At 46.7% G+C, this 115,343-nt stretch carries 91 protein-coding genes, 1 tRNA gene and 1 pseudogene (2 of these 93 cut by a window edge); 56 read left to right on the plus strand and 37 right to left on the minus strand.

Annotation, left to right across the window (positions count from 1 at the left end; translation table 11 throughout):
• Both L3C95_RS27440 and L3C95_RS27445 read left to right on the plus strand, forming a co-directional pair.
• Positions 1 to 1,864 carry the 3' portion of a SusC/RagA family TonB-linked outer membrane protein gene (locus L3C95_RS27440; RefSeq protein ID WP_236392836.1) on the plus strand. It extends 1,352 nt beyond the left edge of the window, so the window shows 1,864 of its 3,216 coding nt (coding positions 1,353–3,216); the start codon falls outside the window, past its left edge; it ends in the stop codon at positions 1,862 to 1,864.
• Positions 1,865 to 1,887: 23 nt separating this feature from the next.
• Positions 1,888 to 3,318: a SusD/RagB family nutrient-binding outer membrane lipoprotein gene (locus L3C95_RS27445; RefSeq protein ID WP_236392838.1), complete on the plus strand. Its 1,431-nt coding sequence runs from the start codon at positions 1,888 to 1,890 to the stop codon at positions 3,316 to 3,318.
• Between the two features lie 234 nt (positions 3,319 to 3,552).
• Here L3C95_RS27445 and L3C95_RS27450 read toward each other — a convergent pair whose 3' ends face one another.
• Both L3C95_RS27450 and L3C95_RS27455 read right to left on the minus strand, forming a co-directional pair.
• Positions 3,553 to 4,338: an SDR family oxidoreductase gene (locus L3C95_RS27450; protein ID WP_236392840.1), complete on the minus strand. Its 786-nt coding sequence runs from the start codon at positions 4,336 to 4,338 to the stop codon at positions 3,553 to 3,555.
• A gap of 79 nt (positions 4,339 to 4,417) precedes the next feature.
• Complete coding sequence (locus tag L3C95_RS27455) at positions 4,418 to 5,542, minus strand: acyltransferase family protein (protein WP_236392843.1); 1,125 nt, start codon at positions 5,540 to 5,542, stop codon at positions 4,418 to 4,420.
• A gap of 132 nt (positions 5,543 to 5,674) precedes the next feature.
• Between L3C95_RS27455 and L3C95_RS27460 the strand changes: the two genes are divergently transcribed.
• The 3 genes from L3C95_RS27460 to L3C95_RS27470 all read left to right on the plus strand — a co-directional run bounded on the left by L3C95_RS27460 (position 5,675) and on the right by L3C95_RS27470 (position 10,072).
• Entirely contained in the window at positions 5,675 to 6,700 is a 1,026-nt protein-coding gene (locus tag L3C95_RS27460; RefSeq protein WP_236392844.1) for a LacI family DNA-binding transcriptional regulator, read from the plus strand.
• Positions 6,701 to 7,759: 1,059 nt separating this feature from the next.
• The gene (gene galK / locus L3C95_RS27465) at positions 7,760 to 8,926 is read left to right on the plus strand and encodes a galactokinase (protein WP_236392846.1); all 1,167 of its coding nucleotides are present in this window, start codon (positions 7,760 to 7,762) and stop codon (positions 8,924 to 8,926) included.
• 78 nt (positions 8,927 to 9,004) lie between these two features.
• Entirely contained in the window at positions 9,005 to 10,072 is a 1,068-nt protein-coding gene (locus L3C95_RS27470) for a UDP-glucose--hexose-1-phosphate uridylyltransferase (protein WP_236392848.1), read from the plus strand.
• A gap of 244 nt (positions 10,073 to 10,316) precedes the next feature.
• On the opposite strand, the gene L3C95_RS27475 is transcribed toward L3C95_RS27470, so the two are convergent.
• Positions 10,317 to 12,365: a TonB-dependent receptor gene (locus L3C95_RS27475; RefSeq protein WP_236392850.1), complete on the minus strand. Its 2,049-nt coding sequence runs from the start codon at positions 12,363 to 12,365 to the stop codon at positions 10,317 to 10,319.
• An 883-nt stretch (positions 12,366 to 13,248) separates the two neighbouring features.
• Between L3C95_RS27475 and L3C95_RS27480 the strand changes: the two genes are divergently transcribed.
• The 14 genes and pseudogenes from L3C95_RS27480 (at position 13,249) to L3C95_RS27545 (ending at position 28,882) form a co-directional block, all read left to right on the plus strand.
• Positions 13,249 to 14,088: an energy transducer TonB gene (locus L3C95_RS27480; protein WP_236392852.1), complete on the plus strand. Its 840-nt coding sequence runs from the start codon at positions 13,249 to 13,251 to the stop codon at positions 14,086 to 14,088.
• A 208-nt stretch (positions 14,089 to 14,296) separates the two neighbouring features.
• Positions 14,297 to 16,876, plus strand: coding sequence for a phosphoenolpyruvate carboxylase (locus L3C95_RS27485; RefSeq protein WP_236392854.1), 2,580 nt, complete (start codon positions 14,297 to 14,299; stop codon positions 16,874 to 16,876).
• 170 nt (positions 16,877 to 17,046) lie between these two features.
• The gene (ureA, locus tag L3C95_RS27490; protein ID WP_089809655.1) at positions 17,047 to 17,349 is read left to right on the plus strand and encodes an urease subunit gamma; all 303 of its coding nucleotides are present in this window, start codon (positions 17,047 to 17,049) and stop codon (positions 17,347 to 17,349) included.
• 37 nt (positions 17,350 to 17,386) lie between these two features.
• Positions 17,387 to 17,683: pseudogene (ureB, locus tag L3C95_RS27495) on the plus strand (urease subunit beta); the annotation flags it as partial.
• 74 nt (positions 17,684 to 17,757) lie between these two features.
• Positions 17,758 to 19,479, plus strand: coding sequence for an urease subunit alpha (ureC, locus tag L3C95_RS27500; protein ID WP_236392881.1), 1,722 nt, complete (start codon positions 17,758 to 17,760; stop codon positions 19,477 to 19,479).
• Between the two features lie 8 nt (positions 19,480 to 19,487).
• A complete protein-coding gene (gene ureE, locus L3C95_RS27505; RefSeq protein WP_236392883.1) occupies positions 19,488 to 19,991 on the plus strand; it encodes an urease accessory protein UreE in 504 nt (167 codons plus the stop codon).
• A 6-nt stretch (positions 19,992 to 19,997) separates the two neighbouring features.
• The gene (locus L3C95_RS27510) at positions 19,998 to 20,684 is read left to right on the plus strand and encodes an urease accessory protein UreF (RefSeq protein ID WP_236392885.1); all 687 of its coding nucleotides are present in this window, start codon (positions 19,998 to 20,000) and stop codon (positions 20,682 to 20,684) included.
• Between the two features lie 52 nt (positions 20,685 to 20,736).
• Complete coding sequence (ureG, locus tag L3C95_RS27515) at positions 20,737 to 21,375, plus strand: urease accessory protein UreG (protein WP_236392887.1); 639 nt, start codon at positions 20,737 to 20,739, stop codon at positions 21,373 to 21,375.
• Entirely contained in the window at positions 21,372 to 22,154 is a 783-nt protein-coding gene (locus L3C95_RS27520; protein ID WP_236392889.1) for an urease accessory protein UreD, read from the plus strand. Before ureG ends, L3C95_RS27520 begins: the two co-directional genes overlap by 4 nt.
• A gap of 12 nt (positions 22,155 to 22,166) precedes the next feature.
• Entirely contained in the window at positions 22,167 to 22,868 is a 702-nt protein-coding gene (locus L3C95_RS27525; protein WP_236392898.1) for a sulfite exporter TauE/SafE family protein, read from the plus strand.
• 178 nt (positions 22,869 to 23,046) lie between these two features.
• A complete protein-coding gene (gene gndA, locus L3C95_RS27530) occupies positions 23,047 to 24,459 on the plus strand; it encodes an NADP-dependent phosphogluconate dehydrogenase (RefSeq protein ID WP_236392909.1) in 1,413 nt (470 codons plus the stop codon).
• A gap of 54 nt (positions 24,460 to 24,513) precedes the next feature.
• Complete coding sequence (gene zwf / locus L3C95_RS27535; protein ID WP_236392911.1) at positions 24,514 to 26,019, plus strand: glucose-6-phosphate dehydrogenase; 1,506 nt, start codon at positions 24,514 to 24,516, stop codon at positions 26,017 to 26,019.
• Between the two features lie 5 nt (positions 26,020 to 26,024).
• A complete protein-coding gene (gene pgl / locus L3C95_RS27540) occupies positions 26,025 to 26,750 on the plus strand; it encodes a 6-phosphogluconolactonase (RefSeq protein WP_236392921.1) in 726 nt (241 codons plus the stop codon).
• 683 nt (positions 26,751 to 27,433) lie between these two features.
• Positions 27,434 to 28,882, plus strand: a complete 1,449-nt coding sequence (locus tag L3C95_RS27545; protein WP_236392931.1) for an alpha-L-fucosidase — start codon at positions 27,434 to 27,436, stop codon at positions 28,880 to 28,882.
• 615 nt (positions 28,883 to 29,497) lie between these two features.
• On the opposite strand, the gene L3C95_RS27550 is transcribed toward L3C95_RS27545, so the two are convergent.
• The 3 genes from L3C95_RS27550 to L3C95_RS27560 all read right to left on the minus strand — a co-directional run bounded on the left by L3C95_RS27550 (position 29,498) and on the right by L3C95_RS27560 (position 34,856).
• Positions 29,498 to 32,320 carry a S8 family peptidase gene (locus tag L3C95_RS27550; protein ID WP_236392933.1) on the minus strand — a complete coding sequence of 941 codons (2,823 nt, stop codon included), beginning with the start codon at positions 32,318 to 32,320 and terminating at the stop codon, positions 29,498 to 29,500.
• 120 nt (positions 32,321 to 32,440) lie between these two features.
• Positions 32,441 to 33,997, minus strand: a complete 1,557-nt coding sequence (locus L3C95_RS27555; protein ID WP_236392935.1) for an FMN-binding glutamate synthase family protein — start codon at positions 33,995 to 33,997, stop codon at positions 32,441 to 32,443.
• A 40-nt stretch (positions 33,998 to 34,037) separates the two neighbouring features.
• Positions 34,038 to 34,856 carry a mechanosensitive ion channel family protein gene (locus L3C95_RS27560; protein WP_236392937.1) on the minus strand — a complete coding sequence of 273 codons (819 nt, stop codon included), beginning with the start codon at positions 34,854 to 34,856 and terminating at the stop codon, positions 34,038 to 34,040.
• A 153-nt stretch (positions 34,857 to 35,009) separates the two neighbouring features.
• Between L3C95_RS27560 and L3C95_RS27565 the strand changes: the two genes are divergently transcribed.
• The 8 genes from L3C95_RS27565 to L3C95_RS27600 all read left to right on the plus strand — a co-directional run bounded on the left by L3C95_RS27565 (position 35,010) and on the right by L3C95_RS27600 (position 49,467).
• Positions 35,010 to 37,607 (plus strand): family 20 glycosylhydrolase, encoded by a 2,598-nt coding sequence (locus L3C95_RS27565; protein ID WP_236392940.1) that lies wholly within the window; start codon positions 35,010 to 35,012, stop codon positions 37,605 to 37,607.
• Positions 37,608 to 37,965: 358 nt separating this feature from the next.
• Positions 37,966 to 40,551, plus strand: coding sequence for a phosphatidylglycerol lysyltransferase domain-containing protein (locus L3C95_RS27570; protein WP_236392946.1), 2,586 nt, complete (start codon positions 37,966 to 37,968; stop codon positions 40,549 to 40,551).
• A gap of 11 nt (positions 40,552 to 40,562) precedes the next feature.
• Complete coding sequence (locus L3C95_RS27575; protein ID WP_236392950.1) at positions 40,563 to 41,264, plus strand: virulence factor; 702 nt, start codon at positions 40,563 to 40,565, stop codon at positions 41,262 to 41,264.
• A gap of 856 nt (positions 41,265 to 42,120) precedes the next feature.
• Positions 42,121 to 42,411, plus strand: a complete 291-nt coding sequence (locus tag L3C95_RS27580; protein ID WP_236392953.1) for a hypothetical protein — start codon at positions 42,121 to 42,123, stop codon at positions 42,409 to 42,411.
• 311 nt (positions 42,412 to 42,722) lie between these two features.
• Positions 42,723 to 43,037: a LytTR family transcriptional regulator DNA-binding domain-containing protein gene (locus tag L3C95_RS27585; RefSeq protein ID WP_236392956.1), complete on the plus strand. Its 315-nt coding sequence runs from the start codon at positions 42,723 to 42,725 to the stop codon at positions 43,035 to 43,037.
• Between the two features lie 884 nt (positions 43,038 to 43,921).
• Positions 43,922 to 44,518 carry a response regulator transcription factor gene (locus L3C95_RS27590; protein WP_236392966.1) on the plus strand — a complete coding sequence of 199 codons (597 nt, stop codon included), beginning with the start codon at positions 43,922 to 43,924 and terminating at the stop codon, positions 44,516 to 44,518.
• 309 nt (positions 44,519 to 44,827) lie between these two features.
• The gene (locus L3C95_RS27595) at positions 44,828 to 47,935 is read left to right on the plus strand and encodes a SusC/RagA family TonB-linked outer membrane protein (RefSeq protein ID WP_236392968.1); all 3,108 of its coding nucleotides are present in this window, start codon (positions 44,828 to 44,830) and stop codon (positions 47,933 to 47,935) included.
• A gap of 11 nt (positions 47,936 to 47,946) precedes the next feature.
• A complete protein-coding gene (locus L3C95_RS27600) occupies positions 47,947 to 49,467 on the plus strand; it encodes a RagB/SusD family nutrient uptake outer membrane protein (protein ID WP_236392970.1) in 1,521 nt (506 codons plus the stop codon).
• Between the two features lie 46 nt (positions 49,468 to 49,513).
• Here L3C95_RS27600 and L3C95_RS27605 read toward each other — a convergent pair whose 3' ends face one another.
• Together L3C95_RS27605 and L3C95_RS27610 are read right to left on the minus strand one after the other, a co-directional pair.
• The gene (locus L3C95_RS27605) at positions 49,514 to 50,173 is read right to left on the minus strand and encodes a siderophore-interacting protein (protein ID WP_236392981.1); all 660 of its coding nucleotides are present in this window, start codon (positions 50,171 to 50,173) and stop codon (positions 49,514 to 49,516) included.
• A gap of 39 nt (positions 50,174 to 50,212) precedes the next feature.
• Entirely contained in the window at positions 50,213 to 51,073 is an 861-nt protein-coding gene (locus tag L3C95_RS27610) for a helix-turn-helix domain-containing protein (protein ID WP_236392999.1), read from the minus strand.
• Positions 51,074 to 51,214: 141 nt separating this feature from the next.
• Here L3C95_RS27610 and L3C95_RS27615 point away from each other — a divergent pair, with 141 nt between their 5' ends.
• On the plus strand, positions 51,215 to 51,451 hold the full coding sequence (locus L3C95_RS27615) for a hypothetical protein (RefSeq protein ID WP_110057389.1): 237 nt from the start codon (positions 51,215 to 51,217) through the stop codon (positions 51,449 to 51,451).
• Position 51,452: 1 nt separating this feature from the next.
• Here L3C95_RS27615 and L3C95_RS27620 read toward each other — a convergent pair whose 3' ends face one another.
• The 8 genes from L3C95_RS27620 to L3C95_RS27655 all read right to left on the minus strand — a co-directional run bounded on the left by L3C95_RS27620 (position 51,453) and on the right by L3C95_RS27655 (position 60,905).
• Complete coding sequence (locus L3C95_RS27620; protein WP_236393001.1) at positions 51,453 to 52,379, minus strand: tetratricopeptide repeat protein; 927 nt, start codon at positions 52,377 to 52,379, stop codon at positions 51,453 to 51,455.
• 308 nt (positions 52,380 to 52,687) lie between these two features.
• Positions 52,688 to 53,164, minus strand: a complete 477-nt coding sequence (locus tag L3C95_RS27625) for a MarR family winged helix-turn-helix transcriptional regulator (protein WP_236393003.1) — start codon at positions 53,162 to 53,164, stop codon at positions 52,688 to 52,690.
• A gap of 119 nt (positions 53,165 to 53,283) precedes the next feature.
• Positions 53,284 to 54,459, minus strand: a complete 1,176-nt coding sequence (gene uxuA, locus L3C95_RS27630; protein ID WP_317207721.1) for a mannonate dehydratase — start codon at positions 54,457 to 54,459, stop codon at positions 53,284 to 53,286.
• Positions 54,460 to 54,669: 210 nt separating this feature from the next.
• A complete protein-coding gene (locus L3C95_RS27635) occupies positions 54,670 to 55,980 on the minus strand; it encodes a glycerate kinase (protein ID WP_236393007.1) in 1,311 nt (436 codons plus the stop codon).
• A gap of 77 nt (positions 55,981 to 56,057) precedes the next feature.
• The gene (locus tag L3C95_RS27640) at positions 56,058 to 58,598 is read right to left on the minus strand and encodes a TonB-dependent receptor (protein WP_236393009.1); all 2,541 of its coding nucleotides are present in this window, start codon (positions 58,596 to 58,598) and stop codon (positions 56,058 to 56,060) included.
• A 24-nt stretch (positions 58,599 to 58,622) separates the two neighbouring features.
• Positions 58,623 to 59,609: a FecR family protein gene (locus tag L3C95_RS27645; RefSeq protein ID WP_236393011.1), complete on the minus strand. Its 987-nt coding sequence runs from the start codon at positions 59,607 to 59,609 to the stop codon at positions 58,623 to 58,625.
• Positions 59,610 to 59,639: 30 nt separating this feature from the next.
• The gene (locus tag L3C95_RS27650; protein WP_236393028.1) at positions 59,640 to 60,215 is read right to left on the minus strand and encodes an RNA polymerase sigma-70 factor; all 576 of its coding nucleotides are present in this window, start codon (positions 60,213 to 60,215) and stop codon (positions 59,640 to 59,642) included.
• Positions 60,216 to 60,476: 261 nt separating this feature from the next.
• Positions 60,477 to 60,905, minus strand: coding sequence for a hypothetical protein (locus L3C95_RS27655; RefSeq protein WP_236393030.1), 429 nt, complete (start codon positions 60,903 to 60,905; stop codon positions 60,477 to 60,479).
• A gap of 196 nt (positions 60,906 to 61,101) precedes the next feature.
• Here L3C95_RS27655 and L3C95_RS27660 point away from each other — a divergent pair, with 196 nt between their 5' ends.
• From L3C95_RS27660 to L3C95_RS27670, 3 genes are all read left to right on the plus strand, one after another.
• Entirely contained in the window at positions 61,102 to 64,119 is a 3,018-nt protein-coding gene (locus L3C95_RS27660; RefSeq protein ID WP_236393032.1) for an amidohydrolase family protein, read from the plus strand.
• A gap of 26 nt (positions 64,120 to 64,145) precedes the next feature.
• Positions 64,146 to 65,441 carry an amidohydrolase family protein gene (locus tag L3C95_RS27665; RefSeq protein ID WP_236393044.1) on the plus strand — a complete coding sequence of 432 codons (1,296 nt, stop codon included), beginning with the start codon at positions 64,146 to 64,148 and terminating at the stop codon, positions 65,439 to 65,441.
• Positions 65,442 to 65,546: 105 nt separating this feature from the next.
• Complete coding sequence (locus tag L3C95_RS27670; protein WP_236393046.1) at positions 65,547 to 66,050, plus strand: pyridoxamine 5'-phosphate oxidase family protein; 504 nt, start codon at positions 65,547 to 65,549, stop codon at positions 66,048 to 66,050.
• 91 nt (positions 66,051 to 66,141) lie between these two features.
• On the opposite strand, the gene tyrS is transcribed toward L3C95_RS27670, so the two are convergent.
• On the minus strand, positions 66,142 to 67,425 hold the full coding sequence (gene tyrS, locus L3C95_RS27675) for a tyrosine--tRNA ligase (RefSeq protein ID WP_236393048.1): 1,284 nt from the start codon (positions 67,423 to 67,425) through the stop codon (positions 66,142 to 66,144).
• 128 nt (positions 67,426 to 67,553) lie between these two features.
• Here tyrS and L3C95_RS27680 point away from each other — a divergent pair, with 128 nt between their 5' ends.
• Positions 67,554 to 68,249: a hypothetical protein gene (locus L3C95_RS27680; RefSeq protein WP_236393057.1), complete on the plus strand. Its 696-nt coding sequence runs from the start codon at positions 67,554 to 67,556 to the stop codon at positions 68,247 to 68,249.
• A 63-nt stretch (positions 68,250 to 68,312) separates the two neighbouring features.
• On the opposite strand, the gene rfbD is transcribed toward L3C95_RS27680, so the two are convergent.
• From rfbD to L3C95_RS27710, 6 genes are all read right to left on the minus strand, one after another.
• On the minus strand, positions 68,313 to 69,176 hold the full coding sequence (gene rfbD, locus L3C95_RS27685) for a dTDP-4-dehydrorhamnose reductase (protein ID WP_236393059.1): 864 nt from the start codon (positions 69,174 to 69,176) through the stop codon (positions 68,313 to 68,315).
• The gene (gene rfbC, locus L3C95_RS27690; protein ID WP_236393061.1) at positions 69,177 to 69,743 is read right to left on the minus strand and encodes a dTDP-4-dehydrorhamnose 3,5-epimerase; all 567 of its coding nucleotides are present in this window, start codon (positions 69,741 to 69,743) and stop codon (positions 69,177 to 69,179) included. It lies immediately after the preceding gene.
• A 2-nt stretch (positions 69,744 to 69,745) separates the two neighbouring features.
• Entirely contained in the window at positions 69,746 to 70,801 is a 1,056-nt protein-coding gene (gene rfbB, locus L3C95_RS27695) for a dTDP-glucose 4,6-dehydratase (protein ID WP_236393064.1), read from the minus strand.
• Positions 70,802 to 70,890: 89 nt separating this feature from the next.
• Positions 70,891 to 71,829 carry a UDP-glucuronic acid decarboxylase family protein gene (locus L3C95_RS27700; protein WP_236393066.1) on the minus strand — a complete coding sequence of 313 codons (939 nt, stop codon included), beginning with the start codon at positions 71,827 to 71,829 and terminating at the stop codon, positions 70,891 to 70,893.
• A gap of 14 nt (positions 71,830 to 71,843) precedes the next feature.
• Positions 71,844 to 73,166, minus strand: a complete 1,323-nt coding sequence (locus tag L3C95_RS27705; RefSeq protein ID WP_236393068.1) for a UDP-glucose dehydrogenase family protein — start codon at positions 73,164 to 73,166, stop codon at positions 71,844 to 71,846.
• Positions 73,163 to 74,302 carry a DegT/DnrJ/EryC1/StrS family aminotransferase gene (locus L3C95_RS27710; protein ID WP_236393071.1) on the minus strand — a complete coding sequence of 380 codons (1,140 nt, stop codon included), beginning with the start codon at positions 74,300 to 74,302 and terminating at the stop codon, positions 73,163 to 73,165. Before L3C95_RS27710 ends, L3C95_RS27705 begins: the two co-directional genes overlap by 4 nt.
• Positions 74,303 to 74,327: 25 nt before the next feature.
• On the opposite strand from L3C95_RS27710, the gene L3C95_RS27715 reads away from it, so the two are divergent.
• Entirely contained in the window at positions 74,328 to 75,680 is a 1,353-nt protein-coding gene (locus L3C95_RS27715) for a 3-deoxy-D-manno-octulosonic acid transferase (RefSeq protein WP_236393072.1), read from the plus strand.
• On the opposite strand, the gene L3C95_RS27720 is transcribed toward L3C95_RS27715, so the two are convergent.
• Positions 75,650 to 76,618: a hypothetical protein gene (locus tag L3C95_RS27720; RefSeq protein ID WP_236393074.1), complete on the minus strand. Its 969-nt coding sequence runs from the start codon at positions 76,616 to 76,618 to the stop codon at positions 75,650 to 75,652. The two genes, L3C95_RS27715 and L3C95_RS27720, sit on opposite strands and share 31 nt — an antisense overlap.
• A gap of 128 nt (positions 76,619 to 76,746) precedes the next feature.
• On the opposite strand from L3C95_RS27720, the gene L3C95_RS27725 reads away from it, so the two are divergent.
• Positions 76,747 to 77,319, plus strand: a complete 573-nt coding sequence (locus L3C95_RS27725; protein WP_236393077.1) for a thymidine kinase — start codon at positions 76,747 to 76,749, stop codon at positions 77,317 to 77,319.
• A 63-nt stretch (positions 77,320 to 77,382) separates the two neighbouring features.
• On the opposite strand, the gene L3C95_RS27730 is transcribed toward L3C95_RS27725, so the two are convergent.
• Both L3C95_RS27730 and accC read right to left on the minus strand, forming a co-directional pair.
• A complete protein-coding gene (locus tag L3C95_RS27730; RefSeq protein WP_236393089.1) occupies positions 77,383 to 77,811 on the minus strand; it encodes a GtrA family protein in 429 nt (142 codons plus the stop codon).
• A gap of 117 nt (positions 77,812 to 77,928) precedes the next feature.
• A complete protein-coding gene (gene accC, locus L3C95_RS27735; protein WP_236393091.1) occupies positions 77,929 to 79,413 on the minus strand; it encodes an acetyl-CoA carboxylase biotin carboxylase subunit in 1,485 nt (494 codons plus the stop codon).
• Between the two features lie 39 nt (positions 79,414 to 79,452).
• Between accC and L3C95_RS27740 the strand changes: the two genes are divergently transcribed.
• The 4 genes from L3C95_RS27740 (at position 79,453) to L3C95_RS27755 (ending at position 82,573) form a co-directional block, all read left to right on the plus strand.
• Positions 79,453 to 80,118, plus strand: a complete 666-nt coding sequence (locus L3C95_RS27740) for a heme exporter protein CcmB (protein ID WP_236393103.1) — start codon at positions 79,453 to 79,455, stop codon at positions 80,116 to 80,118.
• Positions 80,119 to 80,207: 89 nt separating this feature from the next.
• Positions 80,208 to 80,870: a cytochrome c biogenesis protein CcsA gene (gene ccsA / locus L3C95_RS27745; protein WP_262915977.1), complete on the plus strand. Its 663-nt coding sequence runs from the start codon at positions 80,208 to 80,210 to the stop codon at positions 80,868 to 80,870.
• Entirely contained in the window at positions 80,867 to 81,118 is a 252-nt protein-coding gene (locus L3C95_RS27750; RefSeq protein ID WP_236393117.1) for a CcmD family protein, read from the plus strand. The genes ccsA and L3C95_RS27750 overlap by 4 nt, the downstream gene beginning before the upstream one ends.
• A 36-nt stretch (positions 81,119 to 81,154) precedes the next feature.
• On the plus strand, positions 81,155 to 82,573 hold the full coding sequence (locus tag L3C95_RS27755; protein ID WP_236393126.1) for a Glu/Leu/Phe/Val family dehydrogenase: 1,419 nt from the start codon (positions 81,155 to 81,157) through the stop codon (positions 82,571 to 82,573).
• 215 nt (positions 82,574 to 82,788) lie between these two features.
• Here the strand turns inward: L3C95_RS27755 and L3C95_RS27760 are convergent, their stop codons facing one another.
• Positions 82,789 to 83,232 (minus strand): type I restriction enzyme HsdR N-terminal domain-containing protein, encoded by a 444-nt coding sequence (locus L3C95_RS27760; protein WP_236393128.1) that lies wholly within the window; start codon positions 83,230 to 83,232, stop codon positions 82,789 to 82,791.
• Between the two features lie 244 nt (positions 83,233 to 83,476).
• On the opposite strand from L3C95_RS27760, the gene L3C95_RS27765 reads away from it, so the two are divergent.
• The 4 genes from L3C95_RS27765 (at position 83,477) to L3C95_RS27780 (ending at position 87,910) form a co-directional block, all read left to right on the plus strand.
• Complete coding sequence (locus L3C95_RS27765; RefSeq protein ID WP_236393138.1) at positions 83,477 to 84,247, plus strand: AMP nucleosidase; 771 nt, start codon at positions 83,477 to 83,479, stop codon at positions 84,245 to 84,247.
• A 15-nt stretch (positions 84,248 to 84,262) separates the two neighbouring features.
• Positions 84,263 to 86,014, plus strand: coding sequence for an ABC transporter ATP-binding protein (locus L3C95_RS27770; protein WP_236393149.1), 1,752 nt, complete (start codon positions 84,263 to 84,265; stop codon positions 86,012 to 86,014).
• Between the two features lie 91 nt (positions 86,015 to 86,105).
• Entirely contained in the window at positions 86,106 to 87,155 is a 1,050-nt protein-coding gene (queA, locus tag L3C95_RS27775; protein ID WP_089835339.1) for a tRNA preQ1(34) S-adenosylmethionine ribosyltransferase-isomerase QueA, read from the plus strand.
• Between the two features lie 71 nt (positions 87,156 to 87,226).
• Entirely contained in the window at positions 87,227 to 87,910 is a 684-nt protein-coding gene (locus L3C95_RS27780) for a 2-C-methyl-D-erythritol 4-phosphate cytidylyltransferase (RefSeq protein ID WP_236393150.1), read from the plus strand.
• A gap of 6 nt (positions 87,911 to 87,916) precedes the next feature.
• On the opposite strand, the gene L3C95_RS27785 is transcribed toward L3C95_RS27780, so the two are convergent.
• Both L3C95_RS27785 and radC read right to left on the minus strand, forming a co-directional pair.
• Positions 87,917 to 88,900: a Gfo/Idh/MocA family protein gene (locus L3C95_RS27785; RefSeq protein WP_236393153.1), complete on the minus strand. Its 984-nt coding sequence runs from the start codon at positions 88,898 to 88,900 to the stop codon at positions 87,917 to 87,919.
• A gap of 62 nt (positions 88,901 to 88,962) precedes the next feature.
• The gene (gene radC / locus L3C95_RS27790) at positions 88,963 to 89,673 is read right to left on the minus strand and encodes a RadC family protein (protein WP_236393163.1); all 711 of its coding nucleotides are present in this window, start codon (positions 89,671 to 89,673) and stop codon (positions 88,963 to 88,965) included.
• Positions 89,674 to 89,913: 240 nt separating this feature from the next.
• Here radC and L3C95_RS27795 point away from each other — a divergent pair, with 240 nt between their 5' ends.
• The 4 genes from L3C95_RS27795 (at position 89,914) to L3C95_RS27810 (ending at position 92,877) form a co-directional block, all read left to right on the plus strand.
• A complete protein-coding gene (locus tag L3C95_RS27795) occupies positions 89,914 to 90,861 on the plus strand; it encodes a ribose-phosphate pyrophosphokinase (RefSeq protein WP_236393165.1) in 948 nt (315 codons plus the stop codon).
• A 39-nt stretch (positions 90,862 to 90,900) separates the two neighbouring features.
• Complete coding sequence (locus L3C95_RS27800; protein WP_236393181.1) at positions 90,901 to 91,482, plus strand: 50S ribosomal protein L25; 582 nt, start codon at positions 90,901 to 90,903, stop codon at positions 91,480 to 91,482.
• A gap of 144 nt (positions 91,483 to 91,626) precedes the next feature.
• Positions 91,627 to 92,202: an aminoacyl-tRNA hydrolase gene (pth, locus tag L3C95_RS27805; RefSeq protein ID WP_236393191.1), complete on the plus strand. Its 576-nt coding sequence runs from the start codon at positions 91,627 to 91,629 to the stop codon at positions 92,200 to 92,202.
• A 63-nt stretch (positions 92,203 to 92,265) separates the two neighbouring features.
• Entirely contained in the window at positions 92,266 to 92,877 is a 612-nt protein-coding gene (locus tag L3C95_RS27810; RefSeq protein WP_149695208.1) for a fumarylacetoacetate hydrolase family protein, read from the plus strand.
• Positions 92,878 to 93,176: 299 nt separating this feature from the next.
• Here the strand turns inward: L3C95_RS27810 and L3C95_RS27815 are convergent, their stop codons facing one another.
• Complete coding sequence (locus L3C95_RS27815; protein ID WP_236393193.1) at positions 93,177 to 93,611, minus strand: MarR family winged helix-turn-helix transcriptional regulator; 435 nt, start codon at positions 93,609 to 93,611, stop codon at positions 93,177 to 93,179.
• 71 nt (positions 93,612 to 93,682) lie between these two features.
• On the opposite strand from L3C95_RS27815, the gene L3C95_RS27820 reads away from it, so the two are divergent.
• The 4 genes from L3C95_RS27820 (at position 93,683) to L3C95_RS27835 (ending at position 97,500) form a co-directional block, all read left to right on the plus strand.
• A complete protein-coding gene (locus L3C95_RS27820) occupies positions 93,683 to 95,812 on the plus strand; it encodes a thiamine pyrophosphate-dependent enzyme (protein ID WP_236393203.1) in 2,130 nt (709 codons plus the stop codon).
• A gap of 94 nt (positions 95,813 to 95,906) precedes the next feature.
• A tRNA-Met gene (locus L3C95_RS27825) sits at positions 95,907 to 95,980 on the plus strand.
• Between the two features lie 96 nt (positions 95,981 to 96,076).
• A complete protein-coding gene (locus tag L3C95_RS27830; protein WP_236393205.1) occupies positions 96,077 to 96,550 on the plus strand; it encodes a hypothetical protein in 474 nt (157 codons plus the stop codon).
• 440 nt (positions 96,551 to 96,990) lie between these two features.
• On the plus strand, positions 96,991 to 97,500 hold the full coding sequence (locus tag L3C95_RS27835) for a GNAT family N-acetyltransferase (RefSeq protein WP_236393207.1): 510 nt from the start codon (positions 96,991 to 96,993) through the stop codon (positions 97,498 to 97,500).
• Between the two features lie 570 nt (positions 97,501 to 98,070).
• On the opposite strand, the gene L3C95_RS27840 is transcribed toward L3C95_RS27835, so the two are convergent.
• Complete coding sequence (locus L3C95_RS27840) at positions 98,071 to 99,369, minus strand: NlpC/P60 family protein (protein ID WP_236393209.1); 1,299 nt, start codon at positions 99,367 to 99,369, stop codon at positions 98,071 to 98,073.
• Positions 99,370 to 100,193: 824 nt separating this feature from the next.
• Here L3C95_RS27840 and L3C95_RS27845 point away from each other — a divergent pair.
• From L3C95_RS27845 to map, 3 genes are all read left to right on the plus strand, one after another.
• Complete coding sequence (locus tag L3C95_RS27845) at positions 100,194 to 100,556, plus strand: hypothetical protein (protein WP_236393211.1); 363 nt, start codon at positions 100,194 to 100,196, stop codon at positions 100,554 to 100,556.
• A gap of 219 nt (positions 100,557 to 100,775) precedes the next feature.
• Positions 100,776 to 101,657 carry a DUF6929 family protein gene (locus L3C95_RS27850; protein ID WP_236393213.1) on the plus strand — a complete coding sequence of 294 codons (882 nt, stop codon included), beginning with the start codon at positions 100,776 to 100,778 and terminating at the stop codon, positions 101,655 to 101,657.
• Between the two features lie 292 nt (positions 101,658 to 101,949).
• A complete protein-coding gene (gene map / locus L3C95_RS27855) occupies positions 101,950 to 102,714 on the plus strand; it encodes a type I methionyl aminopeptidase (protein WP_236393215.1) in 765 nt (254 codons plus the stop codon).
• Positions 102,715 to 103,262: 548 nt separating this feature from the next.
• Here map and L3C95_RS27860 read toward each other — a convergent pair.
• Positions 103,263 to 104,678 (minus strand): aldehyde dehydrogenase family protein, encoded by a 1,416-nt coding sequence (locus tag L3C95_RS27860; protein WP_236393217.1) that lies wholly within the window; start codon positions 104,676 to 104,678, stop codon positions 103,263 to 103,265.
• 140 nt (positions 104,679 to 104,818) lie between these two features.
• Positions 104,819 to 105,520 carry a class I SAM-dependent methyltransferase gene (locus L3C95_RS27865; RefSeq protein WP_236393219.1) on the minus strand — a complete coding sequence of 234 codons (702 nt, stop codon included), beginning with the start codon at positions 105,518 to 105,520 and terminating at the stop codon, positions 104,819 to 104,821.
• A 467-nt stretch (positions 105,521 to 105,987) separates the two neighbouring features.
• Here L3C95_RS27865 and L3C95_RS27870 point away from each other — a divergent pair, with 467 nt between their 5' ends.
• From L3C95_RS27870 to L3C95_RS27880, 3 genes are all read left to right on the plus strand, one after another.
• Positions 105,988 to 108,504, plus strand: a complete 2,517-nt coding sequence (locus L3C95_RS27870; RefSeq protein ID WP_236393221.1) for a glycoside hydrolase family 2 protein — start codon at positions 105,988 to 105,990, stop codon at positions 108,502 to 108,504.
• A gap of 131 nt (positions 108,505 to 108,635) precedes the next feature.
• Entirely contained in the window at positions 108,636 to 110,522 is a 1,887-nt protein-coding gene (locus L3C95_RS27875; protein WP_236393251.1) for an alpha-L-fucosidase, read from the plus strand.
• 15 nt (positions 110,523 to 110,537) lie between these two features.
• Entirely contained in the window at positions 110,538 to 112,343 is a 1,806-nt protein-coding gene (locus L3C95_RS27880; RefSeq protein WP_236393267.1) for a glycoside hydrolase family 36 protein, read from the plus strand.
• 88 nt (positions 112,344 to 112,431) lie between these two features.
• On the opposite strand, the gene L3C95_RS27885 is transcribed toward L3C95_RS27880, so the two are convergent.
• From L3C95_RS27885 to L3C95_RS27900, 4 genes are all read right to left on the minus strand, one after another.
• Positions 112,432 to 113,220 (minus strand): hypothetical protein, encoded by a 789-nt coding sequence (locus L3C95_RS27885; protein ID WP_236393269.1) that lies wholly within the window; start codon positions 113,218 to 113,220, stop codon positions 112,432 to 112,434.
• Positions 113,221 to 113,266: 46 nt separating this feature from the next.
• Positions 113,267 to 114,418: a T9SS type A sorting domain-containing protein gene (locus tag L3C95_RS27890; protein ID WP_236393271.1), complete on the minus strand. Its 1,152-nt coding sequence runs from the start codon at positions 114,416 to 114,418 to the stop codon at positions 113,267 to 113,269.
• A gap of 228 nt (positions 114,419 to 114,646) precedes the next feature.
• Positions 114,647 to 115,315, minus strand: coding sequence for a response regulator transcription factor (locus L3C95_RS27895; RefSeq protein WP_236393273.1), 669 nt, complete (start codon positions 115,313 to 115,315; stop codon positions 114,647 to 114,649).
• Positions 115,312 to 115,343: the 3' portion of a sensor histidine kinase gene (locus L3C95_RS27900; protein ID WP_236393275.1), read on the minus strand. The gene runs 817 nt beyond the window's last position; only the last 32 of its 849 coding nucleotides appear in the window; its start codon lies beyond the right edge, outside the window; its stop codon occupies positions 115,312 to 115,314. Before L3C95_RS27900 ends, L3C95_RS27895 begins: the two co-directional genes overlap by 4 nt.

Below are 115,343 nucleotides of genomic sequence, written 5' to 3' on the forward strand. Positions count from 1 at the left end.
CAATCCATACTGGATCCAGCATGAAAATACTGTAGGGCAGGCACGTAACCGTTTCTTCGGAAATGCCCGTATCTCTTATGAGATCACCAACTGGCTCTCGGCTAACCTGCGTGTGGGTACAGATACTTATAATGACAAGCGTAAGTATAAAATAGCTTTCTATACAAATGGTACGCCTTTCGGTTCTTATACTGAAGACAACTATGTGGTATCAGAAACGAATATTGAGTTTACGCTGAATGCAAAGAAAAAACTGAACAGCGATTTCTCTATTGATGGATTGATCGGCGCTAATGAGCGTACTAACCAGTTCGAACAGAACTATCAGCAGGCGCCAAGGCTTGCGGTGAAAGATGTATACACGCTGAACAACTCAAGAGATCCCCTGGTTTCTACCAGCTATTTCACCAGGCTGAGGGTTTACAGTGCGTTCGCGTCAGCACAACTGAGCTTCCGCGATTGGGCATTCGTCAACGTCACTGCGCGTAACGACCGCTCGTCTACCTTGCCTGCCGAGAACAACTCTTACTTCTATCCTTCAGTGAATGCGAGCGTTGTGTTGAGTGATGCATTGGATATCAAGAGCCCTGTATTGTCCCTGCTGAAGATCAGAGGTGGATGGGCACAGGTGGGTAAAGATGCGGATCCTTATCAATTGGTTAATACTTATCCTTTCAGCCAGCCATTCAACGGCAATCCTTTGCTGACTGTGAATGATAAATTCCTGAAGAAAGATCTGAAACCGGAGATCACCCGGGCAACGGAAGTGGGTGTGGAAGCAAGTTTCCTCAATGACCGTATCCGTACAGACATTACCTATTATACTTCCAGCAGTTATAACCAGATATTGCTGGCTGACGTAAGTGCTACTACCGGTTATCTGAAAAAACTGCTGAATGCAGGTAAGATCAACAACAAAGGTGTAGAAGTAACACTGGGCGCTACGCCGGTATCAACCAAATCAGGTTTCCGCTGGGACGTGAACTTCAACTATGCAAAGAATGTGAGCAAGGTGATAGAGCTGGATAAGGAAGGTTTGTTGAATGACTATATACTGGGTAGTTCCGGCAACATGCAGGTATTGGCCAGCAAAGGCAAACGTTATGGTGCATTATATGGTACAGCGTACAGACGTGATGCACAAGGTCAGATCATCGTTGGTCAGGATGCGACCGGCAAGTCGACTGGTCTGCCACAGGTAGACGCTAACAAAAAAGTACTGGGTTACTATACACCAAAATGGACAGGTAGTGTGAATAACAACTTCTCCTTTAAGGGCATTACACTGGGCTTCCTGATCGATACAAGACAGGGCGGTCAGATCTGGTCAGGTACTAACGCTACCGGTATTTCCACCGGTGTGCTGGAATCAACATTGCCGGGTCGTAATGAACAATTAGGTGGTTTGCCATATTACTACGCGGATAATATTACCAAAAACGGTGCAACCAGGTTGGCGAGCCACGATGCAACAGCGCCAAAAGGAGAGACGGTGTATCATGATGGTATGATCTTCAATGGTGTAACAGCGGATGGTAAGAAAAATGAACAGATAGTATCTGCACAGCAATATTATAAATCTGCTTATGGTAGCACTATTAATGAAAGCAGTGTATTTGATGCATCTTTCATTAAGCTGCGCGAAGTAAGATTAGGATATACACTGCCACAGGAGCTGACCCACAAATGGGGAATGCAGGCGGTAAGCCTGACGGTTACGGCGAGAAACCTCTGGTACATCGACAAGAAGGCGCCTAACATTGATCCGGAAACAGCGTTCAACACCGGCAACGGCCAGGGACTTGAAACCTTACAGATCCCGACAGTACGCAGCATGGGTGTCAATCTGCGCGTATCCTTTTAATGAACACAGTAAAAGCAGTAATCATGAAATTAGCTAAATATATATTAGGTCTTGGCGTTGTAGCGGCTTTGCTGAGCAGTTGCACAAAACAGCTGGAAGACATCAATAAGAACCCGAATGAATCGGAGACGGTGGAGCCAGACTACCTGTTGAGTAATGGCATCAAAGCGAATGCAGATACTTATTGGGGAACTGATGCCACCATGGAAACCAGTCTGCTCTATGTACAATACTGGGCGAAGATCCAATACCCTGATCCGGACAGGTACATTCCTGCTTCCACCAATATCCAGACAGTATGGAACAACTTTTATGCGCAGGGCATAGCAGATTTTACAAAGCTGGTACAGCTGGGCGATACGCTGCATAACCCAAATTATAAAGCAGTAGGTCTTATCATGCGTTCCTGGATCTTCCAGGTGCTGACGGACCTGTATGGCGACGTGCCTTACAAACAAGCCGCGCAGATAGAGCAATACCTTACACCTGAATATGATGCACAACGTGATGTTTATTTAGGTCTGCTGGCTGAACTGAAGACAGCAGTGGAATTGATCAACACAACGGGTAATCCGATAGCAGGTGATCTTATATACAGCGGAAGTATGGCAAAGTGGAAGAAGTTCGCCAATTCCCTGCGTCTGCGTATCGCATTGCGTATTTCAGACCAGGAGTTCGATGCAGCGAAAGCTGTGTTTGACGAAATCGGCGCTGACGATAATAATCTGATCATTGACAACAGTGATAATGCGAAGCTGACCTATCAGCCATCTCCTTATCAGAATCCGGTGGCGAGGAACAGGGAAACCCGTAACGACTACAGGATCAGTAAGAGTATGGTAGACAAGCTGAATGAGCTCAATGATCCCCGTCTGACTATTTACGCAGCACCAGCAAGAGATACCAATAAGATCATTGGTGTGACCAACGGTTTGACCGCCGATTCAGCTTCACGTCTTGGTTTTAACAAGACTTCTGATGTAGGCGCGGTATTCACCGCTACATTGGCGCCAGCAGTATTTTTCAATGCAGCAGAGTTGTGGTTCATCAAAGCAGAAGCTGCACAGCGGGGTTTACTGTCCGGCAATGCCGCCACCCTGTATGCACAGGCTGTGACCACTGCCATGAAGCAATATAATGTGAGTGATGTTAGTATCGCAGCCTATCTGGCACAGCCTTCTGTGATCTATGATCAGGCTAATTTCAAAAAATCTATCGGTGAGCAGAAGTGGCTGGCCCTCTTCAGCGAAGGACTGGAAGGTTTTGCGGAATGGCGCAGACTGGATTATCCGAAGTTACCACCGGCTTATACCGGGGTATTGGGTGGTAAGATACCTTTGAGATTAACGTATCCATCTTCCGAGCAGGCATTGAACGGAGTTAACTATAAGGCGGCAGTAGCCAACCAGGGTGCTGACCAGCTGACTACCCGTTTATGGTTTGACAAGGAATAACATATAGGCGGGGACAGTTTTCCCGCTTGCGTAAATGAATTTCCGTTTTTGCTTTACAGATTGATGCGGGATTGTGCAGTTTTGTAATATCAGATACACACTTGTTCAATTTGTAATAGTAAAAAGTGATGAATTAGGCCCCGGTTTTTGCCGGGGCCTTTACTTTATAAGCTCTTGTTTGTTCTGTTCTAAGGTGGATATCTCACATCGGATGCAGTGAGATTAGTCCGAAGTTTACAACACAGGTGTTTTTCCTCCATCTACGCAGAGGTTAGTACCGGTAATATACCCAGCTGCCGGCGTGGCCAGGAAAGCTGCAGCGGCGGCAATCTCTTTTGGGTCAGCAAAGCGTTTCATTGGTATCTCATTCAGCAGTTCCTCTTCGATGGTAGCTACGACGGTATTGCGTTTGGCGGCGTTCTGCTCCAGGATGGCCTGCAGGCGGGCGGTATTGGTCGTGCCAGGCAGGACATTGTTCACCGTAATGCCATAAGGCGCCAGTTCGCTCGCCATAGTTTTGGCCCAGTTGGCCACAGCTGCACGGATGGTATTGGAGACGCCCAGGTTCCTGAGCGGTGCTTTTACAGATGTTGAAATAATATTAATAATGCGGCCATAGCCGGCGGCGGTCATGCCGGCTATGACTGCTTGTACAAGTATGTGATTGATGACCAGGTGTTGCTGGAAGGCATCTGTGAATTCGTGAATGTCAGCCTCCATTACAGGGCCTGTTTTAGGACCGCTGGTATTGTTCACCAGGATATGCACAGTTTTTTGTTCTGTAATATGCTGGATGGTTTGTTCTACCTGCTGCGTATCCCTGAAGTCGGCTACTTTATAACTGTGTTCCTGTAAATGATCGGTAGCAAGTGTGGTCACAACGGCTTTGAGCGTATCCCTGTTCCTGGCCACCAGGATGCATTCGGCACCTAATGCGGCCAGTTCCCTGGCTGTAGCTAATCCTATACCCTGCGTGCTCCCACAGATAACGGCGGTTTTCCCCTTTAACGATAGTTCCATACTAATAGATAACTAATTATTACACAATGATCTGCAAAAGCCGTTGTCGCATTATTCAGCTAAGATAGGATATCCTGATCTAAACACGTATGTATATACGCTTTTTATCAAGTATTTTGCCAACTGACCAGCAAAGCAGCATAAATACCAGGGCGAACAGTAAGGAGCCTGCTTTGCCGGGAAGTATAGCCTGGAATATGTAAGTGTTGATCCATCGGTGTACACTTATATTGCCTGCCTGGAAGAAGTAGAGGAAAATAACCAGCACTTCAGACAGTAAATAGAGGAACAGCGGGTTCTTGCCAAAAACGGTGAAGAAACCTGTCCAGCGCTCCTGTTTTTTATGGTCGATCACATAGATCAGTACCGCGAGGATCAAGAGGTCTATTCCTACGGTATATAGCACGTAAGAGCTGGTCCAGAGCTTTTTGTTGATCGGGAACACGGTACTCCATACCAAAGCCACCAGTATCAGCAGGCCGCCCATCTGCAACAGTCGCTTACGGCCCACCGCTGTCTTACCATATTCCTGGATAAACAGGCCGGTGTAATAACCTGCAATGACATTTACAATGGCCGGAAGCGTGCTTAGCAGTCCTTCGGGATCGAATGCAATACCTTCACCATGATACAGGTGACTGTCGCCCAGTACCAGTTTGTCAAACAATATCGCTGCATTGCCGGTCAGACTGTAAGGATCTGCCGGATTGCCGAAGAAATACATAATGGCCCAGTAGCCCAGCAGCAGTAGTGCGCTCACGGCCCATACCGCCTTTTTAGGCAGGTAGTGGATCAGCAGGGAGGCAAAGCAGTAACAAAGGGCGATACGTTGCAGTACACCGAGGATACGGGTGTCTGAAATGGGTATAAATTCCAGGCCGTTAGCGGTATGGCGTACAAAGGGCAGCCAGTACATCAGGTAACCCAGCAGGAAAATAAGGATGGTGCGGCGGAAGATCTTTGCCAGCACAGTTTTGTTGTCCAGCTCTGCAAATTTCCGCATACTGAAGCTCATCGCATTTCCCACAGCAAAAAGAAAGGAAGGGAATACCATGTCGGTCGGTGTGCAGCCATGCCATTTGGCATGGTTAAGAATGGAATAGGCCGTGTCCCATCCCGGCGTATTCACAATAATCATAAAACATACGGTCAGTCCCCTGAAAACGTCCAGCGGCAAAAAGCGCTGTGGTGTAGCTTTGCTCATAGTCATAGTTAGTTACCTGGAAAATAGAAATTGGTTGCCTATAAATATAATACAACCATTTTACTACGCATAGCCAGAAATTTTAGCGTATCCGGAATGATTTTTTTACTTTAGTGGTAAAGCTACCCCTTGTTGAATAATAAAGTCACCATAGCAGACATCGCTAAAGAGCTGAATTTAACGGGTGCTACTGTATCCCGCGCACTGAACAACCGCAAAGGTACCAGTGAGGAAACACGTAAACTGGTGCAGGCTGCTGCGGAAAAAATGAATTATAGGCGGGACAGGATCGCCTGGTCGCTCAGATCGGGACGCACCAATATCATTGGTGTGATCATTCCCAGTGCAGAAATAAACTTCTTCGGATCCGTTGTACATGGTATTGAAAGCATGGCGAACCAGCACGGTTACAATGTGCTCATTTACCAGTCCAACGAGCAGCCGGAATATGAAAAGAAGGCCATCGAGACCTTCCTGAGTACCCGTGTGGATGGTATTCTGGCGTCCATTGCCAAAGAGACCATGGAGTTCAGCCACTATCTTGAGATCAAAGAGCGGGGCGTACCACTGGTATTTTTTGACCGTGCTAATGACAGTCTTAATATTCCCTCCGTCGTAGTGGATGACTTTAAAGGTGCTTATTATGCTACTGAGCACCTCCTGAAGCAGGGTTACAGGCGTATTGCACATATCGCAGGGCAGCAGCATCTCAAGATCTTCAAGGATCGTCTTGAGGGGTATAGAGCTGCTTTGGCAGATAATGGTGTTGCCGTCGAGGAAGAGCTTGTTTATTTCGGTGATGTTTCTATTAATGCCGGCCGTCAGGCTATCCAATACCTGCTGGCTTTACCGCAACCGCCGGATGCCGTCTTTGCTGTAGAGGATTTCACAGCTTTAGGGGCGGTGAAGGAATTGAAAGATAAACATGTTGAAATTCCAGGGGCTTTCGGTGTTATCGGGTTTGCGAATGAATCTTTTGACGAGCATATTACTCCGAGTCTGTCGAGTATTGATCAGCAGACTGTCGAGATGGGGAAGGAGGCGTTCCGCCTGCTTATGGAATTGATCGAGGGTAATGGTGTTGTTAGTCAGCAGACGCGGACAAAAGTTGTGCTGGAGCCTGTGACGCGGTTTCGGCAGTCTTCTCAGAAACAGTGATCTTCTCTCTCTTAGTTATAGGGCTTCCGCTTTCTTTAATGACTTTTTGTGATTATTGTGAAGGACGTACCGGCAGCGAGCAGTATGGGCTTGCTGGCTGAGTTCTTTGAAGTCTCTTTCTATTGAAGGAATAGCAACGTATTTAGCTTTGGATCTCGATTAAATCCCTGGTGGGTCGTATTTGGCATACTTCAAACAACGGAGGCCAGCAATCTCCATCTGCTGCTGCCTTGTGCTTCAGGCTTCCGCTTTCCTTATTGACGTTCAATTATTATTGTGAAGGACTTACCGGCAGCGAGCAGTATGGGCTTGCTGGCTGAGTTCTTTGAAGTTTCTTTCTATTGAACGAATAGTAACGTATTTAGCTTTGGATCTCGATTAAATCCCTGGTGGGTCGCATTTAGCATACTTCAAAGAACTCAGCCAGGGATTCCACCTGACAGCCGCGTATCGATCTCTTTTGCGAGTACAGAGAGCATTTAAAACAATAAATCCGCAGCTCCCCACCCAAGCATGGATAACATATGTAAGGAATCGCTAATGACTATCCTTACCAATACGCACCGGAACAAACCCGAAGCTTGCAAAATTGAAAGTAAACGATTACATTTAATGTCTATTCCACATCCTTTTTTCTATACTGCGTTGTTTATCAATAATTTATTGTAAAAACTGCCAATAGGTTAAGCGTACTGCACCGTAATTTAGAGAGAAGTATTGTAATCGTTTACGTAAATCATTTAACTTTGAGAATTATTCCACATAAATAACAATTCCATGAGCAAATCCACGGTCAGATTTTAATGTCAACAGGGTTTCTTCATCATTAACAATACAGTTTACAGATGAAACAGAACAGCCGACAATAGACAGCCTGTTTAATAGGGCCGTCAGCTGGTTTGTATGGAATATGGCCCACATCCGGGCGAGTGGTGGTAAGTTTCACGGCATCTTCCAAAGGATGGAAAAACATTCAGAGAGGAGGAAGTTACATCGATTCAAGCTTTGACGGGAGCGCAATCTCCCATTAGTATATCAACAAATTTAAAAAAATACACAGTGGAGCAAGCTAAATTAAACGCCTTTTCCCAGCAGCATTTTGACCAGGAACCAATTATGGTAAGAGCGGCAGGGCGTATTAACCTGATCGGAGAGCATACCGACTATAATAACGGGTTTGTATTGCCCGCTGCTATAGACAAAGCCATTTACCTGGCTATTGTAAAACGTAATGACAATAAGATCATCTTACATGCACTGGATGTAAATGATAAATATGAAGGTACACTGGACAAAGTAGTACCAACTGCGCAGCAATGGCCTGATTATCTGCTGGGTGTAGTACAACAGCTGCAACAGGCGGGGCATATCATTGGCGGATTTGAATGTGCTTTCTGTGGAAATGTTCCCCTGGGCGCCGGCCTTTCATCCTCCGCTGCACTGGAATGTGCTACTATTTTTGGACTGAATGAACTCTTCGGACTGGAAATAGGCCGCAGAGATATGACGCTGCTGGCACAGGCTGCAGAGAATCACTTCGTAGGTGTGCGTTGCGGTATCATGGACCAGTTTGCGAGCATGTTCGGTAAAAAACAACAGCTGATCAAACTGGATTGCGCTTCACTGGAGTATGAATATATTCCTTTCAACTTTGACGATGTAAGCCTGGTACTGCTGGATACACAGGTAAAACACTCCCTGGCATCCTCAGAATATAATACCCGCCGCGAAGAATGTGAAACAGGCGTGGCGTTGATCAAAAAACATCATCCGCATGTGAATAGCCTCCGCGATGCCAATATGGATATGCTGGATGCTTATGTGAAAGGACATAATGCAACTGTATACAACCGTTGCCGTTATGTAGTGGAAGAAATACAGCGTCTGCAGGATGCATGTGAAGATCTGCAGCGTAATGACCTCCATGCATTTGGTAAGAAGGTGTTCGCTACACATGAAGGACTGGATAAGCTGTACAATGTGAGCTGTCCTGAACTGAACTGGCTGGCAGAATTTGCCGCAGGTCAGCAGGGAGTGCTGGGCGCCCGTATGATGGGTGGCGGCTTTGGTGGTTGTACCATCAATATCGTGAAGAAATCGGCAGTGCCGGCATTGCTGGAAAAAGCAGCAGCGGGTTATGAACAACAGTTCAAGACTCCATTGAAAGCATATGTTACCAGCATTGAAGATGGCTGTCGTACGGTGAATAATTTAGTTAACAATTAAGCTCTGATGTAAGGACTGGTCCTACACCTTATCCAGGGCCAGTCCTTCTTTAAGTATTCTGATAAATGTTCCGAGAGAATGTCTGAAAATACCTTTGATCTAACAGCGCATCCCCATACCCGTTTAAATATTCTGACAGGAGAATGGGTATTGGTATCTCCTCACCGTTCCAAACGTCCGTGGCAGGGAAAGGTGGAATCACCTTCGCTGGTACAGCGTCCGGCTTATGTGGAGGATTGCTATTTATGTCCGGGCAACACCCGTGCCGATGGAACTAAAAACGGGGCTTATACCGGTCCTATTGCCTTTACAAACGATTTCTCTGCCTTACTGGCCGATACGCCACAGGGAGGCGAGAATGAAGACGGACTGCTGGTAGCGCGGTCACAAAAAGGCATCTGCCGTGTGATCTGTTTCAGCCCACGTCATGACCTGACATTACCTGAAATGGAACTGCCGGATATCCGTAAAGTGGTAGACCTCTGGCATACCGAACTGGAATCGCTGGCAGCAGTACCTTTCATCAAGTATATACAGATCTTCGAAAATAAAGGAGAGATCATGGGATGCAGTAATCCGCATCCGCATGGCCAGATCTGGGCGTCTGAAGATGTGCCGATGGAGATCGAAAAAGAAACACGCCAGCAGCGTAATTATTATCAGCAGCACGGTCGCAGCCTCTTGTCTGCTTACCTGGAGAAGGAGCTGAAGCTGGAAGAGCGTATCATCGCGCAGAATGAACATTTTGTAGCACTGGTACCTTTCTGGGCAGTATGGCCTTATGAAGCCATGATCATCAGCCGCCGTCATGTACAGCACCTGCTGCAATTCACGCCGGCAGAACGTGATGGACTGGCAGCTATCCTGAAAGAGCTGACCACCAAATACGATAATCTGTTTGAAACATCATTCCCTTATTCGGCAGGTATGCACCAGATGCCGTTTAATGACGGCGACAGCCATCCTGAATGGCACTGGCATATGCACTTCTATCCGCCATTGCTGCGCTCTGCTACCGTGAAGAAGTTTATGGTGGGATATGAGATGCTGGCGCATCCGCAGCGGGATATTACACCGGAATATGCTGCCGGACGGTTAAGAGAACTACCGGTAGTGCATTATAAAAAAGCAGGGGTGCCTGCATAGACTTGTTTTTTGTTTATTCTTTTTTTGAACCAAAATGTGCAAGGGCCGCTTTTTAGCGGCCCTTTTAATTAATTAAATTTAACAACAGCGGGTGTTGGATATGAATACACTTATGAAGCCTTACTAATAAAACAAAGCGAAGGATGATAAGCCGTTACCTCTTGCAGCACAATACAACAAACGGCAGTACTATAAAGCATCAACAGGCGCGGCAGATAACAGGTACTGCAGCAGATGACGCGAATTATAACGTCAGGCGCAACCCTCCATAATAATTCCTTCCCGGGGCAGGATTGTAATACCTGGCGCCCACAGCGTTCAGGTCATTGCCCAGGCTATAACGCTGGTTCAGCAGGTTATCAGCACCTGCATAAACGGCCAGCCACTTATTGACACCCCAGTTGACTTTCGCCTGTACCAGGTGATATTCGTTTGCAAAGGCAGTATTGGCGTCATCCAGCGGTAAGCGGTCAGTGTAGGTGTACTGGCTATATAGTGACACACGTGCCGGAAATTCCACGAGCAAGGACGCCGTAGCGATGTTTTTCGGAACGCCGGTTAAGGCATTGCCGGAAAGGTCCTTACCTGCGCTGATATAGTCGCTGAACAGGAAGTGACTGTAGGTATAACTTCCCTGGAGCTGTATGCCGCGGGTAAAGCCCTGGCGCCTGGGCGACTGTAACCAGGCGGAACCCTGGAATTCCACTCCCGTCTGATGCGTACCGCCGGCATTGGTGAAGAACTCCGTACCGTCATCATGCAGTTTGCGGACGATGGCATCCTGCAGCTCGTAATAGAAAACGGCCGCATCCGCCTGGAAACGGTTGTTCCGGCTATTGAACCGGAGGCCTGTTTCATAGTTCCAGCCGGTTTCTGCCTGCAGGGCGGTATTGATAATATTGTCTGAAGCACGTACCTCCGCGATGGAAGGAGGGGAGTAGCCCCTGCTGACAGTGGCGCGTGCTGCCAGAGCGGGTGTGATCAGGTAGGAGAGGGAAAAGCGGGGCATCAGCTCCGCGGTGAATTTCTTTTTCCCGTCTATGCCTGCTGCCACATCATTGAAATGGTAGCGGTAGTAGTTAAGGCTTACAGCCGCTTCGGCCACCCATTGTTTGCCGGGACGTAAGGTAACACCGGTAAAGTAAAAGTATTGCCGGGCGGTGATGTCGCTGGCCGCCTGTAAGGTATCTCTTACGCCAGCCCTATTGCCATAGTTGTCAATATCGGAGCCTGTCTGCTGCCATTCCACGCCAGTTGTCCAGTCCAGTCGCATGTTGCTGTTGCCCAGCGCCTGGTCCTGCAGGGCAATGTAGGTGCGGGCGCCGAAGGTATTCTCATCCCGGGCTTCGTAGTTGGTAATGAACGGATTTTCAAAGTGGGTGTTGCTGCCAAACACTGTGATCACATGCTGCCAGTGTGTGGCGAGTTGTGAGGTATGTACCAGGCCGCCAAAGGCTGTTTTATTCCTGATCCCCGCCTGTTGGGTAATAGCGCTGGGTAAGGTGGCGGTGGCAGGGCGGGATCCTTTCGGATTGGCTGCTGCCTGTGCGGCTGTCAGACCACCGGGCGTGCGGTAATCCAGGTCACTGTAAAAGGCGATCAGCTTGAGCTGGTTATGCGGATTATATTTCCATTCCTGGGCGGTCTGCACATAATATCTTTTCATAGCACTATTATCCCGGTAGCCATCAGACCGGTGTACGGCCTGATAGATATTCACCTTATAATTTCCCCACTGGTGCTGCCAGCCTATCTGTTCGCGAAACAGGCCATAGCTGCCTCCTTGTATATCCGCTTTCAGGCGACTGCTGTCTGGCAGGGTACCTGCCGGATGGAGGAGTACTACGCCACCTGAGTTGGCGCCGAACTGACTGCCATCAGGGCCTTTTAATACTTCAATACCCTGAAAACTTCCCGGGTCGGCAAGATTAAGGTAGGAATTGCCACCGGCATCCGTTAGCGGGATCTCGTCGAGGTATAATTTTACATTGCGGATACCAAAAGGAGAGCGCAACAGACTACCTCTTAAAGATAAACGATAGCTACCCGGTGAACGCTCTTCCATACGTACGCCAGGCACAGTATTCAGGGCCGGTAATAATGTAATGCCCTGTTGTAATTGCAACTGGCGGGCAGTAAGTACAGTACTGCTGGTGGGCACCTGGAGCAGGGTAAACTGTTTGCCGGGATATGCCTGGATCACTACTTCCTGCAGATGCCGGGTAGTATCAGATGGTGATTGTGCATAAGTGGCCAGCGGCAGTATACCAAGAGCCAGTAGAATTTTTTTCATTAGATAATGTTAATGTCTTCTATTATTTCAAATCTACTTGTATTTTCTTTATTCAGCATGCTAATTAGGATCACCGGTATTAACCGCACTGACAGTTGTATTTCTTAACAACGTTATGGCTTGCAGTAGAACGCTTTCGCAGGCGCTGACATCGTCTGCCACGGAAATATATTATACAATTTTTCGGGTGTGATAATCAGCAATTTGTTATGCACAATAATGCTGCCTGAAAAAAAATTATGTCTTTGCATTTGGAAATATAATTTCATGCTGTATATTTGTCTACAGATTCAGTAGACTATTAGAATTTACCACCACCCGGAGAAGAGCGCTGAGTATTCTCCTTGTTTTGTCTCACCAGCAAAGCAATATTATCGGCAATATGAAAATCAAAAACTGATTATTATATGCATCAGCATAGCGAATTATTGATACATAGTAAAGTGGGTGTAGTGGTGAAGATTGATCATACCCAATTCTGTAGCACAGTTGCTTACAATAGCTGTTGCTGATAACAAAGAAATTGTTTGCTATAAGCTGTAAATAAAAATGCCCGGTCAGGCTAGCGGGGAAGGTGTGTTGCAGATTTATTGGTGGTAAATTATAATGTAATATACCTCCCGCGCCCCCTGGCATTAACCTCCTTACCTTTTTATCTACCAACTTGATTTATTACAACATTATTTATACCTGTATGGTAACAATATGATCGTTACCATAAAAGATAGTGAATACTTCCTTTAGCAAATAGGTGATCCCGATCCGGATTTCAATCTGGGCTGGTAATATTAATACTCCTCCATATTAATACACTTCTCAAAGTTTTTTTTAAAATCCTTATGGAAAGATAATGACGTTGCATCTATATGTAAATGTTTATCCCATGAATGCAACGAACATTATTAAATCAGACTTTCTCGACATTCTTTTTGATGGTCGGAATAAAGACTACGGTGCCTATGATTTACGCAGAAGTGAAGACAGACGTGTGCGCAATGCCATTATTGGTACGACTTCCATCGCATTGGTCATCATCGGTGGATATGTACTCAGTAATAAACTGATGGCTGCGGATATGCATACACGAAAAGATGTAGCAGTGAAAGAAACAGTCTTAAAAGATCTTGAAATTCCGGAGGAGAAACCGTTAACCCCACCACCACCTCCGGTGACTACACCACCACCGCCGGCCGCTTCATCCATTAGATTGACTCCTCCTGTTATCACTGATGACGACCTTGTACGTGCAGAAGATGAAGTGCCGAAGTTGGACAGCATTGGTAATAAATCTATCGGGGTAGCTAATATTCAAGGTGATGATGTGAATGGTGTTGAAAATCCTTTTGAGAGTGGTACTGGTGTTGGTCCTGTTGTAGAGCCGCCTAAAGTGGCTGAAAGAGAAGAGGTGTTCATGATTGTGGAAATTATGCCTTCATTCCCAGGTGGAGAAGAAGCATTGGCGAGATTTCTCCAAAAGAACGTGCGGTATCCCCGTCTTGCGCAGGAGACCGGTATTGAAGGGAAGATATTCGTACAGTTTGTAGTGAATGCTGAAGGAAAGGTAGGCGAAGTACAGACAGTAGGCGCCCATAAAGGTGGCGGACTGGAAGAAGAGGCGATGCGGGTCGTAAAATTGATGCCGAACTGGAAACCTGGTAAACAAAGTGGACGTTCTGTTAGCGTAAGGTACAATCTGCCTATAGGTTTCAGACTGGACAACTAAAAGACTAATTCCATTTTACCGGATCATATTACTCAATTAACAGGTTTATTCTCTCAACACACCCATTTTCAAGGGGGACTTGCAAAAAGGCCGTGGCGGAAGCTGCGGCCTTACTCTTTCTAATAACTTTCCATTCTACTTTGTAACTATTTTATATTATTTTTAGCTCCCGGTTGGCAAAGGCTCTTTTAAATTACGAAATTTAGTTATGGAAGCACCGGTTAATAATACCTTACAATTATTCAAGAACCTGGTTGGCACCAAGTTCCAGTTATACAATAGTCTTTTTACCGCATTGCCTTTTCATAAGGTAGAAAGAACCGGCGTATTTTTATCATTATTCCTGATCCATTGTGAAGAAGGATATGGCAAGGAAAAGAGTCCCCAGGAAATTCTCAACTCCTATTTTGAACAATATACCTCCTGCAGCAATGAGCAGCAGAAGCTGGACCTCATGTTCCGCTTTGTGCAGTATGCTGAAAGACAGGTAGTACTGTTTGATGCGTTGGAAGATGCGGCCTTCCGCGATATCCATGACATGTATGGTACCGGCTCCCTGAGCCACCTGCAGTCAGAAGTCATCGCAGAGCAGGCAGAAGAAAAGCTGGCAAAGAAGCTGCAGGATTTTTCAGTGAGACTGGTACTGACAGCGCACCCTACCCAATTCTACCCGGGCAGTGTACTCACCATCATCAATGACCTGTCAAGAGCATTGATCAACGATAATACCGCCCAGGTGAACTCCTACCTGCAGCAATTGGGTAAAACACCGTTCTTCAAAAAGGAAAAACCAACGCCATACGATGAGGCGATCAGCCTGATATGGTTCCTGGAGAACACCTTCTATCCGGCTGCCGGACGTATTATATCTAAGTTAAAAGCACAATTCCCTGCTTCTATCAATAGCTCTAATCCGGTTATCAGAATGGGTTTCTGGCCCGGTGGTGACCGCGATGGTAATCCCTTCGTGAATGCTGACATCACATTGCGTGTGGCAGAAGCACTGCGCGGAGGTATTATAAAATGTTATTATCTGGATGTACGGAGGCTGAAACGCCGCCTTACCTTCAAAGGTATTGAACAGGAACTGGCCGCACTGGAACAGCAGCTGTACAGCAATCTGTTCATTCCTGGTCATAAGACCAATATCACCCAGCAGGAAATCCTCGATACACTGGCACGTATCCGCATCGTGCTTATTGAAGAGAACAATGCCCTCTTCCTGAATCTGCTTGATGACCTGGCCAGCCGGGTAGAGCTGTTCGGGCTGTTCTTCGCTACCCTCGATATCAGGCAGGATAGCTCAGTACATGGGCCGCTGCTGGATGCAGTTGCTGCTAACTCGGACTTGCTGCCATCCAACTATGCAACCCTTTCTGATGAAGAGAAAATAAATAGTCTCCTGAACATAAAAGGAGCATTGAACCCCGATGTGCTGAAAGAGCCATTGCATAAAGACACGCTGGCCACTATCGCCGCTGTAAAAGAAATACAGCAGAACAACGGCGAGTTTGGCTGTCATCGCTATATTATCAGCCATAGCATGAATGCGCTGAATGTGATTGAAGTCTATGGCCTGTTCCTGCTGGCAGGCTGGCAGAAGGAAACCTTGAGCGTTGATATTGTGCCGCTGTTTGAAACAATAGACGACCTCCGTCAGGCTGGTAACGTGATGCGTGAGCTGTATGATAATGCTGCCTACAGGGAACACCTGCGCAAGCGCTACAATAAACAGACCATCATGCTCGGCTTCTCTGACGGTACCAAAGATGGTGGTTACCTGATGGCCAACTGGAGCATTCACAAGGCTAAACAGGAGCTAACACGCATTTCCAGGGAATATGATATAGATGTTGTCTTCTTCGATGGCCGTGGCGGTCCTCCCGCAAGAGGTGGTGGTAAAACACACCAGTTCTATGCATCTATGGGCCGGGATATTGCGAATGAAGAAATTCAGCTGACAATACAGGGGCAGACCATCAGTTCCAACTTCGGAACCGTTGATTCTGCACAATTCAATATCGAACAACTGGTGCACGCAGGTATCGCCAATGAGATCTTCTCGTCACGCGAGGTGACCCTTACCGACGAAGAGGATGCATTGCTGCAGCAGCTGGCTGACGAAGGCTTTAAGTCGTTCAATAAACTGAAACTGCATCCAGACTTCCTGGATTACCTGGACTTCGCAAGTCCGCTGCGTTACTATGCTGAAACCAATATCGGCAGCCGTCCTTCCAAACGGAATGCTGCAGCTAAACTGAGTCTCAACGATCTCAGGGCAGTACCTTATGTGGGGGCATGGAGCCAGCTGAAACAGAACGTGCCTGGTTACTACGGTGTGGGTGCGGCATTGGAAGCAATGGATAAAGCAGGTAAATGGAGTGAAGTTGAAAAACTGTATAAAAACTCACTGTTCTTCCGTACGCTGCTCGACAACTGCCAGATGGCGATGAAGAAAAGCTACTTCCCACTCACCGCTGCATATGGTAAGCATCCGCGTTTCGGAGAGGTCTGGAATATGATACATGACGAATATGAACGTTCCTGCGAATACATACTGCGCCTCACCGGACAAACACAGCTGATGAGCGCATCGCCGATAGATCAGTTGTCGATCCAGATGCGTGAACGTATCGTGCTGCCGCTGCTGACCATTCAGCAGGGTGCATTGGCCCGCATCCGCGAACTGAATGAAGCAGGTAACGGGAATGGACTGAAGGAAACGTATGAAAAACTGGTAGTACGCTGCTCTTTCGGTATCATCAATGCCGGCAGGAATTCTGCTTAATAGTTTATACGCACTTGTCATATAGCAAACGCTCAATGCATTCCGCATTGAGCGTTTTACTTTCTGCTTTTTTTCCGTAAATTAACACACGGGAGATCACTTTTAATTTCATTAACCCATTTCCCTGCAACCAACTGTCAGGAGCTAAGACACATTTAAACCAAAATACTATGCATTTAACGGCAAGGGAAACTGAAAAACTATTGTTATACCTGGCAGGAGAACTTGCTGAGAAGAGAAAGGCCAGGGGACTCAAACTGAATTATCCGGAAGCAATAGCACTGATCAGCAGCCGCTTACAGGAGGCCGCCCGGGATGGGCAGACAGTTGCGCAGCTGATGCAGTATGGCGCCACTATCCTCACACGCGAAGATGTGATGGAAGGTATTCCAGAAATGATAGATGAGATCCAGATAGAAGCGACTTTCCCGGATGGTTCCAAGCTGGTGACAGTACATCATCCAATCAGATAGAAATAGTAATCAGCCAACATCTAAATCCTCTTCAATTATGATCCCAGGTGAATATTTTATTGCGCCCGGTGTGATCGATGCCAACAGCGGCCGTACGGTCACACAGGTGAAAGTAGTGAATACAGGCGACAGACCTGTGCAGATAGGTTCTCATTGCCACTTTTTTGAAGTGAACCGCATGTTGTCTTTCAACAGGGAAGCAGCCTTCGGTATGCGCCTGAACATTGCAGCCGGTACTGCCGTACGTTTTGAGCCCGGTGAGGAAAAGACCGTTACACTGGTAACGCTGGGCGGTAACAGGAAAGTCTTCGGCATGAATAACCTGGTGAACGGCACTACCATTGGAGAAGAGGCCCGCCGAAACGCCATGCAGCAGATACAAGAACAACAATTTAAACACCAGCCGGAATGAGTCTTCAGATAAACCGCGACCGCTATGCGGCGATGTATGGTCCTACGACGGGCGATAAAGTCCGCCTGGGCGACACAGATATTATCATCGAAATAGAACACGATCATACTGTATATGGCGACGAAGCCAAATTTGGCGGCGGCAAAACCATCCGCGACGGGATGTCGCAGTCGTCCACCGCTACCCGCGATGAAGGAGTGCTGGATATGGTCATCACCAGTGTGATGATCATCGATCACTGGGGCATTGTGAAAGCAGATATCGGTATCAAAGACGGAAAGATCGTGAAGATAGGCAAGGCAGGTAATCCTGATACCATGGATGGCGTAGACCCGGATATGATCATAGGCGCCAGTACAGAAGTACATGGCGGCGCAGGGTTGATAGCTACCGCTGGTGGGATTGATACACATATCCACTTTATCAGCCCCCAGCAGATCTCGCATGCGCTGCATAGCGGTATTACCACGATGATCGGTGGTGGTACCGGTCCTGCTGATGGCACCAATGCTACTACTGTCACACCAGGCAAATGGTTCATCCGGAAAATGCTGCAGTCGGCCGATGCTTTTCCCATGAACCTGGGCTTTCTCGGCAAAGGAAATTGCGCCACTGAAGCGCCGCTGTGGGAGCAGATAGAGGCCGGTGCGCTGGGATTGAAGATCCATGAGGATTGGGGTTCGTCGCCGGCTGTTATCAACGCCTCTCTGCAGGCGGCAGACAAATACGATGTACAGGTGGCTATTCACACAGATACGCTGAATGAATCGGGCTTCCTGGAAGACACCATTAAGGCGATCGATGGGCGTGTGATCCATACCTATCATACGGAAGGCGCTGGAGGAGGACATGCGCCCGATATTATCAAGGCGGCCATGTATCCGAATATCCTGCCATCATCTACCAATCCTACAAGACCATACACCGTCAATACGATCGATGAACACCTGGACATGCTGATGGTATGCCATCACCTGGACAAGAGTGTGCCGGAGGATGTTGCTTTCGCTGATTCCCGTATCCGTCCGGAGACGATTGCTGCGGAAGATATCCTGCATGATATGGGCGTATTCAGCATGATGAGCTCCGATTCACAGGCCATGGGCCGTGTAGGAGAGGTGATCATCCGTACCTGGCAAACTGCCGATAAGATGAAGAAACAGCGGGGAGCACTGGCAGAAGATAGTGGCAGCGGTAATGATAATTTCAGGGCCAAACGTTATGTAGCCAAGTATACGATCAATCCCGCCATCACCCATGGCATTGCAACACATGTAGGTTCGCTGGAGCCGGGTAAACTGGCGGATATCGTACTGTGGAAACCGGCGCTATTTGGCGCCAAGCCGGAAATGATCATCAAAGGAGGTATGATCATCTGCAGTCGCATGGGAGACCCGAATGCCTCTATCCCTACACCACAGCCGGTGATGTACAGGGAAATGTTCGGTGCTTTTGGCGGCGCTTTGCATAAGACCTGTGTGACCTTTGTATCGCAGGCGGCAGCCGGGAAGAACATTGCGCAGGAATATGGGCTGCAAAAGATCATACTGCCGGTGAAGAACTGCAGGAACATCGGGAAGAAGGATATGATCCATAACAACAGTACGCCGGAAATAAAAGTCAATCCGGAAACATATGAAGTAAGCATAGACGGGCAGGTACTGACCTGTGAACCGGCGGCGGTATTGCCACTGGCGCAACGATATTTCCTGTTTTAATCGCACATATGATCATCATAGAAAAGATAGAAGGCAACGTTGTGAGCTTTCCCACGGCGAACCGGGTCATAGATCCCTTGCGGCTGGAATGGTTTGAAGCGGGCAAACGGCTGCTGCGCCGGCATACGCAGGGCAGGCAGGAAGTGGCGTTGCGTTTCATGCGGGAAGCGCCCATGTTGCAACAGGGAGATATCGTGTGGATGGATGATAAAAAAGCCATCGTCATTGATATCATTCCCGCAGCCGCCATCGTCCTGAAACCGGCTACCATGAAAGATATGGCGGCTGTTTGTTACGAGATCGGCAATAAACACCTGCCATTATTCCTGGAAGGAGACGACGTGCTTGTGCCATATGAAGAGCCATTGTTCCGCTGGCTCGAAGCAAAGGGATATACTCCCGTCAAAGCGCAGCGTACACTCACCAATATGTTGCGGAGCAATATTATACCACATGAACATGGCAGCTCAGGATCACTTTTCAGTAAGATCATGCAGCTCGCCTCCAAATAAACCATCATGCAGCAATGGCTACCATATCTCTTACACCTGAGCGATCCTACATTGCCGATAGGAGCTTATACGCATTCCGGCGGACTGGAAACTTATGTGCAACAGGGACTGATAAAAGATGCTGCGGATGCAGCTGCTTTTATCAGGAACATGCTGGCGCATAACCTGCCTTATAATGACGCACTTTTTGCGGTACTGGCATATCGTGCGACGGAGGCAGGAGACGTACAACAGCTGGTACAACTGGACCAGGAGTGTACCGCATTGAAAGCGCCACAGGAATTGAGGATGGCCAGTCAGAAACTGGGCATGCGCCTGCTGAAGTTATTGTCACCACTGGTGGTACATGCTACCGGCAATGCTTACCTCTCGCACATCAGGTCGGGCGAAGCCGCAGGGCATTATTGCCTGGCATTTGGATTATACGCCTGCCTGTCGGGCATTCCGCTGTCGGAAGCAATCGCCGCATTTTATTACAATGCAGCGACTGGGATGGTTACCAATAGCGTAAAACTGGTGCCATTGGGACAGCAACAGGGGCAGCAGATACTGTTTGAGCTGTTGCCGCAACTGCCTGCATTGGTTGAACAAACATTACACATACCGCGGGAACTGGCCGGACGTTGCAGCTTCGGATTTGATATCAGGAGTATGCAGCACGAACGACTGTATTCAAGATTGTACATGTCTTAATACATCCGTATGGCCGGTACCGTATGAATTGATTGACGTAAACAGATTGAAAATGCAATCGCGTACATACATAAAGATAGGCGTGGCCGGCCCTGTAGGCGCCGGTAAAACAGCACTGATAGAAAGGCTGTCAAGGCAACTGCATACACAGTATAGCCTAGCAGTGATCACCAATGACATCTATACCAAAGAAGATGCTGAATTCCTGGTGAAGAACAGCTTGTTGCCTGCTGAGAGGATCATTGGTGTGGAGACCGGTGGCTGTCCGCATACAGCCATCCGGGAAGATGCCAGTATGAACCTGGAAGCTGTGGAAGAAATGGCAACAAGATTCCCGGATGTGCAGATCATTTTTATTGAAAGCGGTGGAGATAACCTGTCTGCTACTTTCAGTCCTGATCTGGCCGACCTGACCATCTTCGTTATTGATGTAGCAGAAGGCGATAAGATACCCCGCAAGGGTGGTCCCGGTATTACCCGTTCGGACCTGCTGGTCATTAACAAGATTGACCTCGCGCCCTATGTAGGCGCGAGCCTTGAAGTGATGGAACGGGATGCCCGAAAGATGCGTCAGGGCAGGCCATTTGTATTTACCAACCTGATGACGCAGGAGGGACTGGACACCGTAATAGGATGGATCAGGAAGTATGCATTACTGGAAATGGTAGAGGAGCCTGCCTTGTTGCAATGAAGAGCGAACTGCAAATAAAAGCGGCTGTAAGGGGTGCAGGCACTTATCTGCAACATTGCTATTATACCAGGCCTTTTAAAGTGGCTGATATCAGCGGTAGCAGGGCCGGTAGCTTACATCTGACCATGATGACGGCTTCTCCGGGAATACTGGATGGGGATGCGTATGACATCCGGATTGCATTGCAGGAAGATGCAGGTCTGCATCTATACACACAATCCTACCAGCGCATCTTCAACATGCAGCAAGGCGCCCGGCAACGTTTTCATGTGGAAATGGGGCGGGGCAGCAGTTTATGTTATCTGCCGCATCCTGCTGTGCCGCATGAGCATTCAGTGTTTGACAGTGCCAGCCGTATTGAGCTGGGACCAGACTGCCGCTTATTGTGGGGAGAGATCATAACCTGTGGCCGTAAACTAAGCGGGGAAGTATTCAGGTGTAAGCATTTTCAGAACATACTGGAAGTACACCGGGAAGGCAGGTTGCTGTTCAAGGACGTTACCGTATTGCAACCAGGTATGGTGCCACCAGGTAACATGGGCCAGTGGGAAGGATATACGCATCAGGCGTCTCTGTTGTGGCATGATGACAAGCAGGACATGACAGCGATGGGAGAGGTATTGCACGAGTGTTTATCCGAAGAAACAAATATTACCGCCGGTGTGTCCCGCACTGCTTCGGGGGCATTGCTCCTGCGTGTGCTGGGACAGGGAGGGGAGCAGTTGTATGAGCTGTTCAGGAAGATAGCGCTGCTGGCCGGAGAAGAACGAAAACTATAAACTGTACCGGATATGAATACAGAATTGCAGGTATTGTTGCTGACAGCTGTCACAATAAGTTGTCTGCATACATTGACAGGGCCAGACCACTACGTCCCGTTTATTGCCCTGAGCAGGGTAAGAGGCTGGACTGTCCGTAAAACGGTGGTGTGGACACTACTTTGCGGTATCGCGCATGTAGGCAGTTCGGTATTATTAGGATTGCTGGGCATAGGCCTGGGCTGGTCCCTCTCAAAGATCAGCGGTCTGGAAAACCTGCGTGGAGGGCTGGCCGGGTGGGCGCTGCTTACCTTCGGGTTACTGTATACGGTATGGGGATTGAAACGGGCCTGGAGCAATAAGGTACATAAGCATTTTGATGTCTATGATAACGGGGATATATATGTGTATGAACACAAACACGGGCAGATTGTTTATCCTCAGGACAGGACGAAGGTCACACCCTGGATCATGCTGCTGATTTTCGGGCTGGGACCCTGTGAACCGCTGATCCCCCTGTTGACCTATCCGGCGGCACAACATTCCGCCTACGGCATGGTGATGCTGATCGTGTTTTTTACACTGTTCACGCTGCTGACAATGACGGCTATGGTCCTGTTGGGATATTATGGCTTTTCTGTGTTGAAAACCAGTAGTTTAGAGCGGTATGTACATGCCCTTGGAGGGCTTACTATACTGGTGTGCGGTATAGGAATGGTGTACCTTGGATGGTAGATTTAAGGAAAATTTAAGAGTCGGCGGGAGATTGCATTTATCACGGATTTTCATGTACAAACAATGGGATTTGACATGGGATGTTCAAAGTTTTGTCAGGTCATCCAATAGTAATTGTAATTGGTAATTGATAATTCGTACTTTTACTTCATTCTTTTAGGCACTTACACGATAATTTATGGCACAAAGCGTATTCGATTTTGGCATGATTGGTCTGGGCGTAATGGGTAGAAACCTTTTACTGAACATGGCTGATCATGGTTTTTCCGTTATTGGTTTTGATAAAGATAGTACCAAGACCGGGGCTCTGGAATCGGCTGCTACAGCTGGCACTACTGTAAAGGGAGTGGCAGAACTGGCAACCATGGTACAATTACTGGAGCGTCCGCGCAAGCTGATGATGTTGGTACCAGCGGGTCAGCCGGTGGATGATGTGATAGAATCACTGATCCCCCTGCTGGAAAAAGGCGATGTAGTGATTGATGGTGGTAACTCACATTATACAGATACATTGCGCCGGGTAAAATACCTGCGGGAGAAAGGTATTCATTTCATGGGCATCGGCGTATCAGGTGGTGAGAAGGGCGCCCGTACGGGACCGAGCATCATGCCTGGTGGCGACAAGGAAGCTTACGAGAAAGTAAGACCGATGCTGGAAGCCATCTCCGCGAAGGTAAATGGTGAACCTTGCGTAGCTTACCTGGGTAGGGAAGGCGCCGGTCACTATGTGAAGATGGTACACAATGGTATCGAGTATTCCATCATGCAGCTGATCAGCGAAGCTTATGCATTGCTGAAACAGGCTGGCCTGGATAACGACCGTTTACATCAGGTGTTCAAAACCTGGAATGAAGGCGATCTGCAATCTTTCCTCATAGAGATCACTGCTGATATCTTCCTGCAGAAGGACGATAAGACCAGCGCAAGACTGGTAGATGTGATCTCCGATAAAGCGGGTTCCAAAGGAACCGGTAAATGGACTTCTCAGGAAGCAATGGAACTGCCAGTGGCCGTTCCGGTGATAGACACCGCTGTTGCCCTGCGTACCTTGTCCGGTTATAAGGATGAGCGCGTGCAGGCAGCTGCTTTATACAAAGCACCTGCAGCAAAACTCAATACACCGGTAGATACCTGGATACAGCAGGTACATGATGCCCTGTACTTCGGTGTGATCATCAGCTATGCACAGGGGCTGGCTATGCTGCACCAGGCATCCAAAGAACTGCAGATGGAAATTCCTTTACCTGAAGCAGTGAAGGTATGGAGAGGCGGATGTATTATCCGTTCTACCCTCCTGGAAGTATACACTACCGCTTACAAAGCATCTCCTGAATTATCAAACATCCTGTTGAACAAGGACGTAGCTGCCCTTGTAGAGAATGCCATTACAAACACACGTGCAGTAATAGCACAGGCAGCACAGACAGGTACCGCAGCAGCTGGTATCATGTCAGCACTGGCTTACTTCGATGCTTACCGCACAGAACGTATGCCTACGAACCTGGTGCAGGCACAGCGCGATTACTTCGGCGCTCATACCTATCAGCGTATAGATGCACCCGGCAGTTTCCACACTGTATGGGGTGAATAAAAAGTTTGGAGTGTCTCCGCTGACAGCGGGGACACTGTCATAAAATATAGAGTTATGCAAAATCATAAACGTCCGCCTGCCTCCATAGTCTTCATCTTCGGTGGCAGCGGCGACTTGAATTACAGAAAACTATCGCCGGCTTTATACAACCTGTTCCTGGACAACTACATGCCGGAAAAATTTGCTATAGCCGGTATCGGCCGTAGTCCCTATGATAATGAAGCTTACCGTGAACGCTTACTGGATGGTATCAAGAAATTCTCCCGCCGTAAAGGAGAACAGAACGGCCACTGGAAAGATTTCAGCCAGCATGTAAACTATCTGCAGATGGACGCGGAAGACCAGTCTTCCTATAGCGCCATCACTGACTATGTGAAAGCGAAGGAAGAAGAGTGGAAAGAACATCCTAACGTGATATTCTATCTGTCTGTAGCGCCACAACTGATGCCTGCCATCGCACAGAAACTGGGTAGCCTGAACCTGTGCAGTGACACGCGCAGCACCCGCATCGTGATAGAGAAACCATTCGGTCACGACCTGCAGAGCGCTCATGAGCTGAATACACTCTTGCAAAGCCTGTTCTCTGAAGAACAGATCTACCGCATCGACCACTACCTGGGTAAAGAAACAGTACAGAACCTGATCGCACTGCGTTTTGCCAATGCACTGTTTGAGCCCATATGGAACCGCAACTACATCGATCATATACAGATCACAGCTTCAGAAACTGTAGGTCTGGAAGGCCGCGGTGGTTATTACGAAGGTTCCGGCGCACTGCGCGATATGGTGCAGAACCACATCCTGCAGGTAATGTGTATGATCGCTATGGAAGCGCCCGTATCATTTGATGCAAACGAGATCCGTAACAAGAAAGTGGATGTACTGAACGCTATCCGCAAATTCACAAAAGATAAGATACACGAAAACGCAGTACGCGGCCAGTATTCTGCCGGCTGGAGAAAAGGCACGCAGGTGGTAGGGTATCGTGAAGAGAAAGGAGTGGATAAAGATTCTGCCACTGAAACCTACGCTGCCGTTAAGTTCTATATTGACAACTGGCGCTGGCAGGGCGTACCGTTCTACGTACGTACCGGCAAGAACATGCACCAGAAGGCCACCAATATTACCTTGCAGTTCCGTCAGGCGCCGCATTATGCGTTCCCTGCAGAATCAGCAGAAACCTGGCGTCCTAACCGCCTGACCATCAGCATACAGCCGGAAATGGATATCCGTATCCGCTTCCAGGCAAAACGCCCGGGTCAGAGTATGGAACTGGACCCCGTGGAAATGGTCTTTAACTTCGATCGTCAATATGGCGACGACCATGCACCAGAAGCATATGAAACACTGCTGCTGGACGTAATGGAAGGTGACGCAACCCTGTTCATGCGTGCAGACCAGGTAGAAGCTGCCTGGAAAGTGGTAATGCCGATACTGGAAACATGGGAGTCCCGTACGCCGGTAGATTTCCCTAACTATGCACCTGATTCCTGGGGACCTGAAGATGCAGACGCCCTGATCGCAAGAGATGGTCACGCCTGGATCAACTTACCTAAATAAGAGCAATGGAATTACATATAGCCAAGAACACCCAGGAACTAAGCGAGAACCTCGCTGCATGGATCAGCAATTATATCCAGGAAGTGCTGCAGGACCAGCCTATCTTCACATTTGCCCTCTCCGGAGGAAGCACGCCTAAACAGCTATATACGCTGCTCACCAAAGAGCCGTATAAACTGATCATCCCTTGGGAGAGGATCCACTTCTTCTGGGGAGATGAAAGAGCAGTGCCTTTTGAAGATGAGCGTAACAACGCCCGCATGGCTTACGACACCCTGCTGAACGTTGTAGGCGTGCCGTCTGAAAATATCCATGTAATGCGCACTGATATTGAACCTGAAGCCGCTGCCACAGAATATGAAAAGATCCTGCAGCAATACTTCAAAGACAGCGACACGACCTTTGATCTCGTACTGTTAGGTATGGGCGATGACGGACATACCCTGTCCCTCTTCCCCGGTACAGAAGTAGTACATGAGAAAAAAGCCTGGGTAAAAGCATTCTTCCTGAAAGCGCAGGACATGTTCCGCATCACACTGACAGCGCCGGTTGTAAATGAGGCCGCCTGTGTCATATTCATGGCCACCGGTGCCGGTAAAGCCCTGACTTTGAAGAGTGTGATCGAAGGCGACTTCAATGCAGAAAAATTCCCTTCCCAGCTGATCCGTCCGCAGGATGGAGAGCTGCACTGGTTTGTGGATGAAGCAGCAGCAGGCGCCCTTGAAATGTAGGCACTGCTGATGATAAAATACTTATAAAAGCCTCTCTGGTATAACCGGAGAGGCTTTTGTATTTAAGGCGAATATTGAATGAAAATCCCATAGACTATAGCCTCATGGATTTTAGTGGCAGCCAGCGTCGGTTTGGTACCGAAAGGTTGTGGTGCTATCTGCAGGAAGGAGGAATGGGAACACCGGCAGGATCGTTGATGAGATTATCTACGGAGGTTCTGGCTTCCCCACCGTAGGGCTGGTCGTATCCTCATATCGATCGCAAAAGGAACGTAATAGCGGATCATACTGCCTGATCGTATGATTACATCAATGGTAATAAAGGTACATATTGGCGCATCCAGTAATATCGGGCTGTCCGCATAGTGATCAACGGGATTTGGGCAGGCAGGTAATATCAGTGGCTTAAGATTGTCAGCAGCGGATTTTTCCTGATAGCCAGCTTCCCTATATACCGCCGGTTTTCTTTATCACACTGAACCATGATTTAGGACCATCCTAATTGTCTGAATGCAACCGTAGCATGGGGAATACTAATATTGTACCGGTCCCTGTGCAGATGCTATTAGGAATTCATCCCCTGCCAATTTATATTTAAGGGAGTTAATCAACTACGATATTATCAACTCGATATTATCAGTTCTGTATTTATCAATTCATGGTCTCATCTATCAACTACTGTTATGAAAAAACTCTTCCTTTATGCAGCCGCTTTTTTAATGGGAGCTGCGCCGCTTGCTGCACAGCAATACACGGCCGACTGGACCTCCCTCAACAAACGCGGTATTCCTGCCTGGTTCAATGAAGCCAAGTTCGGCATCTTCATACACTGGGGCGTGTATGCCGTTCCTTCCTTTGCAGTGGTAGGACCAGGCGGTTATTCCGAATGGTACTGGTATCAGCTGGATGGTGCAAAGGATGAAACACATCAGAAAGTACGGGCTTTCCATGATAAGAACTACGGTAAGGATTTCAGTTATCAGCAGTTTGAATCGCAGTTGAACGCCTCCTTATTTGATCCGGCTCAATGGGCAGATGTATTCCGTCGTTCGGGCGCTAAATACGTAGTGCTGACATCCAAACACCATGAGGGATATTGCCTGTGGGATAACAAACAGGCCGATTCTGTATGGGGACGGCCCTGGAACGCAGTAACCGGTACCCCTAAAAGAGACCTGCTGGGAGATCTGACCAGTGAGGTCAGAAAAGCAGGCCTGAAAATGGGGTACTACTATTCTCTCTACGAGTGGTTCAACCCGCTGTGGAAAAAGGATAAGGCCAGCTACGTAAAAAATGTAATGACACCACAGTTCAAAGATCTCGTAACGCGATATAAACCCTCTGTGATCTTTTCTGACGGAGAATGGGAGATGTCAGATACCGCGTGGCGTAGTACAGAACTACTAGCCTGGTTATTCAATGAATCTCCTGTGAAAGATGAAGTAGTAGTGGACGACCGCTGGGGTAGCAATACCAGAGGACATAACAATGGCGCTACATACCTCACCTCTGAATATGGCAGTGGCATGCAGCCCGGCGTAGTATGGGAAGAAAGCCAGGGCATCGGTAATTCCTACGGTTACAACCGTATGGAGAATGTAAATGATTACAAAAAAAGCAATGACCTGATCGTATTGCTGGTGGACATCGTTTCACGTGGTGGCAACCTGCTCCTGGATATAGGGCCCACTGCTGACGGCCGCATACCAGTGATCATGCAGCAAAGGTTAGTCGACATGGGCGCCTGGCTGGAAGTGAACGGAGAAGCGATCTACAACACCAAACCATGGAAAGAAACGCGTCAGTGGAGTGCAGGTAGTCGTCCGCAAGTGAAAGAAACCAGTTTCATGTCAGATTACAATGTGTCAAAGATGATCAAGCCGTCTAAAGAACATGCACATATTGAAATGTTCTTTACAAAGAAAGACGATGCGTTGTACTGTATAGCTACCGGATATGAACCTCAGATACGCATCAAAAATTTCATACCGTCGAAACAGGCCAAAGCTGCCATACTCGGTTGTAATAAAGCCATTACGTGGCAACAGCAAGGCAAGGATTGTGTAGTGAACCTGTCCGGATTACGTCCCGGAGATATAACCAGCAACCTGTTTGTCGTGAAGATCAAATAAAGGAGTGCAAATAGCTACATGATATGACAACAAGCACCACTGTACCTGGTAAAGAAGACTGACAGGAATGTTTAGTATCAGGTCAGTGCAGGAGAGGAACGACTATAAATGGTATAATGTATGGCCTATAGCGCATAACGTATAATGCACAAGGCGTAACGAAAAACGCATAAGGCATAACGAATAATGCAATAAGGCATTAGGCATTTGATAGAACAATAAGGTAATAAGGTATAAATTCGAAGTTGGTATTGGATGATCATGTCCCCGCAAGGAGACCTATACATGAAAATAGAGCAGTTGTTTTCAATACCTGAAGAATCTTAAACCAGACTACAATTGGACGTCTGGAAGCAGCAGCGGGTTCAGATGGAGATCTCTGGCCTCAGTTGTTTGAAGTATGCTGACACGCTTGATGGGAGTTAAACAGATAACTACTGCCCGTACGCATCCCACAGCCCAATGCTTAGCAACTTCAAAGAACTCAGCCAGAGATCCCATCTGAAAACCCGCTGCAATTATGTTAATCCGTCAGTTTGCAAACTATTACTCGTAGCCCATTTGAGGCTCACTGCAAGCCGCCGATTTCATGAATTGTTATCTGAAGACAAAATATCAATCCGTTACCTTCACAAATTGTTTACTAAACACTTTCCGCGCCCCATCATAGATCACACAGATATAAATTCCCGCCGCGATACCTTTCAGCGAATAGGTTTCCCTCATTTGCGTTATTGGACGTGTAAATACAGTCCGGCCGTTCATATCAGTGAGTCGCACCTGCAGATCACCCAGGCGGCTGCTGAGCAGTGTGAGTTGTTGTGAAGCAGGAACAGGGAATAAATGGAACTCCTGGTCAATTAATATCTGCACAGATTGTACATCCGAATAAATATTACGACCATCAGTCAGCTCTAACCGCACACGGTAATAAAAGATCCCGGAATGATCGGGATGATCTTTATAAAGGGTATGAAGATTCTGAGCGTCCGAATTGTTATCCTCACTGGAGAGCGTTACGAAGTTATTGCCCTGTAAGCGTTCCCAATAGATCTTTTTCACCCTGTAGGCAGTACTGAGCACGACGTTAATATCAACGCTGTTGTCTGCCTGCACATCTGCCAGTACCTGGCGGAAAAAGCAATAAATACCCTGCTGTTCGTAGTTATAAGTAGCACTTTGTAGCCCGCTCCATCCATCTTTATGTCGCGGTGTGATCGAGATATAAGGAGAGGATAACTGTGTTTTAGGAATGAGTAACACGGTATCTGTTGTGGTGCTGATAAGAGACAATACCTGTCCTCGCAGGGTATATACTTCGTAGCCGGAAGCATTGTCCATCAGCGGCCAGTTTATCTGTAGCGTGTCAGGACAGTTATAACCTATATTGATGCTTACCGGAGAGGATATGTTGAAATAGTCACTTACCCAGCTGGTATCTGCAGTGCTCATCCGCAGTAATCCCTTACTGAAAATGGCCGGTATGTTCCAGTGGCTGTTTGCGCCAGCCAGGGGAATATCAACAGCTATCGGCGTCCAGGTAAGGCCGCTGTCAGCACTGAAGGCAAGCGTTCCATTGCCGGTATGTGGCGTACGCCAGCGTACCGCAATATTGTCTCCGGCATTCAGTTGCTCACCGGCCGCGGGGTATTGCCATTGGAAAGAAGAAAGAGGAATAGCCTGCCAGGCGATATGAAAACGCTGTGTCGTACCTGAAGACAGTTGCCGCGCATTAACGCGGATATTTACTGTTCCTGCCACAGGCAGTTCAATAGATACCTGCTCCAGGTTATTCAGGCTGTCCCTGCCGCGGCGGGCAGGAGCTGCAAGGGAATCAGCAGCAGGAAAGGTACTCAGTAGCCAGGGCTGGTAATTGTTGCCGGCATTATCTGTAACAGAAAGATCGAGGTCATTGAGCAGGGCTTTACTGACATTCTCCGTAGCTGCAGGATCGTTCCAGCTAAGCGTGATCTTCAGCCTGGCAGTATTGGGTGGTACGGTGACAGGTATAACGGCAGTATTTCCTGTCGTCACTTCACCGGAAAAAAGCCTTTTCTCTTTGATAGTGCGCACAGCAGCAATAGCATTCAGTAGGCCATATCCGCTACGATGGTCGGGACCTGGTGTATTAATGTCATCCGCACTGTTGACCAGTATCGCCTTTACCATAGCGGCAGCAGGCGTTATGCCAAATTCCTGCTGATATGCCTCCTGTACAAGCGTCGTAATGCCGGTTGTGGTAGCCGCGGCGTCAGAGGTGCCGGCTTGTCCGTAAGCCACCAGCTGTGGAGAAATGCGACCATCAAAGGCTGGCCCCTTCGAACTAAGCACAGGAACATTATAGCCGGTGTCAATACCGCCAACCACGAGCACATTCTTTGCCTGCTTGAAAGTACCACTAAGGTTGGCATAACCAGTCAATCCCTTGTATGTACCATCTGCTGGAGCAGTATTGCCGATATTACCCGAAGAGAAAATATGCAGCAGCGTATCCAGTGTATACACCTGCTGATCGTATGCAACCGCTTCTGCGCCGTAATAATTCTCAAGGCTCGTACCATAGGAATGATTCTGTACGCTAATAGCGGCATTCCTGAAATAACTATCCTCATCCGGCAGCAGACGCTGATAGTCAGAGGAGCTTATCCTTGCTTTTACAGCAACACCCTTGCCACTGGGACCGGTATTTCCCAGGCCGGCAATAAGTGTGGCCATCATGGTAGCATGCGGATTGATAGTACTGGCAGCGAGCGGAGAAGGGACAGCTTTCCCTAAAAGATCAATGTCGGTGGTATCAAACAATTCTTCCTTCAAGCCAACAGTATGTTTGTCGCCTTGTAATGTAGGATATTGCTGATGCAGTACATTGATATAGTCAACGGAAGGCAGTGCATTATTGATAGCAATTTCTGTGCGTGCGGTGCGCAACCTGTCTACAAAGCGTACATTACGTTGTGCCATAAATAAAGCCCAGTCCCTCATTTTCACGGCAGCTATCACTACCGGGTAGGACGATGCAGCTGATAAGGGCCGGCAATATTGAAGGGTATTAACAGTATTGTTAAACGACACCTGCACCAGCAGACTATCCTTTAAGTTTAATGTGCTCACATCCCTGACCAGCGCGTCAGTGCACTTCCAGTTGTAATTGGCCGGATAGATCTTTACAACACGTTTCGCTTCAACAGAGTCAAACTTTACCTGTTGCAGGATATGATGATGTGGACTGAGAGATCTTGTCAGTCCATGCTTTTGTAGCAGGGCATCGCCGGGGAATGCGTCAAATTTTACCAGGAAGTATCCGGATGTGGATGCAGTGGTGTCTGCATAACGAAGTACAATGCTGTCGGCAGAGGTCCGCTCCTGCGCGGATACATCATAGGGATTGAACAGATTGATCAGCAGAAAAAGCAAAAATATCGGAAAGCAGGCATTCATGTACGGGCAACAATTTTGGTCGAGACATGAATGTAAATAAAAAAATCAGGAATTAAGCATCAGGAACTAGCGCGGATGAGTATCTCCGCATTAAATTCCTGATACTTAATTGTCCATCTCTTACCATGCGTCTATACTCACGGTTTCCATCTCCTGTCCGGTCAGCAGTGAACCGGCAGGAGTACTGGGATATATTTCTTCGAATGTCTTTACCTGGTTCATGAACACGCGGCGGGAAATATGACTGCGGGTAATATGGTGTGGTGTTTCCAGACCGGCAGCAGCCGCCAGTTCAATAGCGCTTTCGATCGTGTCCTGGTGATAGTTGGATACACGGTGTTTTTTGTCGTCTATCACCAGACCGGCCATCAGCCATTTATCCTGCGTAGCCACGCCTGTAGGGCAGCGGTTAGTATTACATACCAGTGCCTGTATACAACCCAGGGCCATCATCATAGCACGGGCGCTGTTGCAGGCATCTGCACCTAATGCCATTGCGCGGAGGATATGGAAACCGGTCAGGATCTTACCGGAAGCAATCACTTTTACCTTGTTGCGGATATTGTAACCTGTCAGGGTATCGTGTACAAATGCCAGTGCGTCCATCAGCGGCATACCTACAGAGTTGGAGAATTCAGGAGGTGCCGCACCGGTACCACCTTCACCACCATCTACTGTAATAAAGTCCGGATAACAGCCTGTTTCCAGCATCGCTTTACAGATAGCGTGAAACTCCCTTTTCTGCCCGATACAGAGTTTAAAACCTACGGGTTTACCGCCACTCAGCTGACGCATGCGGGAGATGAACTGCATCATCTGCCTGGGTGAACCGAAAGCGGTGTGGTAAGGAGGTGAGGCAACGGTAGTATGCGGTTGCACGTGACGGATAGCCGCAATTTCAGGTGTATTCTTGGAAGCAGGTAAGATACCCCCATGGCCCGGTTTCGCGCCCTGGGAGATCTTCAGTTCGATCATTTTAATTTGCGGCGTGGTACATTTCTCGGAAAATAGTTTCTCGTCAAAATTACCCTCGGCCGTCCGGCAGCCGAAATAACCGGTACCGATCTGCCAGATAATATCGCCACCCTGCGTCAGGTGATGTTCGCTGATGCCACCTTCGCCGGTATTGTGAGCGAAATTACCCAGTTTCGCACCCCCGTTAAGGGCCTGTACCGCATTGGAGCTGAGAGAACCGTAACTCATGGCTGAAACGTTCAGAATGCTGGCAGAATAAGGTTGTGTACAATCGTTTCCTCCGATCAGTACCCGCGGGTCCTTATTCATTTTCTCAAAAGCCCTGGGCTGGATGGAATGGGCCATCCATTCGTAACCTTCGGCGTATACATTGAACTGTGTACCAAATGGTTGGGAGTTCAGTTCCCTTTTGGCGCGCTGGTAAATGGTAGAACGGTCTACACGGTTTACCGGACTACCGTCAATATCACTCTCCACGAAGTATTGGTAGATCTTGGGGCGGATATCTTCCATAAAATAACGCAGACGGCCCACTATGGGGTAGTTGCGCATGATGGCATGTTTCTGTTGGGTTATATCGATCAACCCCATGATAATCAATGGTAATATCAGTGCGAGTAACCACCAGGTCCAGGGGAAAAAATATCCCAGACAGGTAATGAAAGCCAGGCTGACCACCGTAAAAACAATAAATCCTTTCATATATAAGCTCCCTTTAATAAGGCAGCTAAGTTAGGAAAAATCAGATCAGCTTATTATTCTTTAACACGGTGGTAATCTTCATAATCATTTCATTCTTCGTCTTCTCAAAAGTGCGTATATCCCTGTTCACTACCCAGGCGGCAACGGTCACTTTCAGATTGGCGCCGTCGATATTGGTGAAATAGACTTCAGGCGTTTTGTGTTCTGTCAGGTTCTCCACACTGCGCAATGCTTCGTTGACCAGCCGTTGTATCTCCAGGGTGCTTTCGTGTGCGGCAGGCACATTAAACGTGATTTCTGTTCTCCGTTCAGGCGTAAGTGAATGATTAATGATAGGCTTCTGAAAGATGTCTTTATTGGGAATAATGACATGGAGTCCGTCAAGGGTGCGAATCAGGGTAGAGCGGAGCGCAATCTCTTCCACCTTTCCGCAAAAGCCGTTTGTTTCTATCTGATGCCCCACTTCAAATGGTCTGCGGAAGGTGATGAAGATACCTGAAATGAAATTGGCCGTCAGGTCCTGGAACGCGAAACCGAGTGCCAGACCGATGATACCGGCACCTGCCAGGAGAGAAGATACCGCCTTGTCCAGTTTGAGCACCTCCAGCGCCACAAATAAGCCGATCATAGTGACGAGGATGGAGAAAATATTGGCAAAAAGACCACTAAGTGCCGGATTATCAGATACTCTTGACACAAACTTAAATACCAGCATTTTAAAAAGCCTGGCCAGCAGGAAAAAGACGGCAGCTACAAGAATGGCCAGCGCCATATTGGGCAACATTTTGATACCTGCAGTCAACCACCGCTCCAGTTTATCCCATATCAGGTCTCCCCAGTTCGAAAGCTCTTTATTCATAATAACCAGGTTTTGGTAAACAGATACAAAAGCTATTGTAATAACTGTGCCATCTGTCAGTAATACATCCATTGTCGAAAAACCCGGACAGTATCAGTTTGTTTTAAAAAGGGTATAACCTTATCTTACGGGACAACTTATTTATTTCAGCTTATGCAATTTCGCCATCTGATATTAGCATGTAGCCTGCTCACAGGAGCAGTCGCCCCCTTACATGCACAGGCGCCGTTTGACGCCTCCAGGATCAAAGTTTCATGGGAAGTAGTGGAAAACAACCACAAGGGCAAGGCCCAGTTCCTTTCAGCCTTTACCATTGTGAACAAAGGAAAGACTGCTTTCCCTTCAAAGGGCTGGCAGCTGTATTTTAATTTCGTAAGATCAATTAAGGAAGGCGCTACAACCGGCGGTGTAATGGCCGCACATGTGAACGGTGACCTGTATAAAATATCTCCGGCCGACAATAATAAGGGGATTGCTCCCGGCGATTCCCTGCGTATAGAAATGGTAGCAGATGCATGGGCAGTAAATTTTACGGATGCGCCTGATGGCTTGTACCTGGTATGGGATAAGGAACCCGCTAAGGGATATCGGCTGCCTCCGCTGGAAATACGTCCTTCCACCCAGCCTAAACAATATCTGCGCTTCCCGGGTGATAAGACTGCACTGACCACACCGGCAGATGTGTATGCCCAGAATAAGAACATTAAGGATATTCCTGCTGAACAGTTGCCGCTGGTGTTCCCCACACCGCAGGAAGTTGTACCCGGCACAGGTGCTTATGCACTACAGACCGGTATACAGATCAATGCAGCTCCTGTCTTTGCTAAAGAAGCGGCCTGCCTGGCGGATGAGCTAGGAAAATTGCTGGGCGCAAAACCGGCAACAGGCAGTGGCAACGGTATTGCTTTGGAACAGGATGCCAGCCTGGCGCCGGAAGCTTATTCCCTGCAGGTAACACCGCAAGGGGTGAGTATCAAAGCGGCCGATGGTGCAGGTATGTTTTATGGTATCCAGACACTGAAAAGTATACTGCCTCCCGCTTCCTGGGCAGGCGTACAGAAAACTATCAGGGTGCCCGCCATTCAGGTGAAAGATGCACCCCGTTACGGATATCGTGCATTTATGCTCGATGTGTCCCGCAACTTCCACAGTAAACAGGATGTGTTTCGCCTGCTGGAACTGATGGCGCTCTATAAACTGAACGTATTTCACTTCCACCTTACCGACGATGAAGGCTGGCGGCTGGAAATACCTGGCTTGCCTGAACTGACACAGGTAGGAGGCCGTCGTGGTCATACTGTGGATGAAAAGGATCACCTGCTGCCATCCTATGGTTCCGGTCCTGAGGTAACAGATACCGCAGGTAGTGGCTTTTATACAAGACAGGATTTCCTGGAGATATTGAAATATGCTACAGACAGGCATATCACTGTTATCCCTGAAATAGAAACACCGGGTCATGCACGTGCAGCAGTAAAAGCGATGGAGGCCCGTTATGCGAAATTAGAGGCACAGGGAAAGCATGCAGAGGCAACACAATACCTGTTGTCAGACCTGCAGGATAAATCGGTATATCACTCCGTTCAGAACTGGAATGATAACGTGATCAATGTGGCATTACCATCAGTATATACTTTCCTTGATAAGGTAGTGGAAGAGCTGCAGGCGTATTACAAAGAGGCTGGCGCACCACTGGAATATGTACATATGGGAGGTGATGAAGTGCCTGCCGGCGTATGGACTAAATCGCCTGTGGTAGCGGCCTTAATGCAACAGGATAAAACGATTAAAAACACAGATGACCTGTGGTATTACTATTACGGCAAAGTATATTCGTTACTGAAAGCACGCGGACTGAAACAATACGGATGGGAAGAGATGGGTATGCGTAAGACCAGCGTTGATGGCAAACCACATTACATCCCGAATCCTGATTTCAGCAACAATGGCTTCATGGTAGATGTGTGGAACAATGTAATGGGAGGCGGAGCGGAAGACCTGGCTTACAGGCTGGCGAATGCGAACTATAAGGTAGTGCTGTCTGGCGTAAGCAATATGTATTTTGATATGGCTTACATGAAGTCTTTCGAAGAGCCAGGCTTCTATTGGGGAGGCTTTGTAGACATTGACAAACCATTCTACTTCATTCCTGAGAATTATTACAAGAATTCAAAAGTGGATGCGTTGGGTAACCGCCTGAATCCGGATATCTTCAAAGGAAAAGATCCGCTGACGGCTTATGGCGCCGGCAACATCGTTGGCGTGCAGGGATTGTTGTGGAGTGAAACGGTAAAGAACTCCGCACGTATGGAATATATGATCCTGCCTAAGTTATTAGGATTGGCAGAACGCGCCTGGGCGAAGAACCCTGAGTGGGCAACAGAGAAAGACAGCGCCCGCAGTGAAGAGTTGTATAACAAGGCCTGGAACACCTTCGTGAACGTAGTTGGTAAAAGAGAGCTGGTACGACTGGATCATTACAACGGCGGTTACAATTACCGTATCCCTACGCCGGGGCTGCAAGTGAATAATGGCGCAGTTTCCGCCAATATACAGCTGCCTGGTTTCACGCTGCGTTATACTACGGATGGAAAGGAACCTGATAACAAGAGTAAGATCTATACAGGACCGATCACGGAAAAAGGTACGATCCGCTTCAAAGCATTCGATACGCGGGGGCGAGGCAGCAGAACTGCGACGATTATTAATCCGCTGCGAGCACAGACGTTGTCAAAGGGTAGTGACTTATAGTCTCATTTCCGCGCAAACATTATCAAAGAGCCAGTATCATAATTTTGATACTGGCTCTTCTCATTTAGCACCTGATGGAGCCAGCTAGTCATTTATGCGGATCTTAGGATGTTCATTTATGTTTGATACAGCCCTTGACTTTAATAACAGCTTAAAACAGGTTAAAAAACGGGTTAATCCCGGGCCATTGTGCGGCAGTGTCTGTTGCCTGTTATCTTCTTACTGGTAGTCGCTTTGTTCATATTTACTGCCTTAAAATCTCCTTAAAGTCGCGATCCCACTGGCTTTGCCTTTCAACTTCCCCGTAGTTTTGTGGAAGAATGTAATGAACATTTTCTCCATTAAACCATAACCTGTAATGGCGCTGAAAGATAAACCGGACCTCGGAACATTAATGCGGAAGTTGCATTGGAAAGAATTATTAGCCGTACTGTTCATATTACTTGCCATCTATTTTTTCCGGCAGCAAAGGCACGAGTTGTACGCACTCGGACCAGCTATTGAAAGGGCAAACCGCCTGTGGGTGATTGCAGGTGTATCCCTGACGGGCGCTTATATACTGCTCCAGGCACTGATGTACCGTTACAGCTTCCGTTCAGTAGGTGGAAAACTGGACCTGCACCTAGGTACTGAGCTCTTTCTGAAAAGGAACTTACTGAGTATTTTTCTGCCAGCGGGAGGTGTCAGCTCACTGGCCTACCTGCCGCAGAACCTTCGCCGTAGTCATATTAACAAGCAGCAGGTACACCAGGCATCGGGCATCTACGGTTTTACCGGCATATTTTCCGTATTCCTGGTAGGTATTCCTGTAGTCGGATATGCCATACTGCACGACGAGTCGATGTTTGAAGCCGTGGGTGGCCTGATTGCGATTTGTGCGGTGCTGGGGGGCGTGGCATGGCTTGTACGGTCTATGCAGACCAGGGGCACCGCCTATAATCTGACGGCGAAGTATCTTCCTGGTGTGGTAAGTCATGTGGATAAGATCTTTGCCTTTAACCTGCAGAGGACTTCTTTTGTCCAAACTATCCTGGTTTCTGCCGGGATAGAGATCGTGGGCATCGCTCATCTGTACATCAGTATGATGGCAACAGGCGCCACGCCTTCCCTGGAGGCGGCCTGTATTGGGTATATTGTAGCCACCATCTTCCTGATCGTATCGCCGTTTTTACGCGGTTTAGGGGCCATAGAATTGTCTCTTGCCTATCTGCTGACCAACTATGGCTTCTCGTCATTACAAGCGCTGGAAATAACCTTATTATACCGTCTTTTTGAATTCTGGCTGCCACTGCTTGCCGGAGTGATTGCCTTTCTGCTGAAAGGAAAACAACTGATGCTGAGATTAATTCCCCCTGTGCTTATTTTTTTGCTGGGGATGGTGAATATTTTCTCTGTACTTACCCCGCCACTCAGAGGCCGTTTAAAGATGCTGAGGACTTATATACCAATGGAAAGCATCCATGCTTCCAACCTGCTGGTAGTGTTTCTGGGACTGATACTGCTGGTGACGGCCACATTCCTGTTCCGCGGATTGCGTAATGCGTGGGTGGTGGCATTGTCTGTATCGTTGCTGTCGGTGCTCGGGCATATGAGCAAGGCGCTGGACTATGAGGAGGCGTCGCTGGCATTAGGTACTTCTATTATACTGATCATTACCGCCAGCCAGTACCGGCTGAAGAGTAACCGGCAACTGATGAATATCGGGGTGGTGACCGCTGTTGCGGCATTGCTGGTAGTGCTCATATTTGGGACGATCGGCTTTTATTTCCTTCATGCGCGCCATTTCGGGATGGAGTTCAACTGGTTAAATTCATTGCGGGCCTCCTTTCATGGGTTTCTTTTATTGGAAGATGATGGCTTGCATCCGGTTACCCGTTTCGGACGTGAATTCCTCAGCGCTATCCGCGTATTGGGTGTGGGCGCCTGGGCTTTTCTGTTCTACACGATTATCCGCCCTTATCTGCCCGCCGGCAAGCATAGTAATGCTGCAGCGGAAAAAGCGCATTATTACCTGAGCCAGTATGGTAGTTCTGCCATGGACCACTTTAAAGTGGGCGATGATAAGTTGCTGTATGTATCTGATGAATACCAGGGCTTTATTGCCTATCGTATTGCGAATGGTTTTGCGGTGGTATTGGAAGAACCGGTATGTGCAGATGAAGTGAAACTGTCCCTCCTGCAGGAGTTTGAAAAGCAGTGCCTTAAGATGGGGCTGAAGCCTGCTTTCTATCGTGTAGATGAACAGAGCATGTATTACTTCGAACATCTGCGCAAAAAGAAACTGCTGATAGGGCAGGAGGGGATTGTGGATGTCACTGTATTTACATTGAGTGGAAAGGACAGGAAGTCGTTGCGTAATGGTTTGAACAGTCTTGCAGCCAAGGGGTATATTACCGCAGTGCACAAAGCGCCTTTACCGCCTTTATTGGTGGAGGAGCTGAAAGAAGTATCGGATGAGTGGCTGGAACAGTATGAGATAAAAGAGATGACCTTCTCACAGGGACTGTTTGATGCAGACGAGATCCGGGAACAGGATGTGATTACAGTAACAGATCCGGAAGGCAGGATAGCGGCGTTCCTGAACATTATACCCGACTATGCCCCGGGCGAGTGTACCTACGATCTGATCCGCAAACGGACAGATGCGCCGGGAGGCTGCATGGATGCATTGATCGTTGCCCTGATACAGGATGCGAAGGAGAAGGGATTACAATATCTCAACCTGGGGCTGGTGCCTATGTCGGGTATCAGTCAGCCGCAGAATGCGGCCGAGCAGGTGGTGAAATTTGCTTATGAGAAAATAAAAGCTTTCCGCCACTATCACGGCTTGCGTGAGTTTAAGGAGAAGTATGCAACAGAGTGGTCCAATAAATACCTGGTATACGGGCACGACTTTGATCTTATCCAGTTGCCGGGAGCATTGAGTAAGGTGATGAGAGCATAAACAGGAATAACATGAGAAGAGGAAAGTATGTGTTGTTATGGCTGGTCATGATGGCCGGCGCCATGTCGGCGGAAGCACAGCGCGACATCAGTAAATTGCCTGTAACGGTGAAGATACCTGCAGTGCCTGTGGCGAATCATCCTGTGGTGTTCTATATCACCGGCGACGGGGGAATGAAGAAGTTCTCCGTAGATATGGTGAATATGCTGGCAGGGAAGGGCTATCCTGTTATCGGACTAAATGCGTTAAAATACTTCTGGAGTAAAAAGACGCCGGAACAGGCTGCTGCTGATGTGGCAGCACTGATGCAATATTATGCGGGACAGTGGAACAATCACTCGTTTATATTGGTAGGGTATTCTATGGGAGCAGATGTGCTGCCATTTATTTATCATAAGCTTCCTGCGGTGTTGCAGGACCAGGTGCATCACCTGGTATTTATGTCGCCCTCTGCAAGTACAGACATGGTGGTGCACATATCAGACATGCTGGGCAGAACAAGTACACCTGGTAGTATGAATGTGCCTGCAGCGATGAACAATATCACCGGTAAGCCATTGTTGCTGATATTCGGGCAGGACGAAAAGGACTTTGACAGTAAAGCGCTTACCATCAGCAATTATAAACAGGTAGTGTTACCCGGAGGGCATCACTATAATGATGACGCTTCAGGAGTAGTGCAACAGATACTCTCATATATTTTACAACGTTAGTTATTAATTTCAGCAAGAAATATTTTCAGGGCAAATTATCGTGTAGCCCTGTTGACCCCTTTGTGTGCTCTTTTGCCTTAACTGCATGTTAACGACCCCTTATTTTCATGCTAAAACGTTCTACTTACCCTCTTTTATAAATCTTTCATATACATGAGCTTAGGGTGAGCGAGGTGGACAATTTTGTTCCGTTAACATCTTATTAACTAAAATCTGCGGCGCGTATTGTAGTATTACAACGTAGTGATGCAGCGAAAAGATAGTTAAAGGATATACCACTATTTGTCAGCCATGGATACAGCCCTCAGGTATCTACCTGGGAGTTTTAAAAGTTATCTGAAGGTTACAGCTATAATGGATAAATATTATTTACAGAAGATGTTGCCCGGGTGTGGAGCAGTGCGGACGAAACCCGCGGTGGAAGAGACTTTTAATGGTTGGTTTTTGATGAATACTCCCCAGGTTTCAACCGGGGGAGTTTATTCTTGCAGTATGAAATACAACATCAAAAACCAGCAGGGCTGCAACAAAATAGCAGTACATTTTTTTAGCTTGCATAAGGGCCATCTTTTATGCGAATTTGAGTTGATCGTATACCCTCAAAATATATGTTTATGAAAATTACACTTATAGCTACCGGAAACGGTGGGCCCTGTTTGTATGATCCGGATCAATTAAAGTCTTATGAAGATGCCATCGCCAATAGAAAAATATCATCATAGCATTCAGCAATTGATACAAAAAGACACATACACTATGGCTACTCACAACATTAGCCCGGAGAAAGCCGATGCGGACCAGGAACAAAAAAGGAATTATAATTTAATCTGTTCATTGTAAACCCCACTATGCCAGCATGCCTAAACGTTATTTTGAAAGACTGCAGACCATTGATTACCTGATCAGGATCAAAGGCACCGGAAAACCCGCCCATCTTGCTAAAAGATTGCGTATTTCGGAAAGAACATTATTTGAATTTCTTAAAATGATGAAAGAGCTGGGTGCTCCCATAGCGTACGACCGCTATAAGGAAAGCTACTACTATTCGGAAAAAGGCGGATTCAATATTCGTTTCGTGAAAAACCTGACACTTGCCCTTGTGTTCATTCAGGGCATGTTTACGGATATTTCATTCCTCTTGCCGTAACTCGTTTTCCTCCTGCTCTTATTTACATCTGCAGGGGATTTCCCTTGCCTGAACGGAATTGCTGCGGAGTCCGACACTCCGCAGTTAACTCCGTATTAACTATTCCATTAACAGTAAGTTAACCACCCATTGATGAATCCTTTATATCTTTCCTATATACATCGAAACGAACAAACTTTTAAAATACTTTTCTCATAAGACGGTTTAGATTTCATAAGCTTCTGTACGCAGGTTTCTGTTCAGTTACCTGCTAGTTTTAAAACTATATGCTATTAAAAACTTTACATCAGCCATAACCACCCCTCAGATAAATGAAACACCACACTGTATTTCATGTACACTCCAAAGGTCAGCGTATCAGGATACCCCTGCAGGAACTTCAGTTTGTTGAAGTCCGTGCAGACGGCTGTGTACTTCACCTCGCTCATTCACATGTCATCGCCGAAGACACGCCCGAAAAGATCTGGGCATGTCTCCCGGAAGACTCCTTCCTGGCAGTAAGGCGCAAGTTTATGATCAACCTGCATCATATTGCAGGTATCTGTGATGACTATATCCACATGCAAACAGGGCTTATTCCTCAACGGGAAAGACAGACGGGGATGATCAGCGCCCATTGGATGTAAGACCTGATTCCACAGATGCAATAGCCCATCGCGGCGGGGCCGGTACCCAAAAGGTCTCCGCAGGGTATATGTTCGGTACCTGTTCGGTACCTATTCGGTGGAGTGTATAGCTTATAGGCTCCATAGTCCTGCATTACGCCTGCTATTCTATAGCCATCGCTATAGAATAGCAGGCGTAATGCAGGACTATGGAGCCTATGGATATAGGTTCGTACTATAGTCGTAACGAAGTCCTACCGAACTAATGAAGGATAAATCTGAGTCCTGGATGGCACCGCAGGAAGATATAATATTCGATGAGGCGGCAAAAAAGAGCCCTTACCAACTAATGGGTAAGGGCCCTGAACATTCACATGTCAACCGTTGCGGATTTCAGAATGGCAAGAATATCGATCAACCGCAACAAAATAAAATATTTGATAATCAGTACTAAAAAGGGTTATTTATATCAAAACTAGAGATAATATTTTGAATCCGTGGTTAACCGATTGTTAAGGACACCTCACTTTTTGGATAGCTTCCAATGACTTACAATTTGTTTCAGATCCTTCCTCGATATGACTAGTTTTTTCAGTATTTACCTTGTAAATTGCTAACATAAATTACTCCGCGTTACACCTATGTCAAACTCTTCTGTGGCCAGATATCCGGCTTTTCTTTATGGGATATTTTTAATATTGAATAATTTGTTTATTAGTATTTGTTGAAAAATCATATACTTATCCGATTGACTACTGCTGGTATTTGTATCAAATTTGTTTCAGTATGTGAAACCATGAAATCTAGCCAGTTTTAACATATTGTGGCCATACTATTAGACGATCACCAGTACTTGCAGTTACCGGAATGAGGTTTCGCAACATTTCAAACCCAAAAAGAACATTATGAAAAATGTGAGGCGTAACGGCGCTGGACAGACTGACGAAGCTGATGCTTTAGATGCAGAAGGACAGGGCGAAGCCAAACAACTTATCCAACAGTTAGCGAAAGATATAAGCAACATCGTATTCATGGACATGGATATTCCCGGATTAACGCCCACAGAGGCAGCTGGTATATTAAAAGCAGCCTACCCGGATATGAATATCATACTGTTCACCGCCCAGGGTAATGAATTTTCTGTAGCCAACGTTCATCCACGTAATGCATCACTGAATCCTCCCGCCTCCCTGACCTCTTTCTTTTCCCAGGTATACGAAGCTGCCATGCAAACCAACATCCTTGCGGTGCAAAAGGTACTGGCCTTCTTTAACCGTAAAACGGCCAATGTGCAGGAACATCGCTATGGCCTGTCACCCCGTGAGCTTGAAGTACTGGATTGTCTTGTAAATGGAGATACCTACAAGAAAATAGCTGAACATTGTCATATCAGCGTAGGCACCGTACGCTCTCATATTATGAATATCTATCGCAAGCTGGATGTAAATTCCCGTTCCGGCGCCATCGTGAAAGCTATGCAGGAAAGACTGGTAGGTAGCTGAGCCTGCCCCTTCCCCTTCTGTAACTTTTTATTCCCTGTTTTGTTATCTAACTGGAACATGCTATTTTCGGCCAGACCTTATTGTCTGCAGCAGCTGCTTGTCACCCGTGTCATTTAAGATCTTGTACTAACCCGCAGTACCCGTAGCATATAATCCATGTATTGTACGGCGGTCGTTTGTCCGTTTACCCATACCTCATTGTCATATTTAAACTTCATAATCGCCAGGAGCCAAAAAAACTATTGAATACTAAACTATCGAACGGTCATCACAGAAATTGATCAAACCCAAGCAACAAAAATTATCGTTATGAGAATTAATGGTACAAACAAAGCCGGAGTTTTACTGCTATGTGCCTTTATTACAGCCTTCCCGGCCGTAGCACAGCAGTCTTCTGCCCCGGCAGGGGAAACTGCCTCCTCTACCCACAGCAGTAGACCAGCAGAACAGGAAGGACCTGTTAGAGGGACAGTAAAGGATAATAACGGAGTCGGCCTTATTGGAGTGACCATCCGTGTCAAAGGTACCAATGCAGGTACCACCTCAGGTCCGGATGGTGTTTTCTCTATCAATTTGCCGGCAGGAAAAGATACACTCGTCTTTTCATATCTCGGTTATATAAGCCAGGAAGTAAAAGCAGGCACATCCCCCTTGAATGTTGTGCTGCGCTCTTCAGAAAGCCAGCTGGAACAGGTAGTCGTAATAGGGTATGGTACCCAGCGTAAAAAGGACCTCACAGGTTCTATTTCCTCTGTCAAAGGGGAAGACCTGCTGACCCAGCCGGTACAGACAGTCACGCAGGCTGCCCAGGGACGTATAGCCGGGGTACAGGTGATCTCTTCGGGACAACCTAACTCCCAGCCACAGATCAGGGTACGTGGTACCGGATCAGTGCTGGCAGGCGCCAACCCTTTGTACGTTGTAGATGGGGTACTGACAGACGATATCCGCAACATTGCTACCGCAGATATCCTGACCATGGACGTACTGAAAGACGCCTCTGCTGCCATCTATGGGGTGCGTGCCGCCAATGGTGTCATCATCATCACTACCCGCAAGGGGAGGGCCGGCGCTGCTCAGGTAAGATATGATGCGAATGCCGGCTTCCGTGAAGCTTCCAACCTGGTTGAAATGGCCAGCCGCGATCAGTACATAGATTACCTCGCTGACGCTGCCCCCACCAAAGATGCGGTGAACAACCCTTACGTGTTCAACGGTACCACCAACTGGTATGACGAGGTACTCAGAAAGGCGTTCCAGATGAATCACAATATCTCCGTATCAGGTGGCTCTGAAAAAAGTACTTATTACCTGAGTGGGGGCTATATACAGGAAGATGGTATTATCACTACCAATAACTTCAAACGGTTCACCTTCAGGGCCAACAATGAGGTCAATATAACCGATCAGCTGCGCTTCACTGCTCAGCTTTCCTATTCCAGGGCTACCTCACGCGATGTAGAGCTGGGCGATACCTACCGGAACGTCTACAGGGCTGCTCCCATTATTAAAGCGATGGAAGGCGGCAGATATGGTAACACCTCCGGCTGGGCCAACGTAGGTAACCCACTGCTGTCGATCAACAAGAGGAATGATGGACGCCAGGAAAACCGTTTACAGGGCAATGTAGCCCTGGAATATTCCCCGGTTCCCTTCCTGAAATTCCGTTCCGGCTTTAATGCCGACCTGAAATATGGAATGGACCGCATCTACGCCTACCAGTTCTTTAACGACGATAAGACCTTCCTGGTAGCTGGTGGTAACCAGCAGAACCAGAACAGCCGTCTTACCCGGGAAGAATACCGCTCACAGGGCTGGATATGGGATAACACCATCACTTTCGACAAGACCTTTGACAGACACTCCCTGACCGTACTGGCTGGTTCTGTAACTGAAGGTTTTTACAGCACATCCCTGAAGGGGGTACGTATCAATGTACCGGAAAGTGAAGACCTCTGGTACCTGGATCTGGGCGATCCTAATATACAGTCTACTATCGCCAATGTAGGCGACAAATATGCCCGTCAGTCATTCGTGGGACGTATCAACTACGGTTATGATGGCCGCTACCTGTTAAGCGCATCCCTCCGTGCAGACGGTAGCTCTAAGTTCAGCGACCGCTGGGGATATTTTCCTACAGTAGGCCTTGGCTGGGTGATCTCTGAGGAAAGTTTCATGAAAGGTAATGGCGTTTTCGATTTCCTGAAACTGCGTGGCAGCTGGGGTAAACTGGGTAACGACAATATCCCTACCAATGCCTATATAGCCGTGACAAGTGTGGACGCTCCTTATGTGTTTGACGGTATTGTTAATATCGGTGGTGCGCTGAAAGAGATCAAAGACCCCTTCCTGAAATGGGAGGCTACCACCCAATATGATGTCGGCATCGAATTCGCCCTGCTGCGGAACAGGTTGAGCGGTGAGGTGGACTATTACAATAAGAAGACAACAGACGCGCTGGTGATCGTCAATACGCCCGCCATCCTGGGGGACCAGGATAACTCCTACATCACCAATGCTGCCTCTTTTAAGAACCAGGGCTGGGAGATCTCTCTGAACTGGAAGGACAAGCTCACCGAAGACCTGAGCTACAATATTGGTGGTAATATCACTTTTAACACCAATGAGCTGACTGGTCTTAATGGCGGCCAGGCCTTATTAGGTGGTAATGTAGGGCAGCAAAGTTTTGTGACCCGTACAGACAACGGGCATCCTGTAGGTAGTTTCTATGTCAGGGAAGCTATAGGCGTATTCAGGGACCAGGCAGAAATAGATAATTACAAGGGCGCCAATGGCAACGTGATTCAGCCAGGAGCTGCTCCCGGCGACCTGAAATACAGAGATGTGGATGGCGACGGCGACATTGATGACAACGACAAAATTTATGCGGGCTCTTTCCAGCCTAAATGTTTCTTCGGGTTCAACGTGGGACTCAATTGTAAAGGATTTGATTTCAGTGCCAACTTCTACGGCAATGCAGGCAACAAGATCTATAATGGTAAAAAAGCGTTCCGTTTTGACCCGGCAGATAACATAGAGGCAGAGTATGCCGAAAAACGCTGGAAGGCTGACCGGCCGTCGTCTACTGATCCGCGGGTTATTCAATCCGGTACGCCTGCATCTACCTATTTCGTGGAATCAGGTACGTATCTGCGTCTTAACAACCTGATGCTGGGATACACTTTCCCGGCCAACTCCCTGAAGGCAATAGGCATCAGCAGTTTCCGCGTGTATGCTACATCACAGAACCTTTTCACGTTGAAGAAGTTCAGTGGCTTCAGCCCGGAATTGCCAGGTGGTACTATTGATGACGCCAACGCCACGAACAACAAAAGCGGTATCCTGGATGCCGGTATTGAACTGAACGCTTATCCAACCACCCGCACTTTTGCGCTGGGTGTTAATGTCACATTTTAAAACGGAACAAAATGAATCTTATACGCAAACATAAAACGATCTGTTGCTGCCTCATGACAGCACTGTTAACCGGTATCACTTCGTGCAGCAATTACCTGGATGTTAAACCCCAGGGGCAGCTGGACCAGGAAGCTTCAGCCCTGGACCCTGCTACTGCGCAGAAGCTGGTGATAGGTGTGTACAATACCATGTGGGAAGGAGATATGCATGGCTTTGCCTATGTACAGATGACAAACATCGCCTCTGACGATGCAGATAAAGGCAGTAATCCCGGTGATGATATGCCTAATTCCGGTGCTTTGGACAACCTGACCATGGACGCCTCTGTCAATACGCTAAACAGTATCTGGCGGCTTTTCTTCCTGGGTGTGTCACGCGCTAACCAGGCGCTGGCATCACTGGAATCCAGTACGCTGGATGCTACAATGAAAAATCAGCTGATGGGAGAGATGCGTTTCCTGCGTGCTTATTTTTACTTTGACCTCGTGCGTTTCTTTGGGGGCGTACCGAAGATTGACCGGGTAATCACACCACAGGAAGCGGGCAGCGCTACCTTTCAGACAAAGGCTAGTGTAGATGAGATCTATGCTTTGATCATAGAAGATCTTGAATTTGCATTGGCTAATGTAGCTGTCAAAGGCGGCGCCGGTTCGGCTGTGGGCAGGGCTTCAAAAGGCGCTGCCGCAGGTTTGCTGGCAAAGGTGATGTTGTACCGCCAGAACTGGCAGCGGGCATTCAGTCTCACAGATTCCATCATTACCCAGAAACTGGGCACTTACGGCCTGCTGGACAATTATTTCGATATCTTCCGGGAGGTAGGAGCTAATAGCCAGGAATCCCTGTTTGAAGTACAAACCGGAATAAATTCAGCCTGCGAGGCTGCCATTGCGAACTATGCCGAATGCCAGGCCCCACGTGCCGGTGGTAAGTTTGGGTGGGCTGATCTGGGCTGGGGATTTGGTACTCCTTCTCAAAGCCTGCTGGACGAATATGATGATGGCGATCTCAGGGAAGCAGCGACGATCATTTTCATCAATCCAAATGGTACTTTCCTGTGGGACGGCTTCCGCGTTCCCAGCCGGGACAGTGTGGAAAATGACCGCTACAATTACAAATCCTATCACAGCCAGATTGCTGAGTCCAATTGTGGAAACAGGGGCCGTCTGCCGGAGAATCTGCGTATACTGCGGTACGGTGAGATCCTGCTGATCCACGCCGAAGCCGCACTGGCATTAGGCAATCCGGGTGCAGCGATAGCTGATATCAGCGCCTTACATCCACGTGCCGGACTGGGGCCTGTTACTAGTGTGACCAGAGAATCCATCTGGCATGAAAGAAGAGTGGAACTGGCCATGGAACACGATCGTTTCTTTGACCTGATCAGGCAGGATGCCTTGTCGCCGGGAAGAGCAGCCGCAGCTTTTGCAGCTCATGGCAAAACATTTGCGGACAGAAATAAAGTGTTTCCGATTCCCCAGCGTCAGATCGATCTGGGAGGAGGCAACCTGACGCAGAACGATGGCTATAATTGATTAATTCGGCTATAAAAAAGGCGCCCCGTTTTCCACGGGGCGTTTTTCATTCCCAGAATCCCTGCGCCTTGATCTGTTGTGCGCCCAGCCGTTTGAGCAGTTTTCTTATCTGCACGACCAGGGGAATATGCCCGGCAGTGTAGAAGGTCGTATCGTGCATCGGGAAGGGTTGTTGTAAGAGCCAGCGTTCAATGCCCGCAATGTGGTCATATGTCGTCATAATTGGCATGTCCAGTATTGTGGGGGGCAATGACTGCTGATGGCAGATAAGGGCATGTAATGGCTGTTGTGCTCCTTTCCTGTGGTATAATGAGGTAAACTGCCCAATGGCGCTGGTATCGCCTATACAGACCAGGTGAGCCGCGTTTGTAGGCTGGTGGAAACCACCTCCCGGACCAGCATACAACAGGGATTGACCAGGTTTCAATCGTTTTGCCCAATTGCTGCCGTGGCCATCATGACCGACATCTATGAGCAGGGCACCTTGTTTATTGGCTTCGTCCCATCGGGCGAGCGTATAGTCACGGTAGTGAGACTTTTCTGTTTCAAACTTCAGGTGCTGGCAACTGCGCCATTTCTCGAAGTGAGGCAGGTGCAGCGTAAGGGCGAGCAGGTTATCCGTAATATGTTCCGCGGCAATAACATGCGCGGTTTTTCCTATCCGCGACATCAGGAATGCCGTGGCTTTTTCTTTCAGGTATGACATAATGCAAAACTAAAGGCGTCTGTCAGGCAGGTATTTATATTATTCCGGGTTAGATGAATACTTTTCCCGGGCTTTCTCTCTGAAGGCAGCTGGCGTAATGCCTGTATGCTGTTTGAAGAAGCGGTTGAAGTAAGACACTTCATTGAATTGCAGATGCCAGGCAATCTCCTTGATACTTTCCTTTGCATGTAACAGCAGACGCTTGGCTTCCAGTACACGCCGTTCACTGATGTGTGCAGAAACTGTTTGTCCTGTGTGCTGTTTTACTACTTCATTCAGATGATCGGCAGATACGTGCATAGCGCTGGCATATTGGGCTGGCTTGGTCCACTCAACGAAATGCATAGACAATAATTCCCGGTAGCGTGTCAGCAGCGGAGGGCCTGCCTGTGTATAGGGAGCTGCATGCCGGTGAAATAACATGATCAGCAGGGCCAGGTAATGCTGTAACATTGCCACATATTGTGGTAAGCGCTCTGTGTATTCTTTCTGCAGCTGGCTGAATAGCATTGTAACCTGTTGCAGATCTTCTTCCGGCAGGTGCACCGGCCCTGTTGCATAATTCGGTAATATAACGTGCATAGGCAACAGGAAATCGGCCGTAAAAGCAATCATATAACCATCATCACCATAACCGTCTATGGCCATTGCCTGATGCACCTGGCCGGGAATGATCAGCTGCATTTCTCCCGCATTTATGGTCACCTGCTCGAAGTCCAGCATATGTGTAGTGGTGCCTTCCAGACAAAGTCCGAGCGCATAAAAATTATGGCGGTGCAGATGCATCATCCTTTCATTCTTTCCCATTTTGGGAGACAGCTTTTCTATCATGAAAGGGACACCTGCCGGAGAAACGGTCTCCAGCTCATAAGAGGTGATAAAAGGGACGGGAGCAGACATGATGAAATTGTTTCCAGGAATATAGACGGATGAAAAAGGGATAAATTGTATGGGCGATACAATAAAAAAAATATCTCCAACCCCTTGTTTATTAATTATATTATGAATAAATTTATATGCCTATGCAAAAACACATAACCTATGAAATGGATTGAAGAACTCAATGTAATCTACCAAAAGCTGGGAGCTGTTGGTTTTGAAGAAGTCAAAAAAGAAATTTTAAAGGCCCAGATGAGTGGCCACGGTGGAGAAACCTACTATCTCGTTCTGCAACAGCTCATTATGATCAAAAAGGACAAGGTTAAGATCTACGAACTGATCAAAGGAGAAGTAGAAAGCATCATTCACTTCAGCAAGCATATGATCCACCTGAACTGATCTAGTAAGATAGTTCCTCTTTGAGCCTTGCTGCTTTCCAATATATTGGGGCGTTCTCCGGAATTTTAAGCACCCATTCCAGGCATTGCTGCTTATCTCTTTCACGGATATAACTCAACGCCATATAGAAAGCGGCATCATAGCGATAAGGTGACTGGCTGTTGAAAACCATCTGAAGATCTTTACGCGCATCCACGAGATTGCCCTCATCTACAAGGCTGACTCCCCTGTAGTATCGGGCTGTTGTATTTAAGGAGTCCCTAACTATTATCTGATTAAGTAGACCGATCGCTTTATTGAAATGACCATGATTGAAGGCTGCTGCTGCCTGATGCATAAGTAATGCGGTATCCCGTTCTGTTGCCAGATGATTGGCATGTACCATTTCCGTTCCAGAATACTGGCGGTACACATCCTTATGCCAGGGACTGACAAACAATAGTCCTGCCATGCCAGCGCCTATAATTGCCGTTATGACCACGTAGATGCCCACTCTTTTATTAGGGCCATCTTTGGTATGAAACCAGCGTTCCCGCTGGTCAGCGATTATTTCTTCCAGTTCATCCCTGGTATTGTCCGCACCTTGCTTGATGTGGGGAGCCGCTAATGCTGCTTCGATGTGTTTGATATGCTGTTCGTCGAGGCCGGGGGCGGGCGCTACCGGATGGAAGGACATAGCTTTACCTGGCTCTTTTTGCATGAGGTCCTGCTTCCATTTGAGTTGACAGGCATACAGGAAAAAAGGCTCGAAGTGATTAGTCAGGGTTAATTTGTGAAGATGCGCGTAGTCGTATATCGCCATCAGCACATCTTCGAATACATTGGCAGCTTCCTTCATGTTGCCTCCCCATCCTGTCACCATATGTTTCACCTTACGGGCAAAACGCTTATAAATGGCGTCTACAATGGCGGGGGAGCTGTCTAGCAAACCATCAATATATTCATCGTCATTATTTATTATCCGGCTGGAAACCATAAGTTGCTACGTCTGCTACTTGATATTAAAAGTATTAAATCACTGGTCAATAGACAAAAATAATAATACAATGCCTGTGCCGGAATCTGAGGTGGAACATATAAATGTGAACAGTTATGTTTTATTTTTTGGCTAATGATACAAATTTCTTATTTATACGGCACGTAGCTGCCATACATTTTATACTAAAATGCGCCTAAACGCGTAGCAGTTACCGGTATTAAATCCATATTATAAAGAGGTAAAATAATACCGGTTATTTAGCAGTGCTCGGGATGCAGGTTTGGTACCAGCTTCCGTAATATCTGTTTAAGGGCGGCGGCATCTTCTTCTCCAATGATGTCTGTATATTCCTGCTGTATTTCCTCAAAGCTTTCAGCTGCGCAGATGATCAGTTTTTTACCTTCATCTGTCAGGGAAATAAGTGATGCGCGGTTATCGCTGGCGTGTTTGCAGGTACTGATATACCCTTCAGCTTCCAGGTTCTTCACCACTTTGCTCATGGCTTGTTTGGTGATACGGGCTTTTTTAGCCAGTTCATTGTTAATGGTTCCCTGCGGCTCAATATTTACGATCAGCACAAGGTCTCCCAGTTTGAAGTTATTATATCCCTTGTGCTGTAGTTTTGTGGTTATTCTACAGTCCATATCCTTCTTCAACAAACCTAACAACCTGATAAGACTATGTTGCCGTTGCGCCAGATGCTGCTCTAATTGCTCATCCAGTGAACTGTTCATTGTTAAGATTTTTTTGGAGCTATTAATAAATATCATCAGCGTTCCTGTAACCAGCTGCTTACCTTCTCATTCCTGATCCCAACCTTGTAGAGCTGCCAATGGGCAGCAGGTGTGGACTTTCATTTATTGAAGAGAGATCGTGCGATACCGAGTTCCAGGCCCCGTAGTTCCGCCAGTCCACGCAGGCGGCCTATAGCGCTGTAACCGGGGTTTGTTTTTTTGTGAAGGTCATCCAGCATCTGGTGGCCATGATCAGGACGCATAGGGATAGACACGCTGCGCTTATGCATAATGGCCAGTAAGGCCCTTACCACGGCGTACATGTCTACATCTCCCTCCAGGTGATTGGCCTCGTGGAAATTGCCAATACTGTCCCTTTGTGTACTTCTGAGGTGTATAAAATGAATATGTTCGCCCAGGCGTTCTACCATTCCCGGCAGGTCATTGTCTGCCCGTACGCCGTAAGAGCCGGTGCAGAAACAAAGTCCGTTAGCTGCATAAGGTGCAGCTGCCAGCAGTTCCCTGGCATCCTGTTCCGTACTGACGATCCTTGGCAGTCCCAAGATAGGGAATGGAGGATCATCCGGATGGATAGCCAGTTTTATGCCGACTTCCTCAGCTACAGGGGCTATTTGCTGCAGGAAGTAAAACAGGTGCAGTTTCAGCTGGGTGGCGTCGATGCCTTTATATTTATCCAGGGCTGCCTGGAATTGCTGTAAGGTAAAGCTTTCTTCAGAACCAGGCAGGCCGGCAATGATATTCCTCTGCAGTAACGTTTTTTCAGCATCGGTCATGCTGTCAAAATGTTCTTTCGCCATGGATATTTCTGCAGGATCATAGTCGTTTTCCGCACCCGGACGCTGTAACATGAACAGGTCGAAGGCCAGGAAGGCTGCCTTTTCAAAGCGTAATGCCTTTGAACCATCGCCAACCGTGTAGGCCAGGTCAGTCCTTGTCCAGTCAAGTACCGGCATAAAGTTGTAGGTCACAACATAAATGCCGCACTGCGCCAGGTTGCGCAGGGACTGCTGGTAATGTTGTATATATTCCTTGAAACGTCCGCTTTGTGTCTTGATATCCTCGTGAACAGGCACACTCTCTACTACTGACCAGGTCAGGCCAGCGGCTTCGATCATCTCTTTCCGTTTCTGTATTTCTTCTACCGTCCAGATCTCTCCGTTGGGAACATGATGTAATGCCGTTACAATACCGGTTGCTCCGGCTTGTTTAATATCGGCAAGGCTCACCGGATCATTCGGTCCGAACCAACGCCATGTCTGTTCCATTCTTAGCATACGCATATCAAGGTTTGAGGCCCAAAAATAGGACTTCCGGAAAATAATTAATGATTTAGTAATAAATGATTTCTTCTGTATCACAAGGCCATCGTCGCAATACTGCCCCTTTTTTCAAACTGGAATTACGTGTACTCCAATGGTTTATGATGACGTTGTCCTTGTAAAAGTTTTGCAAACCTAAGAAAATCTGGGAAGATGAACCAACCCTCATGAAATGATTGCTAGCATTATATCCATAACATTGGTCTGTGTAGGTCCGGTTTTGATTAGTCCTCCTGCCTTTTCAAAGAAGTGGTAAGCATCATGCTGCGCAAGATAATGCCCTGCATCCAGACCTTGCGCAGCGGCACTGAGCATTAGTTCACCATCTGCAACAGCACCCGCCGCATCGGTAGGGCCATCGGTACCGTCAGTACCTGCGCTCAATATGGTAATACCCGGTTGTGCCACCAGCAGCATACCTGCGGCAAGCGCCAGGTGCTGATTACGTCCTCCCAATCCATGACCTGTAACTGTAACTGTGCTTTCTCCGCCCATTAAGATACATGCCGGCCGTTTGCCTTTCCAGTCTCTGGCTGCAGCTACCAGATCCGCCGCAACAGACGTGGCCTGTCCTGTTGCTGCAGATGTAAGTACTGCCGTGGAATAACCGAGGGAGATAGCTTTTTGTTTTGCTGCTTCCAGTGCAATGGCATTACTGCCCACCAGGAAGTTATTTACATGCTTTAATCCCGGGTGCCCCGGTTTAGGCGTCTCGCTGATATCTCCTGCACAACCGCGCTGCAGGTGCTCATGTATGGCGGCCGGTAACTTAGCCGTCAGACCGTATTTATCAAGTATGTTGCATGCATCTGAAAATGTTGAAGGATCCCCTACGGTTGGCCCGGACCCGATAATAGATAGTTCATCGCCGACTACATCACTAAGTATCAGGCTGCACCAGGCAGTCGTATTGGCCAGTAATGCCAGCTGACCGCCCTTCACTGACGACAGGTGTTTACGCACAATATTCATTTCATGGATATCTGCACCACTTTTCAGCAACAGCTCAAATACCTGTTGTACCTGCATCAGGCTGGCCCCCCCGGGATAATCGGCCAGCAGTGCAGAAGCTCCTCCTGAAAGCAGGAATAATACTACATCACCCGGCTGTACCGCTTTTAACTGAGCCACCATTTGTGCAGTAGCCCGTACACCATTTTCATCCGGCAGCGGATGTCCCGCTTCCGCAATACTGATGTGCTGCAACGGTAACGCGTGTTCGTATTTGGTAATGACAAGGCCCTGAACAGGAACTGCAGAGAGTAAGGCTTCCAGGGCCTGCGCCATCGCCGCTGCTGCCTTGCCTGCACCAAACATCCACACCGGTCTTCCTGCCGGTAATGAGAACTTTTTACCACATACAGTTAACGCGCCATCACGTAGCCGCACATGCTGCTGCATCAGGTGTGATGGCTGAACTGCATTTACCGCAGCGTTGAATATGGAGATAGCGTGTTCCCGCATCATGTTGGTCATAAAGCCCGAAATTAAAATAAATACACGCGTATTTCAACAGAAAAGGCCTCGCATGTGCAGGACTTTTCTTAACCAACTCAGAAGCTTAATTTATAAGTGAAATAGGGGTTAAACCTGAATAGCTGTTCCTGGTATAAGGGCATTGTGTAATTTCCTGCAGTCGTTGCTACGGTTGTAACATATTGTTCGTGTGATTGCATGATGGCATGCACACCGCTGCCCACTGAATGTTTAAACCGGCCACGGGTAGGAATGCGGTAGCTGGCGTTCAGGTTCATCCTGTTGTACACAGCTCCTCTGAAAGGTGTGCTTCCCATATTGGTGTCAGCAAATGTTTCTTCGGGCCTGAAAGAGATCAATGCAGGTAATGTGATGAAATCACCTGTATGAAAATGCCAGAGCAGGCTGACTTCAAGCCCTTTAAGAGGCCGATAGCCCAATAACACATTCACATTATGGCGTCTGTCATAACGGTATGCCTGCTTCTCTCCATTATTCAGGCTATCAGACTTGCGCCAGCTCCAGGATAGGGTATAAGACAGGAGCATCTTCCATTTGTTAAATCTTTTTTCAACAGCAGCTTCTGCTCCGTAACTCCAGCCTGTACCTGTAACAATGCTTTTCTCCGTGCTGTCATTGCTATAGAGAATATTGGTCTTCTCTGCAAACATTGCGAGGTTGCTGATCTTCCTGTAATAAACATCTGCTGTGATATTAAGGGACCTGTTGTCTTTGTATTCATAGCCGATATTGACCATTCTGTTCTCTGCTGGTCTTAGCCGCGTATTGGCAGGAAGCCACAGCTCCCTGTCAATGCCGGTATAAGGGCTTGTGATCATGTGCAGCAGCTGTCCGATATGGGTATAGGCTAAGTTGATCCTTTGCCGCTGATCGATCACAAAACTGGAGAACAAGCGGGGTTGAAATGACTGGTAATGAAACCCATCATGCCGATATGCATTAAAATGGATACCGGCCCGCAGTAAGAACCTGTTGCCGGCTTTCACTGCACTTTCATAATACACCATGAGATCAGAGAAAGGAAGAGATGTCCTGCTAACGAAATCATCAGCGTATTCTTTCAGCTCGCGGTCAAGCAATGTGCGGTAAGGCCGTATAGTTGTATGTTCAAGCCTTCCTCCGAAAAAATGCTGCAGATGATCATTGGTGGTGAGTTCGATCTCTGTTTTACCTTCATACCGCCTGCCGGACGAATAATTGTTGAGGGACGCGCGTTCAGATAAACCACCAGTGCCGCCTTCAAAAGGAGGTGTATACATGATGGCCATGTAATTATTATAACTGCTATAGTTAAAAGCAGTGTTCACAAACACACGCCTGCCGATAATGCTGTTCCAGTTCACCGTTGTCAGTGTATTATTCCAGCGATGCAGATACTGGCTATTGTCCTGCGTTAACTCGAGCCTGTCATTGCCGATATAACTGCTGACCATCAGTTTATTATTCTTGTTCAGGAGATGCGTCAGCTTCAGATGTATGTCGCCGAAATTGGCATCATAGGTGAATATGTCGTGATAGACCGACTCTCCTAAACTCGATCTGGCAGATACCATCATCGCGGTACGTTCTTTCTTTAATGGCCCCTCAAGGGCAAAAGCGAGGGAACTAAGCCCGGCTTCTGCTTCTCCGGTCCAGTGTTCCATGTTGCCCTCTTTCGTATTGATAGCGGTAATGGAAGAAAGACCGCCGCTAAGACGGCTGGGAAAATCATTTTTATACTGCAGCACAGACTTAATGCTGGTATTGCCAAGGATAGAAACCTCGCCAAGTAAGTGCGCCGGATTAAATACAGGGTTGCCATCCAGCAGGAACATACTTTGTCCCGGCTCTCCTCCGCGCACCAGCAGTTTACCGCCCGATTCCTGGCTTTCTGTATTGCCCGGCAACAGATACATCGATCTGACAGGATCTGTTTCTCCCAGCATATTGCTGTACATGCCTCCTTTGTATCTGTCCAGTTTTGCTGCTGCATCCTGGCGGGGAAGATTGCCTGCATCGACCTGCACTTCCGGAAGTAGTACGGGCGAGAGCACGAGATTCATGGAGGTATTGTCCTGCAGATCGACTGTTACTGTCTTTGAAGAGGCGCCGGAAAAGGAGATCATCAGTACATACCTGCCAGCTGGCAGCTGAAGGCTGTAAAAGCCATGTACATTCGACTGGATGGTCCGGTTATCAGGCAGGATGGTGACAGATGCAAAGGGTAGTGGCTCCAGGCCGCTTTCCTGTTGTATGTAGCCATATAACATATATTTTTCCTGCAGATAGCCGTCGGGCAGGGGAGTGCTGCCTTTACCAACGATGATCTTATTATTCCTTTCTGTGACGGTAACATACTGGCCTGCCAGCATTTTGTCGAGTACTGCACCCAGTGAGGTCCGTCCTGCTGTGAGGGTATGTATTTTGGCAGTATCCAGGCTGGATGGTGAAAACTCAATGGCAACACCGCAATAGCCGGATAGTTCGCGAAGTATGGCTGCGGTTTTACCGTGGGTAGCCCGGCAGTAAAACTTCGTCTTCAACAGGCTGCCCTGCGCCATGCTTTCTGACAGTATTAAGCAGCCGGCCAGGGCAAGGATAAAACGGAATATAGGCATTTCAGAAAAAGGATACAGGATGTTTTATTGTGACTGATAGAATATGATGGTGTCGTTTTGCTTACGGTAGTTTACATTGATCAGCAGTTTAATTTCTTCCAGCACCTGTTCCAATGGCTGATGCTCGAATCTGGCGGTAATGGTGGATAACTCCGGTTGCCGGGTCAGCACGCTGTCTGTCTTTATATGCACGTTATAGTAGTCAGCAAGGGCTGTTGCTACATCTGCAAACGGGGTATTATCAAACTGCAGTATTCCCGTCTGCCATGACAGGTAATTGGAATCTCTGACGGGTACAATGTTAAATCCCTTCTCATTCAATACAGCGTCCTGCTGTGCCGTAACAATATGCTGACCCGCATGCTGGTCTTTACCGGTAAAGAGCACTTTCCCGCTGGCCACTACCAGTCTGTCCTGATGGTCATTACTGTTGATGGTAAAAGACGTGCCTAAGACCTCGATAGTAGCCCGGGCCGTCTGTATACGGAAGGGGTGGCCGGTTTCAGGCTGTACGTCAAAGTAAGATTCGCCGGTAACCGTAACAGATCTTTCTTTTGTATTGAACGCTTTGGGATAGCGGATAGAGGCGCCCTCCCTTAATATCACCAGGGAGCCGTCCGGCAGTGTTACCCGTTGGCTGCCTTCACCGGCTGCTGCAATCTTCAGGATGCTGTTATCCTGCTGTTGATAGAACATCCAGCCGGCAACTGCTAACACACCCACGACGCAAGCCGCCAGCGCCAGTCGCATAAGGCGTACCCTCGTGCGTCTCACGGGTACTCCATGGCCGAGAGAGCTGTCCAGCTTTTCCCAGGCGCTGGCTGTATCAAAAACGGGCTGCCCGAGAATGTTGCCCGATTCATTCCATAATCTGACCATTTGCTGCCAGGCCTTTTCATGCTCCTCACTTTCACTTATCCAGGCCTGCAGCGTTGCCGCTTCAGTACTGGTCTGAATAGCACGTAAATGCTTTATAATGATGAAGGCGATATGTTCAGGTATCTGTATCATAAGTTATCCCCGATATAAGACAAGACTTTTTTAAAAACTCCTATTGTCTTGCAGAAAAAATGAAAAAAAAGGTAGTACCCATATTCTGGCCTTTTGTACAAAGGCTTTGAGCAGCTTCATGGCCTTCCAGGTCTGGTTATTGACGGTATTGACAGAAATGCCAAGATTGTCTGCAATTTCCTGGTTGCTGAGATGACCGGAGCGGCTTAATAAAAATACTTCCCTGCATTTGGGCGGAAGCTGGTCAATCCCATTCTTCAGTAATTCCCGGTAGGCCTGGAGATTATCTTCTGCTGCTTCATCTGCAGTGTCCCAGCTGACAGCTGTTTCGTCTTCGTTATCCCAGTCAGCGCTGGCAACCGGAAAGCGTTTCTTTTGCTCCAGGAAATTAAAACAGCTGTTCCGGACGGCCTGAAAGAGGTAAGCCCTGATCTTTGGGGATGAAATAACTTCCTGCTGTTTCTCCCAGATACGGGTAAATACTTCCTGGACGATATCTTCACTGCCGTCTCTGTCAGTTATCAGGTGAAATGCATACTTGCAAAGCGGGTCATAGAATTCCTGGAATAGTTGGCGAAACTGTGTATAAAGATCCTGGCGATCCACATGAAATTTTTTATGTAATAAACGAACTGGCTTATACAGATGTGTGTTGTAACATACACGCTGTTAGGCAGTACAGCGAGCATAATATTAGAAAAATAATCTGATATGAGTGGAGCAGGGCAGGTTAAATAACGATAAGACCGATCTGTGTCAGGGAGGCTTAAAGGTATGCAGGTGTTAATGCAATCAGTCCGTATCATGCCAGGTATACTGGGAACTTGGCAGAACGTACTGTATTGCAGGTTTGTAGAACGTTATATGTCAGCGGGCATTACGTTTTTGTTGCTTTTTATCCATTCTGGCTTCCATTTGTTCTTTCTTCTTCATTTCCCAGTCATTCCATTTCTTATACTGCTCGGGCGTCAGCACTGATTTAAAACGCTGGCTGCGTTCTTCATTCAATGCTTTCATTTGCTGCATTTTGTCTTTTTTGGAAAGCGTGGTGTTATGCTTGAGCTCTTCCATACGACGGGTTATATCGGTATTGATCGTATGAATATCTTTATCCTGCTGACTGGAAAGGTTCAACCGCCGGTCAAGTTTATCGCTCATTTTATTAGCACGTTCTTCAGGCGTGAAGCGTACCTTTTTTGTTGCGGTGGAGTCTCCCTTCTGCGCCATGCTGGTACCGCTAACAGCCAGTAACAGACAAACCAGCAGCCCACTGATACGGATCATATGTCTTTTCATAAAAAAGGAATTGTTCTCCTGTTAAATATAGGTAATTACTGCAATATTAATACCAATCATCAAAAAACTATATAAATATGCGGACACCACATTAATCATTTGTTACTTTTAAGGCTCAGCGGGTATTATCGCCTTGATAGCCCTCTGATAGTCGGGATACTATGAAACCAAAATCTAAATTGTCAAACAAAAGCAAATGAGAAAATTCTTTTCGTCGCATAAGCGGCTTTCCCATCTGTGTCTCTTGCTGGGCGGCCTGCTTGCAGGTGGCTATGCCCGGGCCCAGGAGACCTTTCCTGTGAATGGAGTGGCTGACAACAGAGAAGGCTGTTATGCCTTTGTCAAAGCTACTATTGTAAAAAGCGCAGGCACTGTCCTTAACAATGCCACTCTCGTAATCCGTAATGGACGCATTGTAAGTGTCGGCAACGGTCCTGTACCTAAAGATGCTGTGGTAATTGATTGTGAGGGTAAATATATCTATCCCTCTTTCGTAGACCTGTATAGCGATTACGGTACACCTTCCGTGAAGAAAGCAGTAGGTGGTTACAGAGCTGAGGTACAGTTCCTGTCTGCCACTAAAGGAGCCTACGGCTGGAACCAGGCCATCAAAAGTGAAGTGAATGCAGCGGCAGTGTTCACGATGGATGGTACCAATGCAGAAGCACTCAGGAATGTAGGTTTTGGTACCGTCCTTTCCCATCAGCAGGATGGTATTGCCCGTGGTACCGGTGTACTCGTAACACTGGCAGACGGACGTGATAACAAGGTACTGATAAAAGAGAAAGCGAGTGCTCACTACTCATTTGACAAAGGAAGCTCTACACAGAACTATCCCAGCTCTTTAATGGGTAGCATTGCGTTGTTGCGCCAGACATACCTGGATGCTCAATGGTATCAGTCACGTCCGGTAAAAGAAGGTACTAACCTGACACTGCAGGCCTGGAATGATAACCGTTCCTTACCACAGATATTTGAAGTACAGGATAAATGGGATGCATTACGTGCAGACAAGATAGGCGATGAATTTGGTGTGCAGTATATCATCAAAGCCGGCGGTAATGAATATCAGCGCATACCCGAAATGATAGCTACCAAAGCTTCATTCATCCTGCCGTTGAACTTTCCGCAGCCTATAGACGTCGAAGACCCGAACGATGCGCGCTTCGTAGCGCTGAGTGATATGAAGCACTGGGAACTGGCGCCTACCGAAGCCGCTGCTTTTGAAAAGGCCAATATTCCTTTCTGTTTTACCGCTGCAGGATTGAAAGATGTAAAACAGTTGCTTGCAGCTGTGAGGAAGTCTATTGAGTATGGCCTCAGTGAACAAAAAGCATTGGACGCATTAACACTGTCGCCTGCACGTATCATAAAAGCAGATGACCAGGTAGGCTCGCTGGAGGCTGGGAAACTGGCTAACTTCCTGGTAACTTCCGGTACCATCTTTAACGAGAACACTGTACTGTTTCAGAACTGGGTACAGGGTAAAAAATATGTTGTAAAAGATGAAGGCTGGAAAGATGTACGTGGCACTTATACACTTACTGTAAATCCCGGTAATACAAAATATACGCTCCTGTTAAAAGGAACTGCAGCAACGCCTGCATTGTCGCTCATACAACAGGACACACTGACTGGTACAGTTACTATCAATGGGCAGCTGGTAAAACTGGCGTTCCCGCTGAAAAAAGGCGGTGCTCAGCTACGTCTGAGCGGCGTAGCCGGTACTACAGAGTGGACCGGTACAGGACTGGATACGAGTGGAAAATGGGTGAAATGGAATGCAGTGTTCAGCGCCGCGTATACTAAACAGGATACAGTTAAACCAAAGACTGCTCCGCAGATCGGTAATATCTATTTCCCTTTCAATGGTTATGGATGGGAAGCATTACCTAAACAACAGGACGTGCTGATCAAAAATGCTACTGTCTGGACAAACGAGAAAGAGGGTAAATTGGAAAATACAGATGTACTGGTACGTAACGGCAAGATCGCACAGATCGGAAAGAACCTGCCTGCCGGTAATGCCCGTGTTATTGATGGTACCGGCAAACATCTTACAGCAGGTATCATTGACGAGCACTCTCATATCGCTATTTCCAGGGGAGTGAATGAAGGTACCCAGTCAGTCACCTCTGAAGTGCGCATTGCAGATGTGGTAAATCCTGATGACGTGAACATCTACAGGCAGCTGAGCGGCGGCGTAACAGCGTCTCACCTGCTGCACGGTTCTGCTAATACTATCGGCGGACAAAGCCAGCTGATAAAGCTGCGCTGGGGCGCCGATGCGGAAGAACTGAAGTTTGCCGGTAGCGATCCATTTATCAAATTTGCATTGGGTGAAAACGTGAAGCAGTCCAACTGGGGCGACCGCGCCCGGGAGCGTTTCCCTCAGACGCGTATGGGGGTGGAACAGGTGGTAACAGATGCATTCACCCGCGCCCGCGATTATGAAAAAGCAGGCCCGGACAAACGCCGCGACCTGGAACTGGATGCACTCGTAGAGATCCTGAACAGCAAACGTTTTATTACCTGTCACTCATACGTACAGAGTGAGATCAATATGCTGATGCATGTGGCAGATACTTTCCACTTCCATGTGAATACATTCACGCACATCCTGGAAGGGTATAAAGTAGCCGATAAAATGAAACAGCATGGAGCAGGCGCTGGTACCTTCGCCGACTGGTGGGCATATAAGATGGAAGTACAGGACGCTATTCCTTATAACGCCACTATCATGCAGCGTGTGGGCGTGAATGTTGCCATCAACTCTGATGATGCTGAAATGGCCCGCAGACTGAACCAGGAAGCCGCGAAAAGCATCAAATACGGTAACATGACAGAAGAGGAGGCTTTGAAGCTCGTTACCCTCAATCCGGCTAAACTGCTGCATGTAGATACGCATGTAGGTAGCATCAAGGCGGGTAAAGACGCCGACCTGGTACTCTGGAGCGACAACCCGCTTAGCATCTATGCAAAGGCCGACAAAACACTGGTAGATGGTATCGTTTATTTCGACAGGGAGAAAGACCTGGAACTGCGTCAGCGCATCAGTGCTGAGCGTAATCGCCTGGTGTTGAAAATGCTGGGAGAGAAGAAAAAAGGTACACCTACCCAGAAAGCCGCTACTACCATGGAAGAAATGTACCATTGTGAAGACCTGCAGGGAGGCCATCAGCAACGCCTGACAGATGGGAACAACGAATTGTAATTGCCGGACGCATTAATTAAAACATCATGAAACGGATCATATTAACATATATCGCCGCGCTTTCCTGTACAGCCGTATTAGCACAGGAAACAATCTATCCTGCCCCGCCGCAGGGAAAGACCATTTATATCATCAATGCAACTATTCATGTCGGTAACGGACAGGTGCTCGAGAATGGTGCATTGACCTTTTCCAATGGTAAGATCACTGCTGTGGGCAATAAGCTGCCCGCTCCCGGCGCTGATGGAACTATTATGGACCTGAAGGGGCAACATGTATACCCTGGCGTTATTTCACCACTGACCACCCTCGGTTTGACCGAAGTGGAAGCCGTGAGGGCTACCAACGACTTCGTCGAAGTAGGGGAGATCAATCCTTCTGTACATTCACTGGTAGCCTATAATACCGACTCAAAAGTGATCAATACCCTTCGCTCCAATGGTATTCTGCTGGCACAGGTAACGCCTGAAGGAGGCATGATACCCGGTACATCTTCCGTGGTGCAGCTGGATGCCTGGAACTGGGAAGATGCTGTCTATAAGAGAGACGGAGCGATCCATTTCTATATGCCCAGCCTGTTGCCTCCCCCTTCGGTACCGGGACGTACTTTCACTGTTACAAAGGACAGAGCAGAGGAATTTGCAGAACAGACAGGTAAGGTACGCGCCTTCCTTAATGAGGCGAAGGCCTACCTGCAGGAAGACAAGCATACTGCAGCGAACCTGAAGTTTGAAGCTGTGAGAAAGCTGTTCACCAAAGAGCAGAAATTGTTCATTCACTGTAACCTGGTAAAGGAAATGCTGGTGGCTGTAGACTTCGCAAAGGAGTTTGGGATTGATGTAGTGATTGCAGGAGGAGCAGATTCATGGATGATCGCAGATGTGCTGAAACAGAACAATATCGCCGTTGTACTCACGCAGCCACATAGTCTGCCGGTAACGCCTGATGATGATGTAGATCAGCCATATAAAACAGCCGCTCAGTTACAGCAGGCAGGGGTTTTATTCTGCCTTAGCAATGAGGGCTTCTGGCAGCAGCGTAACCTGCCTTTTGAAGCAGGTACGGCCAGCACTTATGGTCTTACCAAAGAGCAGGCGCTGACGGCAGTAACCTTAAATACAGCCCGCATTCTGGGCATTGATAAAAGCACCGGTTCCCTGGAAACAGGTAAGGATGCCAACATTGTTATCAGTGCCGGAGACCTGCTGGATATGCGCAGCAGTATTGTAACCCGCGCCTTTATACAGGGCAGGGAGATCAACCTGGACAATAAACACAAACAGCTGTTCGAGCGTTATAAATATAAGTACGGACTGAAGTAATACATTAGGAAAATATTGAAAAGCAGGGTGTTGTACTTACAATACCCTGCTTTTTTTTAAGTTATGGCATGAATTTTTATTGTTCCATAGCAAACACATTAAGAAATGGGAGCAATCCTTAAAAGAGAAGATGCTATCCGGAAGGTCACCGATCTGATCAACGAGGTACGGGTATGCATGTTCACCACAATAGACGATCATGGACATGTCATTTCCAGACCGATGGCCACTGTTGATGTGGATAAGGATGGAAATGTCTGGTTTTTTTCCAACGAATATTCGGGCAAGGTCACCCAGATCTCCGAAAACAATGAGCTCAACCTCATTTACTCTCATCCGGGCCATAATACCTATCTGAACATTTTTGGTATTGGTTCTATCATCCTTGACCGGGAGAAAATGAAGCGGTTATGGACGCCGGCGCTCGAGGCCTGGTTTCCTATCGGCGTTGATGATCCGCAATTATGCCTGCTGAAAGTAGATACGAAACAGGCCTGGTTCTGGGATAATTCTTCCAGTAAAATGGTGATCTTCTTTAATATGCTGACGTCGATTATTACCGGGAAGAAGTATCAGGAAGGAGAGCATGGTGAGCTGGATATAGAGTGAAATAGGGTTACAGGTCCAACGGGAAGATATTAAATAACAAAGGCCGGCAAATGATGATTGCCAGCCCTTGCTTATTTATCTGTAAAATTATTTATTTCACTATCACCAGATGGTAATCTTTCTTACCTCTCTGAACGAGTATATATCTGTCGTTCAACAAGTGACTCGTATCAACTTTCTGATCAATAGCAGTCACTTTGACCTTATTGATGCTGATACCATTGTTCTGCACCATTTTCCTGGCTTCTCCCTTACTTGGTAGTATGCTTGTTTCGGCGAGGAAAGAGACAACATCTTTGCCACCTTCAATATCAGCGGTTGTAACCTCTACCTGTGGCACACCATCCATTATTTCCAGTAGTTGTGTTTCTGTCAGTGATTTTAATATATCTGCGGTATCGTTACGGAAGAGTAAATCAGATGCTTTGAGCGCAAATTCCAGTTCCTTTTCTCCATGTACGAAGAGGGTCAGCTGTTCCGCTAGTTTCTTCTGGAGCGGTCTTTTACCCGGATCCTGATCGTGTAATGCGATCAGTTTGTCGATCTCCTGCTGGGGGAGGAACGTGAATATTTTGATATAGTTTTTGGCATCTTCATCAGTTGTCTTTACCCAGAACTGGTAAAACAGGTATGGGGAGGTCTTCTGAGGATCCAACCACACGTTGCCTCTCTCTGACTTCCCAAACTTACTGCCATCTGCTTTTTTCAGCAGGGGACAGGTAAATGCAAATGCCTCGCCATTAGCTTTACGACGAACCAGTTCCGTACCGGTCACAATATTGCCCCACTGATCAGAGCCACCCATTTGCAGTTTGACGTTCTTTGCAGTATATAAATGGTAAAAGTCGTATCCCTGAATCAGCTGATAAGTGAATTCTGTAAAAGACATACCGCTATCTCCTTCCAGTCTTCTTTTTACAGAATCTTTGGACATCATGTAGTTCACAGTAATATGTTTACCTACATCACGGATGAAATCCAGGAAGGAAATATCCTTAAACCAGTCAAAGTTATTGACCATTTCAGCGGCATTCGGCTTTGCCGGATCAAAATCCAGGAATTTCTCCAGCTGCGCCTTGATACCTTTCTGGTTGTGCGCCAGGGTATCCAGATCCAGCATTTTCCGCTCTTCTGCTTTAAAGGAAGGATCGCCCACCATACCGGTTGCACCACCTACCAGCGCAAATGGCTTGTGGCCAGCTCTTTGTAAGTGTACCAGCAACAGGATAGGCACCAGGCTACCTATATGAAGGGAGTCTGCCGTAGGGTCAAATCCTACGTAAGCACTGGTCATTTCTTTTAATAATTGCTCCTCTGTGCCCGGCATTATATCCTGCACCATTCCTCTCCAGCGTAATTCCTCTATCAGGTTCATGATTAATTGGGATAATTTTTGCAAACGTAAGAAAAGAATTTTAAACGATATGCGGTGGAACGGTGTTGTATCTTAAATTCGTACAATGAATCCCGGCTAAAACCGCCATCTTCTGTAAAGATTACACTATGAAAAAAATCTCGTTTTTTATCGCATGTCTGTTGCTGACAGTCAATGTATTAAGTGCCCAGGACTGCAAGAACTACTACTATATGCTCGATAATGCAGAAGTAGAAATGACCGTGTTCGATGCAAAAGGGAATACTGCGGCCAAAAATGTTTACAACGTACTGTCCGTCAGTAAGGAAGGCGCTGCCAGTGTATCCGATTTTACGTCTACCCTGAAAGACGCAAAAGGAAAGACCATTTCTTCAGGAAAAGGGAAGTTCAAATGTGATGGCGGCGAGATCATGATCGATATGAAAATGTCCCTGCCTAATCTGCCGCAGTTGCAGAACATGAAAATGCAATCGGAAGGGAACGCGTTTCTGAATTACCCGGCCAACCTGAAGGAAGGCCAGTCCCTGCCGGACGGAGCTTTTGAAATGAGTGGCAATGCCAACGGCATGGATATGAGCCTTCAATATAAAGTAACCGACCGCAAGGTAATAGGTAAGGAAAAGGTAACAACCGCCGGCGGTAGCTGGGATTGTTACAAGATCACCTATAACATGAACCTTTCTATGAAAATGATGAGCATGAACATCCCGGTGGATATGGCGGCGGCAGAATGGTTTGCTCCAGGCTTTGGTGTGGTTAAGACTGAAACGTCTAAAGATGGTAAACCGGCAGGTCATATGGAGATCACCCATGTAAAGAAATAACCTTATTGTATAAAAAAGAGACGCCCCTGCCTTGGCAGGGGCGTCTCTTTTTTTGAACCCGGTTTACAGGTTTTTGAGGCATTCCTTCAGGCTTTCACGCCAGTGAAGGATCTGTAAGCCGAAAGTATCTTTGATCTTTTGTTTGTTCAGGACACTGTAAGCCGGTCTTTTTGCCGGAGTAGGGTACTTGTCAGAAGTAATAGGCGCTACTGTACAGGATGCACCTGTCAGTTCGCGGATAGCTACTGCAAAGTCATACCAGCTGGTCACCCCTTCATTGCTGAAATGATACACCCCGCCATAATTGCCTGGAGCATCCCATACTTTGGTCAGGGCGTTCAGGATGGCTTTTGCCAGGTCTACCGCATAGGTGGGAGTGCCCGCCTGATCGAATACTACATTCAGGTGCTCTTTCTCCTGCATCAGCTCACGCATACGTTTCACGAAGTTGACACCAAATTCGGAATACAGCCAGGCCGTACGTATCACGATGGTATCCGGGTTGGCGTCTATAGCAGCAGCCTCGCCGCGCAGTTTGGAGCTTCCGTAGATGCTGGTCGGGCTGGCGTCGTCAGTTTCTGTATAAGGCACGTTCTGTTTGCCGTCAAACACATAGTCAGTGGAAATATGTACCAGCTGTGCGTTGTGCCGCTGAGAGATACTTGCGAGGTTTAATACGGCTTCGAAGTTCAGTTTGAAGGCGAGTTCCTCATCATTCTCTGCTTTGTCTACCGCAGTATACGCTGCACAGTTGATACAGGCATGTATTTCCTGCTGTGAGAAGAAGTTGCTGACAGCTTCCTCACTGGTAATATCGAGCTCATTGAAATCGGTATACAGGAAAGAAAACCCGGGATAATCCGCAGCGATCTTTTTCAATGCTTGTCCCAGCTGGCCATTGGCGCCGGTTACCAGAATATTTTTCATTTACTTATTTGGATTGAAAACGAAATTATGCGTACAATTTTCCAGGGTAGGCAGCACGATATCCTTTTCAGATACAATCGCATCCGCCAGGTCAATACCCCAGTCAATATTCAGTGCCGGATCGTTATAGATAATACCTCCTTCACTGGCTTTATGATAAAAGTTATCGCATTTGTACATTACTTCTGCAGTTTCACTGATCACGGAATAGCCGTGCGCAAAGCCTTTCGGCACCAGCAGTTGTAATTTATTTTCAGCGGTCAGTTCTATGGTGAAGGCTTTACCATAGGTTGGAGAGCCTTTACGGATATCTACAGCCACATCTATGATCTTTCCTTCCAGTACTCTCACCAGCTTTGTTTGCGCATATGGCTCCAGCTGGTAATGTAATCCTCTTAATACACCGTAGGTGGAACGGGCCTGGTTATCCTGTACAAAAGGCAGATGTAATCCCTGCTGTTCAAAGGTTTGCGCGCTGTAACTTTCGAAAAAATAGCCACGGCTATCATTGAATACCCTGGGTTCGTATACTAGCAACCCGGGGATCCCTGTTTCGGTAAAAGGCATAATTATCTCTTTTGATACTGCTCACTGTAATAATCCTGGTACGCTCCGCTGGTTACATGTTCCAGCCATTCTTCATTGGCGAGGTACCAATCCACTGTTTTTTCCAGACCTTCTTCAAACTGGAGGGAAGGCTCCCAGCCCAGTTCTTTATTGAGCTTCGTGGCATCAATAGCATAACGCAGGTCATGACCCGCGCGGTCTTTTACAAAAGTGATCAGTTTAGCAGAAGTACCTGGTGCACGTTGGAGTTTCTTGTCCATGATGATGCACAGCAGGTTAATAAGGTCAATATTTTTCCATTCGTTGAAGCCACCGATGTTGTAGGTTTCTCCTACGCGGCCCTTATGGAAAATAGCATCTATTGCTCTGGCATGATCTTCCACAAACAGCCAGTCACGTACGTTCTCACCTTTACCATATACTGGTACCGGCTTATTGTTCTTGATATTGTGAATAGCCAGCGGAATTAATTTTTCCGGGAAATGATTTGAGCCGTAGTTATTGGAACAATTGGATATAACAGCAGGCAGATGATAAGTGTGGTAATATGCCCTCACAAAATGATCTGAACTGGCTTTAGATGCAGAATAAGGTGAACGGGGATCATACGCGGTTTCTTCTGTGAAGAGACCTTCTGCTCCAAGACTACCATATACCTCATCGGTTGACACATGATAGAACAGCTTGCCCTCATAATTGTCTTTCCAGTATTTCCTGGCAGCATTCAGCAGCACGGCAGTCCCCATGACGTTGGTCCTGATAAAGGCCAGCGGGTCCATGATGGACCTGTCTACATGACTCTCAGCAGCCAGATGGATCACACCATCAAACTTATAGGTAGCAAACAGTTCATCAATGAACGCTTCATCAGTGATATCGCCCTTCACGAAGGTGTAATTAGACTTATCCTTGATGTCTTTCAGGTTTTCCAGATTACCGGCATAGGTTAACGCATCCAGATTAACGATCTGGTAATGAGGATAGTTCTTTACAAAAAGCCTCACTACATGAGACCCGATAAATCCTGCGCCACCGGTGATTAATATGGTGTTGTGCATAATGATTATTTAATTCCGGCCACAAATTACGAATTGCGGATGAACCTTCACCTAACCAGTTTTGGTAGTAAATGCTCATCCGCCCGGAGTTATTTATTAAGAGCCTGTTTGAAATACTCGTAAGTGATCTTCAGCCCTTCTTTCCTGTCCACTTTCGGCGCCCAGCCAAGTATTTCCTTTGCTTTCGTGATATCCGGCTTTCTTTGTTTCGGATCATCTTTCGGAAGTGGCTGATAGATAATCTTTTGTTTGCTGCCTGTCAGCGCCAGGATCTCTTCTGCAAATTCTTTCAGGGAGATCTCTGCCGGGTTGCCGACGTTCACCGGAAGGTGGTAATCACTCAGCAGCAGGCGGTAAATACCATCCACCAGGTCAGACACGTAACAGAAAGAGCGGGTCTGGGAGCCATCACCGAAAACGGTGAGATCCTGCCCGGTCAGTGCCTGGCTCATGAAAGCAGGCAGTGCACGGCCATCATCAAGGCGCATACGCGGACCGTAGGTATTAAAGATCCTGATGATCCTTGTATCTACACCATGGAAATTGTGGTAAGCCATGGTGATGGATTCCATGAAGCGTTTAGCTTCGTCATATACACCACGCGGACCTACCGGGTTCACATTACCCCAGTATTCTTCCGGCTGTGGGTGAACTGTCGGGTCGCCATACACTTCAGATGTGGACGCCACGAGAATGCGCGCCTTCTTTTCCTTAGCCAGACCCAGCAGGTTGTGGGTACCCAATGAACCTACCTTCAATGTCTGGATCGGCATTTTCAGATAGTCGATAGGGCTGGCGGGAGAAGCAAAGTGTAAGATGTAATCCAGATCGCCTGGTACATGTACGAATTTGCTTACATCATGATGATAATATTCAAATTCCGGTAAAGGGAAGAGATGTTCTATATTTTTGATGTTGCCGGTCAGGAGATTGTCCATTCCTACAACACGATATCCTTCTGCGATAAAGCGATCACACAGGTGTGACCCCAGGAAGCCGGCAGCGCCGGTAATCAGTACTCTTTTCATTCCAATAGGCATTTTCAATGTAATAAGTTGTTGGTAGCAGCACGGCCAACGCTTTCGTAGTGGAAACCCAGTTCAGACATACGGGATACATCAAACAGGTTCCTTCCGTCAAATATCAGTTTGTTTTTAAGGGAAGCACTGATCTTGTCAAAGTCAGGGGTCCTGAACACGCTCCATTCTGTTGCGATGACCAGGGCATCTGCGTTTGTAAGGCATTCGTACTGGTTGGAAGCGTATGTTACTTTGTCGCCGACAACACGTTGTACATTTGCCATTGCTTCAGGATCAAATACCGTTACGGTCGCTCCAGCAGCCTTCAGGGCATCTATTATGTATAATGCCGGTGCTTCCCGGATATCGTCTGTATTTGGTTTGAAGGCGAGCCCCCAGAGTGCGAAATGTTTACCTTTCAGATCATCTTTGAACCATGCCTTGATCTTTGGCAGGAGGAACAATTTCTGCCGCTCATTCACATCCATCACTGCTGTCAGTATTTTGAACTCGTAGTCTGCATCTTCGGATGATTTAACCAGCGCCTGTACATCTTTCGGGAAGCAGCTGCCGCCGTAACCGATGCCGGGGAACAGGAAACGTTTACCAATCCTGTCGTCGCTGCCGACGCCTCTGCGCACCATATCCACATCAGCGCCAAGTTTCTCACACAGAATGGCAATTTCATTCATGAAAGAGATCTTAGTGGCCAGGAAAGAGTTAGCCGCGTATTTGGTCAGTTCAGCAGATTTCTCGTCCATGAACAGTATTGGGTTACCCTGACGTACGAACGGTGCAAACAGGTCGCCCATTACTTTGCGTGCCCTTTCAGAGCGGGTACCGATCACTACGCGGTCAGGTTTCATAAAGTCGTCTACGGCTACACCCTCACGCAGGAACTCCGGATTGGATACTACGTCAAAAGGATGTTTGCAGTGTTTCGCAATGGCCGCCTGTACCTTTTCAGCAGTGCCTACAGGTACAGTGCTTTTATCAACAATCACTTTATAATCTGTAATGAGCTTGCCCATGTCATCTGCTACCCGCAGGATATAGGAAAGATCTGCAGAGCCATCTTCTCCGGGTGGAGTAGGCAGGGCAAGAAAGATCACTTCCCCGTGCTTTACGCCATCAGCGAGGTTGGTGGTAAAATGAAGACGTTCTTCTTTGAGGTTACGCTCGAACAGTTTTTCAAGTCCTGGTTCGTAAATGGTGATCTGCCCGCCGGATAATTTGTTGACCTTATTTATATCTATGTCAACACAGACAACATCGTTGCCTGTTTCCGCAAAGCAGGTCCCGGTAACCAGTCCTACGTAGCCTGTACCTACTACTGTAATTTTCATTTGGAGTTTTGATTTAAGAATGATTTAACTGAATCAATAATGTGCTGTAATTGATCTGCATCCATCTCAGTGTGTATCGGTAGTGAAATGACTTTTGAGGTGAGATCGTCAGTAACAGGGAGATTGAACTCAGCGCCACCAAAACTTGCGAACATTTTCTGGCGGTGAGCAGGTACAGGATAGTAAATCATTGCAGGCACCTGACGTTCCTGCAGGTATTGTTGAAGTGCATTGCGGTCAGCGCCATTCAGCTGCAGCGTATACTGATGATAAACATGATAGCTGTTGCCCGCTCTGTAAGGAGTGGTGATCTGCGGAATACCGGCAAATCCTGCATCATAAGCATCAGCCACTGCGCGGCGTGCTTTAATATATTCATCCAGCAGTGGCAGCTTGATATTGAGTACCACCGCCTGCAGCGTATCGAGGCGGGAATTGACGCCTACTACATCATGGTAGTAACGGGCCGATTGTCCGTGGTTGGCGATCATTCTTATCTTGGCGGCCAGCGCATCATCATTGGTGAAGATCGCGCCACCGTCGCCGTAGCAACCCAGGTTCTTGGAAGGGAAGAAGGATGTACATCCTATCTGCCCAATGCTGCCCAGCTTTTTGGTAGTACCGTCAGAAAAGGTATAATGTCCGCCTATGGCCTGTGCATTATCTTCAATGACAGGGATATTATATTTTCTGGAGATCTCCATGATAGCTTCCATTTCTGCACTATGACCATACAGGTGTACAGGAACGATCGCCTTTGTTTTTGGTGTAATGGCCTTTTCCACCTGCTCAGGATCGAGGCAGAATGTTTTAGGATCTACGTCCACAAATACAGGTTTCAGTTGTAACAGGGCAATTACCTCTGCCGTGGCAATAAAAGTGAAGGAAGGAGTGATCACTTCATCTCCCGGTGCAAGATCGAGCGCCATCATGGCTATCTGCAATGCATCGGTGCCATTGGCGCAGGCAATGACATGTTTTACACCGAGGTAAGTCTGCAGTGCATTGGTGAATTGTTGTACCGGAGCGCCATTAATAAAAGCTGCATTATCGAGCACTTCAGCCATCGCAGCATCTACCTGCGGCTTTATTTTCAAGTATTGGCGTTTTAAATCCACCATTTGAATAGGAACCATGTGTGGGATAGATATTTTGTTTAAAGTGAGCAAATTTACAAAAATTGACATAGGAAGGGCAGTATCTTTGCAGCCGATCCAAAAAACAGTAAAAGTACCTTCAGGCATGCCGGTAAGCACTATCATATACGATCTGGGAATAAGAGGATACAAAGCAGGAGTGGCCCTGGCCGCGGCTACGGGCAATGCCAAAGCCCGGCGATGGCTGGAAGGACGCCGCAACTGGAGGGCAGGACTGGAACAACATCTTTCCGGCGCCGCCGGTCCCATCGTTTGGGTGCATGCTGCCTCCCTGGGCGAGTTTGAACAGGGGCGCCCCGTTCTGGAAGCCATCCGGCAGCAATATCCGCACTGCAGAATACTGCTTACCTTTTTCTCACCCTCTGGTTATGAAGTGCGTAAAGACTATCCGGGTGCTGATTACGTGTGCTACTTGCCGTTGGATACCGCGGGGAACGCACAGGATTTTATCCGTATTGTAAAGCCGGCCCTGGCTATCTTTATCAAATACGAGTTCTGGTACCATATGCTTACACGTTTGCACAGGGAAAAGGTGCCTGTATTGCTCGTTTCAGGGATATTCAGGCCGGGACAGCCCTTCTTTAAGCCGTATGGCGGCATGTTCCGTAAGCTGCTGCAACAGTTCAGCTACATCTTCGTACAGAACAGGGAGTCTGTCGCCCTGCTGGAACAGATAGGTATCCGGCATACGGCCCTGGCAGGCGATACGCGCTTTGACAGGGTCTGGGCTCTGCAGGAGGAGGAACGCACCCTGCCAGGTATAGGAGAATTCATTAGCAACCGGCGGGCACTCATTGCCGGAAGTACCTGGGAAACTGACGAGTCATTGCTGGCCGCCTGGTGGAAGAAACAGCATTCTGAAGAGCTTTGCCTTATCATCGCTCCGCATGAGACGGATGCCGCCCATATCAGTAAACTGCAGGGATTGTTTCCGGAAGCAATTAAGTATACAGAATGGATAACAACAACGCATGGACAACCAGGGCGTGTATTGCTGATAGATAATGTAGGCATGTTGTCGGTGTTATACCGCTATGCTGCTGTAACCTATGTGGGAGGGGGGTTCGGGAAAGATGGTATTCACAATATACTGGAACCCGCTACGTATGGCAAGCCAGTACTGTTTGGACCTGTGTTCCATAAATATCCGGAAGCCACAGCACTGATCGCTGCCGGCGGAGGCATCAGCATCCATGACCTGGGTACCTTTACTACACAGATGGAAAGGTTGTTGCAAAATGAATCCAACCGTCTGCAAACAGGCGTTAATGCTAAAAATTATGTGGCTGAGAATAAAGGCGCTACCGGTAAAATACTACAGTATATTCAGGAAAAGCGCTTCTTAACAAGGTTGTAGAACTGCCTTACAGCACGGTTATCGTCTACCCATCCCTGACGGATCTTTAGCTCTCTTTCAATCCAGTATTCTGCTTCCTGCAGAGAATTCATCTCATTGATGGTCTTAACGGAACGTTCGTAAGTATCCACATCTCCACGGAATAATTCTTGGATGAACTGGAATTTATCATTGATGCCGATAGCCTGGCGCAGGTCTTTGACAGGAATTTCATTGAAACGGTCTGCCAGTTCCGTCTGCGTCTGTTTCAGGCGGTCATTGAGCGAAGGCATATTCTGTGCTACCAGCTGGTTCAGCTCTTTCAGTTCCTTACGAACGCCGTTGGTATCAGGCTTTTTCTCAACATTGCCTGACGGCGTATTAACAGGTTGCGGCATTTCTACGTTACTATAGATGGTAACAAATGCCGGTTTCCTGTCTGCCGCGGTCTGTTCCGTTTGTTGAGGCACAGGAGCTGTAGCAGTGGATGGATGAGAAGCCACGCCATTAGGAGCTGCAGCCGGAGCCGGCGCAGCATCTACAGGAACTGCTGAAGTTCCGTTCACCGTGGCCGCAGGTGCCGGAGCCGGAGCCGGAGCCGGTTTCGGAAGTGACGTATTCTGTAATGGTAATGTCAGGGTTGATGCTTCTGCAGCTGTATGTGCCGCAGCAGGCGCCGCCTGTTTATTTTCCGGTAATGTATCTCTGGATGATGTTGTTACAGGTACTTCCACAATAACAGTGGCGGGAGCCGCAGTGGTTGTCAGCGGAGCGGAAGGCATGATAACAGCAACGTGGCTATCCTGCCTTTGCTGCATGCGTTCCTGCTCTCTTTGAAAATTCCTTGCGTGTAAGATCTCTGCCTGCAACAGCTGTACATAGTAAGAAATTGACTGCAGCCCGGCGTTCGAATTCTTTAATTCCTGTAACTTATCAATTAATGCACTTATTTTTTCCATAGCAGTAAAAAAAATAAATTGAATGCAAAATGCGTTCCATGCCTTAATTGTTAACGCGATATGGGGGAATTTATTTTATTTGCATAAAGTTAGCGCATTTTAATTAACTGTTAATCAAATACTAAAATATGTTTATTGAACCTTCTCTAGCAGGAGGGCGAAGAGGGTGGATAGAAGTGATCTGTGGCTCAATGTTTTCCGGGAAAACGGAGGAATTGATCAGAAGATTAAAGCGGGCCCGGATTGCCAATTTAAAAGTAGAGATCTTTAAGCCGATGATAGATACACGTTACGATGTACAACACATTGTATCTCATGATGAAAGCCGTATCGTCAGCACACCGCTGGAAAACTCCCAGCAGATATTACTCCTGGCACAGGAAGTAGATGTTGTAGGTATTGACGAAGCGCAGTTTTTTGATGGTGAATTACCTGAGGTCTGCGATCAGCTGGCATTACGTGGCATCAGGGTAATAGTGGCGGGACTGGACATGGATTACATGGGCAAGCCCTTCGGGCAGATGCCTTTCCTGCTGGCAAAGGCCGACTATATTACCAAATTGCACGCCATCTGCGTGAAATGCGGCAATATTGCCAATTATTCTTACCGTAAAACAAAAGAAAAAAGCACGGTACTTCTCGGAGAAACAGACCTGTACGAACCAAGATGCAGGCATTGTTACTACGGAAATGCAGAATAATAAAAAGGCAGTATCAACTTAGCTGATACTGCCTTTTTTTATTACAATATTTTAATTACGCCATCAGGCTTCCGCTTCAGCCTTCACTTTAAACGTAAATTTCTTCTGTGTCAGATAACTGAAGCCTACTACAAAGATGGTTGTCAATATTTTAGAGATCGTCGGGTAGATCAGCAGATACTCTACAAATAGCTTCATGAATCCATAGTTCAGACAGATACAGATACCTACGAGCATGAAATAGCGGACCAGCTGTATCCTGCCTCTCAGGTTGGATTCGGAAAAAACAATGTATTTACTCAGCAGGAAACCTGTAGGAAAAGTAACAGTCATAGCCATGAACAGTGCCGCAATATGCGGACTGATGGTCAGGAATGTGAAATGGATAGGTTTTTCATTCAGGATGAAATGGTAACTGATGTAATACAATAGGATATCCATAGCCGTATTGCCGCTGCCGCAGGCAAGATAACGGAATGTTTGCAAAGGCATGAGCTTCGCAAAGGGTTGGTAAAAAAAGTCTAATACCAATAAAATGAACCTTTTCATAAAATATTTGTACAGCAACAAAACTAGTTAGTTTTACCGTTACTGTACTGCGCTTTTGTATTATCTTAACAATTTCCTGTTCTTCCAAAGTTTTTGCTGCTGGTTCACAGGTTGTTGTCTGACCCTCCGCTGCTGTTCCTGCCATACCTGTACAGCCAGTATAGCCGCGGCTTTTGCCGCTTCAGGATCTGTATGGTCGAGTGATTGTGGTGTAAAATACTTCCCGATAAAATTAGTGTCAAAAGCACCATTGATAAATGCAGGCTGCTGCAGCGCCCAGCTGCCGAACGGCAGTGTAGTGCGGATTCCTTTTACATGATATTCACTGATAGCACGTAGCAGACGTTCCCTGGCCTCTTCCCGGTCAGCTCCCCAGGCGATCAGTTTGGAGATCATGGGGTCATAATAGATAGGAATGTCCATTCCCTGCTCATAACCGTCATCCACACGGATGCCATATCCCTGCGGACGAACATATGTAGTAAGTGTACCCGTGTCCGGTAAAAAATTATTGGCGGGATCTTCCGCACAGATGCGCAATTCGATGGCGTGTCCGTTTATTTTGAGATCGGCCTGGCTAAAGCTTAGCTTTTCGCCCCTGGCCACCCTGATCTGCTCTTTGACCAGGTCCAGTCCAGTGATCATCTCTGTGACCGGATGTTCCACCTGCAGGCGGGTATTCATTTCCAGGAAATAGAACTGCAGATTTTCGTCTACGAGGAACTCAACGGTGCCCGCTCCATAATATTGGCAGGCACGGGCTACATCCAGTGCACACTTCCCCATTGCTTCCCTGATCTGGGGAGTGAGGCAGGAAGAAGGTGCTTCCTCGATCAGTTTCTGGTGCCTTCTCTGTATAGAGCACTCACGCTCAAACAGATAGACATAATTTCCATGCTGATCGCCCAGTACCTGTATCTCGATATGACGGGGAGCACCTACATATTTTTCAATAAATACGGCATCGTCCCCGAAAGCGCTCATGGCTTCACTTTTAGCCAGTCTGACCTGTTCTTCCAGTTCTTCTGCGTTGTTCACCACCCGCATACCCTTGCCGCCACCACCGGCAGATGCTTTGATGAGAATAGGAAATCCGGTCTTTTTCACCACTTCCCGGGCCTCATCGATGCTACGCAGCGGTGTTTCTGTACCGGGTACCATAGGTACGCCAAAGCGCTGCGCTGCCTGTTTGGCGGCCAGTTTACTACCCATCACCTCAATAGAGCCGGGACTGGGACCAATAAAGGTAAGTCCGGCGTCTTTTACCGCCTGCGCAAACCGGGCATTCTCACTGAGAAAACCATATCCGGGATGGATAGCATCTGCTCCCGTCTGCCGGGCGGCGCCCATGATCTTATCTGTCAGCAGATACGACTGGCTGGACGGGGCCGGGCCTATGCACACGGCTTCATCTGCATATTGTACAAATGGCATGGCGCGGTCAGCCTCGGAATATACAGCTACTGTCGCGATGCCCATTTCCCGGGCTGATCGCATGATCCGTAGTGCTATCTCACCACGGTTGGCTACCAGTATTTTTTTCATGGAAGCGAATATAAGTGATTCTCCTATCTTTGCGCCAACATGAAATCTAGTGCCTTCCGACAAACCATCACCCTGGTAAAAAAGGACATCCTGCTGGAATTAAGGCAGAAATATGCCTTTTACGGTATCCTGTTATATATAATATCCACTGTATTTGTGATCAACCTGATGATCAATAAGCCGGAAGAAAAGATCTGGAACGCACTTTTCTGGGTGGTACAGCTGTTTGTAGCGGTTAATGCCGTTGCCAAAAGTTTCCTGCAGGAGAATAGGGGGCGTCTGCTGTATTTCTATTCCCTGGTACATCCCCGCAGCTTTATAGTGGCCAAACTGATATACAATATCATACTCATGTCTGTCATGACGCTGATCACCATTGTCTGCTGTATGATGTTCCTCGGAAATCCTGTCACCAGTTTCCTGTATTTCATGGGAGTGAGCCTGCTGGGAGGCATCAGCCTGTCCCTGCTTTTCACTATGCTGGCGGCTATTGCTGCCCAGGCCAACCAGAATGCCGCATTGATGGCCATTATGGGATTTCCCATTATGCTGCCCCTGCTTATGCTGCTGTCCAATATCGCCAAATCGTCCTTTATTACTGTTTTTCAACCGGGATTGCCCAAAATGTTCCTTATGTTAGGCAGTATGGACATTCTTATCATAGCCCTGTCCCTCGTATTATTCCCTTTTTTATGGAAAGATTAACAACTGCCGGCCGGACTACAGAAACAGGTTACTGAATTTTGTGATTAGTGATAAAACGTGTAGGTTTGCCCCCAATATAGTTGGTTAAAATGGCAAAGCATTGGTGGAAAGCTCTAGCAGTATTAATCCTTGTTTATGTGATCATAGCTGGATTTACGATTGAGATACCGATTATCGGCACAAACGGGCAGTCTTCCCGGGGCCTTTTCTTTCACGTTCCTATGTGGATGTGCATGTACACCATGTTTACTATCTCCGTAGTCAATTCCGTTCTTTATCTCTCTAAATACGACCTCCGCAGAGATGTATATGCCAGCGCAGCTGCTAATGTTGGGGTGTTTTATGGTATTCTTGGTTTCGCAACAGGTACGCTGTGGGCCACCTACACATGGGGAGGCTCCTTCACCAGCGATCCCAAACAGATGCTGACCGCTGTGGCGCTCATGATCTATATGGCTTATCTTGTACTGCGCCTGTCCATCCCTGACATTGACAAGCGCGCCAGGATCTCAGCCGTGTTTAATATTTTCGCATTCGCTTTGTTGATTCCCTTAACGTATATTATCCCGCGTATGGTAGATTCCCTTCATCCCGGAAGCGCTACTACGCCTGGATTTGCATCCAGTGACACTGACGACAATATGAGAACGGTATTGTACCCTGCATTCATTGGCTGGGTGTTGTTGAGTGTCTGGATCTATACCCTGTTTGTACGGTACAAAAAATTAGAGCTAAAAAATATTTTTAAATGATCAACAAAGCGTTTTCTTTCTGTTGTACCTGCTTACTGTTACTTGTTTCTCTATTCGCTAACGCGCAGGAAAACCAGAACCAGAACACAGAGACAGGACCTGTGAACGAATTTTTCCGCAGCAATGGCAAGATATATGTTATAGTAGGAGTGCTACTGATCATCTTCATCGGCATTGTGATATTTTTGATAGCGCTCGACAGGAAAATCACCCGGCTGGAACGGCGGGATAACATCCACGGCAAATAAGTCCAACTCTACATATTTATACCAAAACAATTGTCTATGGCGCAAGAGCAACATTATGACTTCTTTAAGAGCGTAGAAAGAAGTTTTGACAAAGCCGCAAAATTCACGAAATGGGAAAACGGGATTCTTGAACAGATCAAGGCCTGCAACGCTGTATACCAGATTAAATTTCCGGTGCGCGTTGGGGATAAGATCGAAGTAATAGAAGCCTACCGCGTTCAACACTCTCACCACAAACTGCCCTGTAAAGGTGGTATCCGTTTCAGCGATGCCGTTAACCAGGATGAGGTAATGGCGCTGGCTGCCCTCATGACCTATAAATGTGCTATCGTGAACGTTCCTTTTGGCGGAGCCAAAGGAGGTATCAAGATCAATCCACGTAATTATTCCCCATTCCAGTTGGAAAACATCACCCGCCGCTATACCGCGGAACTGGTGAAGAAGAATTTCATTGGTCCCGGTGTGGATGTTCCCGCTCCTGACTACGGTACAGGTGAAAGGGAAATGAGCTGGATCCTCGATACTTACATGAGTCTCCGTCCGGGTGAGGTAGATGGTTACGGTTGCGTAACCGGTAAACCCGTTTCCCAGGGTGGTGTGCGTGGCCGTAAGGAAGCCACAGGTCTGGGCGTTTTCTTTGGCTTGCAGGAACTCTGTAACATCAAGGAAGATATGAAACGTATCGGCCTCGAACCTGGTATCATCGGTAAAAAAGTGATCGTACAGGGTATGGGTAACGTGGGGTACCATGCTGCTAAATATTTCCATGAAGCAGGCGCTATCATCGTAGGCCTGATAGAGTGGGATGGCGCATTGTACAGCGAAAAAGGCCTCGATCCGGATGCCGTGCTGAAACACAGAGCTGAAACAGGTTCCATTATCAACTTCCCGGGTGCAAAAACACTTGGTCCGAATGGAGAAGGCCTGGAAATGGATTGTGATATCCTGATCCCCGCAGCGCTGGAAAACGTGATCCACAAGGAGAACGCTCCACGTATCAAGGCTAAAATAATCGGTGAAGGCGCTAACGGCCCTATCACTCCTGAAGCAGATGAAATCCTGAATAAGAAAGGTGTGATCGTTGTACCTGACATGTTCCTCAATGCTGGTGGTGTAACCGTTTCTTACTTCGAATGGTTGAAAAACCTCAGCCACGTACGTTATGGCCGTCTGGGAAAACGCTTCGATGAGAATATGAATATCCACATCCTGAGCGTGATTGAAGACCTCACCGGAAAAAAAGTATCAGATAGAGAAAGGAAATTCATTGCACACGGTGCAGATGAAGTGGATCTGGTGTACTCCGGTCTGGAAGAAACGATGCATGCCGCATTGCATGAAGTGCGTACCATCATGGTAAATCATCCGGAAATTCACGATATGCGCACCGCCGCTTATGTATGTGCTATTGATAAAGTGGGAGCCGCCTACGACCAGTTGGGCATTTTCCCTTGATCTTTATGTCAATATAAAAGTTTACAAAAGAGGGTGTATCTTTGCAGGTACACCCTCTTCTTATATTATTTTCTCCTTTTTGACTCTGTATTAAGTCCACCTTAAGTCCACCTCAAATCCAACCTTACTTCATGTATATAAGGACTATCGTGTAGGGTTTCGGCAGAGTATCGTCGCAGAATAGACCATCAAAATCAGGAAATGTTAAAATACCATCAGCAATGCGTGGGTAACTGTGCAATGAATTGCCATTGTTGTGCATCTACCATATGCTGGCAGCAGAACGTATTTACGCCATTGGTGATGACCAGGTAAGCCGTTGGCAGCACCATATGATAACGGACGATCTGTTCCAGCGTGGTTTGACTAAGTGGTACATCCATCTCTTTACATTCCACGATCATCCAGGGTAGCATGTCCCTGTTGTATACTACAATATCACAACGCTTCCGCAGCTCGCCCAGGTATATTTCCTTTTCTATACCGATCAGTGAAGCGGGGTATCTGAGCGTTGTTACCAGGTAATTGAGGAAGTTCTGTCGCACCCATTCTTCCGGCGTCAGCACTACATACTTTTTACGGAAACGGTCAAAAATGAGCGTTTTACCATTCTCCTGTATAATTTTGAAATCCGGCGCCGGAAACTCAATAGCGATCATTCCACAAAGATAATTGATAGATTCCCTTTACAGATAAGGTAGTATGCCCTGCCGGTGTGCATAAAGCAGGCTTTATACGCCTGCATCAGACTTGCATTGTATCATACACGGCCGCGTAAAAGTGCTTATGATGCTGCCGCAAGTGCTTATAGAATGTAAGAATGAGCAGGAATAACACACCGATAACACTACAGGAAGGCCCGGAGATCGGAGATTTTTCCGTATATTCGTTTGCCAAAAGGCTATGAAGACAAAAGAAGAAATTGTAGCTAACTGGCTCCCGCGCTACACAGGAGAAAAGCTGGAGAATTTTGGTTCCCACATCCTCCTCACCAACTTTAGTAATTACCTCACTTATTTTGCTGAATGGCATAACACCGAAATAGTCGGTGTAGGAAAACCTATGCAATGTGCTACTGCCGACGACATTACCATCATCAACTTCGGGATGGGAAGTCCCGGAGCCGCCACTGTAATGGACCTGCTTAGCGCTATCCATCCGAAGGCTGTGTTATTCCTTGGCAAATGTGGTGGATTGAAGAAAAAGAATAATATTGGTGACCTCATATTACCCATCGCTGCAATACGGGGTGAGGGTACTTCCAACGACTATTTCCCTGCTGAAGTACCGGCGCTGCCGTCTTTCGCCCTGCAAAAAGTAATCTCCACCACTATCCGCGAATATGGTTGTGACTATTGGACCGGAACCTGTTACAGTACCAACCGCCGGGTATGGGAGCATGATGTGGAATTTAAACGCTATCTTGAAAAGATCAGGGCAATGGCCATTGATATGGAAACTGCCACTATTTTTTCTGTTGGCTTCTTTAACAAGATCCCTACCGGCGCATTATTGCTCGTATCCGACCAGCCAATGATCCCTGAAGGGGTGAAAACAGAGGAGAGCGACAGGAAAGTGACGACCGAATACGTGGAAAGGCATATCAGGATCGGTATCGACTCCCTGAAAAATCTGATTAACAGTCACCAAACGGTGAAGCACCTGCGGTTCTAACACCGTTTTCTCAATATGCAGCAACCATTATTATCCATCCGGAATCTGACAGTTTCTTTTGGCAGCACAAAGGCTGTCAATGATATTTCACTGGACATCCTGCCGGGTGAAATAGTGGGGATTGTGGGCGAATCCGGTTCCGGAAAATCGGTGACGGCATTATCGCTCATGCGCTTGCTGCAAAACCCCGGTAAGATAACCGGAGGTAATCTGCTCTACCAGCTAAGAGCCAGCAACGTTCCTTCACGTGATATTGCTCGCTTATCTGAAGCGGAGCTGCGTTCCTGGAGAGGCAATGAAATCTCCATGATCTTCCAGGAGCCGATGACCTCTCTGAACCCTCTGCATAAATGCGGCTACCAGGTGATGGAAGCCCTGCTGCTCCACAAGAGGAAAATGAGCAGGGAAGAGGCCAGATTGCAAACACTGGAGCTATTCAAACAGGTCCGTTTACCGGACCCCGAGCTCTTGATGGAAAGATATCCGCACCAGCTGTCCGGCGGACAAAAACAAAGGGTCATGATCGCTATGGCCATCAGTTGTCAGCCCCGTTTGCTGATAGCCGACGAACCCACTACCGCCCTGGACGTAACCGTTCAAAAGACCATCCTGGAGCTGCTGAAAGAATTGCAACGCCAAACGGGAATGAGTGTGATCTTTATTACGCATGACCTGGGCGTCATTGCGGAAATAGCCGACAGGGTAGCGGTAATGTACAAAGGCCGTATTGTAGAAGAAGGAAGTGTACGTGAATTGTTTACTCACCCGAAACATCCATATACGAAAGGATTGCTGGCCTGCAGGCCACCACTGGACAAACGGCTGTTCAGGCTTCCGGTAACACGGGATTTCATGGAAATAGATTCCCAGGGCAATATTGTCGAAAAGGCCAGGGAAGTAAAAGCATTTGTTCACAGTCTTGAGGTCCCTCACAATATTGTTATTGATAGGGAAGAGCAGTTAGCTAAACGTCCGGCTTTGCTGGAGGTGAGAGATTTGCGTACCTGGTTTCCGGCAAGGAAAAATATATTCGGCAAGGTGCTTTCCTGGACTAAGGCTGTCAATGGTGTCAGCTTTGAAGTCAGGGAAGGGGAAACAATGGGGCTCGTAGGAGAGTCCGGTTGTGGCAAAACCACCCTTGGCAGGACTTTGCTTCGGCTGGTGGAGCCTACATCGGGCAGCATTATTTACAAAGGGAAAGACATTACCACCTTGCCGGCTGCAGAGCTGAGAGATCTGCGCAAAGATATCCAGATCATTTTCCAGGACCCTTATTCTTCCCTGAATCCCCGTCAACCTATAGGACGAGCTATCCAGGAACCAATGAAAGTGCATGGTCTGTATGGCAATGAGGCCGGCCGCCGCCAAAAGGTGGAGGAGCTCCTGGAAAAGGTGAACCTGCTGCCGGAGCACTATGACAGGTATCCGCATGAGTTCTCGGGCGGCCAGCGGCAGCGTATTGTTATTGCCAGAGCGCTGGCGCTGAATCCCTCCTTTATCATCTGCGACGAGTCCGTCGCCGCGCTGGATGTCAGTATACAGGCGCAGATCCTGAATTTGCTGATGCAATTGCGCGAAGAGTTCGGATTTACCAGTATCTTTATCTCGCATGATCTGTCCGTTGTGCGTTTCATCAGCGACCGGATGATGGTGATGAACAGCGGTCAAATTGAAGAAGCCGGTCCCGCTGCTGAAGTTTATGAAAACCCACAGAGTGCATATACAAAGCAGCTGATTAATTCTATACCTAAAAATATTTATGTGTAAGTTTGTGAATGAGAATCTGTCTATAATCAATTTTGATAGATTGTATAATAATCAATACCTTTGCAGCCTTTAAATTTATTCATACCGTAATATGAAACTATCACAGTTTAGATTCGATCTTCCTTTAAATCTGATTGCACAGCACCCTTCCAAGACAAGAGATGAAGCACGTTTGATGGTGGTAAACCGTGCCACCGGAAAAATTGAGCACAAGGTTTTCCGTGATATTATCAACTACTTCAATGATAAGGATGTAATGGTGGTGAACAACACCAAGGTATTCCCTGCACGCCTTTATGGCCGTAAAGAGAAGACTGGTGCAAAGATTGAGGTTTTCCTGCTGCGTGAGCTGAACAAGCAGAACCGCCTGTGGGATGTAATAGTAGACCCTGCCCGTAAGATAAGGGTAGGTAACAAATTATACTTCGGCGATGATGAATCGCTGGTAGCGGAAGTAATAGATAATACTACCTCCCGTGGCCGTACTATCCGTTTCCTGTTCGAAGGTAATGACGATGAATTCAAACAGGTGCTCGATACCCTGGGTGAAACACCACTGCCTAAGTACATCAAACGTAAGCCGGAAGATGAGGATAAAGAGCGTTATCAGACAGTGTATGCTAAATACGAAGGCGCTGTTGCAGCTCCGACTGCCGGTCTGCACTTCAGCCGTGAGCTGATCAAACGCCTGGAAATCAAAGGTGTTAAATTCGCAGAAGTAACCCTGCACACCGGTTTAGGTACATTCCGTCCTATCGAGGTGGAAGACCTGAGCAAGCATAAGATGGATGCTGAGTACTTCAACATCGATGAGTATGCCGTTAAGATTGTCAACAAAGCGAAAGAGGAGAACCGTAAAGTTTGTGCTATCGGTACTACTACTGTAAGAGCGGTAGAGTCTTCCGTAACTGCGCAGAACCTGCTGAAAGCAGCAGAGGGATGGACCAACACGTTCATTCACCCGCCTTACGATTTCGCAATTCCAAATGCACTGGTTACCAACTTCCACCTACCTAAAACAAGCCTCCTGATCATGGTATGCGCTTTTGCAGGATATGATCTGGTGATGGAAGCTTACCAGCAGGCAATTAAAGAAAAATACCGTTTCTTCAGCTACGGCGATGCCATGCTGATCATATAAGCGTTAACGAACTATTGAAAAAGGTCCTGTCTCGTATCATGCGGGACAGGACTATTCATGTAAGGCCATTTATGGAACAGCGTAATAAAATAGCGATCATTGTTGCCGGTGGGTCAGGTTCCCGGATGGGCAGCACTATTCCCAAACAGTTCCTCGATCTGTCAGGAAAGCCCGTATTATGGCACACAGTGAATGCGTTTGTGAGCGCTTTCAGCGATATCCGTATTGTATTGGTATTGCCGGAAGTGCATTTCGGATATGTTGAACCCTGGTTGCATGAATTTAATACAACCGCAAACGTTACTCTGATAAAGGGAGGGGAAACCCGTTTCCATTCTGTAAAGAATGGATTACAGGAAGTGAAGACGCCCTCAGTCGTGTTTGTACACGATGGCGTACGTCCGCTGATCAGCACTTCGCTGATCCGTGCCTGTTATGAAGCTGCTTTAACGAAAGGAAGCGCTATTCCGGTGATCGATATGAAAGATAGTATCCGGCAGGTGGAAGGAGAGGGGAATAAAGCAGTAGATCGTGAACAGTTCAAGATCATACAGACTCCTCAGACGTTTTTATCTGAATGGTTATTGCCCGCATTTGAATTGCCCTATGATCCGTTGTTTACAGATGAAGCGACAGTGGTAGAGCGGCAGGGTCATCGCGTACACCTGGTACCCGGAGAAGAAGCGAATATAAAGATCACGCGCCCGCTTGATCTGACCATTGCCGGCGCATTGTTAAAAGAAAAGAATTTATAGCGATAGTTATTGAGCTACGTCTGCAGACAGGCTCTTATTGATTTTCGCCAGGATCTGGTGAGCAACCTCCATTGCCTGTAGTCCATCTATTGCGTTCACGGGGACGGGCTTGTTGAGGAGGATACTGTCACGGAACAGCTCCAGCTCCATGCGGATGGCATTCACCTGTTTGATCTCCGGATTGTCAATAGCGATGGTCTTTTTACCGGAATTGGTTTCAATATCCAGGGTAAAGAGTCCTTCATCTTCCGGCGTTTTCAGCTTGATGATCTCGGTCTTTTTGTCGAGGAAGTCAATACCGATGTAAGCATCTTTCTGGAAAAGGCGCATTTTACGCATTTTCTTCAGGGAGATGCGGCTGGAGGTCAGGTTAGCTACACAGCCATTATGGAATTCTATCCTGACGTTGGCGATATCGGGCGTATCGCTCATCACAGCTACGCCACTGGCAGAGATGCGGTTGACGGTGGACTGTACTATGCTGAGGATAATGTCAATGTCATGGATCATCAGGTCAAGGATCACGCTGACATCGGTACCGCGGGGATTGAATTCAGCCAGGCGATGTACCTCAATGAACATTGGTTTCAGTTCATGTCCTTTGAGGGCGAGGAAGGCCGGGTTGAAGCGTTCTACGTGGCCCACCTGGAACTTGATATTGGCTTCTTCTACGAGTTTCACCAGTGTTTTAGCCTCTTCCATGGTGTTGGTCATCGGCTTTTCCACGAAGATGTGTTTCCCGTTACGGATGGCCTGTTCGCATAATTTGAAGTGTTGTGTAGTAGGAGCGATGATATCAATCGCGTCTGACGCCTGTATCAACTCTTCCGCGGAAGCGAATCTCGGAATCTGGTACTGTTGAGCTACACTGTCGGCGTTCGCATTACCTGGATCAAAAAAACCGACTAATTCTACGTCTTTCATAGTGGCCCATTGGGATAGATGTATCTTGCCCAGGTGCCCCACACCGAAGATGCCTATTTTGAGCATGTTAATATCTGATAATAAAATAATTGCGAATGTAAGGAAAAAGAGAGTATTATATCCAGATATTATATAATGAATCCTTCCTCTGCCATGCTGCAATAACCGGCCTCAGAAACTATGATGTGGTCCAGTACGCGGATATCAAATAAGCTGCCTGCCTGTATGAGTTTTTTGGTGGTGTGAATATCTGTTGTACTTGGGCGCAAATTGCCGGATGGATGGTTGTGACAGAGCATGATTTGTGTGGAATCAAGCTCTATTGCGGCTCGGAAAATAAGCCCCACATCGACGACGGTGCCTGTTATACCACCCTTACTGATACAACGATGCTGTAGTACACGGCTGGCGTGGTTGAGGTATAGTACATGAAATGACTCATAGTTGGAATCGCCTAATATTGGCTTGAAATAAAGGGCTGCTTCCGCACCGGAACGGATAGTTTTTTTAGGATGCATATATCCTGCCTGCCTGCGCCGCGCCAGTTCCATGGCGGCAATGATGGTAGTAGCCTTGGCGATACCGACGCCCTGTACCTTTTTCAGCTGGTGTACATTCAGTTTACCCAATTCTCCGAGATTATTGGAGGACAGGCGTAATATTTCCTGGGCAAGTGATAGTGCGGACTTCTGTTTATGACCATTATTGAGCAGAATAGCCAATAACTCTGCATCACTTAAAGCAGTGCTGCCTTTATTGATCAGTTTTTCCCGTGGCTGGTCATCTACCGCCCAATCCTTGATTGCAACGTGATTTGCTGGGTTAACTACCATTTCCATTTTGCTAAAATTATTAGCAAATATATTCCTTCCTTCCGGTTTTTTTCACTTCCCCCAATTTTATTTTAAATTAGTCTCCTGATAAGACACCACGGCTTAAAGTGTGAATGTAAGGTATTGTAAATAATCACGTTATCTATTTCGGAAATAACAGAATTGTGTACCCCGGTATACAACGGCTAAAAAAATAAGAATAGCTACACCAAAAAGCATAGTTTTGCAACCTCTTTCTAATAATCCATGCAACCATCAGTAAAAATTTTCACAGGGAACAGTAATACAGCTCTTGCAGAGAAAATTGCAAAGCGTTACGGTAACGGTCTTGGTAAGCTGACCATTCAGAAGTTCAGCGATGGTGAGTTCCAGCCCATCTACATGGAGAGTATCCGTGGTGATTATGTTTTCCTGGTACAAAGTACCAATGCCCCTTCAGACAACCTGATGGAGCTGTTGATGATGATAGACGCTGCGAAAAGGGCCTCAGCTGGTTATATCACTGCAGTGATCCCTTACTTTGGCTTCGCCCGTCAGGACAGGAAGGACAAGCCCAGGGTGGCCATTGCGTCCAAACTGGTAGCCAATCTGTTAACATCGGCAGGTGCTAACCGTGTGATAACCATGGATTTACATGCTCCTCAGATCCAGGGTTTCTTTGACATCCCGGTGGATCACCTGGACAGTTCCGCAATTTTCATCCCTTACATTGAGAATTTAAAGCTGGAAAATCTTACCTTTGCGTCCCCTGACGTGGGTAGTACCAACAGGGTAAGGGAAGTAGCAGCCTATTTCAATGCTGAAATGGTGATCTGCGATAAGCACCGTAAGCGTGCCAATGAAATTGCTTCCATGGTGGTGATAGGAGATGTGAAGGACAGGGACATTGTTTTGATAGATGATATCTGCGACACTGCAGGTACATTGACCAAGGCAGCCAACCTGTTGAAAGAGAAGGGAGCAAGAAGTGTAAGGGCCTTCTGTACACACCCTGTATTGAGTGGTAAGGCTTACGAAAACATCAATAACTCCGTACTGGAAGAGCTGGTGATCTGCGATACAATGCCGCTGAAACAGCAGAGTCCAAAGATCAAGGTGATCAGTGTAGCGGACCTCTTCGCAGTAGCCATTCGTAATATGCACGAAAACAGGTCTATCACGAACCTGTTCGTTCATAGTCACCGGAGGGGATAAGAACAAGCATTATTTATTATAATCATAAATGTTTAATCAATGAAAACGATAACAATCGAAGGACAACTCAGGAGCGAATTTGGCAAAAAAGCCACCCGCCAGGCACGTTCTGAGGGACAAGTGCCTTGTGTTATTTACGGGGGTGCAGAAACCGTAAGTTTTTCAGCGCCGGCAACAGCCTTCAAAGATCTGGTATACACGCCTGATTTTCAGATCGCTGAAATTAAGGTAGGTAGCAAAACCTACAGATGTGTATTGAAAGACAAACAGTTTGACACTGTTACAGACGAACTGGCTCACATCGACTTCATGGAACTGGTAGAAGACAAGCCTGTTGCTGTTACACTGCCAATCAGAATTACCGGCCAGTCCGAAGGTGTTAAAGCCGGTGGTAAACTGGTAGTAAAGATGAAGACGCTGAAAGTAAAGGCGCTGCCTAAATATCTGCGTGAGAACATCGAGGTGAATATCGACAACCTGCAACTGAACGCTAACATTCGCGTAGAAGATGTGGTTACTGAAAACATCGAGATCCTGAACTCTCCGCGTATTCCTATCGCTTCCGTAGTAATGACTCGTCAGCTGCGTCAGGAAGAAGCTGCAGAAGGTAAAAAGAAATAAGTTTTCTTTCAGAATATTTTGCAAAAAGTCCCGTTCCGGCTCGTCCGGGATGGGACTTTTTCTATTTTTGCCCAGCATTGCGTTTCTTTTCGTATATACAGGCAGGGGCGTAATGCAGGTGTTTAGCATTAAAATTGTAATCCGATGAAGTACCTGATAGTAGGATTGGGTAATATAGGTGCAGAATACGAACATACACGCCACAACATAGGGTTTGACATAGCAGATGCTTTTGTAGAAAAGCATGGAGGTAGCTTCCGGAATGATCGTCTGGCTGATGTGGCTGAAGTGAAGTGGAAAGGGCGCACTTTTGTGGTCATCAAGCCCACCACTTACATGAACCTGAGTGGGAAGGCGGTGAAATACTGGATGGACAAAGAAAAGGTACCACTGGAAAATATACTGGTATTAGTAGATGATCTGGCATTACCATTGGAAGTGATACGTCTCCGCGCTGGTGGCAGTGACGCCGGTCAGAATGGGCTGAAAAGCATCCAGGAGCTGCTGGGTACCAACCAGTATCCACGTTTGCGTTTCGGTATCGGGAATAACTTTCCACGTGGCCGGCAGGTAGAATTTGTTCTGGGTAAATGGAATAATGAGGAATGGGCCGTTGTAATGGCGAAATTGGGGAAATGTGTGGAACTGATCGAGAGCTTTGCTTCCGTGGGCTTACCACGTACTATGAATATCTTTAATACCCTGGTCTATCCTTATTAGTAATAAATTTACGAAATCTGATATGATCCGTTCATTTAACCTTAAAACCAAGAAAAATCTGTCATGAAAATTATTTGTGTCGGAAGAAATTACGCTGATCATGCAAAGGAACTGAAAAATGAGGTACCAACTGAACCAGTGATTTTCATGAAGCCGAAGAATGCACTGTTACAGAACAATCATCCGTTCTACTATCCTGAGTTTACCGACAATCTTCATTATGAGTGCGAGTTGGTATTGCGTATCAGCAAGAACGGTAAACATATTCAGGAGAAGTTTGCGGACAAGTATTATGATCAGATAGGTGTTGGCATTGACTTTACTGCCCGCGATCTTCAGGATAAGCAGAAGCAGAAAGGATTGCCATGGGAGATCGCCAAAGCTTTTGATAATTCCGCCGTGGTAGGGCAGTTCATTCCTATTACTCCGGAGTTGGACAAGAAAGATATCAATTTCTGTCTTTATAAGAATAAGGAACTGATGCAGCAGGGGAATACCAAGGACCTGCTGTTCTCTTTTGATTTCCTTATCGCCTACATCTCAAAATTCTTCACCCTGAACATCGGTGACCTCGTATTTACCGGCACACCTGCCGGCGTGGGACCGGTTGAGATAGGGGATACGCTGGAAGCATTTATCGAAAATGACAGCCTGCTGGAATTCATGATAAAATAGATTCAGGCAATCGTAATGAACGCTTAACGCAACAGATAAGGGTTTGCGTTAAGCGTTTTTATTTATATGAACAGTACTCCCATACCTCCACAGCATAATAGTTCGTGTTGAAGCAACAATAACTCACCCTGCCGCATGTGTATGCGGTGTATTATCTAAACTGGCAGAACAAAACAACTATCCGGGAAATTAAATAATGAGATGAAGGGAGTTGGCAGATAGTTTACGTTAATGACAGATTTCAGATGGCAAGATTCATAGTCAGGACCTACGTAGTACTTGATTCGAAATGATGGTTATCAGGGAATATTATTATAGATCACATCAAGTATCCTCGTTAACTCAACATAATCGTTTTCGGTTAATCCGGCCCATCCCGTTTTTCGCATTTCCAGTACCAGGGGCCTTACATCCTTATACTTATCCGAGCCTTTGGTCGTCAACTGAAGGAATACCTTACGACGGTCATGCGGGGAGCCTTCCCTGACCACCAGTTCCTTTTTTACCAGGAGCTCAATAATGCGGGATACGGTGGTAATGTCCTTTGAAGTCACTCTGGCAAGCTCATTGTGGGTAATTTTCTTGTGCTTATAGAGGTTTTCTATCAGTAACCACTGGTCTACAGTAATATCTTTTTTGTGGGCGTCAAAGGTTTTTTGCCAGTAATTCCGTATCCGTTTTAAGGTAGCGTCCAACTTAAAAAAAGACGGATTGCTTACAAAAGTATCAGTCATATTTGTTAATTTGCAATAGCAATAGTTGTTGTAGCAACTAAAAAAGAGTCACACACCAAAACAATTCTTACGTGTTTAAAGATAGTATAAGTGTTCCAACTTTTAAAGCTGCTGTTCCCGGTAAGGAGCGGTCTTCCGGCAAACAGGTTACACTACTGAAGGCTTACCGTTTCATGTGTCAGGCTGCTGAGATGGCCGCGATCTATGAAGCGAACCGCAATATCTGCAAATATGTACATTCCACTTCCCGCGGTCATGAGGCCATCCAGATCGCTGCTGGCTTGCAGCTGAGTCCCTGGGACTATGCAAGTCCATATTACAGGGACGACAGCATGCTCCTGGCAATGGGTTTTACGCCATATGAACTGATGCTGCAACTGCTGGCCAAAAGGGATGACCCGGCCTCTGGCGGCCGTTCCTATTACAGTCACCCTAGTAGCCTGGACCCTGAAAAGCCCTGCATTCCACATCAGAGCAGTGCCACAGGTATGCAGGTGATCCCTGCTACAGGCATGGCGCAAGGCATCCGCTACCTGGAAAAGATAGGCGCCACTTCCCTGAGAACAGGACCCAAAGGAGAAGCGCCGGTAGTGCTTTGTTCGCTGGGAGATGGCAGTGTGACGGAAGGAGAGGTGAGTGAGGCCTGGCAGAGTGCTGTATTATGGGAATTGCCTGTTATTTATCTCGTACAGGATAATGAATGGGGTATTTCGGCCAGTGCGAAGGAAACCCGGGTGATGGACGCTTATGAATATGCAGCCGGTTTTAAAGGCCTGGAACGCATGCGTGTGGATGGCAGCAACTTTGAAGAATGCTTTCATGCAATGGGGGCCGCAATCGGTTATGTACGTCAGGAGCGGAAGCCCATCCTGGTACATGCCTGCGTACCCTTGTTGGGTCATCATACTTCAGGCGTACGGAAGGAATGGTACCGTACCGAAGAGGATTTGGCATTGCATGCAGAAAAAGATCCTAAACCACTACTGAGGCAGCGGCTGCTGGAGATTGGAGTGGCGGACAAGGATCTCGTAGCAATCGAGTCAGACACCCCAAAATATATCAGTCTCGAATTCGACCGGGCAAAGGAAGCATCAGATCCTGCTGTTGACACAGTGGCCGATCATGTCTTTGCCCCTGCAACTGTTACCGCTGAAAAAGGTAACAGGTCCCCTTCCAACGGTAATAAGGTGATGATGGTGGATGCCGCCCTGCACGCGGTAGAGGAGATCCTTCAGCAGTTTCCGGAAGCTATCTTTTTTGGTCAGGACGTAGGTCGCAGGCTCGGAGGCGTATTCCGGGAGGCAGCTACGCTGGCAGAAAAATTCGGCGATGACCGGGTGTACAACACTGCCATCCAGGAAGCCTATATCGTTGGTTCGACCGCCGGCCTTTCAGCTGTGGGCGTCAAACCCATAGTAGAGATCCAGTTTGCTGACTACATCTATCCCGGCTTTAACCAGCTGGTGACCGAGATCTCCAAATCCTGTTACCTGAGCAATGGGAAGTTCCCCGTGCAGACACTTATACGCGTCCCTATCGGCGCCTATGGTGGTGGTGGACCTTACCATTCCGGTAGCGTGGAATCAACCCTGCTGACCGTCAAAGGCATCAAAGTAGTGTATCCTTCCAATGCAGCCGACATGAAAGGGCTGATGAAGGCCGCCTTCCTTGATCCCAATCCTGTGGTCATGCTGGAACACAAAGGTCTTTACTGGAGTAAAGTACCTGGTACACAGGGTGCTATCACAGTAGAGCCGGACGCTGACTACGTACTGCCGCTGGGTAAGGGCAGGATCGTACAACCCGCTCATCCCCGTGACGTGAAAAAAGGAGATACGCTTTGCGTGATCACCTACGGCATGGGCGTATACTGGGCACAGGCAGCAGCAGCCAGTTTTCCTGGTCAGGTAGAGATCATCGATCTGCGTTCCTTATTCCCGCTGGATGAGGAACTGGTCTTTTCTACAGTGAAGAAACATGGCAAAGTGCTCGTACTAACAGAAGAGCAGCTGAACAATTCCTTTGCACAGGCATTGGCAGGACGGATCCAACGGACCTGTTTTAAATCACTGGACGCACCGGTATTTACGCTGGGAGCCCTTGATCTGCCTGCAGTACCGATCAATACCATACTGGAGAATGCCATGTTGCCGAATCCTGAAAAGGTAGCTGCGGCTATGAAAGAATTGTTAGCTTATTAAATATTAGAAACTTTTTAAGGGTAGCTCTTGGCTTTTAGGAAATTCCCTATTATCTTTGCACTCCCGTTTTGAACAAGTGAAGCGGTTGAAATATGGCGAGGTAGCTCAGGCGGTTAGAGCGCAGGATTCATAACCCTGAGGTCAAGGGTTCAACTCCCTTTCTCGCTACGGATTAAAAAGGCTTTCAGCAGACGCTGGAAGCCTTTTTTGTTTTATTACTATCAATCTACAATATTTTTAACTTGCATATAGTAATCTTTGCAGATGGGATATTATTTAAACGCTTTTATCGGCAAATCAAAAGATATAAGTTGTGTTTGTGAATCATACAATAATGTGACACTAGTGAACTTGGGTCAAGATATTTCATTGATCCCACTTACAGAGGATTTATTCGATCAGATAAATGAATTGGATACCGCGGAAAGTATTCGTGGTTTTGAATATTTAACGGACACTATTGAATTGAGTATATTAAGGATTATAAAAGGTAAGCCCCTGGCTTATGTAGAAGTAGAATATTTTGGAGGCGAGGGTGGACAAACGGGAATAATTTGGAAAGATGGAAAAAGAAATGCTGAATTGACGTATGGACAAGACGTTGTAAATATTGTTTTAAGATCTTTCGGTGTTATTGCAGAACGTAATAAAGATGAATTTGATACGCTTGGCTTTGGTAGGCATCGAAATACTCAGGATTGGACGAAGTCCGGCAAACATTCTCCTACAGATGGCTAAAAGTTAAAAGATCAAGAAATTGGTTAGATAATTCGCCCGATCTCGCTACAAGATATCATGGGTCGCGTAATAAGCGCCCCATTTTTTGTTAATCAATATTTTATAAAGAACCAGGAAGTTCTACAGCAACTCTATATCTTTTCTAAAAATTCCTAGCGCATTCATTCTCTACTAATTATGTGGTTCAACTCTCATTCCCTGGAATATAGATTTTGAGTTCCTCTTATAAATATTCTACTAGACCTTATCCGAAAGCTCAAAACGCTCAGAAATGAAAAATTTGACTTGCTCCCTTTCCGTCACAGTGGATTAAAAAGATCAATAATACTTTTGCATGTTATTTACGATTTGGCAACGTTCCTAAGCATGAAATTTTATTGTGAAACAGGGATCAGGATGCCTGCATAAATTAACTAAACATCATTAAATTTTTGCGAACTATGTTACCTCCAACTTACCAAACAGAAAACTATACCCTGGAGCCATACCAGCCGAAAGATCTAAAACGGTATCTGGAGATGTCTATGGACAGGGACGTAATTGCTTTTATGGGCGGTGCCACAGATGATATAAAGACAGAAGAGAGTATGTTTAATAAAATTTTTGAAATCTACCGTAGTAATGAGAAAAGATGGTTCTGGGTATGGGCTGTATATCGAGACCAGGAGCTTTGCGCCCATTTGGAGTTAAAGGAAACTAAGGACACCACTGAGAATGAACTTGAGATTGTATACATGGTTCATCCCCGGGAACGGCGTAAAGGTATAATGAAGGAAGTACTACATTTTTTAAAAATAAATCAACACCTTTGGAAACGAAGGATCACTGCGACGATATATCCTGAAAATGATATTTCATTTCAGTTGCTCATGACATGGGGGATTGAAAGGAAGGCGTTAATAACGGATAAGGAAACTGGCGAAACTTTTAGTAAAGTATGGCTGCGCTAAGCCCCGACCTTTCATAAACTCAAACTTTCCACCACCATAGGCGACAACCCATATACAAAATAAGGTTATGACTTTCGGGATTTGAAGATAATAGGCTTGATACAAAAGATAAATGGAGATTGGGCAAAGAGGCCTGTCTAAAAAATGTTTATACAAATATTAACCAGCTTATAGAGAATTCCAAAGAGCCTAAAAAAATCCCAGAAAGCCGATAAGCAGCACAACAATTTTACTTGCTTTGACACGGATCGGCTATCACAATAAAATGACGGGCCACGGCTTCCGTGCGCTTGCTGTGGGCGTGCTAAAAGAGAAACTTAATTACAGTTTGCAATTTCCAACTATCGGATATCTCTCAAAGAGGTATTGCATTTTCTATCAGTCATCCGCTCAACATTCCTAAATGGGATAAGTGGGGCCTTATCCACTACCCATTAAAATCAGCTCCCGCCGCAACGATTGGAAATTGGAGGATATAAGGAAATGCTTTGAGGCAATGGATCAGGCGAGTATGTAAACAAGGAAGGATGCCCCGCCTTTATGGCGGGGGGCCCTGCATTAAAATTATAATCAAAATTTTCTGACAGCCCGAACATGATAAGTATTATAATATCTATCATAGGCCCCATATTTTAATCCTTTATAGGAATAGCCAAGTTTAAAGCTGAAACACCATATAGCATCACTATTAATATCGGAAGAACTGCAATATTCGTCAGAAGCGAAATTTCCTACCCCTATTGCGTGTAATCTGCTGTGCATAAGGCTTAATTCATCTTTGGAAGGAAGAAACCAATCATCAAAACCGTTAAGTGATAGTTGGTCACATATACTAGCCGGATTGTTCCCAATTCCTAAGGCTGCAACCATTGCACGTGTATTCGCCATGCCTGTTCCCGTATCTGTGCTTGTCCCTGTGGTGTATATCAACGGTATTTTGATATTACTTGCTTGGTCTATTGGAGCACTGACTAATCCATGCTTGCCTGTTTTGTCGAGATAAAAGATTAGCCCGCCTTTAATAGTGTCTCCGGCTTCTATTAATCGAAGAATTTTATAATGAGTGCCCCAATATCCTTTGCCATGAATAGCGTCCTTTAAAGAAATAAAGTGTATGCCCCTTTTTAAACCAATATTTTTATCCTGCTGGGCTTGATTAGCTGGTTTCGGATCTCCATTAGATTGAATAATTCCTTTTGTCTTATTTTTTTGAATAGTAACCATGCCGATATGCTTAGTCGGCCACAAGATTAAATCACCGACTTTCATTTCTTCTTCAGGCATTCGCTCCTGAATGAATACTCTCCAATTCAGCGATTGTTTTTTTTCTAAAGTGCTATTTAGCATTGTTTCAAAGTTGCTCGTTGTTGCATCTGTAGATATATTTATTCCAATATGATTTAACAAGTTGATCATAAGGCCGGAACAATCAGTTCCATAAACTGCATATTTTTTATGTAAGGCATTTCCGGCGGTTGGAAAAAGTCTTTTCGTATAGTCTCTTTGCCCATAACTATAAACCAGTCCTTTATGTTCCGGTTTGTTGTCACCTTCATTTGGATAAATCTTATTTGTTTTTTCAGAACACAATTGCCAGCCTTTTTTTATCATACTATCAATCATAATTTCTTTAAGTTTTGCAACGGACGACTGGCCATTGGAAATTCTTGCTAGGGGATAGCCATTAGCCCCTAATAATTCTTCTAGTACTGGTGTCGGAATACTTATACTTTCTAAGAACTCATTATCTTCTTGATTTAAATAATCGTCATGAACTTGGCTTTCTGGCTCTTCCGTTTTATTATCATTTTTTGAACATCCTAAAAATATAACCAGAAATAAACAGACTAATACTTTGATAGACCTCATATATATTTATTTTAATAGCTTTCCATCTGCCCAAAATGTCTTCTAAAGGCGGAGTAAGTATGCTTTATACTTTCTAAGAACTCATTATCTTCTTAGCTTAATCCATTGCCAGGCATAGATTTTTATTCATCCCTGTCCTATCAGAGTTAGAGGATAAAGTAGTATTCCCATGTGAAGACGTAGGCGACGCATTTTCAAGGGGCAACTTTTCCTGTTGTGCATTATTTGCACAAGCGTTAAAGCGTAATGGCTAATACAATTAGAATTAGTTTAGCGCGCATTATTCTTTTCCCTTATTTATTCTTTCACATGACGATTATATTAAATAGTTCTCTATTTTTGGTTAACACGATGTTATTATGACTGTTAATTTTTTATATTAGAATCTTCATCCGCTCTTTGTTGTAGAGCCTGCATCGTGTAATATGGCCGCTTATCAAAATACGATGCGCCGATTTTATCTTCCAGCACCCCCCACGGATTGAGAACAATAACGTCTTTGCCTTGCTCGCGTTGATAGCGGGCTGTTATGGCAAGTTGGCAAAGGTTTTTAGAGAATTTCTAAAAGCCCTTTTTGTTTTGGTACAGCTACTCTACAACATTTTCCTGGCATGAGACCTTAAAGACTGGAATCATGTTGAAAACCGGGGGATTTTTGTGATCATCCGTGTGAATTATTTATATGTAGCAAAAAATGATTCCCGGCATCTGCCTGAAAACATTTTTCCTTTTGTAGCAATATCTCACCGGTTACGAGGATTTGCTATCTTAGATTTCTGATTGTTGATATTAGACTATCTAAACAGCGAACAACAGTAAAACACATGAACACCCAAAAAGACAAAAGTAAAATAATAACCTATCCACCAGAGACCTTAAGAACCTTTATCGTGCAGTCTTATCAGTGGATAGATAACCTGAATTTCACCCTTAGTCCGGAAGAGTGTTTGAAAAACGCTGAGGAATATATCAGTATAGCAAAGGAAATGTTCCTGGATGCGGGCTGGGATGGGGACGGAAACATAGCACTAATGTGGATTCCCCCTTTTATGTTGCAGGGTAAACAAACTGCGGAAGGAATTACCATCTGGCATGTTAAACAATTAGAAGATGGTGTATCCTGGCTTTTATCACCAAATGGAATTGCTATGTTCAACTCAATCCGTCACAGTCAGGAACCAAGCTGAAAGCCTAGCGGTCAATTCTCCGATGAGATCTTTGAAGCGCTGGTACTGATAAGTTGACTACAGATGTCCCATACTCAAAAAATCCGCGTAAGCTTTACGCGGAAATAGGTGTAAGTGCGAAGCCTAAGGTGAAGCATGGAAAATGAACGAGTAGCAGGTAGATAGGAAATCTGGTTCAACGCTACGTTTAATACATCACTAGTCAAAACCACTATTATTGTGAAAGCTATTATAACATTATTGAAATCTCTGTTGCTAAGTGCTTATCCTTCCGGATCCTCCATTGACTATTACAATGGCCACCTGTACATTATAGGTGATGATGCTAATATACTGCTGGTACTCGACAGTAATTATAATGAAGTGAGTACTGTACCATTTTTTGATTATAAAGAAAAGCGGATACCCAAAGTAAAAAAGGCAGATCTGGAATCCGCAGTCATACTTGATATTGACGGTGAAAAAAGCTTGCTGGCTTTAGGTTCGGCGGCGACAAAAGAAAGAGAAACGGGCGTGGTGTTGAGGTTGCGGGATAATAAAGTACAGCATATCTCATATGCGCCATTTGTAAATCGTCTTCGGCAGATTCCCGAGATCAACATTGAAGGTGCTACCATTGCAGGTCCTCATTTGATGCTGGCTAACCGGGGGAATAAAAATAATCCTGTCAATAACATTATCACAACTACTCCTGATTTTTGGCAACGGCAGGAAGATGCCCCGATCAGCATCTCGCAACTCATCATTCCTTTTTCCCTCGCTGGCTTTGCCGGCATATCTGAGCTGTGTTACATTGAACAGGAAGATATTCTGCTGGTGGTTCTTTCAAGCGAAAACACCGGCAATGCTTATGATGATGGTACAATAGGCGATAGTTACATTGGATGGATAAAGAATGTAAGTCGGAAACTAAATAAGGGAGACATATTGCTGGATGGCATTGTTAATCTGTCTGATGTAGATCCCGTATTTAAAGGTGAAAAGTTGGAAGGAGTCTGCCTGGCTGAAGCTACAGATAATGGCTGGTATCTGCATCTGGTAGCTGATAATGATCAGGGGGAGAGTAGACTATTCCATATTAAAATCTTACTCGGTGATTAGTAGTAACATTGTTGATATTCATTATGGTGGCTACAGAATAGTAAAGACTTTCACGCAGACGCTTAAACAAACTTTTTGATTCCGGCAGAACAATCCGCATCGTGAAGAGCATATAGTGTTTTAGTCAGGGACGGATACGTCCACCTCAGAAAATGTGCGTAGTATCTGGTTGAATAAAATGGCTGAAGTCGTTGCGCGGAAAATGAAATACCCATCTTTAGAATGCTTTTTTATAACTTTATTATTAGTAGAAACTAGAAGTTAATACTCAGAAAACCCGAAAACGGAAAATATGTCAATATCAAAAGAATCGGAACTATTGGGCATGCAAAAAGCCAGTGAAGCGGTTGCATATACCCTGAAGGAAATGGTGAATTATGCTCAACCCGGTATGAGCACAAAAGAGCTGGATGAATTTGGGGCTAAGATCCTGTCTGGCTTCGGCGCCAAATCAGCGCCATACGTGACATATGGATTCCCGGGCTGGACATGCATAAGTGTCGATAATGAGTTTTGTCATGGAATTCCTACGGACAAACGTATTTTGAAAGAGGGCGATCTTATAAATATTGACGTCTCTGCTGAGCTTGAGGGGTTCTGGGCTGATAATGGAGGCTCCTTTGTGCTTGGAGCAGATGTTAATCAACATCAGAAATTAGTCGAGGCTTCAAAAGAAATCCTTCGTAAGGCAATCAGCAACATAAGGGGAGGAGTAAAAATAGCAGATATTGGCCATCTAATGGAAACAGAAGCTAAGAAACGTGGCTATAAGGTTATTAAAAACCTTGGAGGCCATGGCATTGGTCGGGGACTTCACGAAGATCCAGACAGTATATTGAACTACAGAAACCGTTTTGACCAAAGAAGATTTAAGAAGAATTCTGTCGTAGCAATAGAAACGTTTATATCAACATCATCTACTTATGCAGTGGAGATGAATGACGGTTGGACCATGGTCGGCGACAAGGGCGGGTATATGGCACAACATGAGCATACCATCGTTGTTACCGGCGGAGAGCCTATTATATTAACAGAAATGAATGGAATATTTAATTAAGTTTGATATTCAATCACTGTCGATAAGAGATTAATGGTCTTTCTGAAAAGAAGGACCGTTTAATTTAGGAGAAACGTTTAGCCTCGTCAGGCAACAGCACTGAAAATCTAAGCACAGGCAAAAACCGATCAAACACAATGAAAAGGAAGAAAAGTACGATCATCGTTGTCCATATTCTTATGTGGCTTTTATTATCGTTTGGCTATTGTTTTCTGGCAGAACCCCTTATTGAATACATGTTTCCGTCAATACACAATGTAGAAATGTGGATAACTGTATTGTCTATGGGGCTTATTTTGATTTTTATAGCCAGCGTAATTTCACTAATTGTGAGTTTAATGCTCAGAAAGAAGAAAGAGAGATTACGAGCACCTATGAATGCCCGGTAAGCTAAGAGGGTATTTAAAGTTATATATGGCTACCAATAATTAAAAGGCTTCAGGAATACTACCCTGAAGCCTTTATAAGTATTGCGGGAATTGTAAGATGATCGGCAGGAAATACCAGCCACCCAATCACTTTCCATGCCACCTCAATCAATCAATGCCCTAAGCGATCAGCACCTTCACTTCCAGATACGCTTCCAATCCAAATGCACCGTTTTCCCGCCCAATACCGGAATGCTTAAATCCGCCGAATGGCGCCAAAGGATCGTGTTTTAATGTATTGATCAATACCCTGCCTGCCTGAAGCTTAGATGCCAGCTTTTCTGCCCGGCTATTATCTTTTGAACTGATATATGCCATTAACCCATATTCTGTATCGTTGGCAATAGCAATCGCCTCTTCCTCATTCTTGTAAGGAATAACACTAAGTAGCGGACCAAATACCTCTTCTCTGGCGATACGCATGTTATTGTTAACGCCCATGAAAATAGTTGGCTTCACATAATAACCATCATCAAGTCCTTCCGGACGACCAGGTCCGCCCCAAATCAGTTCAGCGCCTTCCTCAATACCGATGTTAATGTATTGCTGTATACGGTCGTATTGTTTCTGGCTGGCAACGGGACCGATATTGACGTCGTCGTTGTAAGGCCGGCCCACTTTGAAGCGGCCTGCAGCCTTAATTAATGCTTCTCTTACTTCTGCCATTTTAGCCTCCGGAATCAACAAACGGGAGCCTGCTATACATGCCTGCCCGTTGTTCATAAAACAAGCCTGCAAAGCCAGGGGGATTGCTGTGGATATGTCAGCGTCGTTCAGAATAATGTTAGCAGATTTTCCACTTAATTCCAGCGTTAGTCTCTTCATTGTAGCAACTGATTGCTGGGCGATCATCTTACCCACCTGTGTGGAACCGGTAAAGGCTATTTTTGTAACCGCCGGACTAGCCATCAAAGCTTTGCTGATAACGTCTCCCCGTCCGTTGACCATATTCACCACACCTGCAGGTAGGCCCGCAGCATCAATACATTCCATGATGATCTGCGACTGCCAGGGGCTGAATTCACTTGGTTTGATAATTACGGTACAACCAGCAGCAAGGGCAGGAGCGAGCTTCACCGCAATGGATCCTGAACTGGAGTTCCAGGGAGTAAACAGTGCTGCAACACCAACCGGTTCCATCACAATTTTAGATTCGTTCATCTTCCTTTCGAACGGATATTGTTCAAGGATGGATATATGACTTGCGAATGTTGTGGCTGCAAGCATGTTTGACCACTTCGCGCGTTCTTTGGTAGCGCCGTATTCTATAATGGTAGCCTGAATAAGATCGTCCATTCTCTTCATGATTTCGTCATGGATCTTTTGAAGATAGGTGGTCCGTTCCTTTATTGTGCTCTGGGAGTAGTGCTTGAAAGCCTCGCTGGCTGCTGCAATGGCATCATTTGTATCGCTTTCGTTCGCATAGGTCAGTTGCGCTATAACTGAACCGTCCACCGGACTAATGATATCTGCCTTCTCTGTTCCTTTCGGGTTGGTAAACTTCCCGTTAACGTAAATTTGATCTATCTGTTTCATTGTTCCTTTTTTAGCAAAATTACACTGGTGTCAGACACCAGCTTTTGCTATAAAGGCCAATTTGCTTTGTTGTGAAGTTCAAGAATACCTCCAGGGTATTGTTGTCTTATATGAAAACTGTCGTAATAAGTGATTTACCATCAGTTGTTTGGGTGAGTTTTGATGGAATAATATGAATCTACAGCAGCTTGTCCCGTATAATTAGGGCCGGCCTTATCGTCCGCACCTTTATAATCAAGATTGAAGTCTATGTATCTCGGCCCTTCACATCTAATAAGTCTCGTCCGGGCACTATAGTCGATCTCATTTTCCTTGAATAGCTTCTTTAAATAATTCCCCTTCTGATCGCCTTCAATTTTAATATTATTCAAATCAAGATTGGCTATGAGGATTCCCTGGCTGTTAATTGCCTTCAAACCCTTCACTATTACTTTAAGTTTATCACCAACATAATGAAGTCCATGAACACAGGTGATCAGATCATATTGATCCTGATCTTCCCAATCGACAAGAGAACGTGTTTCAAATTGCAGGCAGCTAACAGTAGGAGGGATTGATTGAAACTGATCTACAAGATCAATACCTTTAAGTGTGATTCTTTCCTGCAGATTTTTGCCTGCTACTTCGCTGGCATACTGAAGCAAAGCATTACCTTCTCCACAACACAGATCCAACCATTTAGCATGTCCTTGTGCTTCCAGGCGTTTATTCAAGTAGGGGCCGGGACTGAACTTCAAATCTTTTTCATAGCTATTTACCCCACTGGCTATTCGCTTCCGATTCATCCGGTTATTGGCAACAACTGGCGACCAGATTAACGCACTTTCAGTTAATAGTTCCATATTATTAAATGTACTCTTATATGAGTTTTATTTGCAAGCCTCTTAACCACATTTTCTGTTGAAGTTATAAACCTTTTTGACCCCTTCATTCTGAACTTGTGTAATTTTTTCACAAGTTGTATTTCGTCTAATTCAGACCAATATGGATAGTTCTTATCTTTCAAAATTGATGTTCAGCCCGTTTGAAAAGTATAATAGGTTGAGTGCCTGATCTGGCCAACCTGTTTCTTGGTCAACAGCCCCCCAATCCTTCTTTATTTATCCAGTAAATCATTTTTTTGATTGATAACCATTGCTTTAATGGAAATTTTCCCTCGAGAATTTCATTTAATGCAAACGATTGCATAACTTACAACAAGATTCCAGGTTCATGAAAAAGAAGGAGTAAATACCCATTATCATCCATCCCTCTTTTTCTCAATTAAAAAACGCCATCATAACTGTATCGTTACCGTCAACAGTAACGCATGACCATGCCGTTGCCTGTAATTTCGAATACCAGTATTACAACACATAATGCTATATTACTAATGATCCGTTACCTGCTTTTAACAGGAGTTCTCTTTTGTCTGATATCATTCCCGGCACAGGCACAGCAAAGCCAGCGCCTTACACAGAACTGGGAATTTTTACGGGAAGACTTAGGCCAGGTCTGGGAAGCTGTTCGCCCAGCTGCCGAAGGAAGTCCGGAATCTGTTCCGCTGTGGGAGAAAGTCTCTCTACCGCACTGCTTTAATGCAAAAGACGCCGTAGATCCGGACCTGAATTATTACCAGGGCCCTGGTTGGTATAGAACAACATTGGACATTAAAAACCCTTACACACAAGGTCGCACGCTCTTACACTTCGAGGGCGCCGGACAAAAAACAGACGTTTATATTTACACCACACTCGTCGCTCATCACACCGGCGGTTATGATGAATGGACGGTGGACGTAACCGATGCCATACAACAATTCCTGCAAAGCCCGGATGCGAAGCGGTACAACGGAAAAGTGCCGCTGGAGATCCGCTGCAGCAATGCCCGGGATGTAGAAATGATTCCTTCTTCCATGTCTGACTTTAATGTGTACGGTGGTCTTTACCGGTATGTAAATCTGGTATATTCACCGGCTTTATCCTTTGAACAATTCCACATTAATCCGCAGGTTGATGCAAATGGTAAAACAGGTATAATACAGTTGCGAGCAGCATTCCACAATCCACAACATACAGAACAGGCAACACTGGACATTGATATACTTGATCCTCAGAAAAGAGTAGTACAGCACTATACACAGCAGGTCCCGCTGAAAGATAGCACACTGAATATAGCTGCTATTACTATTAAGAAACCCTTGTTATGGTCGCCTGCCCAGCCGCACTTATATACCGTGCAGGCCCGCCTCAAAAGCGCTGCTAGTGAAGCTGTCTGGAATGGATATTTTGGTTTCCGGCATTTCGAATTTGTAACGCATGGACCTTTTATGCTGAACGGCCAACGTTTGCTGTTACAAGGTACACATAGGCATGAAGACGGCGCTGGTGTTGCGGCAGCACTTACTGAGGATATGATACGCCGGGAAATGAAGATGATAAAAGATATGGGTGCCAACTTCATAAGACTGGGGCATTATCAGCAGTCATCTCTTGTACTGGAACTTTGCGATAGCCTGGGCATACTGGTATGGGAAGAAATTCCCTGGTGCCGTGGCGGATTGGGAGGTGACGTTTACAAAGAACAAGCACGCCGTATGCTGACCAACATGATCACACAGCATGGTAATCATCCTTCCGTGATCTTATGGGGATTGGGTAATGAAAATGACTGGCCCGGCGATTTCCCGGAGTTTGATAAGCAGAAGATCCGCGCTTTCATGACAGAATTAAACGCGCTGGCACATCAACTGGATAACTCTCGTAAAACAAGCATCCGCCGCTGTGATTTTTGTAAGGATATTGTTGACGTGTATTCTCCTTCCATCTGGGCAGGGTGGTATCGTGGCCGATATACAGAATATAAGGATGAAACCTTAAAAGCTATTGCCGACGTACCACACTTCTTTCATGCAGAATGGGGCGCTGACAGCCATCAGGGCCGGCATGCAGAATATCCTGAAGCTGCTTTGAAGAAGGTCGCGACAGGCAAAGGCGCAGATGAACGCACCGGCGACTTTGCCCTTACCGGCGGAACCGCCCGTGCCTCGAAAGATGGAGACTGGTCTGAGACCTATGCGTGTAACCTCATTGACTGGCACCTCAAAGAACAGGAGACAATACCACAGCTTACCGGCAGCGCTTATTGGATCTTTAAAGATTTCTCCACGCCCTTACGTCCTGACAATCCGGTGCCATACGTAAACCAGAAAGGTGTAGTAGCCCGTGATCTTAGCCCCAAGGAATCCTATTATGTATTTCAGTCCTATTGGGCTACACACCCCATGGCGCATATCTATGGTCATAACTGGCCGTTGCGCTGGGGTAAGGATGGTGAGGAAAAAATGATCTGGGTCTACTCCAACTGTCCTGAAGCAGAACTGTTTGTAAATGGTAGGAGCTATGGCGTTAAGAAGCGCAATAGCCAGGATTTCCCGGCTGCAGGCCTTCGCTGGCAATTGCCTTTACATAAAGGGGATTACCTGGTGAAAGTAGTTGCCCGTAAAGGAAAAGAAACAGTGACAGATGAAGTGTCTTTTACTTACCAGACCGACCAATGGACTAAACCCGCCAAACTGATAATGGAGAAAACCATCACTGGCGACACGGCCCTGATAAAGGTAAAGCTTGTGGACGCCCAGGGCGTTCCCTGCCTGGATGCAGCAGACTATATCAATTTTTCCATTGCAGGTAGTGGCACATTGATAGATGACCAGGGAACTGCCAGTGGATCGCGTAAAGTACAACTGGCCAATGGACAGGCACAGATCAGCGTGCTGCTGAATAAAGGAAAGAGTATGGTAGGTGCCGTCGTTAAAGGAATAGCGGAAGCATTTATTACTTTATAATGCTTCCGGTATTCTACCGGAAATCCAGATAGCGTAGCAGTCCCGAATGGAAATAATGAGCCTCTTGATAACCGCAAAAGATAATCACATTAAATACCTATAAACGTGTAACACACATAAAATATAGTACTATGAGGAACTTATTTTTAAGTGTAGTCATTATCATTATTTCATTCCGGCTACAGGCGCAAACGCAGGCTGGCGCTGCTGATAGAGGCGATGAACAGGGCCTCCTGTTGCAAAAAGGCGCCGCGCGCGATCAGGCGGCCATTGATGATGCCCTGAACGGCTGGTGGAAACGTAGTATGGAAAATCATGACGCCCGCATTGCCTGGTGGCGGGAAGCAAAGTTTGGTTGTTTCATTCACTGGGGAGTGTATTCTGTTGCAGGTGGAGAATGGCAAGGCAAAAAGGTCGATGGTTATGCAGAACACCTCATGCGTAAGGAAAGAATTCCCAGGGAGGTGTATAAGGAGAAACTGTTGAAAACATTCAACCCGGAGCAGTTTGATGCGGATGCCTGGGTAAGAATGATAAAAGCAGCCGGCATGCGTTATCTGATCATTACGTCTAAACATCACGATGGCGTGGCCATCTATCCTTCCGCAGTAAGCGATCTCAATATCAGTGCTTCTCCCTTTAAACACGATCCCATGCAGGAACTGTCTGCTGCCTGTAAGAAGTATGGTATCCGCTTCGGCTTTTACTATTCCCATGCTTTCGACTGGGAGCATCCTGACGCACCAGGCAATGACTGGGACTACGATAATCCTGCCGGAGATAAGCGTTTGCACGGAGGTCTCAATTGGTTTGATGTTCATCCGGAAAGATTGCCCAAAGCCGTGAAGTATGTGAACGAAAAGGCGATACCGCAGATAGTGGAATTGATCCGCAAATACCATCCGGATATACTATGGTTTGATACCCCCAGCAAAATACCTTTGAGTGAGAACATCCGTATACTGAAAGCGATCCGTGAAGTAGATAACAACGTCGTTGTAAATGGTCGCCTGGCCCGTTCTGCCAGTATTTCTTTCGGTGATTATATCAACACTTCCGACCGTCCTGCAGAGTTTTACCCGGTTACCGGTGATTGGGAGGCGATCCCTACTACAAATGAATCCTACGGTTATTCAAAGTTTGACGACAGTCACAAGCCTGCCCGGTTCTTCGTAAGATTGCAGGCAAAAGCTGCCGCCAGAGGAGGCAACCTGCTAATGAACATAGGGCCTATGGGCAATGGTTTGGTAGATCCGAGGGATACCGTTATACTGCATAGCATTGGCACCTGGATGCAGACGAACGGAGAAAGTATCTACGGTACAACCGCTTCCCCTTTGCCTTTGCAGCCCTGGGGAGAAAGCACGCTGAAAGGTAATCGCCTGTACCTGCATGTGTTTGACTGGCCGGAAAAGGGCCCCTTATATGTAGGTGGTTTGAAGAGCAATGTCCGCAAAGCCTGGTTACTGGCAGATCCGAAACAAAAAGCACTGACAGTTAAACGGGTAAATGACCGGGATATCACAATTGTCCTGCCGGCTAAAGCAATTGATTCAATGAACAGCGTAATAGTACTGGACATGCAGGATGTGAAGACGGATAGCATCCGTGTACTGGATACCCACACTATTACCAATGTACTGCGGGCTTTCGATGGTACGCTGCATGGAGGAGGTTTTCAATATGGTGATGGCAAAGCCCCGAAATATTATGTATATAACTGGGCAAGGCCAGAACAATATGTTAGCTGGACCTTCCGGCTGACGGCCCCGGCGCAGTTCCATACGCATATTAAATACGCAGCAGATTCCACCACCGGCGAGAATAAATTCACAATAGCTGTAAATGGAACAACACTCCATGGGAAAACCCAGCCAGTGCGGTCAACAGACAAGATCATGATCCAGTCTTTAGGCGATCTGTCACTGCCTGCTGGTGTACATACTTTAAGCATACGTCCGGAGCTGATTACAGGTAAGGAATTGATGAAATTATTTGAGATCACTTTAGCGCCTTAATGGTAAAAAAATTTCATGCAGATGATATTCAGGAAACCTTTTCTAACCTTTTTGTTAACCGGCCTGCTGGCAGCAGCTGGCCTTTACGCTGGTCCGGCAGACCAGTTTCAGCAAGCACTGAAAAATAGTAGAGCCACTATTGTGCTGGCTAATGGTGAAACGGCACCTGCTACCGTGCAACTCTCCCGTACATGGGAGGGCGACTTTTGTACCGCGCAGATTACAAACACCGGCAGTAAACCGGTAAGCATTCACGAAGTAATACTGGCGCAGGCCGGTAAAATACTACCTGCCAATACGCCCTTTTATGCAGAAGGATTCCAGATGCTGACACAGACAAGCGGTACCCTGGAAAAACCGCAGGTGCTGGGTAATTATACCGATGAGGGGCATTACAAGATCCCTCAGCCTGCCGGCTACCTGGCGGTATACAACCTCTTACGTTTATACCCCCCTGGCGAAGCTGAACTCCTGGCTGGGTTTACCAGTTGCCGGCGCTTTACAGGTAAGTTCTATCTCAATGCAGACACTATCAAAGTGGTAATGGACCTGGAGAACCTGATCCTGGCCCCTGGCGCTACCTGCCAACTGGAGGAATGGGCCTTGCTGAAGGGTAAGGAAGGAAATGCCCTGCTGGAGAAATTTGCTGCCCGTATCAATCAGCACCATCCGCGCCTGGCCTTCAAAGAACCGCCAACCGGCTGGTGTAGCTGGTATTGTTTTGGTCCGCGGGTAACAGCACAGAACATCTACGATAACCTGGACTACATCAAGGCTAATATACCTGCCCTGCGATATATACAGATAGATGACGGCTACCAGCCGCATATGGGCGATTGGTTATCGACAGGTCAGTCATTTGGAGGTAATATACAGCCGGTACTGAGCAGCATACGAAGCAAGGGTTTCGAGCCCGCCATCTGGGTGGCACCCTTTATTTGTGATAGCAATTCCACGATATACAAAAAGCATCCTGACTGGCTGGTAAAAGATGCAAATGGTAAACCACTGCGTAGTGACCTGGTCACATTTGGCGGCTGGCGGTTGAAGCCCTGGTTTGTGCTGGATGGTACCAATCCGGCGGTACAAAAGCACCTGGAAGAATTGTTCCGCACGATGCGTAATCAGTGGGGATGTACCTATTTTAAACTGGATGCCAATTTCTGGGGCGCTATCCACGGCGGTTACTTCTATGACAAACAAGCTACCCGCGTAGAGGCTTATCGCCGCGGTATGGAAGCTATACTGAAGGGTACAGGAGACGCATTTATACTTGGCTGTAATCATCCGCTATGGCCCTCATTAGGCCTTATACACGGCTCCCGCAGCTCGATGGATATCAAACGTCAGTGGTCAGTTTTCGAGCGCTCAGGAAGGGAGAATTTGTACCGTGCCTGGCAGAATGGACGTCTGTGGTGGAATGATCCCGACTGCCTGCTGCTGACCGGTAAAATGCCGGATAATGAGTTCCGCTTTCACGCAGCACTGATATACGGTACCGGAGGCATGTTGCTGAGTGGAGACGATCTGACCACTATTTCCCCCGAACGCTTAAACATGTTGCGTAAAACAGTGCCGCCTACCGCACGTGCTGCCGATTTTCAGAATACAAAGTTTGAAATAGGCAGGTTGTCAACACCTGGTGGCAAAAGCCTGGTGTTGCTGAACTGGGATAATACCGCGAAAACGATCACTGTTAAACTGGACCGCCCCTGCGAAATCATAGATCATTGGACTGGTAAAAGCCTGGGGAAATTCTCAGGAAAATATACAGCGAACCTTAGTGCGCACGACGGAAGCGTGGTAGAAATAAAAGAATAATACGGCTAAGAATAGGATACATTAAAAGGCTTTCAGACATGCGTCCGAAAGCCTTTTTGATTGATTGAACGGTAACCTTATAAAGCAATCAGTTAGGGGCGGTACCGTCCCTATACACTTTCACGCCTCTCCATTTTACGGTGGCAGTACCGGTTCTTAATGTGCCGTAATTGCCATACTTCATGTAGTTGGTGACTGCTTCATTGTCTGCAATATCTGCTTTCTTAACCCCGTTGATATAGATTTTGATCCGGTTGCCTTTATCCTCCTGTAGATGAATGACGTTGATATGGACTTCCTTCCCATAAACATTTGTTGCCAATGTCTGACCAGCTCCTCTGATAGAGCCGCCATCGGCGGCATAGCCGCGGATCATTAACTGGGTGGCACCCTCAGTACTCCCAAAGATCTGCATCAGTGACTCATCGTCCAGCGGAGCATTGAAAGTGACGTAACCTTCAAACTGGCGGCTGCCTGTGGAATATTCATTCTGCAACCGTATTTCTGAGCGGTTCGACTTATTATTCACAATGCGGAAGGTCTCGGTGCCATTATCGTACCGGTAGTCGGCACAGATAGGATCTCCGACGGACTTATAAGACGTCCAGTTAAAGGTCTGCAATCCGTTCTCATCGTCCAGGTGGATTTTTTTGGTAGGAGAATATGCAACCCATCCGCTACCTACTGCGGCCGCTATTGTTACATCTCCATTGATGGTGGCGGCTGTTTGTGTTTCAGATAAGTGGGAGCGCTTATCGGGTGTTTGCGCCTCTTTTTTACAACTACCGCTAAGAAACATGATGGCAGATAGTGTGAATACTGTTGTTAACTGCCATGGCAGAGGCATGGCATAACTGCTTGTTAGGGGGACTTTCATGGTTGTTGGTTTGATTAGTTAATGATGAGGTGGAAAAAATATAGTATTACTGTTTGGCGATCATCTTCGTAATCACTGTTCCATTATGCAGCACGCGCAATACATAAGTGCCGGCAGGGACGGACTTCATATCAAACAAAGTACGATGGGCGCCGGCTGGCAGGTTTGTATTTACCAGCACTGCTATTCTTTTCTGATGCATGTCATATACTTCGACAAGCGTCTTGCCGGCGTCTTTGAAGTTGAGGTCAATAGTGCTGCTGCTTTCTGCCGGATTGGGAAATACTTTTACTGTTATTGCAGCGGGTTCTTTTAAAGGTTCTTCTTTCTTTGAAAGGCTTGTTACATCTTCAGCCGCCGCCGCCAGGGTAGCACCACAGGTCGCGCTGCCTTCTGCAATACAGAAATCAGCGAAACGTACCTGTTCATCACGCAGTTGGGAAATGCTGTTGAGGCTGCGATAAATACCCCATTTTGGCCGGCAGAAGGTAGTTCCATCACGCCACATGTTAATGCTGTTATCGCTGTAGGAAAGCAGTGTAGCTCCATCACTCACTCTTTTGATCACTATCTCATAAGTGCCGTTGGTGCTGTACTTCACCTTCTCGACCACTTCTACCCATACGCCTTTGAATGAAGAAAGATTGACACTGTGAATTTCACCACCAGTCCCACCGCTACCGGTGCTGTGAATGATCTGTAGCTTCTGTGGATTGCCTGCCCGTGGCGTGATCGTGATAATAGGAGCGCCGTCATCACCATCGCCTGCTTTTATCTGGTGAATGTGACAGAAGTTGGCTGTAGGAATAAACCCCGCGTCTAACTTGAATTTCCAGCGATAAGTAACAGTTTCATTTAAGGCGCCTTTCAGGTTGGCAGGAGAGGAGCCATGTGTTTTGATTTCATTTCTTTGCCGGTCAGTACTGCCATTGCAGCGATCATTATCCGGCGTTACGTGGATGTGGAACACAAAAACATTTTTGTTAAGCTGGCTGTCAAATACCTCAGTAATATGCCTGCCAAACGAGGAGTGGCCGCAGTCAGGTACTTCACCGGCTGTTCCACTGCCTAATACGCTTTGAATAAGCTCATACGTGTCGCCTGGACCATTTGCCTGTAAGGTAACCTGGGCTTGTAAACAGGTAGGCACGAAAAGTAAGAGCAGCATACTGCTACAGCATCGTAGGGATGTTTCCATAACGGAAATTTTGAGAGATTGGAAATAGGGGTATTGAACTTTATCTAAAATGTAAACGTTTGCTTCGGTTTGCCAATCGATTGCATCTAATGTTAAATTAGTGAGTTTCTAATAAAAAGTAAATTTTTTAATTCGGTAAATGATTGGTATATTCTATAATGAGCGTTTGGGGATGTAAGATGTCTATCCGACACCGTTCTGGAAATTATCCTGCTAAAGTATACTGGTCTATAATTGCACGATGCCATGTTTTACGGCATAAAGGGCTAGCATTACCCTATTCTTAACTTTCAAACGTTGAAAAAGCGCTTCCCGGTAGCCATCAATGGTCTTAGGGCTCAGGCTCATTTTCTCGGCAATCTGTTGATAAGTCAGTTCTGAAGCTACGAGCTTAATGAATTCCCTTTCGTTTTCTGATAAATATACAGTGTCTTTATTTTTGCTCATTGTACCATTGAGATTGTGATTCATTACTTGAGTTGCAGTATCGGAATAATAAAAACCATTATTGGCAATAGTCTCCAGTGCACGATGCATGTCTTCCACTTCGATGTCTTTAGATAAATATCCTTTTACTCCCAGTCGTAACATGCGTATGATCGCCTCATCTGATTCCACCATGGATATAACTAATACCTTCACCGAAGGATGCGTGCGTTGTAACCATTCTACTGCCTCAAACCCATTCATGTCTGGCATTTCAATATCCATCAGAATAATATCGGGAAACGGTACCTGTTTCATCTTTTGCTGGAGATCGTGCCCATTATCTGCTTCAAAGAGAATATTATATCTGTTTTGTATATTACCCAGATTGATAAGTTTGATGATACCTTTGCGGAAAAGATTATGGTCGTCAACAATAGCAATATTCAGTGTTGAGGAGAGGTCCTTCATAAAACAAGGGATTTAAGTATTTCGGGAT

The organism is Chitinophaga filiformis, from assembly GCF_021646545.1.
GTDB lineage: Bacteria > Bacteroidota > Bacteroidia > Chitinophagales > Chitinophagaceae > Chitinophaga > Chitinophaga filiformis_A.

Excerpts from the sequence above, each read along its gene's own strand:
- L3C95_RS27445 (WP_236392838.1), top strand. The coding sequence starts at position 1,888 with ATGAAATTAGCTAAATATATATTAGGTCTTGGCGTTGTAGCGGCTTTG.
- L3C95_RS27450 (WP_236392840.1), bottom strand. The coding sequence starts at position 4,338 with ATGGAACTATCGTTAAAGGGGAAAACCGCCGTTATCTGTGGGAGCACG.
- L3C95_RS27455 (WP_236392843.1), bottom strand. The coding sequence starts at position 5,542 with ATGAGCAAAGCTACACCACAGCGCTTTTTGCCGCTGGACGTTTTCAGG.
- L3C95_RS27470 (WP_236392848.1), top strand. The coding sequence starts at position 9,005 with ATGTCTGAAAATACCTTTGATCTAACAGCGCATCCCCATACCCGTTTA.
- L3C95_RS27475 (WP_236392850.1), bottom strand. The coding sequence starts at position 12,365 with ATGAAAAAAATTCTACTGGCTCTTGGTATACTGCCGCTGGCCACTTAT.
- L3C95_RS27480 (WP_236392852.1), top strand. The coding sequence starts at position 13,249 with ATGAATGCAACGAACATTATTAAATCAGACTTTCTCGACATTCTTTTT.
- L3C95_RS27485 (WP_236392854.1), top strand. The coding sequence starts at position 14,297 with ATGGAAGCACCGGTTAATAATACCTTACAATTATTCAAGAACCTGGTT.
- ureA (WP_089809655.1), top strand. The coding sequence starts at position 17,047 with ATGCATTTAACGGCAAGGGAAACTGAAAAACTATTGTTATACCTGGCA.
- ureC (WP_236392881.1), top strand. The coding sequence starts at position 17,758 with ATGAGTCTTCAGATAAACCGCGACCGCTATGCGGCGATGTATGGTCCT.
- ureE (WP_236392883.1), top strand. The coding sequence starts at position 19,488 with ATGATCATCATAGAAAAGATAGAAGGCAACGTTGTGAGCTTTCCCACG.
- L3C95_RS27510 (WP_236392885.1), top strand. The coding sequence starts at position 19,998 with ATGCAGCAATGGCTACCATATCTCTTACACCTGAGCGATCCTACATTG.
- ureG (WP_236392887.1), top strand. The coding sequence starts at position 20,737 with ATGCAATCGCGTACATACATAAAGATAGGCGTGGCCGGCCCTGTAGGC.
- L3C95_RS27520 (WP_236392889.1), top strand. The coding sequence starts at position 21,372 with ATGAAGAGCGAACTGCAAATAAAAGCGGCTGTAAGGGGTGCAGGCACT.
- L3C95_RS27525 (WP_236392898.1), top strand. The coding sequence starts at position 22,167 with ATGAATACAGAATTGCAGGTATTGTTGCTGACAGCTGTCACAATAAGT.
- gndA (WP_236392909.1), top strand. The coding sequence starts at position 23,047 with ATGGCACAAAGCGTATTCGATTTTGGCATGATTGGTCTGGGCGTAATG.
- zwf (WP_236392911.1), top strand. The coding sequence starts at position 24,514 with ATGCAAAATCATAAACGTCCGCCTGCCTCCATAGTCTTCATCTTCGGT.
- pgl (WP_236392921.1), top strand. The coding sequence starts at position 26,025 with ATGGAATTACATATAGCCAAGAACACCCAGGAACTAAGCGAGAACCTC.
- L3C95_RS27545 (WP_236392931.1), top strand. The coding sequence starts at position 27,434 with ATGAAAAAACTCTTCCTTTATGCAGCCGCTTTTTTAATGGGAGCTGCG.
- L3C95_RS27550 (WP_236392933.1), bottom strand. The coding sequence starts at position 32,320 with ATGAATGCCTGCTTTCCGATATTTTTGCTTTTTCTGCTGATCAATCTG.
- L3C95_RS27555 (WP_236392935.1), bottom strand. The coding sequence starts at position 33,997 with ATGAAAGGATTTATTGTTTTTACGGTGGTCAGCCTGGCTTTCATTACC.
- L3C95_RS27560 (WP_236392937.1), bottom strand. The coding sequence starts at position 34,856 with ATGAATAAAGAGCTTTCGAACTGGGGAGACCTGATATGGGATAAACTG.
- L3C95_RS27565 (WP_236392940.1), top strand. The coding sequence starts at position 35,010 with ATGCAATTTCGCCATCTGATATTAGCATGTAGCCTGCTCACAGGAGCA.
- L3C95_RS27570 (WP_236392946.1), top strand. The coding sequence starts at position 37,966 with ATGGCGCTGAAAGATAAACCGGACCTCGGAACATTAATGCGGAAGTTG.
- L3C95_RS27575 (WP_236392950.1), top strand. The coding sequence starts at position 40,563 with ATGAGAAGAGGAAAGTATGTGTTGTTATGGCTGGTCATGATGGCCGGC.
- L3C95_RS27580 (WP_236392953.1), top strand. The coding sequence starts at position 42,121 with ATGCCTAAACGTTATTTTGAAAGACTGCAGACCATTGATTACCTGATC.
- L3C95_RS27585 (WP_236392956.1), top strand. The coding sequence starts at position 42,723 with ATGAAACACCACACTGTATTTCATGTACACTCCAAAGGTCAGCGTATC.
- L3C95_RS27590 (WP_236392966.1), top strand. The coding sequence starts at position 43,922 with ATGAAAAATGTGAGGCGTAACGGCGCTGGACAGACTGACGAAGCTGAT.
- L3C95_RS27595 (WP_236392968.1), top strand. The coding sequence starts at position 44,828 with ATGAGAATTAATGGTACAAACAAAGCCGGAGTTTTACTGCTATGTGCC.
- L3C95_RS27600 (WP_236392970.1), top strand. The coding sequence starts at position 47,947 with ATGAATCTTATACGCAAACATAAAACGATCTGTTGCTGCCTCATGACA.
- L3C95_RS27605 (WP_236392981.1), bottom strand. The coding sequence starts at position 50,173 with ATGTCATACCTGAAAGAAAAAGCCACGGCATTCCTGATGTCGCGGATA.
- L3C95_RS27610 (WP_236392999.1), bottom strand. The coding sequence starts at position 51,073 with ATGTCTGCTCCCGTCCCTTTTATCACCTCTTATGAGCTGGAGACCGTT.
- L3C95_RS27615 (WP_110057389.1), top strand. The coding sequence starts at position 51,215 with ATGAAATGGATTGAAGAACTCAATGTAATCTACCAAAAGCTGGGAGCT.
- L3C95_RS27625 (WP_236393003.1), bottom strand. The coding sequence starts at position 53,164 with ATGAACAGTTCACTGGATGAGCAATTAGAGCAGCATCTGGCGCAACGG.
- uxuA (WP_317207721.1), bottom strand. The coding sequence starts at position 54,459 with ATGCTAAGAATGGAACAGACATGGCGTTGGTTCGGACCGAATGATCCG.
- L3C95_RS27635 (WP_236393007.1), bottom strand. The coding sequence starts at position 55,980 with ATGACCAACATGATGCGGGAACACGCTATCTCCATATTCAACGCTGCG.
- L3C95_RS27640 (WP_236393009.1), bottom strand. The coding sequence starts at position 58,598 with ATGCCTATATTCCGTTTTATCCTTGCCCTGGCCGGCTGCTTAATACTG.
- L3C95_RS27645 (WP_236393011.1), bottom strand. The coding sequence starts at position 59,609 with ATGATACAGATACCTGAACATATCGCCTTCATCATTATAAAGCATTTA.
- L3C95_RS27655 (WP_236393030.1), bottom strand. The coding sequence starts at position 60,905 with ATGAAAAGACATATGATCCGTATCAGTGGGCTGCTGGTTTGTCTGTTA.
- L3C95_RS27660 (WP_236393032.1), top strand. The coding sequence starts at position 61,102 with ATGAGAAAATTCTTTTCGTCGCATAAGCGGCTTTCCCATCTGTGTCTC.
- L3C95_RS27665 (WP_236393044.1), top strand. The coding sequence starts at position 64,146 with ATGAAACGGATCATATTAACATATATCGCCGCGCTTTCCTGTACAGCC.
- L3C95_RS27670 (WP_236393046.1), top strand. The coding sequence starts at position 65,547 with ATGGGAGCAATCCTTAAAAGAGAAGATGCTATCCGGAAGGTCACCGAT.
- tyrS (WP_236393048.1), bottom strand. The coding sequence starts at position 67,425 with ATGAACCTGATAGAGGAATTACGCTGGAGAGGAATGGTGCAGGATATA.
- L3C95_RS27680 (WP_236393057.1), top strand. The coding sequence starts at position 67,554 with ATGAAAAAAATCTCGTTTTTTATCGCATGTCTGTTGCTGACAGTCAAT.
- rfbD (WP_236393059.1), bottom strand. The coding sequence starts at position 69,176 with ATGAAAAATATTCTGGTAACCGGCGCCAATGGCCAGCTGGGACAAGCA.
- rfbC (WP_236393061.1), bottom strand. The coding sequence starts at position 69,743 with ATGCCTTTTACCGAAACAGGGATCCCCGGGTTGCTAGTATACGAACCC.
- rfbB (WP_236393064.1), bottom strand. The coding sequence starts at position 70,801 with ATGCACAACACCATATTAATCACCGGTGGCGCAGGATTTATCGGGTCT.
- L3C95_RS27700 (WP_236393066.1), bottom strand. The coding sequence starts at position 71,829 with ATGAAAAGAGTACTGATTACCGGCGCTGCCGGCTTCCTGGGGTCACAC.
- L3C95_RS27705 (WP_236393068.1), bottom strand. The coding sequence starts at position 73,166 with ATGAAAATTACAGTAGTAGGTACAGGCTACGTAGGACTGGTTACCGGG.
- L3C95_RS27710 (WP_236393071.1), bottom strand. The coding sequence starts at position 74,302 with ATGGTTCCTATTCAAATGGTGGATTTAAAACGCCAATACTTGAAAATA.
- L3C95_RS27720 (WP_236393074.1), bottom strand. The coding sequence starts at position 76,618 with ATGGAAAAAATAAGTGCATTAATTGATAAGTTACAGGAATTAAAGAAT.
- L3C95_RS27725 (WP_236393077.1), top strand. The coding sequence starts at position 76,747 with ATGTTTATTGAACCTTCTCTAGCAGGAGGGCGAAGAGGGTGGATAGAA.
- L3C95_RS27730 (WP_236393089.1), bottom strand. The coding sequence starts at position 77,811 with ATGCCTTTGCAAACATTCCGTTATCTTGCCTGCGGCAGCGGCAATACG.
- accC (WP_236393091.1), bottom strand. The coding sequence starts at position 79,413 with ATGAAAAAAATACTGGTAGCCAACCGTGGTGAGATAGCACTACGGATC.
- L3C95_RS27740 (WP_236393103.1), top strand. The coding sequence starts at position 79,453 with ATGAAATCTAGTGCCTTCCGACAAACCATCACCCTGGTAAAAAAGGAC.
- ccsA (WP_262915977.1), top strand. The coding sequence starts at position 80,208 with ATGGCAAAGCATTGGTGGAAAGCTCTAGCAGTATTAATCCTTGTTTAT.
- L3C95_RS27750 (WP_236393117.1), top strand. The coding sequence starts at position 80,867 with ATGATCAACAAAGCGTTTTCTTTCTGTTGTACCTGCTTACTGTTACTT.
- L3C95_RS27755 (WP_236393126.1), top strand. The coding sequence starts at position 81,155 with ATGGCGCAAGAGCAACATTATGACTTCTTTAAGAGCGTAGAAAGAAGT.
- L3C95_RS27760 (WP_236393128.1), bottom strand. The coding sequence starts at position 83,232 with ATGATCGCTATTGAGTTTCCGGCGCCGGATTTCAAAATTATACAGGAG.
- L3C95_RS27765 (WP_236393138.1), top strand. The coding sequence starts at position 83,477 with ATGAAGACAAAAGAAGAAATTGTAGCTAACTGGCTCCCGCGCTACACA.
- L3C95_RS27770 (WP_236393149.1), top strand. The coding sequence starts at position 84,263 with ATGCAGCAACCATTATTATCCATCCGGAATCTGACAGTTTCTTTTGGC.
- queA (WP_089835339.1), top strand. The coding sequence starts at position 86,106 with ATGAAACTATCACAGTTTAGATTCGATCTTCCTTTAAATCTGATTGCA.
- L3C95_RS27780 (WP_236393150.1), top strand. The coding sequence starts at position 87,227 with ATGGAACAGCGTAATAAAATAGCGATCATTGTTGCCGGTGGGTCAGGT.
- L3C95_RS27785 (WP_236393153.1), bottom strand. The coding sequence starts at position 88,900 with ATGCTCAAAATAGGCATCTTCGGTGTGGGGCACCTGGGCAAGATACAT.
- radC (WP_236393163.1), bottom strand. The coding sequence starts at position 89,673 with ATGGAAATGGTAGTTAACCCAGCAAATCACGTTGCAATCAAGGATTGG.
- L3C95_RS27795 (WP_236393165.1), top strand. The coding sequence starts at position 89,914 with ATGCAACCATCAGTAAAAATTTTCACAGGGAACAGTAATACAGCTCTT.
- L3C95_RS27800 (WP_236393181.1), top strand. The coding sequence starts at position 90,901 with ATGAAAACGATAACAATCGAAGGACAACTCAGGAGCGAATTTGGCAAA.
- pth (WP_236393191.1), top strand. The coding sequence starts at position 91,627 with ATGAAGTACCTGATAGTAGGATTGGGTAATATAGGTGCAGAATACGAA.
- L3C95_RS27810 (WP_149695208.1), top strand. The coding sequence starts at position 92,266 with ATGAAAATTATTTGTGTCGGAAGAAATTACGCTGATCATGCAAAGGAA.
- L3C95_RS27815 (WP_236393193.1), bottom strand. The coding sequence starts at position 93,611 with ATGACTGATACTTTTGTAAGCAATCCGTCTTTTTTTAAGTTGGACGCT.
- L3C95_RS27830 (WP_236393205.1), top strand. The coding sequence starts at position 96,077 with ATGGGATATTATTTAAACGCTTTTATCGGCAAATCAAAAGATATAAGT.
- L3C95_RS27835 (WP_236393207.1), top strand. The coding sequence starts at position 96,991 with ATGTTACCTCCAACTTACCAAACAGAAAACTATACCCTGGAGCCATAC.
- L3C95_RS27840 (WP_236393209.1), bottom strand. The coding sequence starts at position 99,369 with ATGAGGTCTATCAAAGTATTAGTCTGTTTATTTCTGGTTATATTTTTA.
- L3C95_RS27845 (WP_236393211.1), top strand. The coding sequence starts at position 100,194 with ATGAACACCCAAAAAGACAAAAGTAAAATAATAACCTATCCACCAGAG.
- map (WP_236393215.1), top strand. The coding sequence starts at position 101,950 with ATGTCAATATCAAAAGAATCGGAACTATTGGGCATGCAAAAAGCCAGT.
- L3C95_RS27860 (WP_236393217.1), bottom strand. The coding sequence starts at position 104,678 with ATGAAACAGATAGATCAAATTTACGTTAACGGGAAGTTTACCAACCCG.
- L3C95_RS27865 (WP_236393219.1), bottom strand. The coding sequence starts at position 105,520 with ATGGAACTATTAACTGAAAGTGCGTTAATCTGGTCGCCAGTTGTTGCC.
- L3C95_RS27870 (WP_236393221.1), top strand. The coding sequence starts at position 105,988 with ATGACCATGCCGTTGCCTGTAATTTCGAATACCAGTATTACAACACAT.
- L3C95_RS27875 (WP_236393251.1), top strand. The coding sequence starts at position 108,636 with ATGAGGAACTTATTTTTAAGTGTAGTCATTATCATTATTTCATTCCGG.
- L3C95_RS27880 (WP_236393267.1), top strand. The coding sequence starts at position 110,538 with ATGCAGATGATATTCAGGAAACCTTTTCTAACCTTTTTGTTAACCGGC.
- L3C95_RS27885 (WP_236393269.1), bottom strand. The coding sequence starts at position 113,220 with ATGAAAGTCCCCCTAACAAGCAGTTATGCCATGCCTCTGCCATGGCAG.
- L3C95_RS27890 (WP_236393271.1), bottom strand. The coding sequence starts at position 114,418 with ATGGAAACATCCCTACGATGCTGTAGCAGTATGCTGCTCTTACTTTTC.
- L3C95_RS27895 (WP_236393273.1), bottom strand. The coding sequence starts at position 115,315 with ATGAAGGACCTCTCCTCAACACTGAATATTGCTATTGTTGACGACCAT.